The sequence below is a fragment of the Kosakonia sp. CFBP8986 genome, from assembly GCF_034044935.1.
GTDB lineage: Bacteria > Pseudomonadota > Gammaproteobacteria > Enterobacterales > Enterobacteriaceae > Kosakonia > Kosakonia cowanii.
This window is the reverse complement of sequence record NZ_JAXCXB010000005.1, coordinates 398,248-512,672: the sequence shown is the minus strand read 5'-3', so window position 1 is coordinate 512,672 and position 114,425 is coordinate 398,248. Positions and strand designations below refer to the sequence as shown.

Annotated in this window: 106 protein-coding genes, 2 tRNA genes, 1 other RNA gene, 1 pseudogene and 1 other annotated feature (2 of these 111 only partly in view); of the genes and pseudogenes, 61 read left to right on the top strand and 49 right to left on the bottom strand. The window is 56.3% G+C overall.

What is annotated here, in order from left to right; translation table 11 throughout:
• Both SOM48_RS14680 and SOM48_RS14675 read left to right on the top strand, forming a co-directional pair.
• Positions 1-111, top strand: partial view of an amino acid ABC transporter permease gene (locus tag SOM48_RS14680; protein ID WP_320512216.1) — the end only. Its footprint begins 648 nt before the window's first position; only the last 111 of its 759 coding nucleotides appear in the window; the start codon falls outside the window, past its left edge; the stop codon is at positions 109-111.
• Positions 101-793 carry an amino acid ABC transporter permease gene (locus tag SOM48_RS14675; protein ID WP_128483099.1) on the top strand — a complete coding sequence of 231 codons (693 nt, stop codon included), beginning with the start codon at positions 101-103 and terminating at the stop codon, positions 791-793. Before SOM48_RS14680 ends, SOM48_RS14675 begins: the two co-directional genes overlap by 11 nt.
• On the opposite strand, the gene SOM48_RS14670 is transcribed toward SOM48_RS14675, so the two are convergent.
• The 3 genes from SOM48_RS14670 to SOM48_RS14660 all read right to left on the bottom strand — a co-directional run bounded on the left by SOM48_RS14670 (position 776) and on the right by SOM48_RS14660 (position 2,539).
• A complete protein-coding gene (locus SOM48_RS14670; protein WP_054802901.1) occupies positions 776-1,222 on the bottom strand; it encodes a DUF441 domain-containing protein in 447 nt (148 codons plus the stop codon). The two genes, SOM48_RS14675 and SOM48_RS14670, sit on opposite strands and share 18 nt — an antisense overlap.
• 11 nt (positions 1,223-1,233) lie before the next feature.
• The gene (locus tag SOM48_RS14665; protein ID WP_054802900.1) at positions 1,234-1,740 is read right to left on the bottom strand and encodes a YbaK/prolyl-tRNA synthetase associated domain-containing protein; all 507 of its coding nucleotides are present in this window, start codon (positions 1,738-1,740) and stop codon (positions 1,234-1,236) included.
• A 124-nt stretch (positions 1,741-1,864) separates the two neighbouring features.
• Positions 1,865-2,539 carry a class I SAM-dependent methyltransferase gene (locus tag SOM48_RS14660; RefSeq protein ID WP_054802899.1) on the bottom strand — a complete coding sequence of 225 codons (675 nt, stop codon included), beginning with the start codon at positions 2,537-2,539 and terminating at the stop codon, positions 1,865-1,867.
• A gap of 227 nt (positions 2,540-2,766) precedes the next feature.
• Between SOM48_RS14660 and SOM48_RS14655 the strand changes: the two genes are divergently transcribed.
• Positions 2,767-3,093, top strand: coding sequence for a four-helix bundle copper-binding protein (locus tag SOM48_RS14655; RefSeq protein WP_320512215.1), 327 nt, complete (start codon positions 2,767-2,769; stop codon positions 3,091-3,093).
• A 53-nt stretch (positions 3,094-3,146) separates the two neighbouring features.
• Here SOM48_RS14655 and SOM48_RS14650 read toward each other — a convergent pair whose 3' ends face one another.
• The 5 genes from SOM48_RS14650 to yeaG all read right to left on the bottom strand — a co-directional run bounded on the left by SOM48_RS14650 (position 3,147) and on the right by yeaG (position 10,001).
• Positions 3,147-3,884: an ankyrin repeat domain-containing protein gene (locus tag SOM48_RS14650; RefSeq protein WP_313163806.1), complete on the bottom strand. Its 738-nt coding sequence runs from the start codon at positions 3,882-3,884 to the stop codon at positions 3,147-3,149.
• A 340-nt stretch (positions 3,885-4,224) separates the two neighbouring features.
• Positions 4,225-4,719 (bottom strand): MarR family winged helix-turn-helix transcriptional regulator, encoded by a 495-nt coding sequence (locus tag SOM48_RS14645; RefSeq protein ID WP_054802896.1) that lies wholly within the window; start codon positions 4,717-4,719, stop codon positions 4,225-4,227.
• A gap of 246 nt (positions 4,720-4,965) precedes the next feature.
• Positions 4,966-6,510, bottom strand: a complete 1,545-nt coding sequence (locus tag SOM48_RS14640; protein WP_320512214.1) for a methyl-accepting chemotaxis protein — start codon at positions 6,508-6,510, stop codon at positions 4,966-4,968.
• A gap of 210 nt (positions 6,511-6,720) precedes the next feature.
• Entirely contained in the window at positions 6,721-7,998 is a 1,278-nt protein-coding gene (locus SOM48_RS14635) for a YeaH/YhbH family protein (protein ID WP_320512213.1), read from the bottom strand.
• A gap of 68 nt (positions 7,999-8,066) precedes the next feature.
• Positions 8,067-10,001, bottom strand: coding sequence for a protein kinase YeaG (yeaG, locus tag SOM48_RS14630; protein ID WP_042714617.1), 1,935 nt, complete (start codon positions 9,999-10,001; stop codon positions 8,067-8,069).
• A gap of 434 nt (positions 10,002-10,435) precedes the next feature.
• On the opposite strand from yeaG, the gene SOM48_RS14625 reads away from it, so the two are divergent.
• On the top strand, positions 10,436-11,182 hold the full coding sequence (locus SOM48_RS14625) for a MipA/OmpV family protein (protein ID WP_023481831.1): 747 nt from the start codon (positions 10,436-10,438) through the stop codon (positions 11,180-11,182).
• Positions 11,183-11,273: 91 nt separating this feature from the next.
• Positions 11,274-12,128, top strand: a complete 855-nt coding sequence (locus SOM48_RS14620; protein ID WP_320512212.1) for an aldo/keto reductase — start codon at positions 11,274-11,276, stop codon at positions 12,126-12,128.
• Between the two features lie 44 nt (positions 12,129-12,172).
• Here the strand turns inward: SOM48_RS14620 and SOM48_RS14615 are convergent, their stop codons facing one another.
• Positions 12,173-13,057, bottom strand: a complete 885-nt coding sequence (locus SOM48_RS14615) for a D-hexose-6-phosphate mutarotase (RefSeq protein ID WP_054802895.1) — start codon at positions 13,055-13,057, stop codon at positions 12,173-12,175.
• Positions 13,058-13,131: 74 nt separating this feature from the next.
• Positions 13,132-14,127, bottom strand: coding sequence for a glyceraldehyde-3-phosphate dehydrogenase (gapA, locus tag SOM48_RS14610; protein WP_023481291.1), 996 nt, complete (start codon positions 14,125-14,127; stop codon positions 13,132-13,134).
• Between the two features lie 342 nt (positions 14,128-14,469).
• On the opposite strand from gapA, the gene msrB reads away from it, so the two are divergent.
• Positions 14,470-14,883, top strand: coding sequence for a peptide-methionine (R)-S-oxide reductase MsrB (gene msrB / locus SOM48_RS14605; RefSeq protein WP_054802950.1), 414 nt, complete (start codon positions 14,470-14,472; stop codon positions 14,881-14,883).
• 38 nt (positions 14,884-14,921) lie between these two features.
• Positions 14,922-15,197, top strand: coding sequence for a YeaC family protein (locus SOM48_RS14600; protein WP_023481791.1), 276 nt, complete (start codon positions 14,922-14,924; stop codon positions 15,195-15,197).
• Positions 15,198-15,625: 428 nt separating this feature from the next.
• Here SOM48_RS14600 and pncA read toward each other — a convergent pair whose 3' ends face one another.
• The 3 genes from pncA to sppA all read right to left on the bottom strand — a co-directional run bounded on the left by pncA (position 15,626) and on the right by sppA (position 19,211).
• Positions 15,626-16,267 carry a bifunctional nicotinamidase/pyrazinamidase gene (pncA, locus tag SOM48_RS14595; RefSeq protein WP_320512211.1) on the bottom strand — a complete coding sequence of 214 codons (642 nt, stop codon included), beginning with the start codon at positions 16,265-16,267 and terminating at the stop codon, positions 15,626-15,628.
• Positions 16,268-16,277: 10 nt separating this feature from the next.
• Positions 16,278-17,294: an asparaginase gene (gene ansA, locus SOM48_RS14590; RefSeq protein WP_023481446.1), complete on the bottom strand. Its 1,017-nt coding sequence runs from the start codon at positions 17,292-17,294 to the stop codon at positions 16,278-16,280.
• 63 nt (positions 17,295-17,357) lie between these two features.
• Positions 17,358-19,211, bottom strand: a complete 1,854-nt coding sequence (sppA, locus tag SOM48_RS14585; protein ID WP_139567286.1) for a signal peptide peptidase SppA — start codon at positions 19,209-19,211, stop codon at positions 17,358-17,360.
• 162 nt (positions 19,212-19,373) lie between these two features.
• Between sppA and SOM48_RS14580 the strand changes: the two genes are divergently transcribed.
• The gene (locus SOM48_RS14580; RefSeq protein WP_094420112.1) at positions 19,374-19,925 is read left to right on the top strand and encodes an NAD(P)H nitroreductase; all 552 of its coding nucleotides are present in this window, start codon (positions 19,374-19,376) and stop codon (positions 19,923-19,925) included.
• A gap of 98 nt (positions 19,926-20,023) precedes the next feature.
• Here SOM48_RS14580 and phoC read toward each other — a convergent pair whose 3' ends face one another.
• Positions 20,024-20,770: an acid phosphatase PhoC gene (gene phoC / locus SOM48_RS14575; RefSeq protein WP_139567284.1), complete on the bottom strand. Its 747-nt coding sequence runs from the start codon at positions 20,768-20,770 to the stop codon at positions 20,024-20,026.
• A gap of 263 nt (positions 20,771-21,033) precedes the next feature.
• On the opposite strand from phoC, the gene selD reads away from it, so the two are divergent.
• The gene (gene selD / locus SOM48_RS14570; protein WP_320512210.1) at positions 21,034-22,077 is read left to right on the top strand and encodes a selenide, water dikinase SelD; all 1,044 of its coding nucleotides are present in this window, start codon (positions 21,034-21,036) and stop codon (positions 22,075-22,077) included.
• Between the two features lie 4 nt (positions 22,078-22,081).
• Positions 22,082-24,019 carry a DNA topoisomerase III gene (locus SOM48_RS14565; protein ID WP_319551826.1) on the top strand — a complete coding sequence of 646 codons (1,938 nt, stop codon included), beginning with the start codon at positions 22,082-22,084 and terminating at the stop codon, positions 24,017-24,019.
• 278 nt (positions 24,020-24,297) lie between these two features.
• On the opposite strand, the gene gdhA is transcribed toward SOM48_RS14565, so the two are convergent.
• On the bottom strand, positions 24,298-25,641 hold the full coding sequence (gene gdhA, locus SOM48_RS14560) for an NADP-specific glutamate dehydrogenase (protein ID WP_320512209.1): 1,344 nt from the start codon (positions 25,639-25,641) through the stop codon (positions 24,298-24,300).
• Positions 25,642-25,877: 236 nt separating this feature from the next.
• Between gdhA and SOM48_RS14555 the strand changes: the two genes are divergently transcribed.
• Positions 25,878-26,165 (top strand): DUF1496 domain-containing protein, encoded by a 288-nt coding sequence (locus SOM48_RS14555; RefSeq protein ID WP_042713116.1) that lies wholly within the window; start codon positions 25,878-25,880, stop codon positions 26,163-26,165.
• Here SOM48_RS14555 and SOM48_RS14550 read toward each other — a convergent pair.
• Together SOM48_RS14550 and xthA are read right to left on the bottom strand one after the other, a co-directional pair.
• Positions 26,131-26,550, bottom strand: a complete 420-nt coding sequence (locus tag SOM48_RS14550) for a pyrimidine (deoxy)nucleoside triphosphate diphosphatase (protein WP_320512208.1) — start codon at positions 26,548-26,550, stop codon at positions 26,131-26,133. The genes SOM48_RS14555 and SOM48_RS14550 overlap by 35 nt on opposite strands.
• Positions 26,550-27,356: an exodeoxyribonuclease III gene (gene xthA, locus SOM48_RS14545; protein WP_320512207.1), complete on the bottom strand. Its 807-nt coding sequence runs from the start codon at positions 27,354-27,356 to the stop codon at positions 26,550-26,552. Before xthA ends, SOM48_RS14550 begins: the two co-directional genes overlap by 1 nt.
• A 433-nt stretch (positions 27,357-27,789) precedes the next feature.
• Here xthA and astC point away from each other — a divergent pair, with 433 nt between their 5' ends.
• The 7 genes from astC to ves all read left to right on the top strand — a co-directional run bounded on the left by astC (position 27,790) and on the right by ves (position 35,487).
• Entirely contained in the window at positions 27,790-29,010 is a 1,221-nt protein-coding gene (gene astC, locus SOM48_RS14540; protein ID WP_054802889.1) for a succinylornithine/acetylornithine transaminase, read from the top strand.
• Positions 29,007-30,056, top strand: a complete 1,050-nt coding sequence (astA, locus tag SOM48_RS14535) for an arginine N-succinyltransferase (protein ID WP_320512206.1) — start codon at positions 29,007-29,009, stop codon at positions 30,054-30,056. The genes astC and astA overlap by 4 nt, the downstream gene beginning before the upstream one ends.
• Entirely contained in the window at positions 30,053-31,531 is a 1,479-nt protein-coding gene (gene astD, locus SOM48_RS14530; protein ID WP_288881936.1) for a succinylglutamate-semialdehyde dehydrogenase, read from the top strand. The genes astA and astD overlap by 4 nt, the downstream gene beginning before the upstream one ends.
• Complete coding sequence (astB, locus tag SOM48_RS14525; protein ID WP_312477712.1) at positions 31,528-32,853, top strand: N-succinylarginine dihydrolase; 1,326 nt, start codon at positions 31,528-31,530, stop codon at positions 32,851-32,853. Before astD ends, astB begins: the two co-directional genes overlap by 4 nt.
• 11 nt (positions 32,854-32,864) lie before the next feature.
• Positions 32,865-33,830, top strand: a complete 966-nt coding sequence (gene astE / locus SOM48_RS14520) for a succinylglutamate desuccinylase (protein ID WP_128483083.1) — start codon at positions 32,865-32,867, stop codon at positions 33,828-33,830.
• A 311-nt stretch (positions 33,831-34,141) separates the two neighbouring features.
• Entirely contained in the window at positions 34,142-34,624 is a 483-nt protein-coding gene (gene spy / locus SOM48_RS14515) for an ATP-independent periplasmic protein-refolding chaperone Spy (RefSeq protein ID WP_094420101.1), read from the top strand.
• Positions 34,625-34,932: 308 nt separating this feature from the next.
• Positions 34,933-35,487 carry an environmental stress-induced protein Ves gene (ves, locus tag SOM48_RS14510; RefSeq protein WP_023481716.1) on the top strand — a complete coding sequence of 185 codons (555 nt, stop codon included), beginning with the start codon at positions 34,933-34,935 and terminating at the stop codon, positions 35,485-35,487.
• On the opposite strand, the gene cho is transcribed toward ves, so the two are convergent.
• On the bottom strand, positions 35,484-36,347 hold the full coding sequence (cho, locus tag SOM48_RS14505) for an excinuclease Cho (protein WP_076769745.1): 864 nt from the start codon (positions 36,345-36,347) through the stop codon (positions 35,484-35,486). The genes ves and cho overlap by 4 nt on opposite strands.
• 161 nt (positions 36,348-36,508) lie before the next feature.
• Positions 36,509-37,339: an ammonia-dependent NAD(+) synthetase gene (gene nadE, locus SOM48_RS14500; protein WP_023481665.1), complete on the bottom strand. Its 831-nt coding sequence runs from the start codon at positions 37,337-37,339 to the stop codon at positions 36,509-36,511.
• Positions 37,340-37,591: 252 nt separating this feature from the next.
• On the opposite strand from nadE, the gene osmE reads away from it, so the two are divergent.
• Positions 37,592-37,960 (top strand): osmotically-inducible lipoprotein OsmE, encoded by a 369-nt coding sequence (gene osmE, locus SOM48_RS14495; RefSeq protein WP_023481703.1) that lies wholly within the window; start codon positions 37,592-37,594, stop codon positions 37,958-37,960.
• A gap of 58 nt (positions 37,961-38,018) precedes the next feature.
• On the opposite strand, the gene katE is transcribed toward osmE, so the two are convergent.
• Positions 38,019-40,277 carry a catalase HPII gene (katE, locus tag SOM48_RS14490; RefSeq protein ID WP_076769746.1) on the bottom strand — a complete coding sequence of 753 codons (2,259 nt, stop codon included), beginning with the start codon at positions 40,275-40,277 and terminating at the stop codon, positions 38,019-38,021.
• Positions 40,278-40,471: 194 nt separating this feature from the next.
• Between katE and cedA the strand changes: the two genes are divergently transcribed.
• Positions 40,472-40,726: a cell division activator CedA gene (gene cedA / locus SOM48_RS14485; protein WP_258185103.1), complete on the top strand. Its 255-nt coding sequence runs from the start codon at positions 40,472-40,474 to the stop codon at positions 40,724-40,726.
• Between the two features lie 49 nt (positions 40,727-40,775).
• On the opposite strand, the gene SOM48_RS14480 is transcribed toward cedA, so the two are convergent.
• The 4 genes from SOM48_RS14480 to hxpB all read right to left on the bottom strand — a co-directional run bounded on the left by SOM48_RS14480 (position 40,776) and on the right by hxpB (position 44,560).
• Positions 40,776-42,167: an L-cystine transporter gene (locus SOM48_RS14480; protein WP_023481542.1), complete on the bottom strand. Its 1,392-nt coding sequence runs from the start codon at positions 42,165-42,167 to the stop codon at positions 40,776-40,778.
• A gap of 128 nt (positions 42,168-42,295) precedes the next feature.
• The gene (locus tag SOM48_RS14475; RefSeq protein ID WP_054802883.1) at positions 42,296-42,886 is read right to left on the bottom strand and encodes a metal-dependent hydrolase; all 591 of its coding nucleotides are present in this window, start codon (positions 42,884-42,886) and stop codon (positions 42,296-42,298) included.
• A 97-nt stretch (positions 42,887-42,983) separates the two neighbouring features.
• Positions 42,984-43,745, bottom strand: coding sequence for a 2-dehydro-3-deoxy-D-gluconate 5-dehydrogenase KduD (gene kduD, locus SOM48_RS14470; protein WP_320512205.1), 762 nt, complete (start codon positions 43,743-43,745; stop codon positions 42,984-42,986).
• Between the two features lie 146 nt (positions 43,746-43,891).
• Positions 43,892-44,560 carry a hexitol phosphatase HxpB gene (gene hxpB, locus SOM48_RS14465; protein WP_320512204.1) on the bottom strand — a complete coding sequence of 223 codons (669 nt, stop codon included), beginning with the start codon at positions 44,558-44,560 and terminating at the stop codon, positions 43,892-43,894.
• Between the two features lie 146 nt (positions 44,561-44,706).
• On the opposite strand from hxpB, the gene SOM48_RS14460 reads away from it, so the two are divergent.
• A complete protein-coding gene (locus SOM48_RS14460; RefSeq protein WP_320512203.1) occupies positions 44,707-45,243 on the top strand; it encodes a YniB family protein in 537 nt (178 codons plus the stop codon).
• Between the two features lie 50 nt (positions 45,244-45,293).
• Here SOM48_RS14460 and SOM48_RS14455 read toward each other — a convergent pair whose 3' ends face one another.
• The 3 genes from SOM48_RS14455 to pfkB form a co-directional block, all read right to left on the bottom strand.
• Positions 45,294-46,154, bottom strand: coding sequence for a fructosamine kinase family protein (locus tag SOM48_RS14455; protein WP_124968493.1), 861 nt, complete (start codon positions 46,152-46,154; stop codon positions 45,294-45,296).
• 105 nt (positions 46,155-46,259) lie between these two features.
• A complete protein-coding gene (gene ghoS, locus SOM48_RS14450) occupies positions 46,260-46,550 on the bottom strand; it encodes a type V toxin-antitoxin system endoribonuclease antitoxin GhoS (RefSeq protein WP_054802880.1) in 291 nt (96 codons plus the stop codon).
• A 92-nt stretch (positions 46,551-46,642) separates the two neighbouring features.
• The gene (gene pfkB, locus SOM48_RS14445; protein WP_128483078.1) at positions 46,643-47,575 is read right to left on the bottom strand and encodes a 6-phosphofructokinase II; all 933 of its coding nucleotides are present in this window, start codon (positions 47,573-47,575) and stop codon (positions 46,643-46,645) included.
• Between the two features lie 286 nt (positions 47,576-47,861).
• Here pfkB and SOM48_RS14440 point away from each other — a divergent pair, with 286 nt between their 5' ends.
• Entirely contained in the window at positions 47,862-48,617 is a 756-nt protein-coding gene (locus SOM48_RS14440) for a DUF481 domain-containing protein (protein ID WP_076769751.1), read from the top strand.
• A gap of 192 nt (positions 48,618-48,809) precedes the next feature.
• Positions 48,810-49,067 (top strand): hypothetical protein, encoded by a 258-nt coding sequence (locus tag SOM48_RS14435; protein WP_376748771.1) that lies wholly within the window; start codon positions 48,810-48,812, stop codon positions 49,065-49,067.
• A 163-nt stretch (positions 49,068-49,230) separates the two neighbouring features.
• Here SOM48_RS14435 and SOM48_RS14430 read toward each other — a convergent pair whose 3' ends face one another.
• A complete protein-coding gene (locus tag SOM48_RS14430) occupies positions 49,231-50,676 on the bottom strand; it encodes a flagellin N-terminal helical domain-containing protein (protein WP_289742680.1) in 1,446 nt (481 codons plus the stop codon).
• A 227-nt stretch (positions 50,677-50,903) separates the two neighbouring features.
• Between SOM48_RS14430 and fumD the strand changes: the two genes are divergently transcribed.
• The 16 genes from fumD to selO all read left to right on the top strand — a co-directional run bounded on the left by fumD (position 50,904) and on the right by selO (position 64,301).
• Positions 50,904-51,116 carry a fumarate hydratase FumD gene (fumD, locus tag SOM48_RS14425; protein WP_042715883.1) on the top strand — a complete coding sequence of 71 codons (213 nt, stop codon included), beginning with the start codon at positions 50,904-50,906 and terminating at the stop codon, positions 51,114-51,116.
• A gap of 552 nt (positions 51,117-51,668) precedes the next feature.
• Entirely contained in the window at positions 51,669-53,597 is a 1,929-nt protein-coding gene (thrS, locus tag SOM48_RS14420) for a threonine--tRNA ligase (protein ID WP_320512202.1), read from the top strand.
• Between the two features lie 3 nt (positions 53,598-53,600).
• Entirely contained in the window at positions 53,601-54,143 is a 543-nt protein-coding gene (gene infC, locus SOM48_RS14415; RefSeq protein WP_071789579.1) for a translation initiation factor IF-3, read from the top strand.
• 92 nt (positions 54,144-54,235) lie between these two features.
• Positions 54,236-54,433, top strand: coding sequence for a 50S ribosomal protein L35 (rpmI, locus tag SOM48_RS14410; RefSeq protein ID WP_001124225.1), 198 nt, complete (start codon positions 54,236-54,238; stop codon positions 54,431-54,433).
• A gap of 45 nt (positions 54,434-54,478) precedes the next feature.
• On the top strand, positions 54,479-54,835 hold the full coding sequence (gene rplT / locus SOM48_RS14405) for a 50S ribosomal protein L20 (RefSeq protein ID WP_007374646.1): 357 nt from the start codon (positions 54,479-54,481) through the stop codon (positions 54,833-54,835).
• 119 nt (positions 54,836-54,954) lie between these two features.
• Positions 54,955-55,079, top strand: a sequence feature (Phe leader region).
• The gene (gene pheM, locus SOM48_RS14400; protein ID WP_001386830.1) at positions 54,960-55,004 is read left to right on the top strand and encodes a pheST operon leader peptide PheM; all 45 of its coding nucleotides are present in this window, start codon (positions 54,960-54,962) and stop codon (positions 55,002-55,004) included. Its footprint overlaps the feature before it by 45 nt.
• 40 nt (positions 55,080-55,119) lie before the next feature.
• Positions 55,120-56,103 carry a phenylalanine--tRNA ligase subunit alpha gene (gene pheS / locus SOM48_RS14395; protein WP_023481633.1) on the top strand — a complete coding sequence of 328 codons (984 nt, stop codon included), beginning with the start codon at positions 55,120-55,122 and terminating at the stop codon, positions 56,101-56,103.
• Positions 56,104-56,117: 14 nt separating this feature from the next.
• Positions 56,118-58,505, top strand: coding sequence for a phenylalanine--tRNA ligase subunit beta (pheT, locus tag SOM48_RS14390; protein ID WP_320512201.1), 2,388 nt, complete (start codon positions 56,118-56,120; stop codon positions 58,503-58,505).
• Between the two features lie 4 nt (positions 58,506-58,509).
• Positions 58,510-58,809 carry an integration host factor subunit alpha gene (gene ihfA, locus SOM48_RS14385; protein WP_006820203.1) on the top strand — a complete coding sequence of 100 codons (300 nt, stop codon included), beginning with the start codon at positions 58,510-58,512 and terminating at the stop codon, positions 58,807-58,809.
• Between the two features lie 101 nt (positions 58,810-58,910).
• The gene (gene btuC, locus SOM48_RS14380; RefSeq protein WP_128484058.1) at positions 58,911-59,891 is read left to right on the top strand and encodes a vitamin B12 ABC transporter permease BtuC; all 981 of its coding nucleotides are present in this window, start codon (positions 58,911-58,913) and stop codon (positions 59,889-59,891) included.
• Positions 59,892-59,925: 34 nt separating this feature from the next.
• Positions 59,926-60,477, top strand: coding sequence for a glutathione peroxidase (locus tag SOM48_RS14375; RefSeq protein WP_320512200.1), 552 nt, complete (start codon positions 59,926-59,928; stop codon positions 60,475-60,477).
• Positions 60,477-61,226: a vitamin B12 ABC transporter ATP-binding protein BtuD gene (gene btuD / locus SOM48_RS14370; RefSeq protein WP_320512199.1), complete on the top strand. Its 750-nt coding sequence runs from the start codon at positions 60,477-60,479 to the stop codon at positions 61,224-61,226. Before SOM48_RS14375 ends, btuD begins: the two co-directional genes overlap by 1 nt.
• Positions 61,227-61,304: 78 nt before the next feature.
• Positions 61,305-61,769, top strand: coding sequence for a C40 family peptidase (locus SOM48_RS14365; protein ID WP_042715841.1), 465 nt, complete (start codon positions 61,305-61,307; stop codon positions 61,767-61,769).
• 163 nt (positions 61,770-61,932) lie between these two features.
• Entirely contained in the window at positions 61,933-62,067 is a 135-nt protein-coding gene (locus SOM48_RS14360) for a hypothetical protein (protein WP_258185104.1), read from the top strand.
• Positions 62,068-62,082: 15 nt separating this feature from the next.
• On the top strand, positions 62,083-62,796 hold the full coding sequence (locus tag SOM48_RS14355; RefSeq protein WP_054802875.1) for an EAL domain-containing protein: 714 nt from the start codon (positions 62,083-62,085) through the stop codon (positions 62,794-62,796).
• Positions 62,797-62,858: 62 nt separating this feature from the next.
• Positions 62,859-64,301 carry a protein adenylyltransferase SelO gene (gene selO / locus SOM48_RS14350; RefSeq protein WP_320512198.1) on the top strand — a complete coding sequence of 481 codons (1,443 nt, stop codon included), beginning with the start codon at positions 62,859-62,861 and terminating at the stop codon, positions 64,299-64,301.
• Between the two features lies 1 nt (position 64,302).
• On the opposite strand, the gene hemP is transcribed toward selO, so the two are convergent.
• From hemP to ppsR, 3 genes are all read right to left on the bottom strand, one after another.
• Positions 64,303-64,524, bottom strand: a complete 222-nt coding sequence (gene hemP, locus SOM48_RS14345) for a hemin uptake protein HemP (protein ID WP_054802874.1) — start codon at positions 64,522-64,524, stop codon at positions 64,303-64,305.
• 100 nt (positions 64,525-64,624) lie between these two features.
• Positions 64,625-65,671 carry a 3-deoxy-7-phosphoheptulonate synthase AroH gene (gene aroH / locus SOM48_RS14340; protein ID WP_076769756.1) on the bottom strand — a complete coding sequence of 349 codons (1,047 nt, stop codon included), beginning with the start codon at positions 65,669-65,671 and terminating at the stop codon, positions 64,625-64,627.
• Positions 65,672-65,822: 151 nt separating this feature from the next.
• Positions 65,823-66,656, bottom strand: a complete 834-nt coding sequence (ppsR, locus tag SOM48_RS14335) for a posphoenolpyruvate synthetase regulatory kinase/phosphorylase PpsR (RefSeq protein WP_042718155.1) — start codon at positions 66,654-66,656, stop codon at positions 65,823-65,825.
• A gap of 331 nt (positions 66,657-66,987) precedes the next feature.
• On the opposite strand from ppsR, the gene ppsA reads away from it, so the two are divergent.
• The 3 genes from ppsA to SOM48_RS14320 all read left to right on the top strand — a co-directional run bounded on the left by ppsA (position 66,988) and on the right by SOM48_RS14320 (position 73,361).
• Entirely contained in the window at positions 66,988-69,366 is a 2,379-nt protein-coding gene (gene ppsA, locus SOM48_RS14330) for a phosphoenolpyruvate synthase (RefSeq protein ID WP_315082315.1), read from the top strand.
• A gap of 216 nt (positions 69,367-69,582) precedes the next feature.
• Entirely contained in the window at positions 69,583-70,992 is a 1,410-nt protein-coding gene (locus SOM48_RS14325; protein ID WP_320512197.1) for an MFS transporter, read from the top strand.
• On the top strand, positions 70,989-73,361 hold the full coding sequence (locus SOM48_RS14320) for a glycoside hydrolase family 3 N-terminal domain-containing protein (RefSeq protein ID WP_320512196.1): 2,373 nt from the start codon (positions 70,989-70,991) through the stop codon (positions 73,359-73,361). The genes SOM48_RS14325 and SOM48_RS14320 overlap by 4 nt, the downstream gene beginning before the upstream one ends.
• A 64-nt stretch (positions 73,362-73,425) precedes the next feature.
• Here the strand turns inward: SOM48_RS14320 and rprA are convergent.
• Positions 73,426-73,533: antisense sRNA RprA (gene rprA, locus SOM48_RS14315), an RNA gene on the bottom strand.
• Positions 73,534-73,721: 188 nt separating this feature from the next.
• Positions 73,722-74,837: an AI-2E family transporter YdiK gene (gene ydiK, locus SOM48_RS14310; protein WP_042718165.1), complete on the bottom strand. Its 1,116-nt coding sequence runs from the start codon at positions 74,835-74,837 to the stop codon at positions 73,722-73,724.
• A 200-nt stretch (positions 74,838-75,037) separates the two neighbouring features.
• On the opposite strand from ydiK, the gene ydiJ reads away from it, so the two are divergent.
• The 4 genes from ydiJ (at position 75,038) to SOM48_RS14290 (ending at position 80,036) form a co-directional block, all read left to right on the top strand.
• Positions 75,038-78,091: a D-2-hydroxyglutarate dehydrogenase YdiJ gene (ydiJ, locus tag SOM48_RS14305; RefSeq protein ID WP_320512195.1), complete on the top strand. Its 3,054-nt coding sequence runs from the start codon at positions 75,038-75,040 to the stop codon at positions 78,089-78,091.
• Complete coding sequence (gene menI, locus SOM48_RS14300; protein WP_042715208.1) at positions 78,091-78,501, top strand: 1,4-dihydroxy-2-naphthoyl-CoA hydrolase; 411 nt, start codon at positions 78,091-78,093, stop codon at positions 78,499-78,501. Before ydiJ ends, menI begins: the two co-directional genes overlap by 1 nt.
• A gap of 207 nt (positions 78,502-78,708) precedes the next feature.
• A complete protein-coding gene (gene lpxP, locus SOM48_RS14295) occupies positions 78,709-79,623 on the top strand; it encodes a kdo(2)-lipid IV(A) palmitoleoyltransferase (RefSeq protein ID WP_076769760.1) in 915 nt (304 codons plus the stop codon).
• Between the two features lie 56 nt (positions 79,624-79,679).
• Positions 79,680-80,036, top strand: coding sequence for a hypothetical protein (locus SOM48_RS14290; protein ID WP_225975728.1), 357 nt, complete (start codon positions 79,680-79,682; stop codon positions 80,034-80,036).
• Between the two features lie 16 nt (positions 80,037-80,052).
• On the opposite strand, the gene SOM48_RS14285 is transcribed toward SOM48_RS14290, so the two are convergent.
• Positions 80,053-80,625, bottom strand: coding sequence for an EAL domain-containing protein (locus SOM48_RS14285; RefSeq protein WP_076769761.1), 573 nt, complete (start codon positions 80,623-80,625; stop codon positions 80,053-80,055).
• Positions 80,626-81,094: 469 nt separating this feature from the next.
• On the bottom strand, positions 81,095-81,886 hold the full coding sequence (locus tag SOM48_RS14280) for an alpha/beta fold hydrolase (protein ID WP_315083050.1): 792 nt from the start codon (positions 81,884-81,886) through the stop codon (positions 81,095-81,097).
• A 390-nt stretch (positions 81,887-82,276) separates the two neighbouring features.
• Between SOM48_RS14280 and sufA the strand changes: the two genes are divergently transcribed.
• The 7 genes from sufA (at position 82,277) to ldtE (ending at position 88,891) form a co-directional block, all read left to right on the top strand.
• Entirely contained in the window at positions 82,277-82,633 is a 357-nt protein-coding gene (gene sufA, locus SOM48_RS14275) for a Fe-S cluster assembly scaffold SufA (protein WP_054802867.1), read from the top strand.
• An 8-nt stretch (positions 82,634-82,641) separates the two neighbouring features.
• Positions 82,642-84,126, top strand: coding sequence for a Fe-S cluster assembly protein SufB (gene sufB, locus SOM48_RS14270; RefSeq protein WP_288877851.1), 1,485 nt, complete (start codon positions 82,642-82,644; stop codon positions 84,124-84,126).
• A 17-nt stretch (positions 84,127-84,143) separates the two neighbouring features.
• Positions 84,144-84,890 carry a Fe-S cluster assembly ATPase SufC gene (gene sufC / locus SOM48_RS14265; protein WP_054802865.1) on the top strand — a complete coding sequence of 249 codons (747 nt, stop codon included), beginning with the start codon at positions 84,144-84,146 and terminating at the stop codon, positions 84,888-84,890.
• Positions 84,865-86,136, top strand: a complete 1,272-nt coding sequence (gene sufD, locus SOM48_RS14260) for a Fe-S cluster assembly protein SufD (RefSeq protein WP_320512194.1) — start codon at positions 84,865-84,867, stop codon at positions 86,134-86,136. The genes sufC and sufD overlap by 26 nt, the downstream gene beginning before the upstream one ends.
• Positions 86,133-87,353, top strand: a complete 1,221-nt coding sequence (sufS, locus tag SOM48_RS14255) for a cysteine desulfurase SufS (protein WP_315082654.1) — start codon at positions 86,133-86,135, stop codon at positions 87,351-87,353. The genes sufD and sufS overlap by 4 nt, the downstream gene beginning before the upstream one ends.
• Positions 87,354-87,365: 12 nt before the next feature.
• A complete protein-coding gene (gene sufE / locus SOM48_RS14250; RefSeq protein WP_320512193.1) occupies positions 87,366-87,782 on the top strand; it encodes a cysteine desulfuration protein SufE in 417 nt (138 codons plus the stop codon).
• 98 nt (positions 87,783-87,880) lie between these two features.
• Positions 87,881-88,891 carry a L,D-transpeptidase LdtE gene (gene ldtE, locus SOM48_RS14245; RefSeq protein ID WP_312477656.1) on the top strand — a complete coding sequence of 337 codons (1,011 nt, stop codon included), beginning with the start codon at positions 87,881-87,883 and terminating at the stop codon, positions 88,889-88,891.
• Positions 88,892-88,958: 67 nt separating this feature from the next.
• On the opposite strand, the gene SOM48_RS14240 is transcribed toward ldtE, so the two are convergent.
• The 3 genes from SOM48_RS14240 to ynhH form a co-directional block, all read right to left on the bottom strand.
• Positions 88,959-89,195, bottom strand: a complete 237-nt coding sequence (locus SOM48_RS14240; RefSeq protein WP_006118977.1) for a major outer membrane lipoprotein — start codon at positions 89,193-89,195, stop codon at positions 88,959-88,961.
• 312 nt (positions 89,196-89,507) lie between these two features.
• On the bottom strand, positions 89,508-90,920 hold the full coding sequence (pykF, locus tag SOM48_RS14235) for a pyruvate kinase PykF (RefSeq protein ID WP_054802861.1): 1,413 nt from the start codon (positions 90,918-90,920) through the stop codon (positions 89,508-89,510).
• 15 nt (positions 90,921-90,935) lie between these two features.
• Positions 90,936-91,130 carry a protein YnhH gene (ynhH, locus tag SOM48_RS22765; RefSeq protein ID WP_419979104.1) on the bottom strand — a complete coding sequence of 65 codons (195 nt, stop codon included), beginning with the start codon at positions 91,128-91,130 and terminating at the stop codon, positions 90,936-90,938.
• An 802-nt stretch (positions 91,131-91,932) separates the two neighbouring features.
• Here ynhH and SOM48_RS14230 point away from each other — a divergent pair.
• Both SOM48_RS14230 and SOM48_RS14225 read left to right on the top strand, forming a co-directional pair.
• A complete protein-coding gene (locus SOM48_RS14230; protein WP_128483058.1) occupies positions 91,933-93,189 on the top strand; it encodes an autotransporter strand-loop-strand O-heptosyltransferase in 1,257 nt (418 codons plus the stop codon).
• Positions 93,190-93,220: 31 nt separating this feature from the next.
• Complete coding sequence (locus SOM48_RS14225) at positions 93,221-99,751, top strand: AIDA repeat-containing protein (protein ID WP_320512192.1); 6,531 nt, start codon at positions 93,221-93,223, stop codon at positions 99,749-99,751.
• Positions 99,752-99,914: 163 nt separating this feature from the next.
• Here the strand turns inward: SOM48_RS14225 and SOM48_RS14220 are convergent.
• The 3 genes from SOM48_RS14220 to mdtK form a co-directional block, all read right to left on the bottom strand.
• Positions 99,915-99,991: transfer RNA gene (locus SOM48_RS14220), tRNA-Val, on the bottom strand.
• 12 nt (positions 99,992-100,003) lie between these two features.
• Positions 100,004-100,080, bottom strand: a tRNA-Val gene (locus SOM48_RS14215).
• 150 nt (positions 100,081-100,230) lie between these two features.
• Positions 100,231-101,604: an MdtK family multidrug efflux MATE transporter gene (gene mdtK / locus SOM48_RS14210; RefSeq protein ID WP_023481339.1), complete on the bottom strand. Its 1,374-nt coding sequence runs from the start codon at positions 101,602-101,604 to the stop codon at positions 100,231-100,233.
• A gap of 268 nt (positions 101,605-101,872) precedes the next feature.
• On the opposite strand from mdtK, the gene SOM48_RS14205 reads away from it, so the two are divergent.
• Complete coding sequence (locus tag SOM48_RS14205) at positions 101,873-102,511, top strand: riboflavin synthase (RefSeq protein WP_023481404.1); 639 nt, start codon at positions 101,873-101,875, stop codon at positions 102,509-102,511.
• Positions 102,512-102,582: 71 nt separating this feature from the next.
• On the opposite strand, the gene cfa is transcribed toward SOM48_RS14205, so the two are convergent.
• Both cfa and punC read right to left on the bottom strand, forming a co-directional pair.
• The gene (gene cfa / locus SOM48_RS14200; RefSeq protein WP_320512191.1) at positions 102,583-103,731 is read right to left on the bottom strand and encodes a cyclopropane fatty acyl phospholipid synthase; all 1,149 of its coding nucleotides are present in this window, start codon (positions 103,729-103,731) and stop codon (positions 102,583-102,585) included.
• A gap of 297 nt (positions 103,732-104,028) precedes the next feature.
• On the bottom strand, positions 104,029-105,225 hold the full coding sequence (punC, locus tag SOM48_RS14195) for a purine nucleoside transporter PunC (RefSeq protein WP_313277693.1): 1,197 nt from the start codon (positions 105,223-105,225) through the stop codon (positions 104,029-104,031).
• Positions 105,226-105,337: 112 nt separating this feature from the next.
• Here punC and punR point away from each other — a divergent pair.
• Positions 105,338-106,271: pseudogene (gene punR / locus SOM48_RS14190) on the top strand (DNA-binding transcriptional activator PunR).
• On the opposite strand, the gene purR reads toward punR, so the two are convergent.
• On the bottom strand, positions 106,268-107,293 hold the full coding sequence (purR, locus tag SOM48_RS14185; RefSeq protein ID WP_023481848.1) for an HTH-type transcriptional repressor PurR: 1,026 nt from the start codon (positions 107,291-107,293) through the stop codon (positions 106,268-106,270). The pseudogene punR and the gene purR sit on opposite strands and share 4 nt — an antisense overlap.
• Before the next feature lie 297 nt (positions 107,294-107,590).
• Between purR and cydH the strand changes: the two genes are divergently transcribed.
• Together cydH and SOM48_RS14175 are read left to right on the top strand one after the other, a co-directional pair.
• Positions 107,591-107,680, top strand: coding sequence for a cytochrome bd-I oxidase subunit CydH (gene cydH / locus SOM48_RS14180; protein ID WP_094192965.1), 90 nt, complete (start codon positions 107,591-107,593; stop codon positions 107,678-107,680).
• 166 nt (positions 107,681-107,846) lie between these two features.
• Positions 107,847-109,016, top strand: coding sequence for an MFS transporter (locus tag SOM48_RS14175; RefSeq protein ID WP_312201710.1), 1,170 nt, complete (start codon positions 107,847-107,849; stop codon positions 109,014-109,016).
• Between the two features lie 42 nt (positions 109,017-109,058).
• On the opposite strand, the gene SOM48_RS14170 is transcribed toward SOM48_RS14175, so the two are convergent.
• Positions 109,059-109,904, bottom strand: coding sequence for a C40 family peptidase (locus SOM48_RS14170; protein WP_320512190.1), 846 nt, complete (start codon positions 109,902-109,904; stop codon positions 109,059-109,061).
• A 334-nt stretch (positions 109,905-110,238) separates the two neighbouring features.
• Here SOM48_RS14170 and SOM48_RS14165 point away from each other — a divergent pair, with 334 nt between their 5' ends.
• Both SOM48_RS14165 and SOM48_RS14160 read left to right on the top strand, forming a co-directional pair.
• Positions 110,239-110,583 (top strand): Grx4 family monothiol glutaredoxin, encoded by a 345-nt coding sequence (locus tag SOM48_RS14165; protein WP_023481856.1) that lies wholly within the window; start codon positions 110,239-110,241, stop codon positions 110,581-110,583.
• 228 nt (positions 110,584-110,811) lie between these two features.
• On the top strand, positions 110,812-111,747 hold the full coding sequence (locus SOM48_RS14160; protein ID WP_320512189.1) for an omptin family outer membrane protease: 936 nt from the start codon (positions 110,812-110,814) through the stop codon (positions 111,745-111,747).
• A gap of 30 nt (positions 111,748-111,777) precedes the next feature.
• Here SOM48_RS14160 and rnt read toward each other — a convergent pair whose 3' ends face one another.
• From rnt to SOM48_RS14140, 4 genes are all read right to left on the bottom strand, one after another.
• Positions 111,778-112,434, bottom strand: coding sequence for a ribonuclease T (gene rnt, locus SOM48_RS14155; RefSeq protein ID WP_054802857.1), 657 nt, complete (start codon positions 112,432-112,434; stop codon positions 111,778-111,780).
• Positions 112,435-112,525: 91 nt separating this feature from the next.
• Positions 112,526-112,933: a lactoylglutathione lyase gene (gloA, locus tag SOM48_RS14150; RefSeq protein ID WP_023481879.1), complete on the bottom strand. Its 408-nt coding sequence runs from the start codon at positions 112,931-112,933 to the stop codon at positions 112,526-112,528.
• 95 nt (positions 112,934-113,028) lie between these two features.
• The gene (gene nemA, locus SOM48_RS14145) at positions 113,029-114,123 is read right to left on the bottom strand and encodes an alkene reductase (RefSeq protein WP_023481761.1); all 1,095 of its coding nucleotides are present in this window, start codon (positions 114,121-114,123) and stop codon (positions 113,029-113,031) included.
• Positions 114,124-114,179: 56 nt separating this feature from the next.
• Positions 114,180-114,425: the 3' portion of a TetR/AcrR family transcriptional regulator gene (locus SOM48_RS14140; protein ID WP_320512188.1), read on the bottom strand. Its footprint extends 351 nt past the window's final position; only the last 246 of its 597 coding nucleotides appear in the window; its start codon lies beyond the right edge, outside the window; the stop codon is at positions 114,180-114,182.

Below are 114,425 nucleotides of genomic sequence, written 5' to 3'. Positions count from 1 at the left end.
GTGGGCAGCGCGCTCTATCTGCTGCTTGGTCTGCTGATGAGCGTGCTGTTTAACCTGCCGCGCCACTGGCGCTCACTGCGCCACGCCACGGAGGTGCCGCGTGATCGCTAATATCACCGTCATTACCGACAACCTCGACTATTTGCTGTGGGGCAGAGCCGCGCAGGGTGAGCCGGGCGGCGTGCTGCTGTCGCTGTTGATGACTATTGGCGCGGCGGCGCTGGCGTTTCCCGGCGGCATTCTGCTGGCGTGCTGCGCCTGGCGTTTTCGCGGCTGGCCGCGCAAGGTGCTGTTTCTGTGGGCGGAGCTGATTCGCGGTATCCCGCTAATCTTCGTAATCTTCTGGCTCTGGTTTTTACTGCCGTGGATAACCGGGGCGGATCTGCCGGGTGCGGTCACCGTTACGCTGGCACTGGCGTGGTTTACCTCGGCGTCGGTGATGTACTCGACGCTGGCAGCACTCGGCGCACTGCCGCGCGGGCAGTATGAAGCGGCGCTGAGCAGCGGTTTTTCCAGCGCTCAGATCCTGCACCGCGTGCTGCTGCCGCAGGCGTTACGCAACGCACTGCCGTCGTTTATCGGCTTGCTGATTGCGCTGCTGAAGGACACCTCGCTGGCCTTTATTGTTAACGTCCCGGAGCTGACCACCGTCGCCGGGCAGGTGAACAACCGGGTGCAGGTCTATCCGGCGGCACTGTTTATCTTCACCGGGCTGGTCTACTACCTGCTGTGCAGCGCGCTGGAGTATGGCGTGAAGCGCTGGCAGCGGCGGCTTTCACTGCCGGCCAATTAGCAGCGATACCAAGCCTGCGGCAATCAGTGGCCCGACCGGCACGCCCCGGAACAGGGCCACGCCTAACACCGTTCCCACCAGCAGCCCCGCGACCAGCGAGGGCTGCGAACTCATCAACGTAACCCCGCGCCCGCCCAGCCATGAAACAAACACCCCCACGGCAATCGCCACCAGCGATTTCCAGTTGGCAAAGGAGTGCAGCAGCGTCGAGGGCGGCAGCGATCCGCTGGCAATCGGTGCCATCACGCCAATTGTCAGAATGATAATGCCGACCGTCAGCCCCTGCTTTTCGATCCACGGAAAGAAGGTGTTGAGCGGCGTGACGCGCACAATGATCAGCACCAGAATCGAGACCGCAACGGTGGTGTTATGGCTGACAAAGCCGAGCGCGGCGAGGGCGAGCAGAATAAACAGCGTGGTATCAAACATGCAAAGCGTCCTTACTCTGCGCTTTCACGGCGAAAATCGACCAGCGCTGGCTGGGCAATGCGCAAATAGTCGTGCGTATTCATGATCACTGATTTTTCCAGCAGCCCGGCGTTAAAGGCGATCTCATCGAAGCGCTGAAACAGCACCGGGTCGGCAACCAGTTCAAGATCAGGGTGAAAAGAGAAGGGGGGAATGGCACCAAAAACGCAGGCGGTGAGGGCATCGACCTCGGCCGGGCTGGCCAGTGACGCTTTCAGGCCGCCAAAGTGTTGCGCTAAGCGGCTGAGATCGGCCTGCAGGTCGGCACCAAGGATCGCCAGCACATGTTTTTTCACGCCGTTGCCTTTAATTTTACACAGCAGCGCTTTAGCACCCTGGCCGAGGGCGGTACCGCGAATTTCACTTACCGCTTCACATTTGCCGACGGCATCATGCTCAACCACGCGAAAGCGTGCCTGTTGCTCAGTAAGAAGTTGGAGTAGATGCGCGTGGATATCGCGGCTGGCAATCTCAGACATGGTCGCTCCCGGAAAATGTAAAGAAGTTTACATTACCTCACATTGCGGGGGCTGAAAATAAAAATGCCGCCCCGGGGGGCGGCCAAGAAATACAAGCACTACAAACAATTCTTTGTGTGTACGGTTAATGCTTTTGCAAGAGATAGCTGTTTTCGAAACCCGGAACGCTGCCGATGACATCGTAGCCGCTAAAGAAACCACCCGCGCGCAGCAGGTCGACCGCCGGTCCTACCTCCGGTGAGTATTGATGATCGCGATAATCATCGAACACAATAAATCCACCGCTCACTACCGTCGGAGCATAAAGCAGGAAGTCAGCGAGAACGTGCTCTTTCAGGTGACCGCCGTCGATATGCAGCAAAATCGTTTTCGGCTCCAGCGCCAGTACCCGTTCGATGCTGCGCTCTGAATAGCCGCGTACCAGTGTGATTTCCGGGAAGATACGTTCATGGTAGAAGCCCAGCTCCAGATGCTGATTCTGCAACTCCATGGGATCGATGCTGATAATGCGGCGCTTACGCTCACACATCACATTCATAAACGCGCTGGATTTACCTTTCCAGACGCCAATCTCAATAATGTCACCCGCGGCATTAGCGTTATTCACCAGCCAGCAGAGATAGCCCAGCAGTTTTACGTGAGTATGAAAAGAGAGCTCGCGTCGCGGCATCGCTTTTTCTGGCGGAAGAATCGCCTGCGCCTGCACAAATTGCTCACCCAGATCGTCCCAAACCTTATCGATCTTCTTTGTCATTTCCGGATCTTGCAGAAACACTTTTAAGTCTTTGAGTTCGATCATGCACGTAGTCCTGCGCCATCTAACTGAGATGGCTGGCAAAATTTAATGAGGTTACTTTGCCATAAACTTCCAGTAGTTAGAGGCTAAATAACCATGGTTTTAGGCGCTAATTCTCGCTTTTACCGCCAATTCGCTCAGCTATTAGCACCACAATTCCCGACTAAATGGCGATCTCAGGTGGCTTAACTAGACTTAGAGATTCACTTGTCCACATCGGGAGTGTGACTATGGCTAATGAATATCAGTCATGCATTGATGCCTGCTATCAATGTGCCGAAGCCTGCGATTGCTGTGCGGTCTCCTGTCTACAGGAGCCGCATCTTGAGATGATGAGAGCGTGCATTAAAACGGATATGGAGTGTGCGGCGCTCTGCCGCGTTACTGCGCAGTTGTTGAGCCTTGAGAGCGAGCAAGCGAAGCAGGTGTGCCGCATTTGTGCGGATGCCTGCCGCGCCTGTGCCGAAGAGTGCTCGAAGCACCAGCACGATCACTGCCAGCAGTGCGCCGCAGAGTGTCGCCGCTGTGCCGAGGTCTGTATGCAGATGACCGCTTAAGATGCCTTGCAGGCAAATGGAACGGGAGGGTGGCGTCAGCAACGCGCCACGCCCTACGCCCCGTGGCTTTTAAGCCTCTCGTTCACCTTGAATAGATTGTGGTAGAACTCGCCCTCTTTTTTAATCTCCGCCAGACGTTCACTGACCATCTGCCTGAAAGAGTCCCCCAGGTGATTGCGCAGATCCGGGTTTGCCCCCTTATCCAGCAGAAGAGCGATCTTGTCGAACTCGGCACCAAAAAAGGCCTCGGCCAGCAGTGTGTTACCCAGCGAGTCACGGCTGTTTATATCCGCGCCGCGTGCGAGCAACAGCGCCAGCGTGGCGTTGTTTTTCGCCCTGATGGTCGAAAAGATAAGCGGCTCAGCGTAACGCTTATCCCGAGCGTTTGCATCGAGACCGCCGTCAAGCATCGCTTTCAGCCAGATATCCTTATCGCCCATCGCCACCATTTCGGCCGGGCTCCAGGATTTATCCGGCTGCGGCTGCAAAGGATCTGCCCCCAGGCGCACCAAATCCGTGACGATCTGTAATCGCTCAGGCGGGTTGCCATTATAAAAAGACTCATTAAGGGCAAAAAAGAGGATCGTCAGGTCTTCATTTCCCGGTGTGCTGAGGTCCGTCTTTTTTGCCAGACGCAGGATGGTGTAGCGATCGCCGGCCTGAATCGCCTTTGCCAGCACTAACTGAGCGCCCGAAAAGTGCTTTTCGGGTTCGATTTTTTTCAGGCTCTTACAGCCCGGCAGCAGCGTACACAGCAGAGTAAGCAGGAGCGTGGAGATAAACTTTTTCATGTCGTTTCCCTTTGCGAGCAGGGTTCAGGTCCTCTACGAGTGCTTTTTGGGCTGTAGCAGCGCGATGGCCTGTGCATAAACCGCCTTTGCGGCACCTACCGACTCCTGTTCACACTTAATAAGGTGCGCCATAAGATTCCCTCTGCACAGGGTGCGTCCCGCACTAAGCAAGGCTTGTGCGGCGTTGCCTATCGCGGCATGGACGGCGTCGTTGTCGTCTGAGTGGGAAAATGTCACGCTCTGTTCCTCAGGATGCTAATCCAGTTGGTGGCTGATCTGCGCGCCGGAGATCTTCTGGTGCGTAGCCACTGGTCGCCTCGCCTGAGGCACAAAAAATGTGTCAGGGCAGAGCTTTTAAAAGTTTTTCACGCAGCGCGCTAACACGTGTAGCAAGCTCAGATAACTCTGCAAACGGCGTATCCATTACCGAGATCATATCGGCGGGGACGCCGGCGGCGTCGATCTTTAACTGCTGCCCCTGTTCGGTCAGGGTGATCAGCACCCGCCGCTCGTCACCTTGCGTATCGCGGTTTCTGGCGACCAGACCGGAGGCCTCCAGCCTTTTCAGCAGCTGGCTCAGCGTGCCGGAGTCCAGCTGGACACGCGCGCCCACTTCCGACACCGTCACGTTATCTTTTTCCCACAGCGCCAGCAGCACCAGGTACTGCGGGTAGGTCAGCCCGAGCGGTTTCAGCCGTGACTGGTAAAGCCGGGTCATCGCCAGCGAGGCGGAGTAGAGCGCGAAGCAGAGAAACTGATCCACGGTCACTGGCGCATTGCCCGGAGCCGGCAGGTCATTATTCTCATCGCTGTCGTTATTTGCGTCGATACACATAAGCAATATGGGCCTGTTGGAAAGATGGAATTCTCTCTGAATAGCGGCAACCGATTCAGGGAGGCCGGCACGTTCACGTCGGATTAAAGAGGCGCAGGGGAAGAGGAAAAACGGCCTGCGCGTCGGTTGTCAGAGCGAAGTATTGAGTCTAATTATGTTGACGTCAACCTAATTAAGGCTGGTGTATGAATCACAGGCATAACCGCGCCGCCTTTACGCGCTTTTCAGGCGGCGCGCTATGACAGGTTACAGGCGGAAAGTGTCGACCATGCCGCGCAGGGCATGCGCCTGAGCAGAGAGCGACTGCGACGCGCTGGATGACTCCTCCACCAGCGCGGCGTTGTTCTGCGTCACGCCGTCCATCTGGCTGACCGCCAGGCTGACCTGGCTGATACCCTGCATCTGCTCCGAAGAGGAGAGGGAGATATCATCCATGGCATCCGCCAGATCGCCGACCATGCCGACTACCTTCAGGATGTTGTCACCGGTGTCCGCAGCTTCAGCGACGCCATCTTCCACCTGGGCCACCGCCTGTTCGATCAGCGTTTTGATATCCAGTGCCGCACTGGCACTGCGCTGCGCAAGGGTTCTCACTTCGCCTGCCACCACGGCAAACCCGCGTCCCTGGTCACCGGCGCGGGCCGCTTCGACCGCGGCGTTCAGTGCCAGAATGTTGGTCTGGAAGGCGATGCCTTCGATGACGCCAGTGATCTCGCGCACTTTTACCGCGCTCTGGGAGATGGCGTTCATAGTCTGCGACATGCGACCAAGATCTTCGCCGCCGGTGCGGGCAAGGGTGGCGGTAGTGCGGGCGGTATCAGCAGTCTGGCGCGCGCCGTCGGCATTGCTTTTTACCGTGGCGGTCAACTGCTCCATACTGGCAGCCGTCTCCTGTAGGGCCGCGGCCTGCTGCTCAGTCCGGGATGAGAGTTCAGTGTTGCCCTGCGAGATCTCATCGGCCGCCGAGGCCACCGAAACAGAAGCATCGCGGATATCAGAGACCAGACTGCGCAGATTGGACTGCATACCGGCAAGAGAAGCCAGCAGGCTGCTGCTATCGTTACGACGCAGTGCTACCGGCGAACTGAGATCGCCCCCGGCAATCGCCGCCGCAAGTGTCTGCGCCTGGACGGGTTCGCCGCCGAGCTGGCGCATCAGCACGCGCACCGTAATCATACAGGTTGCCACCGCCAGCAAGATCGACATCACTGCCAGCCCCATCAGGATCAGCGCCGTGCGGGAGATATTTTCACCGTTCTCAGCCAGCGTATCGCGGCTTAATTTCATCTGCACTTCAGTCAGTTCGTTAAGCGCGTCGAGCAGCGCTTTTTGCGCCGGGCGGGCGGTGTTCATCAGGTAGGTGGTGGTCTCCTCCTGACGATTTGACAGCCCCAGTTTTCCCGCCTCCATCAGCGTCGACAGGGCAGCAGGCTCTGCCGCAACAATTCGCTTGAGCGCCGCTTTACCCTCGTCGGAAACATTTGACGCCATGCTCTGCTCCAGCAGTTCACGGTTATGGATAAAGAGTTCGCGCTGATCGTTCAGTCGCTTCCACTCCGGCTGCATCTGAGCCGGGTCCGTTAGCAGGGCGAGGTTACGCACAGCGATAGCCATATCGCGCGCGCTGCCCCGCATATCCAGCACCAGGTCATAGCGCTTCATTTTGGAGTTAACGGTGTCGTTCATACTGTCGCGTGCTTGCCAAAGGCCCTGCAACGCGGTCGCTGCACAAATGATAAATAACAGAATAAGCAGGCCAAAACCCACGCTCAGACGGGTAGAAATTTTCATTGGTTTTCTCATCATATTTATGGTGTTGAGCACTATCGGCAAGGGGTGAGAAACCATTAGAGTGGAAATCAATCAAATTGTGTTCAATTGTGTCGTGCGTTAGTTAGTTGTGGGTTTTGTAGATATTGAGGTCGGTTAAGTAAGCTAAGTTACTGCGTAAGCAGGCAGGAAAGCAGCCAGTTATTTACATGTAACTGGCTGATTTAGAGGTTAATTTGAAGCGTTTTGCTTATGAAACAGCTCGCGGAATACCGGGTAGATATCATCCTGGTCGCGAATATGCTGGATAGCGAAGTTATCAAACATCGTTTGCAGATGTTCATACTCTCGCCACAGCGTCTGGTGCGCCCGACGGGTGATCTCGATATAGCTGTAGTAACGCACTACCGGCAGGATCTTCTTCGCCAGAATTTCGTGACACAGGGGTGAGTCATCCGCCCAGTTATCGCCATCGGAAGCCTGTGCGGCGTAGATATTCCACTGCCCAGGGTCGTAGCGCGCTTTTACCACCTCATCCATCAGTTTCAGGGCGCTGGAGACAATGGTGCCGCCCGTCTCCTGCGAGTAGAAGAACTCATGTTCATCCACCTCTTTCGCCTGCGTGTGATGGCGGATATAGACCACTTCAACGTTTTTATAGGTCCGGCTCAGGAAGAGATAGAGCAGGATATAGAAGCGTTTGGCCATATCTTTGGTGGCCTGATCCATTGAGCCTGAAACGTCCATCAGGCAGAACATCACCGCCTGGCTGGAGGGTTCCGGGCGTTTTTCGTAGTTCTTGTAGCGTAAGTCGAAGGTGTCGATAAAGGGCACGCGCTCGATTTTTGCCCGTAGCTCGGCAATCTCTTTGCGCAGACGCTCCTCCTCCAGCAATTGCGCCGGCTCGCTTTTGGCGACGATTTCGAGATTGCTCTCCAGCTCGCGCAATTCGCGACGCTTGCCGGCCGTCATCGCCGTGCGGCGGGCGAGGGAGTTCTGGAGCGATCGCACGACGCTGATATTTGCCGGTACACCGTTGGCGGTATACCCGGCGCGGTGCGTTTTGTACTCGTTCATCTGCCGCTGCTGGTTTTTTTGCAGGTTTGGCAGGGCGAGATCTTCAAACAGCAGATCGAGGTACTCATCTTTCGAGATCTGGAAAACAAACTCATCCTGGCCTTCACCATCCTGGCTGGCGTCGCCCTGGCCGCTGCCTCCTCCGCCACCGCCGCCCTGCGGACGTTCGATGCGATCGTTGGGCACAAAATGGTCGTTCCCCGGGTGAACGCGATGGCGTAAACCGCCGCGTCCCTGGTGGAACATCGGTTCGCTAATATCTTCCGTCGGGATTGAGACAGACTCGCCGCTCTCGACATCCGTGACCGATCGTTTATTGATCGCCCCGGAAATGGACTGCTTTATTTGCGCTTTGTAACGGCGCAAGAAGCGCTGGCGGTTCACCGCGCTCTTGTTTTTGCCGTTCAGACGCCGGTCAATGAACCAGGTCATAGTTCCCTCCCGCTGCGTATGCCAACTTTGCAACAGACCGCGCACGGGGCGCGGCCGGGGTGGTGCTGTTATGAGGATTTACGAACCCGCAGATACCATTCGCACAGCAGGCGTACCTGCTTGCGGGTATAGCCTTTCTCCATCATGCGGTCGACAAAGTCATCATGTTTTTTCTGCTCGTCGGTCGAGGTTTTGGCGTTAAAGGAGATGACCGGCAGCAACTCTTCGGTATTGGAGAACATTTTCTTCTCGATAACCGTGCGCAGTTTTTCGTAACTGGTCCAGTTCGGGTTACGACCGCTATTATTGGCGCGGGCGCGCAGCACGAAGTTGACGATCTCGTTACGGAAATCTTTCGGGTTGCTGATCCCGGCCGGTTTCTCAATCTTCTCCAGCTCTGCATTGAGAGACTCACGGTCAAACAGCTGTCCGGTATCGGGATCGCGGTACTCCTGATCCTGAATCCAGAAATCGGCGTAGGTGACATAACGGTCGAAAATGTTCTGCCCATACTCCGAGTAGGATTCGAGGTAGGCGGTCTGGATCTCTTTGCCGATAAACTCGGCATATTTCGGGATCAGGTAGCCTTTGAGGAACTCGAGATAGCGCTCGGCCTGCTCCTGCGGGAACTGCTCGCGCTCAATCTGCTGCTCCAGCACATAGAAGAGGTGTACCGGGTTGGCCGCCACTTCCACATGGTCGAAGTTAAATACTCGCGAGAGGATCTTAAAGGCGAAACGCGTTGAAAGGCCGTTCATCCCTTCGTCGACACCGGCGTAATCACGGTACTCCTGGTAGGATTTCGCTTTCGGGTCGGTATCTTTCAAACTCTCACCGTCGTAAACGCGCATTTTGGAGTAGATGCTGGAGTTTTCCGGCTCTTTAAGGCGCGACAGGATAGAGAAGCGCGCCAGCGTTTCCAGCGTCCCCGGCGCGCATGGCGCGTGAGAAAGCTCAGAGTGATTAAGCAGTTTTTCGTAAATCTTCATCTCTTCCGAGATGCGCAGGCAGTACGGCACCTTGACGATGTAAACACGGTCGAGGAACGCCTCGTTGTTTTTGTTGTTACGGAACTGCACCCATTCCGATTCGTTGGAGTGGGCAAGGATGATGCCGTTAAACGGCAGGGCGGAGATCCCCTCGGTGCCGTTGTAGTTCCCCTCTTGAGTGGCGGTCAGCAGCGGGTGCAGCACCTTGATCGGCGCTTTAAACATTTCGACGAACTCCATCACCCCCTGGTTGGCGCGGCAGAGCGCGCCGGAGTAACCGTAGGCGTCCGGATCGTTTTGCGCGTGGTTTTCCAGTTTGCGGATATCGACTTTACCCACCAGCGCGGAGATATCTTGGTTGTTCTCATCGCCCGGTTCGGTTTTGGCGATGGCGATCTGCTCCAGAATCGACGGCCATACTTTAACGACGCGGAATTTACTGATATCGCCGCCAAACTCATGCAGCCGTTTTGCCGCCCACGGCGACATAATGGTGCCGAGATAGCGGCGCGGCACGCTGTACTCTTTTTCGAGAATCTGGGCGTCTTCCTGCGGATTAAACAGGCAGAGCGGATGGTCGTTGACCGGGCTGCGCTCGCCGTTGGCGCTCAGCACGTAGATCGGCACGCGCTGCATTAAGGATTTCAGGCGTTCAGCAAGGGAAGATTTACCGCCGCCGACCGGGCCGAGCAGATAGAGGATCTGTTTCTTCTCTTCAAGCCCCTGCGCGGCGTGCTTGAGGTAAGAGACAATCTGCTCGATAGCTTCTTCCATACCATAGAACTCTTCAAACGCCGGGTAGCGTCCGATAACCCGGTTCGAAAAGAGACGGGAAAGCCGTGGCTCCTGAGCGGTGTCAACCATCACGGGCTCACCAATGGCCATCAATAGCCGTTCTGCCGCGTTAGCATAGGCACTGCGATCTTGCTTACAGATGGCAAGAAACTCCTGCAGTGTGAACTCTTCGTCCTTGGCAGCTTCATAGCGCTGGCGATAGTGATCGAATATATTCATGGCATGCCGTCCTTTCGTTTTTTAGCACAGGTTAAGAGCCGTTCGTATGAGTAATGGAGGCTCCCGGAAGCGTTAGCTGAACGACGCATTTAGTCACCGAGCAACCCTTGTGCCAGGTTGCATGCCAACAACTGAGCGCGGATCAGGTAAATCATCTTCTTAATTTAAGCGTAGAAGGCTTTGCAAATCTTGCATGCGCCCCAAAACCAATTTCAATGGCATATCAATAACTCATCCTAAAAATCCTGTTTTTGTCATAAGCCGCAGCCAGCGCTTTCATCGTTGTTTCATAACGCTGTAATGGGAGCGTCATAACCCGGCTTCAGAGTAGAAAGTTAATTTTTTGTAATCTTCAGACAAAAAGAGTTGGGCGGGGTGCGCGGGGCGACTACACTTCATCCGCCAATTATTTGACGAACAGGAAAGAAAGGACTGTGACCAAATTCAAACTCCTGGCACTGGGCGTAGTGACGGCGATCTCTGCCTGCGCGGCCAATGCAGAAAGCAATTTTTCTCTCGGCGCGGGTGTGGGCGTGATGGAGTCTCCTTATAAGGAGTACGACACGCGCGTCACGCCGCTGCCGGTTGTAACCTATGAGAGCGATGACTTCTGGTTCCGCGGCATCGGCGGCGGCTACTACTTATGGAATGACGAAGCCGACAAACTGTCGGTGATGGCCTTCTATTCACCCTGGCAGTTCAAGCCGAAAGATAGCGACAACATTCAGCTGCGCCAGCTGGATCGCCGCAAATCGACGGCAATGGCCGGTTTAAGCTATATCCATAACACGCAGTATGGTTTCCTGCGCACCACCCTTGCCGGTGACGTGCTGGATAACAGCAACGGCGTGGTGTGGGATCTGGCCTGGCTTTACAACTACACCAACGGCGGTCTGACCGTGACGCCAGGTATCGGCGTCGAGTGGAGCAGCGATAACCAGAACGAATACTACTACGGCGTATCGCGTTCAGAATCGCGCCGCAGCGGGCTGTCGAGCTACGACCCGGACAGCAGCTGGGATCCGTATCTTGAGCTGACCGTCAGCTACCGTTTCGCGGACAACTGGAGCGTTTACGGTACCGGCCGCTACTCGCACCTCTCTGATGAGATCAAAGACAGCCCGATGGTGGATAAATCCTGGTCTGGTCTGCTCTCAACGGGTGTGACCTACCGCTTCTGATTGTGCACGTCTACAGTGCATGTTGTGCATTCCAACAGGGCCTATGGCCCTGTTTTGTTTTATGGTGGTGCGTTCAACCCAGGAGGAGAAGATGGCAGAAAAAACGGTACGTCTCGGCGGCACGCTACTGCCCGCCATCGGGCAGGGCACGTGGTATATGGGTGAAAACGCCCGTTCCCGACAGCAGGAGGTTTCTGCACTACGCGCGGGCATCGATCTTGGCCTGACGCTTATCGACACCGCAGAGATGTATGCCGATGGCGCGGCAGAAGAGGTGGTCGGCGAGGCATTGCAGGGTGGCCTGCGCGACAAGGTGTTTCTGGTCTCCAAAGTCTACCCGTGGAACGCGGGCGGTGAGAAGGCGATTGCCGCCTGCGAAGCGAGCCTGCGACGGCTGAAAACCGACGCGCTCGATCTCTATCTGCTGCACTGGCGCGGGAACTATTCGCTGGCGGAAACGGTTGAGGTGATGGAGACGCTCATCCGGCAGGGGAAAATCCGCCGCTGGGGCGTCTCTAACCTGGATTACGGCGATATGCAGGAGCTGATGCAGGTGAGCGGCGGCAATGCCTGCGCCACCAACCAGGTGCTCTATCACCTGGCTTCGCGCGGTATTGAGTACGATCTGCTGCCGTGGTGCCAGCAGCAGGCGATACCGGTAATGGCCTACTGCCCGCTGGCCCAGGCCGGGCGGCTGCGCGACGGGCTGATGGAAAACAGCGTGGTGCAGCAGATTGCCGAAGCGCATCGCGCCAGCGCGGCGCAAATCTTACTGGCGTGGGTGATCCATCATCAGGGCGTGATGGCGATTCCGAAAGCATCGAGTATTAAGCATGTGGAAGAGAATGCCGCCGCGCTCGCGATCGTGCTCAGTGATGACGAAATGCGACAGCTTGACGCGGCGTTTCCGGCGCCGAAGGGGAAAACCCCGCTTGATGTAGTGTAAGGCAGGTAATTCCCTCTCCCGGTGGGAGAGGGGAGGCAGGGCGATCAGCGTTTAACGACGCGGATGGTCTGCGCGAGGCGGGAGGGTTTCTCTTCGCTCGCTTTCTGCGCCACGGTCGCATTGACCGACTCGACGCAGACGAAGGTTTTATAGCCATCATCCGGCATGTCGGCCATGCTGACGGAGAGCGCCGGGCCCGGGTTCCAGGCAACGACGTTAGCGTTGTGATGATGAGTCACTTCGATCGCGCGATTCAGCTTCGCGTCGTGGATAAGGCTGCAACCTTCGGCGTTGAGGTAGACGCGGTCGACGCGATCCGGGAAGGTCTGCACGCCGTCGGTCAGCACATCCTCTTTGGCGTCGTTCACTTTATCGATAAAGCGATCGCCGAGGCCGCTTACTTTGACATCTGCGATATCGCCAACGTTAAAGTAGGTGTGCAGCGCAGAGGTGGTTTCAAATTCACCATGCGCTTCCAGCTCCATTTCGCAGGTTGCTGCCAGCTTGAAGCGGGCGAAGAGGGTGAAGTCGTGCGGCCAGTGCTGGCGCGACGCGTCGCTGCTCTGCAGTTCGAAGGTCAGCACTACGCTGCTCTCATCTTCGTTATGCGCCTGCAGTGCCCACGGCAGGTTACGGGCAAAACCGTGCGCCGGCAGACCCTGCTCTTTCGCCGGGCCAAACCACGGCCAGCAGATCGGCACGCCGCCACGGATCGCCACACCCTCTTTAAATGGCGTATTGCCGCTCAGCCACAGTACCTCTTCTTCACCCTGCGGTTTCCAGCACAGCAGATGCGCGCCCTGGTAAGCAAACGCGGCTTTCACCTGCGGATGGTCGACAACCAGCAGGTCGAGGTCATCCAGCGTGCGGCGCGAGAGCGTCGGCGTGATTTGTTCGACTACCGGAAGTGCAAAAATTTTAGTAATCATTAACGCAATCCTCTGTCTTCAAAACAAAAAAAGAGCGACCGAAGTCGCCCTTTCAGAAAGCTTACCATCTCAACTTATTTGGAGATGTGAGCGATCAGATCCAGAACTTTGTTAGAGTAGCCGGTTTCGTTGTCGTACCAGGAGACCAGTTTCACGAAGTTGTCGTTCAGTGCGATACCAGCTTTAGCATCGAACACGGAAGTGCAAACTTCGCCGTTGAAATCGGTAGAAACAACGTCGTCTTCGGTGTAACCCAGAACGCCTTTCATTTCGCCTTCAGAAGCGGCTTTGATGGCTTTCTTGATCTCTTCGTAGGACGCTGCTTTTTCCAGACGAACGGTCAGGTCAACAACGGATACGTTCGGAGTCGGAACGCGGAACGCCATACCGGTCAGTTTGCCGTTCAGTTCCGGCAGAACTTTACCTACTGCTTTAGCAGCGCCGGTAGAGGACGGGATGATGTTCTGAGCTGCGCCGCGGCCGCCGCGCCAGTCTTTGTGAGACGGGCCATCAACGGTTTTCTGAGTTGCGGTGGTCGCGTGAACGGTTGTCATCAGACCTTCGATGATGCCGAAGTTGTCGTTGATAACTTTCGCCAGCGGAGCCAGGCAGTTAGTGGTGCAGGAAGCGTTGGAAACGATGTCCTGGCCTGCATATTTCTCGAAGTTAGCGCCACGCACGAACATCGGGGTGTTGTCTTTGGACGGACCGGTCAGAACAACTTTTTTCGCGCCGGCAGTGATGTGCTTACGAGCAGTTTCGTCGGTCAGGAAGATACCGGTAGCTTCAGCAACAACGTCAACGCCGATTTCGTTCCACTTCAGGTTAGCCGGGTCTTTCTCAGCAGTAACACGGATGGTTTTGCCGTTAACAACCAGGTGGCCGTCTTTCACTTCAACGGTGCCGTTGAAACGACCGTGAGTGGAGTCGTACTTCAGCATGTACGCCATGTAATCCGCATCTAACAGATCGTTGATACCAACGATTTCGATGTCAGAACGCTCTTGAGCAGCACGGAAAACAATGCGACCGATACGGCCAAAACCGTTGATACCTACTTTGATAGTCATATATTCCACCAGCTATTTGTTAGTGAATAAAAGGTTGGCTGTAAAATTACAAAAACCTTACGCAGCGTCAAGCGGAATCGTGTCAATCATTGCGACAAATCAATCATCCGCATGTCCGTGGTCAGACTGATTAATCTCACTTTCCCTTTGAGCATCTTCCCCATATGGGGTGCCGCCCAAGATTTTAAAGGTCACTAAAGATAAAAGTGTGAGACTCATCACAATTCCCTGGCTGCTTTATCGCAACTGCTAAGTTTAGAACAAAAGTCGAGCCCTGAGTGTTAATGTTTTGTTAGAATCAGGCTGATAAGTTGTCGAATCATGACCGCGAGATGTAAACAAATGGCGAACAATTCCTCCCAGGACGATCTGAAAAACGATCTGACCGAAATGCAGTTCTACGTAACGCAAAATCATGGCACCGAGCCGCCCTTTAGCGGACGCCTGCTGCACAACAAGCGCGATGGCGTCTACCACTGCCTGGTGTGCGATGCCGCGCTCTTCAGCGCCGAGACCAAGTATGATTCTGGCTGCGGCTGGCCGAGCTTCTACGAGCCGGTGAGCGAAGAGGCAATTCGTTATATCAATGATTACTCCCACGGCATGCAGCGCGTTGAAATCCGCTGCGGTAAGTGCGATGCACACCTGGGGCACGTTTTCCCGGACGGCCCGCAGCCGACAGGTGAGCGTTATTGCGTCAACTCCGCGTCGTTGAGCTTTACCGATGAAGAGAATGGCGACCAGACCCGCGGTTGAAAAATCGATTCAGCTATTATTCCAGAGAGCAGAGTAAGATGAATATTGATGAGATCGTGAGCAATATGACGCCGGAGATTTACCAGCGTCTGGCGACGGCAGTTGAGCTGGGAAAATGGCCCGACGGCGTGGCGCTGACGCCGGAGCAGAAAGAGAACAGTCTGCAACTGGTGATGTTGTGGCAGGCGCGCAATAACGTGCAGGCGCAGCATATGACCATCGATACCAACGGGCAGATGGTGATGAAGAGCAAACAGCAGCTGAAAGAGGAGTTTGGCATCACCCCCAAACCGATCGCCACCTTCAAATCCTGACGATCCGCCGGATGGCGGCATAAATGCCTTATCCGGCCTACGGGGTGTCATGCTTTTGTAGGCCTGATAAGCGCAGCGCCATCAGGCAGGTTTTCGGGCCCGGTGCGGATTGCCGGATGGCGGCGTAAACGCCTTATCCGGCCTACGGAGTGACACACTTTTGTAGGCCTGATAAGCGCAGCGCCATCAGGCAGGTTTTCGGACCCGAAGCGGATTGCCGGATGGCGGCATAAATGCCTTATCCGGCCTACGGAGTGGAACGCTTTTGTAGGCCTGATAAGGCGCAGCCGCCATCAGGCAGGTTTTCGGACCCGGTGCAGAGTGCCGGATGGCGGCGTAAATACCTTGTCTGGCCTACGGTGTGACATGATTTTGTAGGCCTGATAAGGCGCAGCTGCCATCAGGCAGTGCGCGGGAATCAGCAACGCTTACCCGTGCGTTTCCAGCCAGTCCGCCAGCGTATAGAGCGTTGCGCCGCCGCTTGCCATTGCCATAAACGCCTGCGTGCTGTCGTCGGCATGCAGGTTTACGCCACGACAACCGTCGGTAATCACACTTACTTCATACCCAAGCTGTAGCGCATCCTGCACCGTAAACTTCACGCAATAATCGGTGGCTAAGCCCATCACCACCAGCTCGCGAACGCCATGCGCCTGCAACCAGTCGTGAAGCGCCGTCTGCTGACGGTGGCCGTTATCGAAAAAGGCGCTGTAGCTGTCGATAAGCGGATTTTCCCCTTTGTGGAACACCGCATCGATGGCCTGTTGATCGAGCAGCGGATGCAGCGCCGCGCCCTCGCTCCCTTGCACACAGTGATCGGGCCAGAAAGTCTGCGCCAATCCTTCCAGCTCGCCAGTAACAAACGGCTCAACGCCGTGCTGACTGGCGAAACTGCCGTGCCTGGCCGGATGCCAGTCCATGCTGGTCAGCACCGGTTCGCCGCGGCTTTTAAACCACGGGATCAGCGTGTTTGCCACATCCACAGTGCTGTCGCCGCCCGCAACGGCCAGCGCGCCGCCGGCACAAAAATCGTTTTGCAGATCGACCAGCAGCAGAGCGCGTGCTTTCATCGTTAACTCCTTACTCGTCCGGCGTCAGTTCACCGCGCAGGTTTTGCGTCATCGCGGTGCGGATCGCATTCGCGTCCAGATCCTGACTTAACAGATAGTGCAGTTTAGTCAGCGTCGCCTCGACCGTCATGTCCGCGCCGCCAATCACGCCTGCATGGGCGAGGGCGTTACCGGTAGCGTAACCACCCATATTGACCTTGCCGGACATGCACTGGGTCAGGTTCACAACCACGATGCCGCGCTCGCTCGCTTCCTGCAGCGCCTTAAGGAACTCGCGGTTTTGCGGCGCATTGCCTACGCCGTATGAACGCAGAATCAGCGCTTTTACCGGCTGCAGCAGGAAGTTACGCACCACATCGGCAGAAATACCCGGGTAGATAGTCACCACGCCAATCGGTTGCGGAGTGATTGGATGAACGATCAGTTCGCCCACGGTGCTCGGCGCAGGCGGGGTGCCGAGACGGCGAATATGGATACCCGCTTCCAGCAGCGGCGAGAGGTTCGGCGAGGCAAAAGCGTCAAAACCGTCAGCGTGGGCTTTAGTGGTGCGGTTGCCACGATAGAGACGGTTGTTGAAAAAGAGGGTCACTTCGTTAATCGGGAAGTTCGCCGCCACATAGAGCGCGTTAAGCAGGTTGATCTGCCCGTCGGAGCGCAGTTCCGCCAGCGGGATTTGTGACCCTGTCACAATTACCGGCTTGCCGAGGTTTTCCAGCATAAACGACAGCGCGGACGCGGTGTAGGCCATAGTGTCGGTGCCGTGCAGGATCACGAAACCGTCATACTCGTCGTAGTGCGCTTTCACATCATCCGCAATATGCTGCCAGTCTTCCGGCGTCATATCGGAGGAGTCCATCAGCGGGGCATATTCATGGATGGTGAAGTCGGGCATCTCCGGGCGATGGAACTCTGGCATCAGCGCCAGCTGGCGCTGCAGATGACCGGAAACCGGCACATAGCCATGCTCTGAACGCTGCATGCCGATGGTGCCGCCCGTGTAGGCTACGTAAATGGATTTTTTTTGCATGGTAAGTAGGTTCTGACTGAATCAAAAAAATCCCCTCCGGCGGAGGGGATGCGTAAGGAAAAATTAGCGAACGGTGGCGCAGTTCAGGCACAGCGCATAACGGTTCTGCGGATCGTTAAATACCGCCAGTTTATCCGTTTCGGCTTTCACTTCCTGCGCTGCGCTTGCCAGCGGTGCCGGCAGGTAAGCCTGCAGCGCCTGCGGCAGCATTGCGCGCACCGAGCCGGTCATGCTGTCCACCACGCGGTCCAGTAAGCCTGGCTCCTCTTCGTAGTAATCAACATGCCACTGTTTCAGCTTCGCCAGCTCTGCGGCTTTAGCAATCGCGTCATCGAAGTCGCCCAGTGCATCGACCAGGCCGTTATTTTTCGCATCCTGACCGGTCCAGACGTGGCCCTGTGCGATTTTATCCACCTGCTCCGGCGTGCTGTTGCGCGACTTCGCCACCAGCGTGATAAAGCGCTTATAGCCATTCTCGATGCTCAACTGCATCATTTGCTGAACTTCATCAGGCAGCGCTTTGGTCATGCTCACATCCGCCAGCGGCGAAGTGGCAACGCCATCCGTATGCACACCGATGCTGTCGAGGCTGTTCTCCAGCGTATTGATGACGCCAAAGATGCCGATGGAGCCGGTCAGGGTGCTCGGGTTGGCAACAATGTAGTTGGCTGGTGTCGAGATCCAGTACCCACCGGAGGCTGCCATGCCGCCCATCGAAACGACAACCGGTTTGCCTGCCGCACGGGCAGCGGCCAGTTCAGCGCGGATCACCTCGGAGGCGCTGACGCTGCCGCCGGGGCTGTTGACACGCAGGACAATCGCTTTGACCTTGTCATCCAGACGCGCGTCGCGGATCTGCGCTGCGGTAGTATCACCGCCCACATTCCCCGGGGTCTCTTCGCCATCCATGATGGCGCCGTTAGCGAAGATCACCGCCACAGTGCCGCCTACATCGGCCGGCGTTTTGGTTTGATAGTCATAGAAGCTGATGGCGCGGAAGTTTTTATCTTCCTTGCTCCAGCCAAACTGTTTCACCATCGCTTTTTCTGCGTCAGCGGCAGAGCCCAGCTCATCAACCAGCTTGTTATCGAGCGCATATTTCGCCGTATCGCCGTCCACTTTACGCAGGCCGTCGAGCATTGCTTGCGCGCCAGGGAAGACCTGCTGGGCGGTGATCTGGCGGTTAGCCGCCACGGTGTTGAGGTAGTTCTGCCACAGCTCGCCGATCCAGCGGCTGTCCGCTTCGCGCGCGGCAGGGGACATATCGTCGCGAATAAACGGCTCAACGGCGGATTTGTAAGTGCCGACGCGGAAGACGTGGGTCGTCACTTTCAGTTTGTCGAGCAGCGCTTTGTAATAAAGGCCGTTGGTAGCGAAACCATGCAGATCGACCACGCCCTGCGGCGAGAGCCAGATCTTATTGGCAAAGCTTGCAAGGTAGTACTGACCCTGGCTGTAGTTATCGCCCACCGCATAGACCGGTTTCCCGCTGTCGCGGAATTCACGCAGCGCTTTACCGATGTACTGCATCGAGGGCTGATCGGCACCGGCGAAATTCTTCAGATCGAGCACAATGCCGGTAATGTTGCGATCCTGCTGTGCCTGACGGATAGTTTCGACGATATCGAAGAGTGAGTTCTCCTGCAGACGATCGGAGCTGGCACCGAACAGTTGGCGACCCAGTGCGCCGAGGCGACCGCTGGCGGAGGTTTTATCAACCACCACGCCGGAGATATCCAGCAGCAGCGCGCCGCGCCCGCTGCGTTCCGCTTTGCTATCGCTGACCTGCATCCATACGCCGACTGCCACTAATATCAACACGATGAAGATAACGTTCATCACCAGGTTGCGGGTAAAGTTCAGCAATCGCCAGCACCACTTAAAAAATCCGGCAATAATGCGCCAAAGGGTTTGCATGTATTCTCCCTGCGAGTTAACGGCCACCGCTGCCCGAGCGGCAAAGTGTGGTTATCCTAATTATCCCGCTGCCTCTTGTCAGCAGGAATCGCCTCCGGCGCTGTAACAATTTCTACGCCCATGTTAATTTTATGAACAAATTTCACAACAAGAGGTTAACTAATGGACGCACTTGAACTTCTCGTCAACCGACGCAGTGCTTCTCGCCTGGCAGAACCGGCTCCGGCAGGTGAACAGCTGGATAACATTCTGCGCGCTGGCATGCGAGCGCCAGACCACGGCACACTGCAACCGTGGCACTTCTTTGTGATTGAGGGGGAAGGGCGCGAGCGCTTCAGCCAGACGATGGAGCAGGCGGCGCGTGCCGCGGGCCAGGATGAAAAGGGCATTGAGAAAGCGCGCACCTCGCCGTTTCGTGCGCCGATGATTATCACCGTGGTGGCAAAGTGCCAGCAGCACCACAAAGTGCCGCAGTGGGAGCAACTGCTCTCCGCCGGGTGTGCGGTGATGGCGATGCAGATGGCGGCGCTGGCGCAGGGCTTTAATGGTATCTGGCGTACCGGCCCGCTGACCAACAGCCCCGAGGTTCGCCAGGCGTTTAACTGTGGTGAGCTGGATCAGATTGTCGGCTTCCTCTACCTCGGTACCCCGCAGTTGAAAGCCTCTACCACGGTGACCGTGCCGGATCATACGCCGTTCGTTACCCACTTCTGAGTGCCGCTTGCGCCGGATGGCGATAAACGCTAATCCGGCCTGGGCCACCACGCAGGTTTGCAGGCCGGATTAAACGCTGCCGTCATCCGGCAGCAGGGTTACTTATGACTCGCAGCAAACTCCTCTTTGGCTTTCTGCAACTGCTGCTGGAAAGCCGGATTGGTGTGCAGGGTGGCAACAACCGCCGAGCCGACCACGCGCGCGGCGTCAACGTCGCTCTGCCAGTGGTAACCACAAATCACCCGGCTTTGGCCGAGGTCGAAGCCGCGCTTGAGGATCTCATTCTGTCGCTGCGGGTTCACTTCCGCCAGCACCAGCGCTGTGGCCCAGCCAATTGCCGTATGGCCTGACGGGTAGGATCCATTCTTCGACAGCTCATCCTGATCTTTGGTATTGCAGGTTGGCACGTTGTAGAAGGCGAAAGGACGAATGCGCATGTACTTCTGTTTAGCGCCGCGCGTGGCCAGATCGCCCGCATCTTCAATCATATTGGTCAGCAGCTTGTGCAGCTGCGGCGCATCTTTTTCGGTGATCGGTGAACCGAACGCGCCGGAGAAGGCATTGGCCACGCCGCCGCTGCTCAGGTTGGCGTCTTCAGCGGCAAGCTTGCCGCGCTCGGTATTGCGCAGTAAGCGACCCTGCTCATACATCGCTTGATCGTTGAGAAAAGCGATGCTGCCCACTTCCGGCGGCGGCGGCAGCAGCGCCAGGCTATCAATCGCCTGGTCGTTTTTCAGGTAGTAGAGATCCGGTTTGGTGGTGGCATCATTTCCCGTTGGTACAAGAGCAAAGGCGTTGGCAGAAAGTAAACCCGCAAGGCAAAGGGTGATAAGGCTTTTTTTCATTAGAGATTCCTTAGATTTTTGACTGCAACAGCCATAGGTGGCTGTTGTCATATTTCTGTCATAATCTGCGCGAAATAACATTGCGGTGAATCGCAAAACCGCTCCTGCACCGTTTTGCTGCGGTGTGAATGCTTAAAAGATAACCAGCGATTATCACTCTTTCGCTCGCTTAATGAGCAACGGGGCGCGAAATCGGATTGTCACACTTACTACCTTACGGTTTGGGCGCTACCATAGCGCCATTGCAATGACAGGAGATGTCCATGAGCGAGCAAGCTATTCGTTTAACGCAATACAGCCACGGAGCCGGTTGCGGATGTAAAATTTCCCCCAAAGTGCTGGATACCATTCTGCACAGCGAGCAGGCGAAGTTCCTCGATCCCAAACTTCTGGTCGGCAACGAGACGCGTGACGACGCCGCGGTTTACGACCTTGGTAATGGCACCTGCGTTATCAGCACCACTGACTTTTTTATGCCGATTGTCGATAACCCCTTCGACTTTGGCCGCATCGCCGCAACAAACGCCATCAGCGACGTCTTCGCGATGGGCGGCAAACCGATCATGGCGATCGCTATCCTCGGCTGGCCGCTCGATAAGCTGCCCCCGGAGGTCGCCCGTGAAGTGATCGAAGGCGGGCGTTTTGCCTGTCAGCAGGCGGGCATTGCGCTGGCCGGTGGCCACTCAATTGATGCCCCGGAGCCTATTTTTGGCCTCGCCGTCACTGGCGTGGTGCCGACCGAGCGCGTGAAGAAGAACAGCACCGCGCAGGCGGGCTGCAAACTCTTCCTCACCAAACCGCTGGGTATTGGCGTGTTGACCACCGCGGAGAAGAAATCCCTGCTTAAGCCGGAGCATGTCGGGCTGGCGACGGAGGTGATGTGCCGGATGAACCTCGCCGGTGCGGCGTTTGCCGATATTGAGGGTGTGAAAGCGATGACTGACGTCACCGGCTTTGGTCTGCTGGGCCACCTGAGCGAGATGTGCCAGGGCGCGGGCGTGCAGGCGCAACTTACCTACGCCGACGTGCCGAAGCTGCCGGGCGTGGAGGAGTACATTGCCCAGGGTGCGGTGCCGGGCGGTACGCAGCGTAACTTTGCCAGCTACGGCCACCTGATGGGCGAGATGCCGGATGCCGTGCGCAATCTGTTGTGCGATCCGCAAACCTCCGGCGGTCTGCTGCTGGCGGTGACGCCAGATGCCGAAGCGCAGGTGAAAGCCACGGCGGCGGAGTATGGCATCGAACTGAGCGCCATTGGTGAACTGGTCACCGCCCGCGGCGGTCGCCCGATGATTGAGATCCGATAAGTCGATGCGGTTATTTATTGCCGAAAAGCCCAGTCTGGCGCGCGCCATTGCCGATGTGTTGCCGAAGCCGCATCGCAAAGGCGACGGCTACATTGAGTGCGGTAATGGCCAGGTGGTGACCTGGTGTATTGGTCACCTGCTGGAGCAGGCGCAGCCGGATGTCTATGACAGCCGCTATGCGCGCTGGAACCTGGCGGATTTGCCCATTGTGCCGGAGAAGTGGCAGCTGCAGCCGCGCCCCTCGGTGCTTAAGCAGATCAACGTTATTAAGCGTCTGCTTGCCGACGCCGACGAAGTGGTGCATGCCGGTGACCCGGATCGCGAAGGGCAACTGCTGGTGGATGAGGTGATTGACTACCTGCAACTGCCGGCGGAAAAGCGCCAGCATGTGCAGCGCTGCCTGATTAACGATCTCAACCCGCAGGCGGTGGAGAGAGCAATTGGGCGGCTGCGTGCCAACAGCGAGTTTATTCCGCTCTGCGTCTCGGCGCTGGCCCGCGCCCGCGCAGACTGGCTTTACGGCATTAATATGACCCGCGCCTATACGCTTTTAGGCCGCAATGCCGGCTATCAGGGGGTGCTCTCCGTTGGGCGCGTCCAGACCCCGGTGCTGGGGCTGGTGGTACGGCGCGATGAAGAGATTGAGAACTTCGTCTCGAAAGATTTTTTTGAAGTGAAAGCGCACATTGTGACGCCCGCGGGGGAGCGGTTTACCGCCCTCTGGCAGCCGAGCGATGCCTGTGAGCCTTACCAGGATGAAGAGGGGCGTCTGCTCCATCGCGCGCTGGCGGAGCACGTGGTTAACCGCATCAGCGGTCAACCGGCGATGGTCACTGCCTATAACGATAAACGGGAATCAGAATTGGCACCGCTGCCGTTCTCCCTCTCATCACTGCAGATTGAGGCGGCGAAGCGTTTTGGCCTGAGCGCGCAGAACGTGCTCGATATCTGCCAGAAGCTGTATGAAACTCACAAACTAATTACCTATCCGCGCTCCGACAGCCGCTATCTGCCGGAGGAGCACTTTGCCGGTCGCCATGCGGTGCTGAACGCGATTGGCGTGCATGCCGCCGATCTGCTGCCGCAGCCGGTGGTTAACCCCGATACGCGCAACCGCTGCTGGGATGACAAAAAGGTAGATGCTCACCACGCCATTATTCCGACCGCGCGCAGCTCGAAGGTGAGCCTCAGCGATAACGAGGCCAAAGTCTATAACCTGATCGCGCGGCAATATCTGATGCAGTTCTGTCCGGATGCGGTGTTCCGCAAGTGCCAGATCGATCTCGATATCGCCAACGGCAAGTTTATCGCCAAAGCGCGTTTCCTGGCGGAAGCGGGGTGGCGGACGCTGCTTGGCGCGAAAGAGCGCGATGAAGATGATGACGGCACGCCGCTGCCGGTGGTAGCAAAGGGCGATGAGCTGTTGTGTGAAAAGGGCGAAGTGGTGGCGCGCCAGACGCAGCCGCCGCGCCACTTCACCGATGCGACGCTGCTCTCTGCGATGACGGGTATTGCGCGCTTTGTGCAGGATAAGGATCTGAAAAAGATCCTGCGCGCCACCGATGGATTAGGAACGGAAGCGACGCGCGCGGGTATTATCGAACTGCTGTTTAAGCGCGGCTTTCTGGTGAAAAAAGGGCGTTATATTCACTCTTCCGACGCAGGAAGGGCATTGATCCACTCGCTGCCTGAGATGGCGGCGCGACCGGATATGACCGCGCACTGGGAGTCGGTGCTGACGCAGATCAGCGAAAAAGAGTGTCGCTACCAGGACTTTATGCAGCCGCTGGTCGGCACGCTGCATGAGCTGATCCACCAGGCGCGCAGCACCCCGGTACGGCAGTTCCGCGGCCTGGTGGCACCCGGCGGCGATAAGAAAAAATCCTTCGCCAAAGGACGCAGTAAGAAACGCCCCCCTGCGGCGGAAGCGCCTGCCTCGTAATCCCGTCAGCAATGCCCGATGGCGCTGCGCTTATCGGGCCTACAAAAGCATGCTAACCCGTACGCCGCGATCCGGCACTCCGCACCGGGTCTGCAAATTGCCCGATGGCGCTGCGCTTATCAGGCCTACAAAAGCATGCTAACCCGTACGCTGCCATCCGGCACTCTGCACCGGGTCTGCAAATTGCCCGATGGCGCTGCGCTTATCAGGCCTACAAAAGCATGCTAACCCGTAGGCCGGATAAGGCGTTTACGCCGCCATCCGGCAATGCGCTGCGGTTAAATCACGCCCTGGGCGATCATCGCGTCGGCGACTTTAACAAAGCCCGCGATATTCGCGCCGCGCACGTAATGCGTCTGCTTCTCTTCACCGCCGTACTCCACGCAGGCCTGGTGAATATCCAGCATGATGTGCTGCAAACGGGCATCCACCTCTTCGGCTTTCCAACTGATGCGGCCCGCATTCTGCGCCATCTCCAGACCGGAAGTTGCCACGCCGCCAGCATTCGCCGCTTTGCCTGGGGCAAACAGCACGCCTGCGTCGAGGAAAAGATCCGTCGCTTCGATGGTGGTCGGCATATTGGCTCCTTCGGCCACGGCTCTGACACCGTTGGCGATAAGCGTCTGCGCGGCTTCAACGTCCAGCTCATTCTGCGTGGCGCAGGGCAGCGCGATGTCGACCGGCACTGACCACGGCTGTTTCCCTTCCAGATAAGTCAGGCCAAACTCCCGCGCGTAATCGGCTACCCGGCCGTCGCGGCTCGCCTTGATCTCGCACAGGCGCGCCAGTTTTTCCGCCGTGAAGCCCGCTTCGTCAACCACCGTTCCCGCAGAGTCAGAGGCGGTAATCACGCGCGCGCCGAGCGACATCGCTTTCTCAATCGCATACTGGGCAACGTTACCGGAGCCGGAAACCGCCACGCGCATCCCTTCGAAGCCAAGGCCATGGCGCTCCAGCATCGCCTGGGTGAAATAGACCAGGCCGTAACCGGTCGCTTCCGGGCGGATCAGGCTGCCGCCAAACGAGAGGCCCTTTCCGGTAAAGACGCAGGCGGTGTTGTTGGAGAGCTTTTTCATCATCCCGGCCATAAAGCCCACTTCACGCCCGCCTACGCCGATATCACCGGCAGGCACATCGGTGTCTGCGCCAAGGTGGCGATACAGCTCGGTGATCAGCGCCTGGCAGAAGCGCATCACTTCGCCGTCACTTTTGCCTTTAGGATTGAAATCGCTGCCGCCTTTACCCCCGCCCATCGGGAGGGTGGTGAGGGCATTTTTGAAGGTCTGTTCGAAGCCGAGGAACTTGAGGATCGATAAGTTTACCGAGGGGTGAAAACGCATGCCGCCTTTATAGGGGCCGATAGCGGAGCTGAACTGCACGCGCCATGCGCGGTTAACCTGCACCTGATTGCGATCGTCTACCCAGGCGACGCGGAACTGAATCACGCGCTCCGGCTCAACCAGACGTTCAAGCAGCGAAAGCTGACGGTAGCGCGGGTTGGCTTCGAGAAAGGGCCAGAGGGTGCTCATCACTTCGCGAACGGCCTGGGAGAACTCCGGCTGGTGCGGATCGCGTTGATGAACAATGTCGAGGAATGTTGCAAGAGAGGGGGTCTGATCCATAGATATAAGCGTCTCTTATTATGTTGATGAGTGTTGTTGTGTTTGCAATGCGCAAAAAACGGGCGCTTTTCGACTATAACATCGGCGACAGGCCACGCCGCAAGGGAAAATCTCGCTCATCAGATAAATTAAGAACCTGTTTACGGTCATAATGAAAAACGATGAAGCGGGAAACTAAAGTCCCGGAAAATAGATCCGTTATAGTAATAAGTGCAGTCAATCAAAAAGGAGAGGCTATGAGCCGATTTACAGGCGTTGCCGCCGCGTTGTTGCTGATCGCATCGGGCAGCGCGCTGGCGGATCGCTACCCGTCGCCGGGTGTGGAAGTGAATGTGCCGGCTGAAGTATTCAGCAGCGGCGGGCAGACGCAAACGACACAGCCCTGCATGCAGTGCTGCGTCTACGGCAATCAAAATTACAGCGAAGGATCGGTGATCAAAATGGAAGGGGTGCTGCTGCAGTGCCAGCGCGATGAGCGCACGATTTCCACTAATCCGCTGGTGTGGCGTCGCGTAAAACCCTGAACGCCTCCAGTAGGGGGATATCCGCCGGAGCCAGCGCATAGGTGAGGGCGTCGGCGGGTGTCACCCACGCAAGCTCACTGTGATAATGGTGCGTTGGCTCGCCTGCAAAGGTGTGCACGTGCCAGGCGTGAAGCGTAATCAGCCGCCCGGAGACTTCGCGCTGGTGGCTGGCAACAAAGCGCGCCGGAACCGCCTCGATACCCAACTCTTCACGCAGCTCGCGCACCAGCGCCTGCGGCTGCGTTTCACCCGCTTCCACTTTGCCGCCTGCGAACTCCCATAAGCCGGGTTGATCCGCGTGCGGCGGGCGTTGCGCGAGCAGAATATGGCCGTCGCGCTCAATGATGGCGGCGACCACGTCGATGCTCTTTGGCGTCTGCGTCATCAGAGTTTGAACGTCGCCCAGACTGGTGCATGGTCAGAGGGTTTTTCCATGCCGCGGATATCGTAATCGATGCCGGTCTCAATGCAGCGCTCCGCCAGCGGCTGGCTCGCCATCAGCAGATCGATACGCAGCCCGCGGTTATCATCAAAGCCTCTTGAGCGGTAATCGAACCATGAGAAGCGATCCGTGGTGTCCGGGTTGGCTTCGCGGTAGGTATCCACCAGCCCCCAGTTTTTCAGGCGTTCCATCCACTCACGCTCTTCCGGCAGGAAGGAACATTTGCCGGCACGCAGCCAGCGTTTACGGCTCTCTTCCCCGATCCCAATATCAAGATCCGTCGGGCTGATATTCATATCGCCCATAATCAGCACCGGGTTCTCGCGCTTCAGTTCGGTATCGAGGAAGTGTTGCAGATCCCGGTAGAACTTCTCTTTTGCCGGGAACTTGGTCGGATGGTCGCGGCTTTCGCCCTGCGGGAAGTAGCCGTTAATTACTGTGATATTGCCAAGCGGGGAGGGGATCTCCGCCATGATAATGCGGCGCTGTGCCTCTTCGTCATCTTCCGGGAAGCCGCGACGCACCAGAACCGGCGTCTCTTTGGTCAGCAACGCCACGCCGTAGTGACCCTTCTGGCCGTGATAAAAGACGTTGTAACCGAGACGCGCCACCTCTTCGAGGGGGAACATATCGTCATGGACTTTCGTCTCCTGCAAACCGATCACATCGGGCTGGTGTTGTTCGACGAGTGCCTGAAGCTGGTGGGGTCTGGCGCGCAGGCCGTTGATATTGAACGAGACAAATTTCATAGTCGCAGCCACTTAATGGGGTGAAAGATGCAGGAATGTTATCAGAGTTTACTTTCAATCACTGCCACTTATTCCGAAGCTCATCGCGTCTGCGCAAAAATCAGGCCAGCTGCCTCTTTTCAGGGCGCGCTGCGCCAAAATGGGGCGTTCTGGCAGAATTGATTTCGAGGACAGTCACAGTTCCAGAATTAAATTTCATAAATGCATAAACTATCGCTAAATCCCGCCCTGCTTCGCCGCAATATCTAAAATTATTCACTTTTTATGCATGATAAGTGAATAGCGGTCGGTTGTAAGTTATTGAAATAACGTTCTTGTACACCGTTTATGCATTTTTCCCTCTGGCTGGCACGAAGCGTGCAATCTACATTAAGGGCGAAAACGTCATTTTTATTAACATTTATTCAACTATTTATTTACCGGTGAGGTCGCTATGTCTCTGTCTGTTACGCGTGAAAATTTCGATCAATGGATGCTGCCGGTCTATGCGCCTGCGCCGTTTATCCCGGTTCGCGGCGAGGGCTCACGTCTGTGGGATCAGCAGGGCACGGAGTATATTGACTTCGCTGGCGGCATTGCGGTTAACGCGCTGGGCCATGCTAACCCGGTGCTGTGCAAAGCATTAAGCGAGCAGGCAGCGAAGTTCTGGCATACCGGCAATGGATACACCAACGAGCCGGCGCTGCGGCTGGCAAAACGGCTGATTGATGCCACCTTCGCCGACCGCATCTTCTTTTGTAACTCCGGGGCGGAAGCCAACGAAGCGGCGCTGAAACTGGCGCGTAAATATGCCCACGACACCTTTGGCGCGCAGAAGAGCGGCATTGTCGCCTTCAAAAATGCCTTCCACGGGCGCACGCTCTTTACCGTCAGCGCCGGTGGTCAGCCCGCCTATTCGCAGGATTTCGCGCCGCTGCCGCCGCAGATCCAGCATGCCACCTTTAACGATCTCGCCTCTGCCAGCGCCCTGATTAACGACGACACCTGCGCGGTGATTGTTGAGCCGATGCAGGGTGAGGGCGGCGTAGTGCCTGCCGATCCAGCCTTTTTACAGGGGCTGCGCGAGATCTGCTCCCGCCACAATGCACTGCTGATTTTTGATGAAGTGCAGACCGGCGTCGGCCGCACCGGCGAACTCTATGCCTATATGCACTATGGGGTGACGCCGGATGTGTTAACCACCGCAAAAGCGCTCGGCGGCGGCTTCCCGATTGGCGCGATGCTCACTACCGAAACCTTCGGCAAGGTGATGAATGTCGGCACCCACGGCACCACCTATGGCGGTAACCCGCTGGCGGGCGCGGTGGCAGGCGCGCTGCTTGATACCGTCAACACCCCACAAATGCTCAACGGCGTGAAACAGCGCCACGAGTGGTTCACCGAACAGCTTAACGCCATCAACGCCCGCCACCTGCTTTTCAGCGATATTCGCGGCCTTGGGCTGTTAATCGGCTGCCAGCTGGTGCCCGCCTTCAGCGGTAAAGCGAAGCAGATCTCCCAGCTGGCGGCAGCGGAAGGGGTAATGGTGCTGATTGCCGGTGGCAACGTGCTGCGTTTCGCCCCGGCGCTGAACATCAGCGAAGAGGAGGTGCGCATCGGCCTTGAGCGCTTTGCCCGCGCCTGTGAAAAATTCCTCTCGGAGAGCACAACATGATGGTGATTCGTCCGGTCGCAGCAAGCGATCTCTCAGCCCTGATGAAACTCGCTGGCAAAACCGGCGGCGGTTTAACGTCCCTGCCCGCCGATGAGGCAACCCTGGCGGCGCGTATTGAGCGCGCCCGCCAGACCTGGCAAGGCACGCTGCCGAAGGGCGAGCAGGGCTATGTCTTTGTGCTGGAAGATACCCAGAGCGGCGAAGTGGGCGGCATCTGCGCCATTGAGGTCGCCGTCGGGCTTAACGACCCGTGGTACAACTACCGCGTCGGCACTCAGGTGCACGCCTCGAAAGAGCTGAATGTCTACAACGCGCTGCCGACGCTGTTTCTCAGTAACGATCACACCGGCAGCAGCGAGCTTTGCACCCTGTTTCTCGACCCAGCCTGGCGCAAAGCGGGCAACGGCTACCTGTTGTCGAAATCGCGCTTTATGTTTATGGCGGCGTTTCGCGATCGCTTCAATGAGAAAGTGGTTGCCGAAATGCGCGGGGTGATTGATGAGCACGGCTACTCCCCCTTCTGGGAGAGCGTTGGTAAGCGCTTCTTCTCGATGGAGTTCAGCCGCGCGGATTATCTCTGCGGCACCGGGCAGAAAGCCTTTATCGCCGAGCTAATGCCGAAACACCCGATCTATACCCACTTCCTCACGGAAGAGGCGCAGTCGGTGATTGGTCACGTCCATCCGCAGACCGCGCCTGCGCGCGCGGTGCTGGAGAAAGAGGGGTTCCGCTACCGCAACTATGTCGACATCTTTGATGGCGGGCCGACGCTGGAGTGCGATATCGACCGCGTGCGGGCGATCCGCAAAAGCCGGCTGGTGGCGGTTGGTGAAGGGCAACGCGCACCGGGCGAGTGGCCGGCCTGCATGGTGTCGAATGAGCGCTATGACGATTTTCGCGCCATGCTGATCAATGTTGACCCGCAAACTGAACGGTTGCTGCTGTCGGCGGGCGAGCTGGATGCGCTGAAGTGTCAGCCCGGCGATAGCGTCCGGTTGGTGCGCCTGTGTGCGGAAGATAAGAGTGGTGAGGAGAGAGCGCAATGAGCTTATGGATCAACGGTGAGTGGATTAAGGGCCAGGGTGCACGGCGGGAGAAAAGTAACCCGGTGAACCACGACGTGCTGTGGCAGGGCTTTGATGCGGACAGCGCCCAGGTCGAGTCGGCTTACCAGGCCGCGCGCGCCGCTTTCCCCGCCTGGGCGCGCCAGCCCTTTAGCGCCCGCCAGGCGATCGTGGAGAAATTTGCCGCGCTGCTGGAGAGTAATAAAGAAGAGCTGACAACGATCATCGCCCGCGAAACGGGTAAACCGCGCTGGGAAGCCGCCACCGAAATCACTGCGATGATTAACAAAGCGGCCATCTCGGTGAAGGCGTATCACGCGCGCACCGGCGAACAGCAGACGGAGATGGCAGACGGCGCGGCAACCCTGCGTCATCGCCCGCACGGCGTGCTGGCGGTGTTTGGCCCCTATAACTTCCCCGGCCACCTGCCGAACGGGCATATTATCCCGGCACTGCTGGCGGGCAATACGCTGCTGTTTAAACCGAGCGAGCTGACGCCGTGGATTGGCGAAGCGGTGGTGAAACTGTGGCAGCAGGCGGGCTTACCGGCTGGTGTGCTTAACTTATTGCAGGGCGGGCGGGAAACTGGCCAGGCGCTGAGCGCGCTGCCTGGGCTGGACGGGCTGCTGTTTACCGGCAGTGCCAATACTGGCTATCAGCTGCATCGCCAGCTGGCGGGTCAGCCAGAGAAGATCCTCGCGCTGGAGATGGGCGGCAATAACCCGCTGATTGTTGAAGATCCTGATGATATTGATGCCGCGGTGCACCTGGCGATCCAGTCCGCCTTTGTTACCGCCGGCCAGCGCTGCACCTGCGCGCGGCGGCTGCTGGTGAAGCGCTCAGCGGCGGGCGACGCCTTCCTGAAGCGGTTGGTGGAGGTCGCCAGCAAGCTGATACCGGCTGCCTGGGACGCCGAGCCGCAGCCCTTTTTCGGCGGGCTGATCTCACCCCAGGCGGCGGAGCAGGTCTATCACGCCTGGCAGGAGCATGAAGCGCGCGGCGGCAAAACCTTACTGGCTCCGCGTCTGCTGGCGGCGGGCACCTCTCTGCTGACGCCGGGCATTATTGAGATGACCGCGGTGGGCAACGTGCCTGATGAAGAGGTGTTTGGCCCGCTGCTCTGCGTCTGGCGCTATGACGACTTTGATGATGCGATTACGCTTGCGAACAACACGCGTTATGGCCTCGCCTGCGGCCTGATTTCGCCGCAGCGGGAGAAGTTTGATCGCCTGCTGTTGGAGGCGCGCGCCGGGATCGTTAACTGGAACAAGCCGTTAACCGGTGCGGCGAGCACTGCGCCGTTTGGCGGCGTTGGTGCGTCCGGCAACCATCGCGCCAGCGCCTGGTATGCGGCGGATTACTGCGCCTGGCCGATGGCGAGCCTTGAGACGGCAGATCTGACTCTGCCGCAAAGCCTCAGCCCGGGGCTGGGTCATTTGCGTGAGGAGCAGCCATGAGCGCGCGTGAAGTAAACTTTGATGGCCTGGTCGGGCTGACGCACCACTACGCGGGCCTATCCTTTGGTAATGAAGCCTCGACCAAACACCGTTTTCAGCGCTCCAACCCGAAGCTCGCGGCGAAGCAGGGGCTTTTGAAGATGAAAGCGCTGGCGGATGCCGGCTTTCCGCAGGCGGTTATTCCGCCTCACGAGCGCCCGAACATTGCTGCGTTACGCCAGTTAGGTTTTTGCGGCAGCGATGAGCAGGTCGTTGAAAAAGCGGCAACCCAGGCCCCGGAGCTGCTCTCCGCTGCCAGCTCTGCCTCGGCGATGTGGGTGGCGAATGCCGCCACCGTCTGCCCGTCGGCAGATGCCGAGGATGGCAAAGTCCACCTGACGGTGGCGAACCTGAACAATAAGTTCCACCGCTCAATCGAAGCGCCGACCACCGAAGCGCTGCTGCGGGCGATTTTCCGCGATCCCCACACCTTCAGCGTACACGGCGCGCTGCCGCAAGTGGCGCGTTTTGGTGACGAGGGGGCCGCTAACCATAACCGCTTCGGCGGCGAGTATGGCGATGCGGGGGTGCAGCTCTTTGTGTATGGCCGCGAAGAGGGCAACGAACTGGCTCCCGGGCGTTATCCGGCGCGCCAGACGCTGGAGGCAAGCCAGGCGGTGGCCCGCCTCAACCAGGTGCGTGCGCATCAGGTGGTCTATGCTCAGCAAAACCCGGAAGTTATCGATCTGGGCGTATTCCATAATGATGTGATTGCGGTCTCCAACCGCCAGTTGCTTTTCTGCCACGAGCAGGCGTTTGCCGGGCAGCCTCAACTGCTGGCAGAGCTTGCGGCAAAAGTGCCGGGCTTTATGGCGATCGAAGTGCCGCAACAGGCGGTATCGGTCACAGACGCAGTGGCAACTTACCTGTTTAATAGTCAATTATTGAGCCATGATGATGGGCGCATGACGCTGGTGTTGCCGCAGGAGTCGCAGGAGCATGCGGGCGTCTGGCGTTACCTCAACGACCTGCTGGCGCAGGATAACCCGATTAGCGCCCTTAAGGTCTTCGATCTGCGCGAAAGTATGGCGAACGGCGGCGGGCCAGCCTGCCTGCGTTTGCGGGTGGTGTTGAGCGAGGTGGAACAGCGGGCGGTCAACCCGGCGGTGATGATGAACGATACGTTGTTTACCGCGCTTAATGCGTGGGTAGACAAATACTATCGCGACCGTCTCACGCAGGCCGATTTAGCCGATCCGCAGCTGTTGCGCGAAGGGCGAGAAGCGCTGGATCGCCTCACTCAACTGTTGGATCTCGGGTCGGTTTATCCTTTTCAGCGTTAAGCGGAGGCGGTATGGAGAACTTTCTGGCAGCAACCATTGCGGGCGATATTCCACGCAAGATGTCCGGTGAAGCGGGCGGAATTCACTGGTTGTGGCATGAGCAGGGGATCCTCGAGCTGGTGCCGCCGCAGCCGGTAGGGCGTTCGCTGGTGATCTCCTGCGCCATTCACGGCAATGAGACGGCGCCGGTGGAGCTTATCGATCAGCTCCTGCACAACCTCTTTTCCGGTGAGCAGCCGCTGACCTGGCGACTGCTGATTATTCTTGGCAATCCGCAGGCGCTGGCGCAGGGTAAGCGCTATATCAAAAGCGATCTCAACCGCATGTTTGGCGGGCGCTGGCAGCAGCTTCCGCCCAGTGATGAAACCATCCGCGCGGCGCAGCTTGAGCGGGCGGTGACGCACTTTTTCTCTGAAGGGGACGAGACGCGCTGGCATCTTGATCTGCATACCGCCATTCGCGGCTCGCACCATGTGCGTTTTGGTGTCCTGCCGCAGCGCGCCACGCCGTGGGATGAAGCTTTCCTGACGTGGCTCGGCGCGGCCGGGCTTGAAGCGCTGGTGTTCCATCAGGCACCTGGCGGAACTTTTACCCACTTCAGCTGTGAATCCTTCGACGCGCTTTCCTGCACGCTGGAGCTGGGCAAAGCGCTGCCGTTTGGTGCCAACGATCTGAGCCAGTTTCAGCGCACCGCCTGGGCTTTGGCGGCGCTGCTTGCCGGCGAGCCCGCGCCTGATACCGAGCATCCTCCGCTGCGTTACCGGGTGGTGCAGCAACTCACCCGGCGCAGCGAGGCGTTTACCCTCTATATGGACAATGAGACGCTGAACTTTACCCCGTTCAGCGAGGGGACGCTGCTGGCAGAGGATCGCGGCGAGCGCTATGTGGTGACGCACCCGCAGGAGTATGTGCTGTTTCCCAACCCCAATGTCGAGGTTGGATTACGCGCCGGATTAATGCTGGAAAAAATAGCGTAGCGTTAAGCCCTGCCACCGCAGGGCTTATTTTTGAACTCTCAATCTATTACGGAATTATCTTGTTGAGTGCTGAAAAAAATAGCATACTCAGGTTTTGCTTATCTCCATAAAAAACTTATATTTCAGTCGCTTGTTTATTTTTATTTCCACTCTTCACCGTTTATCCTTATTTCCTTCATATTTGATTAAAATCTCACTTTTACACTTTCACTGTTTTACCATCGCTCTGATTAATTGACGCTTGAAGCGCTAAAGTGATTAACGTCAACACGGCAACCGCCGTATATAAAACTGAAGTAAGGAAGAATATTATGCGTAAATTGACTGCCCTGTTTGTTGCCTCTACCCTGGCGTTTGGTGCTGCAAGCCTTGCGCACGCTGATGATGCTCCGGCTGCCCCGGCCGATGCCAAACCGATGATGCATCATCACAAAGGAAAAGGGCCGCACGAGATGATGTTCCAGGGCCTGAACCTGACCGATGCGCAGAAAACGCAAATCCGCGACATTATGAAGAGCCAGCGTGAAGAGATGAAACGTCCGCCAGTAGAAGAACTGCGCGCGATGCACGAGATTGTTGCCAGCGACAGCTTCGATAAAGCTAAAGCTGAAGCGCAAATCAATAAGATGGATGAGCAGCGCAAAGCCGACATGCTCAAACATATGGAAACGCAGAACAAGATTTACAACATTCTGACGCCGGATCAGAAAAAACAGTTCAATGCCAATTTTGAGAAGCGTCTGACAGAACGTCCTGCCGCAGGCGATAAAATGCCTCCTGCACCGGCTGAATAATTTAGTCGACCCCTCTTAAGACCGCCGGTTTTGCCCATCGCCAGTAGCACATGATGGGCAGAACCGGCGGTTTTTTCTCGCCTGCCTCTTGCCAGCCGCTACCGGCGCGGTATCCTCGTTGTTCCTGTGTGCCCGAAGTTGCTACTTATCTGAAGTTTATACTTTTTTACATCTCTGGTTACGTCGTAGCCTAAGGCATCGCTGCCTGGCTGCCGATAACCTGTTTATAGCAATGTGAACAAGAACAAGAATGCACGCTGTTTCAGAAGCAGCGGCGCAGCGTATCGCTGTGCTATTCAGGAGTGATGATGGAATTCTTTGATATTCGCAAAATGCCGGTCAATCTCTGGCGAAATGGCGCAGGCGAAACGCGCGAGATTTGCTGCTTTCCGCCTGCTACCCGCGAATTTAACTGGCGCGCCAGCATTGCCTCGCTGGCCGGAAACGGCGAGTTTACGCCGTTTCCCGGCGTCGATCGCGTGATCACCCTGATTGAGGGTGGAGAAGTGACGCTTAACGGCGGCAGCGTGCGCCATACGTTGAAACGCCACCAGCCCTTCACCTTCGCCGGGGATCAGCCGGTCAAAGCCGAGCTTTGCGAAGGCCGCATGTCGATGGATTTTAATATTATGACCCGCCGCGATCGCTGCCAGGCGAACGTGCGCATCGCCGATCGCACCTTTACCACCTTCGGCTCACGCGGCGGGGTGGTGTTTGTGCTGAGCGGCGCATGGCAGCTGGGCGATAAACTGCTCACCGCCGATCAGGGCGCCTGCTGGCAGGAGGGGAGGCAGACCCTGCGGCTGCTACGCGCCGAAGGGCAGTTACTCTTTAGCGAAATCACGTGGCTGGCCGGGCACTAAGCCAGCTCGACGATCTCGTGTTCACCCGACAGCAGCGGTTTACACAGAATTTTATAGCCATCGTGATCGAAGCCGGCGGGCGTGCGCAGCAAGGCTGCCGCTTCGCCTGGCGTATTGACCGAACCCAGCCAGAGCCAGTTATGGATGATGTGATACTGCGTCATCTCGCCAAAGCTCTCTTTTAATCCGATCGGGCCCTGCCACGGCCAGCACACCAGCTGCATGCGCGCCATCGCGGCGAGAAAACGGCTGTTATGCTCTTCAACGCTCTCTTTTCCGCAGCAGGCACCGGCGCAGCGCTTTAACGCCGAGCGAAAACAGGGGCGGCCACGGCTGAGCGGTTCAAGACCGAGCAGGCCGTAACAGAGCTTCTCTTCATCAGCAATGGATTGTAGCGCCTGCAGCGCCGTGCGCCGGTTAGCAAACAGACCAAAAAGATGAGGGGAAGAGGAGAAATCCACTTCGCGGGCGTAAACCACCTGCGGTTTACCTTCCTCCACGCGCAGCGAACAGAGCTGGCGATTACGGCGCAGGCGTTTATTAAACAGCGGCTGCTGCTCTTTAATAAGCCTGGCTTCCAGCAGCAGCGCGCCAATCTCACCGGCGGTGCAGATCCAGCTAACGCGACGAGACTGGCGCAGCATGGAGGCTTCATCCGGGGTGCGAAAATGGGACATCACGCGGCTGCGAATATTGACGCTTTTGCCGATATAGAGCGGCATTGCCTCGCTGTCACCGTGAAAAATATAGACGCCAGGGTGCTTAGGCATCGCCTCAAGCCACTGACGCAGATGTTCGGGGTATTCATAGATTGCCGCCGCCTCAAATGAAAGACGCGGGGCCGATTGACGCCTTGCCACACGGAACTCCTGATACTGGTTACTTGTACAGTGTAGCAGGGTGGTTCAGGTTAAAAAAGAAACATTTGGAAAGATCAGGTAGTGCGGGTGGGAGAGTGAAGCGTTGCCGCTTCGCTTAGCAGGCCTACAGCAGATCTGTAGGCCTGAGCGGGCGTCACGGTTTACTGTTTTTTCCAGAAATCGTCAAAAATGGTGATTGGTGGACGGCGTTTATGCTCGGTCTTCACATACCAGCCCTCAATAATGCGGGCGGTTGCTTCATCCAGCGTTTTGCCTTCCAGATAATCGTCAATGTTCTCGTAGGTGACGCCGAGTGCAGCTTCATCCGGCAGAGAAGGGCGGTCATCTTCCAGATCGGCAGTCGGTGCTTTTTTATAGAGATGCTCCGGGCAGCCAAGGTGCGCCAGCAGCTGCTTGCCCTGACGCTTATTGAGGCGGAACAGCGGGTTAATATCGGTACCGCCATCGCCATACTTGGTATAGAAGCCGGTGACCGCTTCGGCGGCGTGGTCAGTTCCGACAACAATCCCTTTGCACATCCCGGCGATGCTGTACTGCGCTTTCATGCGCTCGCGCGCTTTCTCATTCCCGCGCACAAAGTCGCTCAGCTCAATACCGGTATCGCGCAGCGCCTGTTCGCTTGCCAGCACCGACGCTTTGATATTGACGGTCAGGACGCGGTCAGGTTTGATAAACGCAATCGCGTCCTGGCAATCCTGCTCGTCAGCCTGCGCGCCGTAGGGCAGACGCACGGCGATAAACTGTAACTCGCTGTCGCCGCTCTCTTCACGCAGTTCCGAGATGGCTAACTGGGAGATTTTCCCCGCCAGCGTCGAGTCCTGGCCACCGCTGATGCCAAGCACCAATGATTTAATAAAGGGATAGGTTTTCAGATACGTTTTCAGAAAATCCACGCTGCGGCGAACTTCTTCTTCGGCATTGATGGTTGGCTTGACGCCCAGTGCCTGAATAATCTCTTGTTGCAGAGCCATTAACCCCTCCGTTGTTGAATCCTGCTGTGCAGGTTGCAAATTGTTATTCATTAAACCTAACCCCTTCGTGGGAAAACGACAAGGTTCACAGTTTTGCGTGCCGTAATTTGCGCCGTTTCAGGCCGGTTACGCACTTTTATTAGATTTTTCCGAAAGATATATCATTTTCTGTCTCAAGTTGAAAAAAGCAATATTATATTCCAGGCTTAGTTAACACGCTGATACAGAAGCGGATACTAAAGAGGATGGAATATGAATAAGAATATCGCAGGAATTCTGGGCGCCGCAGCAGTACTGACTATGCTGGCAGGTTGTACCGCTTACGATCGCGCGAAAGATCAGGTTAGTCAGCCGGTCGTTAAAGATGTGAAAAAAGGGATGAGCCGCCAGCAGGTAATGCAGATTGCAGGCCGTCCGTCATCAGAAGTGAGCATGGTTCACGCTCGTGGTACCTGCCAGACCTATATCCTGGGTCAGCGTAACGGCAAAACTGAAACCTACTTCGTTGCACTGGACGAAACCGGTCACGTGCTGAACTCGGGTTATCAGACCTGTTCCGAATACGACACCGACCCGCAGGCGCCGCAGCAGCAGTCTCAGCAGAAAAAACCTCTGCAGTAATTTTTTGAATTTGCCTGAGCACACAAAAAACCGGCCATATGGCCGGTTTTTTTATGCCTTATGCCGGCACGTTATCGATCTTACTGATACGTGACCAGACGCGGTGCGCGGAAAGCTGCTCGATAAAATCTTCCACCAGCGCGGTTGAGGCAATATCGCCTTCGATGATGCCCTCTTCGCCCTGCGGGTTGACGTGGATCACCCCTTTAAACTGGCGGGCGTCACCGGCAAGACCGATAGTCTTGAGGTGCTTATAGGCTTCCAGCAGGTAGTATTTGGCATCGCCATTTTGCAGCAGCGTGCTGACATCACCGCCGGGCACAAAGACGCCATCCACCGTTAGCGAAGGTGAACCGGCAAAAGTTGCCGCCACCGGCAGGCGGGAGCCATCATCAGCCACCACTTCACCCATGCGCGAGTAGAGCAGTTTGGCGTGCACGCCTTTGTTCTTCAGCCCCTGCAACAGAGTAAGCACATCCTGCGCACGCACATTGTCATGCAGCAGCACCGCGACCACACGGCCCTTCACATCGCCATCCGGAATGGCATACAGGCTGAGGGAGGGATCTTTCTCCACGCCATTTACCGCAGGTGGCGGCGTAATATTGCACTGCTCTTCCGTCAGGGTAATACCCAGGTTCTCCGCGACGGACTGCGCCAGGTTGACATCAATATGCGCCAGCAGGTCGACCACGCGCTCACGAATGTACGGACGCGCCACTTTGCTTAACTCAAAGCTGAAGGCATCAACGATGTGGCGTTGTTCAAACGGCGTCTGGCTTAGCCAGAAGAGGCGCGGATGGGCGTAGTACTCGCCAAATGAGGGGCTGCGCTCGCGCACTTTATGCCCTTCAACACGCTCCTGATAGCTCTCAAACCCGCCGCGTTTCGGCCCCGGCGGCGTTTCGCGCGGCCAGTTATCGTTGATAGAGTTCGGCTCATAGTTGGCCGGATTGGTGTCGATATCCATCCGGTGCATGCCGTCACGCTGGAAGTTGTGGTACGGGCAGGTCGGGCGGTTAATCGGAATTTCGTGGAAATTCGGCCCGCCGAGACGGCTGATCTGCGTATCGGTATAGGAGAAGAGGCGCCCCTGCAACAGCGGATCGTTGGTGAAATCCAGCCCAGGCACAATATGGCCCGGATGGAAGGCCACCTGTTCGTTTTCGGCAAAGAAGTTATCCGGGTTGCGATTGAGCACCATTTTGCCGACCCGCTGCACCGGCACCAGCGCTTCCGGGATCAGTTTGGTCGGGTCGAGCAGGTCGAAATCGAACTTGAACTCATCCTCTTCCGGGATCAGCTGTAGCCCCAGTTCATATTCCGGGTAGTCGCCCGCTTCAATCGCTTCCCACAGTTCACGACGGTGGAAGTCCGGATCGCGCCCGGTCAGCTTCTGCGACTCATCCCACACCAGCGACGCCTTACCCGCCAGCGGTTTCCAGTGGAAGCGTACAAAGGTCGCTTTCCCTTCGGCGTTAATCAAACGGAAGGTGTGGATACCAAACCCTTCCATGGTGCGATAGCTGCGCGGAATGCCGCGATCCGACATCGCCCACATCACGTTATGCAGGGTTTCTGGTTGCAGAGAGACGTAATCCCAGAAGGTGTCGTGCGCGCTCTGGCCCTGCGGAATAGCCCAGTGTGGCTCCGGTTTCACCGCATGGACAAAGTCGGGGAATTTGTGCGCATCCTGCAAGAAGAAGATCGGCGTGTTGTTACCGACCAGATCGAAGATACCCTCTTCGGTGTAGAACTTGGTGGCGAAACCACGAATATCACGCACGGTATCCGCTGAACCGGCACCGCCCTGTACGGTCGAGAAGCGCACAAATACAGGGGTGATCTTTTCCGGGTCGGAGAGGAAATCGGCCTTGGTGACATCTTGCAGGCTGCGGTAGGGCTGGAAGTAACCGTGCGCCGCCGAGCCGCGCGCATGCACGATACGTTCAGGGATGCGCTCATGGTCAAAATGGGTGATCTTCTCGCGCAGGATAAAATCTTCCAGCAGCGTCGGGCCGCGCGAGCCTGCGCGCAACGAGTTTTGATCGTCGCTGATGCGCACGCCCTGGTTAGTGGTCAGCGCGGCATTCTCGCCGCCCTTGCGGAACGGCTCCAGCGCATTCAATTTCTCATTGGCGGTATCGGGTGATTTCAGGCTGCCTGGTGCGGTGGGCTCTTCACCGGGTGCGGTCGGTTTTGGTGAAGGGCGGTGGGAATTATCGGATGGTGCGAGGGAATCCAGTCCCGGGCGGGCTTCGTTTTCATCATCAACCGGGGCGCGGGAAGGTTGCGTCTCTTTCTCATGCTGCGACATTGAACTCGTCTCCTGTTTTCCATGACTAAAAAGGCAGGTTATTGCCATTAACCCTTCTAACTATAGAACAATGTCCCGGTCGCGCCCGTTTACCGGCCCGGCCTTGAAAACAGGCAGAGAAGCTCACGCCAGGCGCGACGCGCGGGGTCACAATCGGCTATCATTGGCTTTCGTGTGTGTGAAATTTGTCTTTAGTGAATGCATCGCTTATGAAAACGCTTCGTCAACAGAATCGAGTCATTATCAGCTATGTCCCGCGCGTCGAACCGGCGCCCCCCGACCATGCGTCAAAGGTCGAAGGTTATCGTGATGTCTGGAGGCTGCGCGCTAAATATGTCGCGTTTGTGTTGATGGGCGAGAATTTTCGCCGCTCGCCGACCTTCACTACGCCGGATGCGGCACAGCGCTGGGCGACGCAGATGCGTCAGGAAGGCGAGATAGAGGAATAAAAAAAACGCCTGCAGTGTGCAGGCGTTTTTATTTTTTTACACGTGAAGCTTAGCGATGCGCCAGTTCGGCGTGCTCTTCGCTGTCCAGAATGGTTTTATCTGTCTGCTTCAGCCACTGGCTGGTCAAAGTCCCGGCGGTCATGGAGCCGCTCACGTTCAGCGCGGTACGGCCCATATCGATCAGCGGTTCGACGGAGATCAGCAGCGCAACCAGCGTAACCGGCAGGCCAAGCGCCGGCAGCACAATCAGCGCGGCGAAGGTAGCGCCGCCGCCCACGCCCGCCACACCGGCAGAACTGATGGTGACAATACCGACCAGCGTGGCGATCCACATCGGATCCAGCGGGTTGATGCCGACCGTTGGTGCAACCATCACCGCCAGCATTGCCGGGTAGAGACCCGCACAGCCATTCTGGCCGATGGTCGCGCCAAAGGAGGCTGAGAAGCTGGCAATCGACTCCGGTACGCCAAGGCGACGGGTCTGCGCTTCTACATTCAGCGGAATAGAGGCGGCGCTGGAGCGGCTGGTAAAGGCGAAGGTCAGCACCGGCCACACTTTACGGAAGAACTTCAGCGGGCTGACGCCATTCACGCCCAGCAGCACGCCATGTACCACGAACATAATGCCGAGGCCGAGGTAAGAGGCGATAACAAAGCTGCCCAGCTTGATGATGTCGTGGATGTTGGAGCCAGCAACCACTTTGGTCATCAGCGCCAGCACGCCGTACGGCGTCAGCTGCATCACCAGACGCACCAGCTTCATCACCCAGCTCTGCAGCGTGTCGATGGCGGTCAGCACGCGCTGGCCCTTCGGCGCATCATCTTTCAGCAGCTTCAGCGCGGCAACGCCGAGGAAAGCGGCAAAGATAACGATGCTGATGATTGAGGTCGGGCTTGCGCCAGTCAGATCGGCAAACGGGTTTTTCGGCACAAACGACAGCAGCAGCTGCGGCACGGTCAGATCGGCCAGTTTGCCCACGTAGTTGCTCTGGATGGCATTCAGACGCGCGGTTTCTGCGCTGCCCTGCACCAGCCCTTCAGCGGTAAGACCAAACAGATTGGTCACCAGCACACCGACCAGCGCGGCGATAAGCGTGGTAAACAGCAGCGTGCCGATGGTGAGGAAACTAATTTTGCCCAATTGCGAGGCGTTGTGCAGACGTGCAACGGCGCTGAGGATCGAGGCGAAAACCAGCGGCATTACAATCATTTGCAGCAGTTGTACATAGCCGTTACCGACCACGTTAAACCACTGAATAGACTCTTTCAGCACCGGATTATCGGCACCGTAAATGGCCTGCAGCGCGAGGCCGAATGCCACGCCAAGCCCGAGACCAACCAGTACTTTCTTTGCCAGGCTCCACTGTTTGTGGCGCGCCTGCGCCAGCAAAAGCAGCAGTGCAGCGAACACGACAACGTTCGCGATTAATGGAAAATTCATCCCCGTTCTCCTGATTTCATTATATTGATGACATCAAGGTCATCCTGTGGCGCAAGGTTAGCAGAAGTGCCCGGGGCGGCTTATATCCAAATGGAATGCTTTATAGCGAAGTGTTCGAAATCGACTATTTATCGTGCAGACTGGCGATCAATAAAGCGATTGAACTCATTTTGCAGGATATTTATCGCTTCGGATGACCAGCGGATTGCACCATTTTCGGGCAGGGTTTGCGGCATCCACACGGCATAAGTGAGCAGGGCCATGCAGAGCACACGCTCCATCTGGTTACCTTTTTGTGACGCGAGAATCGGTAGTCGAAAGCGCCAGCGGCAGGGCCACAGCAGCGGCACACCGGCGGGCGTGAGCATATCTGCAACGATATGGCTAAGATAGCCGACAACCATACCCTGCAGCGCGTCCGTCGGCAGGATCCAGCTGTCAGGCACTTTTAAGGCAAAGAGGGTAAGCGCAAGAAAAACCGCCAGCAGGCTATGGGTAAACCCGCGGTGACCAAAGGCGCGCGCAACGGGTTTTGAGATCCACTTTAGCCGCTGGCCGAGGAAGGATTTCGGGTGATCGATGTCCGGCAGCAGGCAGGTGAGAATGGCTGAAGGCACAATATGCCACCAGTCGCCCTGTGCAAGTACGGGCGTCAATTCGGCATTCTTGGTAAACACCGCGCAGGCTATGGAGAAAAGCAGGTGTCCTTCCGCCGTCATGATCAAACTCGCTAAACTGTCGATGCATACAGTATAGGATGTTTGTACAGTAGGCGGAAGAGGTGACGGTGTAACTCTTTGTCACAATCCTGCTAATTTAGCGCGCCAGCCAGCCGCCATCGACCGCCAGCGTGTAACCATTTATGTAGTCAGCCGCCGAAGAGGCAAGAAAAACCGCCGCGCCCTGTAAATCCTCCGGCGTGCCCCAGCGAGCAGCGGGAATACGATCGAGGATCTCCTGATTACGTTCAGCATCTTCGCGCAACTGCTGGGTATTGTTGGTCGCCATATAGCCGGGCGCAATCGCGTTAACGTTGATATTGTGCTTCGCCCACTCATTCGCCAGCAGGCGGGTGAGGCCCATCACGCCGCTTTTTGAGGCGGTGTAAGAGGGAACGCGAATGCCGCCCTGGTAAGAGAGCATCGAGGCAATATTGATAATTTTGCCGCCGCTGCCCTGGGCGATAAATTGCCGGGCGACAGCCTGGGAGAGGAAGAAGAGCGATTTCAGGTTGAGATCCATCACCTCATCCCAATCCTTTTCGCTGAAATCGATGGCGTCACAGCGGCGGATCGTTCCGGCGTTATTGATGAGAATATCAAGGTGTCCCATCTTATTCACCGCTTCATCGACAATCGAGGCCAACTGCTGCTGGTCGCGCAGGTCGGCCTGAATCGCGTGAAATCGGCGGCCGAGCACCTCGACGCGTTTTGCCGTTTCATGAGGGATTTTCCGGTTAACACCGACAATATCGCAGCCTGCTTCCGCCAGCCCTATTGCCATTCCCTGGCCCAGACCGGTATCGCATCCGGTTACAAGAGCCACTTTATCCGTTAGCTTAAAAGCATCCAGTATCATATCTACTCCGGCGTGATGTCATGTCGTGACGGGCGTCAATGCCTGCGGATCAGAATAGAAGGCGGAAGCGTAAAATACAAACAAATGAAATCACGTTTCAATATTTTTGTGATGCAGGAGCAGCTTTGCGTTGCTCCTGCACATTGTTAACCGAGCAGATGCGCGGCGGTGAGCTGTTGCAAGCTGTCGAGTTTGACATTCGCCAGCACATAGCGCGGATCGGCACGATGCTCCTCATCGGGCACCACAATCGAACGCATGCGCGCCGCCTTGCTGGCAATCATCCCATTCACGGAGTCCTCCAGCGCCACGCAGGCTAAAGGATCGACACCGAGCTTCGCCGCACAATCGAGATAAACCTGCGGGTGCGGCTTGCTGTAAGGCAGGCTCTCGGCAGAGGCCAGCGCATCGAAGCTGTCACGCAGGTCGAACATCGCCAGCACTTTTTCGAGCATATGCAGCGGCGATGCGGAAGCCAGCCCGACACGCAGTCCGTTCGCTTTGCATAGTGCCAGCGCTTCACGCACGCCCGGCAGCAGCGGGCGCTCGGCTTCTACCAGCTCGATTGCGCGCTCAATGATTCGTGCGGTCACTTGCTGGCGGGATGGGCCGCTCCACGGCTGTTGCGCATACCACAAATCAACCACCATATCGATGCGCAGGCCCAGCGTATCAGGCAGCTCGCCGCGGCGCGTGATGTCGACGCCGAGGCTTGAGATCACCTCAAGTTCAGCGCGATCCCACAGCGGTTCCGAGTCAATTAATAAACCATCCATATCAAAAATTGCTGCAACTGTTTGGCGCGGGGCAGACATAACACCTCTCCGGTTAGCGAAATTAAACAGGGTGAAGGTAGTGAGTATGGCAATGCGTTCACCCTGGCGTCTTTAAAAATCAGGCGAAAATAGTTATCAGCAGGTAGACTAAGGCACAAACAGTGCGTCAACAACAAGGGGAATCCATGACGTATCAACAAGCTGGACGCATCGCCGTACTGAAACGCGTTCTGGGTTGGGTGATTTTTATTCCGGCCGTTATTTCGACCGTTATTTCGATCGTGAAGTTTATGTATGAGCATAGCGATAAACAGCCCGGTATTAACGCCGTGATGCTTGATTTCGCCCACGTGATGATTGAGATGATGCGGTTCAATACGCCATTCCTCAATCTCTTCTGGTACAACTCGCCGACGCCCCATTTTCAGCAGGGAATGAACGTTCTCTTCTGGATTATCTTCGCGCTGATCTTTATTGGCCTGGCTTTACAGGCTTCCGGTGCGCGCATGAGCCGCCAGGCACGCTTTGTGCGTGAAGGGGTGGAAAACCAGCTGATCCTCGAAAAAGCCAAAGGCGACGAGGGGCTGACCCGCGAGCAGATCGAAGCGCGCATTAACGTGCCAAACCACACCATTTTCCTGCAGATTTTCCCGCTCTACGTACTGCCGGCCATTATCATTGTGGCGGGGTACTTCTTCTTTAAGCTGCTCGGCTTTCTGTAAAGTTACAGCGCCCGATAGCATTCGCGATCGGGCTTCTTAGCCTTTCACTTTTACGCGGCCAATACCCGATCCAGCGCCTTCTGTGCATTCATCAAATGTTCACCGCCGAAGAGAATGGCGCGGTTGAAGAGGGTATAAAGCTGGTAAATCGGTTGGCGGTCGAGAAAGTCGGGCGGGAGCGGGGAGATAGACTGGTAACCGTCGTAGATCTGCGGTGGCTGATCCGGATGGAGCGGCAGCATCGCCAGATCGCACTCCCTGTCGCCCCAGTAGCAGGCGGGATCGTAAATATAGGGGCCATCCGGGCCAAGAGCGCAGTTGGCGGACCAGAGATCGCCATGCAGTAAAGAGGCCTGCGGCTGGTGGCCAGCTAACCGCTGCTGAACATGTTCAACAATTGCATCGATATTGCCGAACTGCAGCCCTTTCTCTGCCGCCAGCTCAAGCTGCCAGCCGATACGCTGCTCGGCGAAAAAGGTCGACCAGCGGCGCTGCCAGGCGTTCGGCTGCGGCGTCGTGGAGAGATCGTTATCGAAGTCGAGGCCAAACTGCGGCTGATCGCTCCACTGATGGAGCCGGGCAAGCTGCTGCCCCAGCAAAAATGCGCTATGCACATCCAGCGGGCGGGCGTGGAGATACTCCATCACCAGGAAACTGTAGTCGCGATCGCTGCCGACCGCCCACACCTCAGGAACCCGTACCGTATTGCTGCGCGCCAGCAGCGCCAGCTGATCGGCTTCGGCAGTGAAGATGGGAAGCAGGGCGCGTTCATCACATTTAACAAAACAGTCGCGTCCTGCGTAACGTATGCGCCATGCAGCGTGAATTTCGCCGCCCGGTAGCTCATCACGTTGTTCAATTTCGCCTTCACCCAGTTGCTCGCTTAACAGACCACTTATCGCTTGCCACATGATATTTCTCCCATGTAATCAGCCAGATCATTAGGTTAGCGCACTAAAGCTGTGAAAAAATTCGACTTAACGCACACCAGGCGCACGCACGGCGCAGGATGGCACTTATTGCTCTTGTTGCCGCCACGTTTCCCAGGTGGAAACTGTGACATCGGATTTTCGCCCGACGGCGCTTTCCGCCAGGCCGCTGGCGAGATCATGAACCTCTTGCTCGTTTAAGGCGCTAATCAGGCCGAAGGTGTTGGTGCCCAGATCGTGCACCTTGCCATCGTCGTCCGCCATGGTGATAAGAAAGCCCGCAAGTGTAAAGTGGTTATTCAGCTCATTAATATCCGTTAGCGTCTCATCGTGAAATTTCACCGTGACGACGTAGCGGGTGATGCCATCGCTACTCATATTTCACCTCATTGTTAATGCAAATTTTTTTAGCATAGTCGGCGACGACTATTTGTCGACCATAGCCAGCGACTCTCGCTGCGTTAACGCGCTTAAGCACCGCGTAAGTAGTCGTAGATCTTTTGCGTATCTTCACTGGCACACAGGCGCGTACCCTGATTGATGGTTGCCGCACTGCCGGCTGCGACGCCAAAGCGCACCATATCGTCGAGCGGGGCATCTTCAGCAAGCTTAAGGGTCATGGCACCGACCATGCTGTCACCCGCACCAACGGTGCTCTGGCTTTTCATCGGCGGCGGCACAACCTGTACATGGCCCTGCTGATCCACCCCCAGTGCCCCTTGCGGCCCAAGCGAAACCACTACGCGGCGCGCTTTGCCGCTGTTAATGATCTCCTGTGCGGCACGCAACACGTCATGGGGCTGGTTAAGCGGTCGGCCAACCAGCGCGCTAAGCTCTTTCTGGTTGGGTTTGACCAGTTCGATATTGCCAATCTCCAGCGCAGCGGCCAATGCGTCGCCTGAGCTATCAATAATGCAGCGGATCCCCTGTTTTTGCGCAACGGTAATCAACTGCGTCAGCTTTTCAAGCTGTACGCCAGGCGGAAGACTACCGCTGATGACCAGAATTGCGCCGCTCTCTATCGTCAGCACTTTCTCTTCTATCTGGCGGAACTCATCTTCGCTGAGGGCGGCGCCGGGCATCACAAAGCGATACTGCTCGCCGCTCGCCTCAACGTGCACATGCAGGTTCTGTCGCGTCCAGTCGGCGGTCTGCACGCTGAGGGTCGGGACATGCTCATCGGCGAGCAGGGCAGTCAGGTGTTCACCGGTTGCGCCGCCCGCCGGGAAAATCGCGGTGGCTTTGCCGCCGAGGTGGGCGATGGCGCGGGCAACATTAATGCCGCCGCCACCCGGTTCAAAAACCGGCGAGGTGCAACGGAGTTTTCCTTCCGGATAAATTTGCGGCGTTATTGTCGCGCTATCGAGGGATGGCGCGAGCGTCAGCGTATAAATCGATACCATATTGACCTCCTGTTACGTAGGGTGCAGTAAGCCTGGCACCATTTACAGCGAAGGGAAAGTAAATAACAGTATGATTTTAAATACGATATTATTTTTACGGTGATATTTCGGAATCTATAACAATTATTCTGAGATCTCTCTTATTCAAAAAATCAAATAAGATTTCATTGATATGTTTAAGCGGTCTTTTTATAATTTGTTACCTTTCTGCGGACCGTTGGTCATTGATCCATAAGAAAGTTTCCGGGACCGTGTTGGTCTCATTTACTGTACGGATTTAAAAAAAATGAAGCTTTTTAAGACAGTACCCGCGCTGGTTATGGCTGCGGGCGTGCTTGCGTCGATGAATGCTGTCGCAGATGATACCGTTTTTACTGTCATGGATGACCCCGCCTCCGCGAAAAAACCGTTTGAAGGTAATGTTAACGGTGGCTATCTCGGTCAGTCAGGCAACACAAAGAGTTCCTCTTTGACGGCTGACTCTACCCTGACATGGTATGGCGATTCTACGGCCTGGTCCCTGTGGGGTAACGCCAGTAATACCTCGTCTAACGACGAACGTTCTTCCGAGAAGTATGCTGTTGGTGGTCGTAGCCGTTATAACATGACTGACTACGACTACCTGTTCGGCCAGGCGAGCTGGTTGACCGATCGCTACAACGGCTACCACGCCCGTGACATCGCTACCGCCGGTTATGGTCGTCAGTTCCTGAATGGCCCGGTTCACAGCTTCCGTCTCGAATTCGGTCCGGGTGTACGTTATGACAAGTACACTAACGGCGATACCAAAACGACGGCGCTGGGCTATGCGTCTGGCACGTACGCGTGGCAGTTCTCTGACAATGCGAAATTTACCCAGGGCGTTTCGGTGTTTGGTGCGGACGATACCACCGTCAACTCCGAAACCGCGCTGAATGTGGCGATTAACTCCCACTTCGCGTTGAAAGTTGCCTATAACGTGACCTGGAACTCCGAGCCGCCATCATCGGCTCCGGATCATACCGATCGCAGAACGTCGATTACCTTAGGGTATTCAATTTAACTGGACGGGCCGGATTACCCGGCCCGTTTTTATTTACACTCAGTGCGCAATTCGCCGGTTAATTTTTATATAAGTTCGCTCCTGCACTTTCTCTCCACATTTCCTCTTTGAGAAACATATTCAGTTTATTTGACACGAACGGCTAAATAAATTGACTGGGAAAAAGTGTGATCCAGATCTACAATTCTTGCTGTGGGCACGCTGCTGCCCGGCCAGTTAAATCTATTTCAGCAAGAGAATTTAATCATGAAAACAATCACAACAACCGCCGCCGCGCTGGTTATTTCTGCGCTCTCTTTCAGCGCATTCGCGGCACAGCCTGCACAATCTACTAATCACATCACCAGCATCGAAGCGGGTTCAAACATGATCCCCGGCACGCATGCAGTAAAAGGTACTAATGACGCTGCTTTTAATGCGCATACGCTGGTAGCCGGTGGATGGGAATAAAGATTATTCTTAGCCGTTTCATCTGCTTAATTTAAAAACCGGATTATGCGGTACCGGTTTTTAAATTTGGCAAGACAGACTTAATAATGAGTTGATTCTGAAAAGTTATTTGCAAAAAGTGCGCTAATAACGCTTATCTCTGGTTGCGTTAAATCTCAGAGTATTAGCTACGCAGGAGAGAGAGAATATTCTCCGCCGCCTGGTTCGCCACTTTTAGCACGGCGTCCTGACCCTGCTGTAACAGCTGCGCTTTAGCCATCTTGCTCGCTTCCAGCGCGTAATCTGCATCTTCTATCCGGCTCTTTGCCGCTTGCGTGGCGACACTCTGCTGCGCCAGCACCGATTTGTTTGATTCAAAACGATTAATAAAAGCGCCATATTGCGCGCGGTAACCGCTCACTTTTTCCAGCGCCTGGTCGAGTTTGCCCATCGCCTTACCTGCGGTGGTTTCTGACAGCAGATCCGTGCCGGTTAAGCCGAGGGATTTAACATCCGCGGGCGTGGTCGGAATGGTCGTTGATTTGATCTCATCCCCGACAGTGGCACTGGTCACCACTTCCCACGGCCTGCTCTGCTTAGGCGGCACTTCCGGCGTAATCGTTGGTTTTGGCAGATCGCCCCAGGTCAGGTTACTGGTGAAAGAACCGCTACCCACAATCATCACCACCAGATCTTCGGTGACATTATCTATTTTTAACCGCTCAAGGCGGTTCGAACCATTGCTGCCGTCATTGTAGGCCGCAGCGGACTCGTAACGATCGCCATCGCCGCTGTATTTGATGGTCATGCCGTGATAGGCGAGCGTCTCGCTGCCATTTAATGCCCAGGACGTACCCCCTTCAATCAGCAGCGAGTCATCATAGGTGGCGCCACTCTTGAAACCGTTCGCTGCAGTCAATACGCGGCTGGTCGCCTTCGCAGAATCCGTGATACCGCGGCTTTTCCAGGTGTAATCCGGATCGCTGCCGTTGATTGGCGTGCCTGCCAGATGTTTACCGTCACGCGTAAAGAGCTGGATATCGTCATCTAACCCCAGCGAGTCGATGGTCAACGTAATATTTTCCGCCCCCGCCGGGATATAGGCCAGCGAGACGATCCCAGAACTGAAGGAGTAGTCCGTCCCGCTCACCGGAAATTTCGTACTCAGCGGCGGCACATCGCCGATAAGCTGCGGCGGTAGCTCTGGCGAGTCCGTTGCCAGCGGGTAGCTGCCGAAAATCTCCGTACCCTCGGAAATCGACTGAATGGTATCCAGAATACTTTTATATTCATTCTGAATGCTCTGTCTGTCGCCTTCGGAAAGCGTGCTGTTGCCGGCCTGGATAGCCAGGCTTTTAGCGCGAATCAGCCGTTCGCTAATGGTACTCAGGCCACCATCGGCGGTCTGTGCCATGCTGATGGCGTCATCCAGCCCGCGGGAAACCACAGTGTCTGCGTTGCTGTTTGAACGCATACGGTTGGCGATGGCCTGGCCTGCCGCATCGTCTTTTGCGCCATTGATTCGTAAACCTGACGACAAGCGCTCAATTGACTCCTGAAGAGTCGATGAGGTTGTTTTTCGAACCGTCAGGTTCAATCCCGTCATCTCGTTGTAATTGATCGCTTGCATTACCGTCGCTATATCATTCAAACCACGAATGCTCTATTTATCGGCAACAGTAGTGAGTTTCTTTAAGGTAAATCGATAAGGAAATTTAACTTTGCGCAACTGTATAAAAAACAAGTCCTTTTACATTTCCGCTATAGATTTGCTGTGTTGTGGCACACTTACAGGCAACGGGTGTAAGGATAGATTGCGTTTTACTCAAGGCTTTCTAATGAAAAAAGTGGGGCGATATGGGCAAGTTGAATGATGCGGCGTTATACGATGAGATGTGCCGGGTGGTGGGCAAGGTGGTGCTTGAGATGCGTGACCTGGGACAGGAGCCTAAGCATATTGTTATTGCGGGTGTGGTAAGAACCATGCTGGCTAATCAGAGAATCAAACGTACCGAACTGACAGAGGCGGCGATGGAAGAGGTGATTCGCGCTCTGGGTTTCGATGCCTGAGGCGGGTTCCAACAGGGCACGCATTGCTGCGTGCCCGGGAGAAGCGAAAGCCCTAGCGTCGTTTTCTCGGTGAAACCGGAAGGGTTTGTGAATATTTCACTTTACTGTGTTTGTAGAAGGCAAAAATAACAATAGCAATCAGCAGGATGATGGCTAAGATATAAACTATTACCATGATTTATCAGTGGGTTAGGGGGTTAATGGGAAGCCAAATAGACTGCTTCTACCCCGGTTGTGTCAAGATGTAAACGAAAAATCAGATAATACCTTCTTTGCGCCAGCGTCGTTGAATGGCGACCCACTCCCAAATAGAGCCGGAAAAGGGCGCAAAAACGATCCGCGTCACACTAGCCCTTTCAACACAGAGTGCAAATGTGTACTATTGTCGGGTACTTAACAGCAGCGGGTAAGGGTAAAGTGCGGTCATCACCGTTCGATACATATTCCGCAGAGTGAAGCGAGAAAACTTATCTAAGCGGCTGTTATATCTTTGAAATCTCATTTTGCATGTGCTCTTTCGTGTGGCGCACCACTGCAAATTAAGGAAATGAAATGCCTGTAATTACGCTTCCTGATGGCAGTCAACGCCATTATGACCACGCCGTAAGTCCCCTGGATGTCGCGCTTGATATTGGCCCTGGCCTGGCGAAAGCCTGCATTGCCGGACGCGTCAACGGTGAACTGGTCGATGCTTCAGATATCATCGACAGTGATGCAAACCTTTCTATTATCACCGCAAAAGATGAGGAAGGACTGGAGATTATCCGTCACTCCTGTGCGCATCTGTTGGGCCATGCGATTAAGCAGCTGTGGCCGCACACCAAAATGGCGATTGGTCCGGTTATCGACAACGGCTTCTATTATGACGTTGATCTCGACCACACCCTGACTCAGGAAGATATCGACGCGCTCGAAAAACGTATGCACGAGCTCGCCGAATCCAACTATGACGTTATCAAGAAGAAAGTGAGCTGGCAGGAAGCGCGTGAAACGTTTGTCGCACGCGGTGAAAACTACAAAGTCTCCATTCTTGATGAAAATATTGCCCATGATGATAAGCCTGGCTTGTATCATCATGAAGAATACGTCGATATGTGCCGTGGTCCGCACGTACCGAATATGCGTTTCTGCCACCATTTCAAACTGATGAAAACGGCGGGCGCTTACTGGCGCGGCGACAGCAGCAACAAGATGCTGCAGCGCATTTACGGCACCGCATGGGCAGATAAAAAAGCGCTTAACGCCTATCTGCTGCGTCTGGAAGAAGCCGCAAAACGCGACCACCGTAAAATCGGCAAGCAGCTTGACCTGTACCATATGCAGGAAGAAGCGCCGGGTATGGTATTCTGGCACAACGATGGCTGGACCATTTTCCGTGAACTGGAAACGTTTGTACGCTCTAAGCTCAAAGCGTATCAGTACCAGGAAGTGAAAGGCCCGTTTATGATGGACCGTGTGCTGTGGGAAAAAACCGGCCACTGGGACAACTACAAAGATGCTATGTTTACGACCTCTTCGGAGAATCGTGAGTACTGCATCAAACCGATGAACTGCCCGGGACATGTGCAGATTTTCAACCAGGGGTTGAAATCCTACCGCGACCTGCCGCTGCGTATGGCGGAGTTCGGTAGCTGCCATCGTAATGAACCATCGGGTGCGTTGCACGGTCTGATGCGTGTGCGCGGCTTTACGCAAGATGATGCGCACATCTTCTGTACGGAAGAGCAGGTTCGCGATGAAGTGAACGCCTGCATCCGTATGGTCTACGATATGTACAGCACGTTTGGCTTCGAAAAGATCGTTGTCAAACTCTCCACCCGTCCCGAGAAACGTATCGGTAGTGACGAGATGTGGGATCGTGCTGAGGCGGATCTGGCAGTTGCGCTGGAAGAGAATAATATCCCATTTGAATATCAGCTGGGTGAAGGCGCATTCTACGGTCCGAAAATTGAATTTACCCTTTATGACTGCCTCGATCGTGCATGGCAGTGCGGAACGGTACAGCTGGACTTCTCCCTGCCGGCTCGTCTGAACGCCTCTTATGTGGGCGAAAGCAACGAGCGTCAGGTTCCAGTTATGATTCACCGCGCAATTCTTGGGTCACTGGAGCGCTTTATCGGCATCCTGACTGAAGAGTTCGCAGGCTTCTTCCCAACCTGGCTTGCGCCGGTACAGTTAGTGGTCATGAACATCACTGATTCACAGTCTGAATACGTCAACGAATTGACAGAGAAACTGCAAAATGCAGGCATTCGTGTAAAAGCAGACTTGAGAAACGAGAAGATAGGCTTTAAAATCCGCGAGCACACTTTACGTCGTGTCCCTTATATGCTTGTTTGTGGTGACAAAGAGGTTGAAGCCGGCAAAGTTGCTGTGCGTACCCGTCGCGGTAAAGACCTGGGTAGCCTTGACGTAAATGAAGTTATCGAGAAGCTGCAACAAGAGATTCGCAGCCGCAGTCTTAAACAACTGGAGGAATAAGGTATTAAAGGCGGAAAACGAGTTCAAACGGCGCGTCCCAATCGTATTAATGGCGAGATCCGCGCCCTGGAAGTTCGCTTAACTGGTCTGGAAGGCGAGCAGCTTGGTATTGTGAGTCTGCGAGAAGCTCTGGAAAAAGCTGAAGAAGCCGGGGTTGATTTAGTTGAAATTAGCCCTAACGCCGAGCCGCCCGTTTGCCGTATAATGGACTACGGCAAGTTCCTCTATGAAAAGAGCAAATCTTCTAAGGAACAGAAGAAGAAGCAAAAAGTTATTCAGGTCAAGGAAATCAAATTCCGACCTGGTACAGATGAAGGCGACTATCAGGTAAAACTCCGCAGCCTGATTCGCTTTCTTGAAGAGGGCGATAAGGCCAAGATCACACTGCGTTTCCGCGGTCGTGAGATGGCCCACCAACAGATCGGTATGGAAGTGCTTAACCGCGTGAAAGAAGATCTGGTCGAACTGGCAGTTGTCGAATCCTTCCCTACGAAGATCGAAGGCCGCCAGATGATTATGGTGCTTGCTCCTAAGAAGAAACAGTAAGGCCATCAAGTAATTAAACCTGTGGGCCTCGTGCTCGCGGGTTTAGTTCGCCTTTGTTTCGTTTATTAACAATGCGAAGTGGAAATTGAAAAATGCCAAAGATCAAAACCGTACGCGGTGCTGCTAAGCGCTTCAAAAAAACCGGTAAAGGTGGTTTTAAGCACAAGCATGCTAACCTGCGTCATATTCTGACCAAAAAAGCTACCAAGCGTAAACGTCACCTGCGTCCGAAAGCCATGGTTTCTAAAGGCGATCTGGGCCTGGTCATCGCGTGCCTGCCGTACGCATAAGTCGTTAACCTTTTAACTTTTTAATTAGAATATACAGGAGAGCATATGGCTCGCGTAAAACGTGGTGTGATTGCACGTGCACGTCATAAGAAAATTTTGAAACAAGCTAAAGGCTACTACGGCGCGCGTTCACGCGTTTACCGTGTTGCCTTCCAGGCTGTTATCAAAGCTGGTCAGTACGCTTATCGTGACCGTCGTCAGAAAAAGCGTCAGTTCCGTCAGCTGTGGATTGCACGTATCAACGCAGCAGCACGTCAGAACGGTATTTCTTACAGCAAATTCATCAACGGCCTGAAAAAAGCCTCTGTTGAAATTGACCGTAAGATCCTGGCTGACATCGCCGTATTCGACAAAGTGGCATTCTCTGCCCTGGTTGAAAAAGCGAAAGCAGCTCTGGCGTAAGCCAGTTTAAGAGAGGGAGCCTGGCTCCCTCTTTTGCTTTAACAGTATCAATACATTGACTTTTTGCCGTGATGCGTTTTCAATAGCCCATCGTCGCCACGTAGCCGATTAAGGTAATGCAAGCATGAATGCTGCTATTTTCCGCTTCTTTTTTTACTTTAGCACCTGAATCCAGGGGGCTTGCGCGTGAAAGAAGAAACGGAAAACAGCGCCAGAAAGCCTCCCTTGTGGAGGCTTTTTTTGTATCTGCCGCGTGTAAATATCGTCATATAACGAGGAAAACCATGTCACATCTCGCAGAGCTGGTTGCCAGTGCGAAGGCAGCCATTAACGATGCCTCAGATGTCGCCGCGCTGGACAACGTACGCGTCGAATATTTGGGTAAGAAAGGGCATCTGACCCTTCAGATGACCACCCTGCGTGAGCTGCCGCCAGAAGAGCGCCCGGCCGCCGGAGCGGTAATCAACGAAGCCAAAGAGCAGGTTCAGCAAGCGCTGAACGCGCGCAAAAACGATCTCGAAAGCGCTGCGCTGAATGCCCGCCTCGCCGCAGAGACCATCGATGTCTCCCTGCCGGGCCGTCGTATTGAAAATGGCGGTCTGCACCCGGTAACGCGTACCATCGATCGCATCGAGAGCTTCTTTGGCGAGCTGGGCTTTACCGTCGCTACCGGGCCGGAGATCGAAGACGATTACCACAACTTTGACGCGCTGAACATTCCGGGTCACCATCCGGCGCGTGCCGATCACGACACCTTCTGGTTCGACGCCACGCGTCTGCTGCGTACGCAGACCTCAGGCGTGCAGATCCGCACCATGGAACACCAGCAGCCACCGATCCGCATTATTGCCCCGGGCCGCGTCTACCGTAACGACTACGATCAGACCCATACCCCGATGTTCCACCAGATGGAAGGGCTGATCGTTGATAAAAACATCAGCTTTACCAACCTGAAAGGGACGCTGCACGACTTCCTGCGTAACTTCTTTGAAGAGGATCTGCAAATCCGCTTCCGTCCCTCATACTTCCCGTTCACCGAACCTTCCGCCGAAGTGGATGTGATGGGCAAAAACGGTAAATGGCTGGAAGTGCTGGGTTGCGGCATGGTTCACCCGAATGTGCTGCGTAACGTTGGCATCGACCCGGAAATCTACTCCGGCTTCGCGTTTGGCATGGGGATGGAGCGTCTCACCATGCTGCGCTACGGTGTGACAGATCTGCGCGCATTCTTCGAAAACGATTTGCGTTTCCTCAAACAGTTTAAATAAGGGCAGGCGAAACAATGAAATTCAGTGAACTGTGGTTACGCGAATGGGTGAACCCAGCGGTTGATAGCGAAGCGCTCTCCGGGCAGATCACCATGGCCGGTCTGGAAGTGGACGGCGTTGAACCAGTCGCCGGCGCGTTTCATGGCGTGGTGGTTGGCGAAGTGATGGAGTGCGCTCAGCACCCGAACGCTGACAAACTGCGCGTAACAAAAGTGAATGTGGGCGGCGATCGCCTGCTGGATATCGTCTGCGGCGCGCCGAACTGCCGTCTCGGGCTCAAAGTGGCCGTAGCGACAGTCGGCGCGGTACTGCCAGGCGATTTCAAAATCAAAGCGGCGAAACTGCGCGGTGAACCCTCTGAAGGGATGCTCTGCTCCTTCTCCGAACTCGGTATTTCCGACGATCACAACGGCATTATTGAACTGCCGGCAGATGCGCCGATCGGCACCGATATTCGTGAATACCTGAAGCTTGACGACAACACCATCGAAATCAGCGTTACGCCAAACCGTGCCGATTGCCTGGGCATTATCGGCGTGGCTCGCGACGTTGCGGTGCTGAATAAATCCCCGCTGAACGAGCCAGAAATCGCGCCGGTTGCTGCAACCATTAACGATACGCTGCCGATCGTTGTGGAAGCGAAAGAGGCCTGTCCGCGCTACCTGGGCCGCCTGGTCAAAGGTATCAACGTCAGCGCGCCGACGCCGCTATGGATGAAAGAGAAGCTGCGCCGCTGCGGCATTCGTTCAATCGATGCGGTAGTCGATGTCACTAACTACGTTCTGCTTGAGCTCGGCCAGCCGATGCACGCCTTCGACAGCGATCGCCTTGAAGGCGGCATCGTGGTACGTATGGCGAAAGAGGGCGAAACGCTGGTGCTGCTTGATGGCAACGAAGCGAAACTGAGTGCCGACACGCTGGTGATTGCAGACCAGAACAACGCGCTGGCGATGGGCGGTATCTTCGGCGGTGAACACTCCGGTGTGAACAGCGAAACGCAAAACGTCCTGCTGGAGTGCGCCTTCTTCAACCCGCTCTTCATTACCGGTCGCGCACGTCGTCACGGTCTGCACACCGATGCTTCTCACCGCTACGAGCGCGGCGTCGATCCGCAGCTGCAATACAAAGCGATGGAGCGTGCTACGCGCCTGCTGCTGGATATTTGCGGCGGTGAAGCGGGCCCGGTTATTGACGTTACTGATGAAGCGTCACTGCCGAAACGCGCCATCATCCGTCTGCGTCGCAGCAAGCTGGATCGTCTGATTGGTCATCACATTGCCGATGAGCAGGTGAGCGATATTCTGACCCGTCTTGGCTGCGAAGTGACCGCAGGCCAGGATGAGTGGCTGGCGGTTGCGCCGAGCTGGCGTTTCGATATGGAGATCGAAGAGGACCTGGTGGAAGAGGTTGCCCGTGTTTACGGTTACAACAATATTCCTGACGAGCCGGTGCAGGCCGGGCTGGTGATGGGCGAACATCGCGAAGCCAACTTGTCCCTTAAGCGAGTGAAAACTATGCTTAACGACAAAGGCTACCAGGAAGTGATCACCTACAGCTTCGTTGATCCGAAACTGCAGCAGTTGCTCCACCCGGGCGAAGAAGCGCTGGTGCTGCCAAGCCCAATCTCCAGCGAAATGTCGGTGATGCGTCTCTCACTGTGGACCGGTCTGTTAGGCACGATTGTCTACAACCAGAACCGTCAGCAGAGCCGTGTGCGCATTTTCGAAACCGGTCTGCGTTTCGTGCCGGATACCCAGGCGAACCTCGGCATCCGTCAGGACGTGATGCTGGCGGGCGCTATCTGCGGAAACCGTTATGAAGAGCACTGGGACCTGGCGAAAAACAGCGTTGACTTCTTCGACCTGAAAGGCGATCTGGAGTCTGTGCTCGAGCTGACCGGCAAATTAGGCGCTATCGAATTCCGCGCAGAGACCAATCCGGCGCTGCATCCGGGTCAATCTGCCGCGATTTATCTGAAAGATAAACGCATTGGCTTTATCGGCGTGGTGCATCCGGAGCTGGAGCGTAAGCTTGATCTGAACGGCCGTACGCTGGTGTTTGAACTGGAGTGGAATGCTCTCGCAGACCGCGCCGTGCCTCAGGCTCAGGAGATTTCTCGCTTCCCGGCGAACCGCCGCGACATCGCTGTTGTGGTCAATGAAAATGTACCCGCAGCAGATGTTTTGGCTGAATGTAAGAAAGTTGGCGCAAATCAGGTAGTTGGCGTAAACTTGTTTGACGTGTACCGCGGTAAGGGCGTCGTGGAAGGGTCGAAAAGCCTTGCCATCAGTCTGATCCTTCAGGATACCGGCCGTACACTCGAAGAAGAGGAGATTGCCGCTACCGTTGCCAGATGTGTAGAGGCATTAAAAGAGCGATTCCAGGCATCATTGAGGGATTGAACCTATGGCGCTTACAAAAGCTGAAATGTCAGAATATCTGTTTGATAAGCTTGGGCTTAGCAAACGGGATGCAAAAGAGCTGGTAGAGCTGTTTTTCGAAGAGATCCGTCGTGCTCTGGAAAATGGTGAGCAGGTCAAACTCTCCGGCTTCGGCAACTTTGATTTGCGTGACAAGAATCAACGTCCGGGTCGTAATCCAAAAACCGGCGAAGATATTCCCATTACAGCACGGCGCGTGGTGACCTTCAGACCCGGCCAGAAGTTAAAGAGCCGCGTCGAAAACGCTTCGCCCAAAGCTGAATGATTTTGCATTAACCAAAAAGGCCGCCTCGCGGCCTTTTTTCTTTTCAGCATCCGCTATCCCTCTTAGAATCAGTCACCTGGCTGATGAGTAAACGTGAAACCATGCTGGCATACGCCCATCTTCAACAGCAACGCAACCGCCGCTGGCTCGGCGCGCTGGCGCTGCTTTTACTGCTTGCGCTCACCATAAGTCTTTGCGCAGGCGAGCAGTGGATAGCCCCCAATCGCTGGTTCACCCCTGAGGGCGAACTTTTTGTCTGGCAGATACGCTTACCGCGTACCCTCGCCGTGTTGCTGGTGGGTGCCGCGCTGGCGCTGTGTGGTGCCACCATGCAGGCGCTGTTTGAAAACCCTTTGGCAGAGCCTGGGCTGCTTGGCGTGTCAAGCGGCGCGGGGGTCGGCCTGGTTGCGGCAGTGTTTCTCGGTGGCGGGATGTTGCCCGACTGGGCACTAGGTCTCTGTGCCATTGCAGGCGCATTGATGGTTACGCTTATCCTGCTGCGCTTTGCGCGCCGCCATCTTTCCACCAGCCGCTTACTGCTGGCCGGTGTTGCGCTCGGCATTATCTGCACCGCCTTAATGACCTGGGCGGTCTACTTCTCCACCTCGCTCGATTTACGTCAGTTGATGTACTGGATGATGGGCGGCTTCAGCGGCGTCGACTGGCAGCAGGGCTGGCTGATGGCTGCACTTCTGCCGGTGATGGTGTGGATCTGCCTGCAATCCACGGCACTGAACGTGTTAGCGTTGGGTGAAATCTCTGCCCGACAGCTCGGGTTGCCGCTCTGGTTATGGCGTAATCTGCTGGTGGCGGCTACCGGCTGGATGGTTGGGGTCAGCGTGGCGATTGCCGGGGCTATCGGCTTTATCGGGCTCGTGATCCCGCATATTTTGCGCTTATGTGGCTTAAGCGATCACCGCGTTCTGCTTCCGGGTTGCGCGCTGGCGGGCGCGGTTGCGTTGCTATTTGCCGATATTGTCTCGCGCCTCGCGCTCAGCGCCGCAGAGCTGCCGATAGGTGTTGTTACATCGACACTAGGTGCGCCGGTGTTTATCTGGCTATTATTGAGGGTCGGGCGCTAAGCCCGGCAACCATCACATTCATTAAGGGGATGTTATGCAACAGAATATTCTGGATACCAAAGTCACCACCATTGATGGCGAAAAGCGCTCGCTCAGCGCCTGGCGCGGCAAGGTGCTTTTAGTGGTTAACGTCGCGTCAAAATGTGGCCTGACGCCGCAGTACGAGCAGCTGGAAAACCTGCAGAAAGCGTGGGAAGAGGAAGGTTTTAGCGTGCTGGGCTTCCCGTGCAACCAGTTCCTCGGGCAGGAGCCGGGCTCGGAAGAGGAGATCAAAACCTTCTGTAGCACCACCTATGGCGTCACCTTTCCGCTGTTCAGCAAGATCGACGTCAATGGCGACGCGCGCCATCCTCTCTATGAAAAACTGATCGCTGCCGCACCAACGGCGCTCGCACCGGCAGACAGCGAATTTTATGAGCGCATGGTCAGCAAAGGCCGTGCACCGCAGGCACCGGGCGATATCTTATGGAACTTCGAAAAGTTCCTGATTGGCCGCGACGGCCAGGTGATTCAGCGCTTTTCACCCGATATGACGCCGGACGATCCGCTGCTGGTCAACGCCATTAAGCAGGCCGTCTCGAAGTAATGCCGATGCTGATGCAGCTGCAGGAGGTTGCTGAGCCGGGCAGGCTGTCGCCGGTGAGCGTGTCGCTGCCTCCCGGGCAGATCGTGCATCTTGTCGGGCCGAATGGGGCAGGGAAGAGCACATTGCTCGCACGTATCGCCGGGCTTTCCGACGGGCCGGGTAAAATCACCTTTGGCGGCCAACCGCTTGAGCAGTGGTCGGCGACGACGCTGGCCCGGCATCGCGCCTATCTTGCCCAACAGCAGAGTGCGCCGTTTGCCATGCCCGTGTGGCACTATCTGTCGCTGCATCAGCCTGATAAAAGCCAGCACGCCCTGCTGACCCACATTGCCGGTCAGCTTGGCCTGCAGGATAAGCTGGCGCGGGCAACCAACCAGCTCTCCGGCGGCGAGTGGCAGCGGGTGCGGCTGGCGGCGGTGATTTTGCAGATCCACCCGCAGGGCAACGATCGCGGGCAGCTGTTGCTGCTGGATGAGCCGATGAACAGCCTTGATGTGGCGCAACAGGCGGCGCTGGATGGCGTGATTGGCGAGCTGGTCAGCGCTGGTATTACGGTGGTAATGAGCAGCCACGATCTGAATCATACGCTGCGCCAGGCCCACCAGGTCTGGCTATTGCGTGAGGGAGAGTTGCTGGTGAGCGGCGCCAAAGCGGAGGTGATGACACCTGCGCATCTGGCTGACGCCTACGGCATGGCTTTCCAGCAGGTTGAGGTGGAAGGCCACCGAATGCTGATCCCGACCGTGTGACGCAATGGTGACTTGCCACAACTCGCGCTCCCACTGTAGATTAATCCGATAAAAAGAGATAACGAGGCGTATTGCAGAATGCGTATCTGGTTTTTACTGGCGGCAGCGCTTTTCCTTGCAGGATGTAGTTCTCATCGCGCCCCCCCGCCGAACCCACGGCTGTCGGACTCGATTACGGTGATCGCCAATCTGAACGATCAACTGAGCGAATGGCGCGGCACGCCCTATCGCTATGGCGGCATGGCGCGTTCAGGCGTTGATTGCTCGGGCTTTGTGATGATGACGTTCCGCGACAAATTCGCGCTGCAGTTGCCGCGTGAAACGCGCCAACAGGCGAAGCTCGGTACCGAGATCGACAAAGAGGATCTGCTGCCAGGCGATCTGGTGTTTTTCAAAACCGGCTCTGGCGAGAGCGGGCTGCATGTCGGCATCTACGACACTGATAACGCCTTTATTCACGCTTCAACCAGCCGGGGCGTGATGCGCTCTTCGCTGGATAATGTCTACTGGCGCAAAAATTTTTGGCAGGCGCGGCGTATCTGACGTGACATCGACAACGGTGCAAAAAAAGGGAGCGCGCGTAATGCAGGCCTCCCTTTTTTGTTTGTGGCGGCTGAACATTTTCATATAAACCAGGACGTTTCCACTAATTCGTTTTTTTTAAATTAATTATGATTGTTCGCGACTCACCGCCAGGGGCAGGAGAATGCGTGAGCAAACGAATAACAACGGAGGGGAGGGTAAAAAAATAGAACGGGAAAAAAATGAAGCCAATCTCATTAAAATCAGTAAATATGGAATATCGTCAGACAGGTTTGTTAACGCCGGATTTAACCCATAATGCGGGGCTGGCAAAATGATAGTTTCTCTCGATTACAGCTATCGCTCTGAGCTTTTATTACTGCCAGCAAGAGACGGTAACGGAGTGCTTCAGGGTGTCGAAATTATCGTTAACTTTGTTGGAAAGGACAGCACCGTCCGCGCCCCGACAGAGCTGGTCTTGCCACGCCTGACGACCGCTGAAAAAGTGACGCTGTTTACTGAGCAACTTGATCTCATTGAAGCCTGCCAGCTTTTTTTAATTCAGCATCACCTTACCGCCTGGATTAATATTTCGCCGGAAATAAGTGAGCTATTACTGACTGATGACACGCTGGCGGCACAGGTGAGAAAATTCCCGTGCCTCGAATTGGCTATCAATGAGAATTATCCAGATCTTAATAGCGGAAAAGAGAACAAAATTCTGTCTCTACTGGCGAAACAATATCCGCTGGTGCTGTGGAATTTCGGCGTGGGTACTGCGTCGACCAAAGCGGTATTTGATGGGCTGTTTAAACGGGTCATGCTGGATAAAAACTTTATTCACCAACGTTTATCTACGCTTGCCTTCGAACCCTTTATGCGCGCCATCATTTCGCAGGTTGAACCCTATTGCGATGCGGTGATGATTGCCGGCATTGATGATGAGCCATCGTATAAGCGCGCAAGGGCGTTTCAGTTCAGCGCCATGCAAGGCGCACTCTGGCCTGCGGTTAGCCCTGCGCAGCTGACGTCACTGGTCCATCCATAGCCCTTGTGTTGCCCGGTGTTTAAACACCGCATTAGGCACTACACTAAAAGGCTGGAGGATCTATGACCCTGACTTTTACCACTCGCTGGCGTGATGAACTGCCAGATTACTACACTGCGTTAACACCCACTCCGCTAAGCAATGCGCGCCTTATCTGGCGCAACGCCCCGCTGGCAGAAACCCTCGGCGTGCCCGAGGCGCTTTTTCACCCCCAATCCGGCGCTGGCGTTTGGGGCGGCGAAACGTTGCTGCCCGGCATGTCGCCGCTGGCGCAGGTCTATAGCGGGCATCAGTTCGGTGTCTGGGCCGGGCAACTGGGCGACGGGCGCGGCATTCTGCTCGGTGAACAGCAACTGGCAGATGGTTCCACCCGCGACTGGCACCTGAAAGGGGCCGGGCTTACACCTTACTCGCGCATGGGCGATGGTCGCGCGGTGCTGCGTTCTACCATTCGCGAAAGCCTTGCCTCAGAAGCGATGCACTATCTCGGCATTCCCACCACCCGTGCGTTAAGCATTGTCACCAGCGACACACCGGTGATGCGCGAGACCCGCGAGCAGGGTGCGATGCTGATGCGTATCGCGGAAAGCCATGTCCGTTTCGGCCATTTCGAACACTTCTACTATCGTCGTCAGCCTGAAAAAGTGCGCGAGCTGGCCGATTTTGTCATTCGTCATCACTGGCCGCACCTGCAGGAGGAGCCTGATCGCTACGTCGCCTGGTTCCGCGATGTGGTACGGCGTACCGCCGTGATGATTGCCCGCTGGCAGGCGGTCGGTTTTGCCCACGGCGTGATGAACACTGACAATATGTCGATCCTCGGTTTGACGATGGACTACGGTCCTTATGGTTTTCTTGACGACTACAACCCGGCCTTTATCTGTAACCACTCTGACTACCAGGGGCGCTACAGTTTTGAAAATCAGCCGGTGGTGGCGCAGTGGAATCTGCAACGCCTGGCACAGACCCTGTCGCCGTTTATTGCTGTCGATGCCCTGAATGGGGCGCTGGATGAGTATCAGACAGAGCTGCTGACCGAGTATGGCAGCCTGATGCGCAGCAAGCTCGGCCTGTTTGTGCCGCAAGAGGGGGATAATGAGATCCTCAACGCGCTGTTTGCGCTGATGGCGCGGGAAGGAAGCGACTATACGCGCACCTTCCGCATGCTAAGCCACACTGAGCAGCAGAGTGCGGACTCGCCGCTGCGCGATGAGTTTATCGATCGCGGCGCGTTTGATAACTGGTTCGCCACCTATCGCCAGCGTCTGCAGCAGGAAGGGATTGACGATGCGCAACGGCAGCAGCAGATGCAGAGCGTTAACCCGGCGGTGGTGTTGCGCAACTGGCTGGCGCAGCGCGCCATCGATGCGGCGGAGCAGGGCGATATGGCAGAGCTGGAAAGGCTGCATGAGATCCTGCGCCAGCCCTTTAGCGATCGCAGCGATGATTATGCCCGCCGTCCGCCGGACTGGGGCAAACGGCTGGAAGTAAGCTGCTCGAGCTAGTTTATTTGGTGAGGATCAGCTTGCCGGCATGGGTTTCGCGCAGCAAATAGCGCTGCCCGTTATGCTCAATCACAATACGGCGCTGTTCACCGAGCAGCGCCTGGCTGGTGATATGCCGATCGTCGGCATGAATCTGATCCGGTTTTTCGTGCGGGCTGGTGGGCGTGGCGGAGCTATCCATAGACAAAGTCGCGCTTAACGGTAAATCAACAATGAGAATCATTATCGATAAACCGCGCAATGAGGCAAGTGTGTTTCAGGGAGATCGCGCCGATCCCCCTAAAATCTGTAGGTAACATCTGCCAGCATCGCAGAGTCGCGGGTTAGCCGCGCGTGGCGACGGCCGCGGCCAGTTTCTCCAGCAGCAGCACGCTGTCATCCCAGCCAAGGCACGGGTCGGTGATCGACTGACCATAGATGAGCGGCTGCCCGGCAACAATTTTTTGCGTTCCCTCTTTGAGGAAACTTTCTGCCATCACACCGGCAATGGCCGTTGAACCATTGCGAATTTGTGCACAGATCTCATCACACACCTCAAGCTGGCGGCGATGCTGTTTCTGACAGTTGCCGTGGCTGAAATCGACCACCAGTTGCTCCGGCAGATCAAACTCGCGCAGCGTGTCGCAGGCGTTGGCGATATCCTGCGGATAAAAGTTTGGCTGCTTGCCGCCGCGCATAATGATATGGCCCCATGGGTTCCCGCTGGTCTGGTAAACGGTCATCTGACCATCTTTGTCCGGTGACAGGAACATATGGCTGGCGCGGGAGGCGCGGATTGCATCCACGGCGATGCGGGTATTGCCATCGGTGCCGTTTTTAAAGCCCACCGGGCAGGAGAGCGCTGAGGCCATCTCTCGGTGGATCTGGCTTTCGGTGGTGCGCGCGCCGATGGCGCCCCAGCTAATCAGATCGGCGATAAACTGGCCGGTAACCATATCAAGGAACTCGGTGGCGGTCGGCACACCCAGTTCGTTGACCTGCAACAGCAGCCTGCGCGCCAGTTCGATACCGTGATTCACGCGATAGCTGCCGTTCAAATCGGGATCGGAGATCAACCCCTTCCAGCCGACCACCGTGCGCGGTTTTTCAAAATAGGTGCGCATCACAATCTCTAACTGCGCCTCGTGCTGCGTGCGCAGAGCTTGCAGGCGGCGGGCATACTCCATCGCCGCATCCAGATCGTGAATAGAGCAGGGGCCGATAACCACCAGCAGGCGGCGATCTTCACCATTAAGGATTTTTTCGATACGCCGCCGCGAGGCCGTCACATGGGCGGCGACCTCCGGGCTGACAGGGTAGCGCTGTGCCAGCGCCGCAGGCGTCACCAGGCTATCAATACGCGCGGTGCGAAGTTCATCTGTTTTGTTCATTAACGATCTCGAAATTAGGGGCTTCAGCGGCAAAAGTGCCGGAAGTGATGCGCTCACCATAAACCAATCGCGGCTGAAAACAAGCCTGCTACGGGGCGCAACACATCAGTGGCAAGCATGATAGCGCAGAATGCATTCATGTACTAGCTTATTAGTACATGCGACGGCTTAATCCCATCATATCGAGCATCTTGGTGGCGATCTCCTCAACGGAGTAGTTGGTGCTGTTAAGGCAGGGGATTTGATGGCGGCGGTAAAGCGCTTCCACTTCGGCCACCTCCATACGGCACTGGCGTAACGACGCGTAGCGGCTGTTTTCGCGGCGCTCCTCGCGGATGGCTGCAAGGCGCTCAGGATTAATGGTCAGACCAAAAAGTTTATGCTGTAACGGCTTGAGCGCGGCAGGCAGGCCGAGGTTATCCATATCATCCGCAATAAAGGGGTAGTTCGCGGCGCGAATACCAAACTGCATCGCCAGATAGAGGCTGGTGGGTGTTTTACCGCAGCGGGAGACGCCGAGCAAAATCACCTGCGCCTGGTCGAGGTTGCGCAACGAAATACCATCATCGTGCGCCAGCGTGTAATCAATGGCGGCGATACGCGCGTCATACTTGGTCAAATTTCCCGGCGTCAGGCCATGGGTACGATGGGCAATCGGCGTCGGATCAAGTTTTAATTCCTGCTGCAGCGGCGCCACCAGCGCCTGCACGATATCCTGACAGAACCCTTCGCATTGCAAAATAATGGCGCGGATTTCCGGCAACACAATCGAGTAGAAGACCAACGGGCGATTGCCGGTCTGCTGATAGAGCGCATCTATCTGCTCCTTGACCGCACGGGCGCGGCTCTCGGTTTCTACGAAGGGCAGGGTGATGCTGCTGACGGCAACCGGAAATTGCGACATCACCGCATGGCCTAATACTTCAGCGGTGATAGCGGTTCCATCGGAAATATAAAACACGTGACGATCGACTGCGTTGTCCATTAATCCCATCCTGAGTGTGATGCGCAATTATCTGAAAGCTTAAATTAAAAAGCCTGCCACTGCGTATAACCTTTATCTCATTTTAAAATGAAATGGCGTTTTTATTTTTGATGAACTCCAGCGATCATTTTTTAGCACTGTGGAATGCCGCAAACCCTTGGGTATTGAGAATTAACCTGGTCACCATTTATTGATGGGTATCTGTCCGAAAAACCGCTAAGGCTAATTGCTTACACGATTCACCGTTTTTTCAACTCAATTTATTATGCCAGGATAAAAAACGCTGTAAGACGTTATGTACCCCTTCATATATCACAAAAGGATTGTCTCGATGTCCAACAATGGCTCGTCACCGCTGGTGCTTTGGTATGACCAACTCGGCATGAATGATGTAGACAGAGTTGGAGGCAAAAATGCCTCCCTGGGTGAAATGATTACTAATCTTTCCGGTATGGGCGTCTCCGTACCGAATGGATTTGCGACCACCGCCGACGCGTTTAATCAGTTCCTCGAACAGAGCGGTTTAAATCAGCGTATTTATGAACTGCTTGATAAAACCGACATCGACGACGTCTCCGAACTGGCGAAAGCCGGAACGCAGATCCGCCAGTGGATTGTGGATACCCCGTTCCCGCCCGCGCTGGAACAGGCGGTACATGAAGCGTACGCCCAACTTTCCGCAGATGATGCAGAGGCCTCATTTGCCGTGCGCTCCTCCGCCACCGCAGAAGATATGCCGGACGCCTCCTTTGCCGGTCAGCAAGAAACCTTCCTTAATGTGCAGGGCTACGACGCCGTGCTGGTGGCGATTAAGCATGTCTTCGCTTCCCTCTTTAACGATCGCGCCATCTCCTATCGCGTGCATCAGGGTTACGACCACCGTGGCGTGGCGCTCTCGGCTGGCGTGCAGCGCATGGTGCGCTCCGATCTCGCCTCCTCGGGCGTGATGTTCTCCATTGATACCGAATCCGGTTTCGACCAGGTGGTGTTTATTACCTCTGCGTTTGGGCTGGGTGAAATGGTGGTGCAGGGCGCGGTCAATCCGGATGAGTTCTACGTGCATAAGCCGACGCTCGCCAACGATCGCCCGGCGATTGTGCGCCGCACCATGGGCTCGAAAAAAATCCGCATGGTCTACGCGCCGAATCAGGAGCATGGCAAGCAGGTGCAGATTGAAGATGTGCCGCAGGTCGAGCGCGATCGCTTCTCCCTGACCGATGAGGAAGTGCAGGCGCTGGCGAAACAGGCGGTGCAGATTGAAAAACATTATGGCCGGCCGATGGATATCGAGTGGGCGAAAGATGGCCACACCGGCAAGCTCTTTATCGTGCAGGCGCGTCCGGAAACCGTGCGCTCGCGCGGCCAGGTGATGGAGCGCTACACCCTGCATGCGCAGGGCAAGATCATCGCCGAGGGGCGCGCCATCGGCCACCGCATAGGCGCGGGCACGGTGAAAGTGATCCACGATATCAGCGAGATGAACCTGATTGAGCCTGGCGACGTGCTGGTCACCGACATGACCGACCCGGACTGGGAGCCGATCATGAAAAAGGCAGCGGCGATTGTCACCAACCGCGGCGGGCGCACCTGCCATGCGGCGATTATTGCCCGTGAGCTGGGTATTCCGGCGGTGGTCGGCTGCGGCGATGCCACCGATCGCATCAAAACCGGCGAAAAAGTGACGGTCTCCTGTGCCGAAGGCGACACCGGCTATGTTTATGCCGAACTGCTCGATTTCAGCGTGAAAAGCTCAAGCGTTGACACCATGCCGGATCTGCCGCTGAAGATCATGATGAATGTCGGCAACCCGGATCGCGCCTTTGACTTCGCCTGTCTGCCAAACGAAGGCGTCGGGCTGGCGCGTCTCGAGTTTATTATCAACCGTATGATCGGCGTGCACCCGCGCGCGCTGCTGGAGTTTGACGACCAGGAGCCGAAGCTGCAAAACGAAATCCGCGAAATGATGAAGGGTTTCGATTCGCCGGTTGAGTTCTATATCGGTCGCCTGACGGAAGGGATCGCGACGCTCGGCGCAGCCTTCTGGCCGAAGCGCGTTATTGTGCGCCTCTCTGATTTCAAATCTAACGAATACGCTAACCTGGTGGGCGGCGAGCGCTACGAGCCGGAAGAGGAGAACCCGATGCTCGGCTTCCGTGGCGCGGGCCGTTATGTGGCAGATAGCTTCCGCGACTGCTTTGCGCTGGAGTGTGAAGCGGTAAAACGCGTGCGCAACGAGATGGGGCTGACCAACGTTGAGATTATGATCCCGTTTGTGCGTACCGTTGACCAGGCGAAAGCGGTGGTGGACGAGCTGGCACGCCAGGGGCTGAAACGCGGAGAGAACGGGCTGAAGATCATTATGATGTGCGAAATTCCGTCGAACGCGCTGCTGGCGGAGCAGTTCCTCGAGCACTTTGACGGCTTCTCCATCGGCTCAAACGACATGACCCAGTTGGCACTCGGCCTCGATCGCGACTCCGGCGTAGTGTCGGAGCTGTTCGACGAGCGTAACGATGCAGTGAAAGCGCTGCTGTCGATGGCCATCCGCGCAGCGAAAAAGCAGGGCAAATATGTCGGCATCTGCGGCCAGGGGCCGTCCGACCATGAGGATTTTGCCGCGTGGTTAATGGATGAGGGCATCGACAGTTTGTCGCTCAATCCGGATACGGTGGTGCAAACCTGGCTTAGTCTCGCCGAACTGAATAAATAACGGCGAAAACAAAATCCCCGGCACAATGTCGGGGATTTTTTTATTTCAGCCGCGAATATGTGGCCGATCACAATAACTAAAAAACGTAAAAAGCCTGGCAATTATTGCAATTGTTCCGATGCTGCCTTCTTCTAATACTTGAGCCTGTAGTGAGCGGTGCGATAAGAAATAACGCACCAGGATGAAATAATTTTTCACCTCACAAGGCTAATAACAATGACAATTTCCTCTGTCCTGCGTACGAAAGACAAAATAGGCTATGGCCTCGGCGATATGGCAAGCGCCCTGGTGTGGCAAACGGCAACGCTATTTCTCGCCTATTTTTATACCGATGTTTTTGGTTTACCCGCCGCCATTATGGGCACTATGTTTTTAGTCGTTCGCGTTATTGATGCGTTTGTCGATCCCTGTATCGGCGCGCTGGTGGATGGCACGCAAACCCGCCATGGCCGTTTTCGCCCGTGGCTGCTCTGGTTTGCCATTCCCTTCGGTGTCAGCTGCGTCATCACCTTTTATGTACCCGAGGCGGGCGCCACGGCGAAAATTATTTACGCCTGCGTCACTTACGCCATTCTCAGCTTTATCTACTCCGCGATTAACGTGCCTTACTGCGCCATGCCCGGCGCGCTGACCATGGATCCGCACGAGCGCCACTCGCTGCAATCCTGGCGCTTTGGCCTGTCGTTTATCGGCGGTCTGATTGTCACCGTTATTGCCCTGCCGCTGGTGGCGCACCTCGGCGATGGTAACGTGCAGAAGGGCTACTTCTACGCCATGAGCATGATGGGCGTATTGGGGATTGTGCTCTTCTTTAGCTGTTTCTTTATGACCCGCGAGCGCTTTACGCCGCGTAATGACACCTCCGGCTCGATGATAGGCGATCTCAAACTGCTGGCGGCAAATAGCCAGTGGCGCATTGTTTTCCTGTTTAATATTTTGCTGTTGACCGCCGTCGTGACCCGCGGTTCAGCCACCATGTATTACGTCAAATATGTGTTACTGCGCCCGGAAATGGTCTTCACCTTTATTGTCTCCGGCATGCTCGCTTCACTCACTGGCGCACTATTATCGGCGCGTCTACTCGGTAAATTCGATCGCGTGCGCGCTTACCAGTGGACGATTATTACTTTCGTTATCTTTGCCGCGCTGATCTTTATCATTCCGCCATCGCAGGTGTGGCTTATTTTCACCCTCAATATTGTCTTCAGCTTTATTCAGAACCTGACCACCCCGCTGCAATGGACGATGTTCTCCGAGGTGGTGGATTATGAAGAGCACCGCAGCGGACGCCGCCTCGACGGGCTGGTCTTCTCCACCGCGCTCTTCGCCATTAAGTTTGGTCTGGCCCTCGGTGGCGCCGTGGTGGGCTGGGTGCTCGGTGCGGTTGACTATATTCCGAACCAGGCCCAGCAGAGTGCGACCGTGCTCACCACCATCAATGCGCTGTTTACCCTGATTCCCTGCCTGTTATTTATCTGCATGGTACTGCTGCTGACCCGTTACAAACTCAACAGCAGCGTCGCCGACAGCATCGCACAAGAACTTCTGCGCAAGCGCGGTGGCAGTAATGAAGCCGCCGACGCGCAAACCACCCCGGATCTCAGCAACACAGGAGTGACCCGATGACCGCAATTTACAAAGACGCAAACCGCCCCGTCGCCGAGCGCGTGGCCGACCTTCTTGCCCGCATGACGCCAGAGGAGAAGTTTGCCCAGATGCATGGGCTGTGGCTGGTGCTCTCAGAACAGGGCGACCACCGCGAGCGGACTGATTTAAGCGATGAGTTTGCCGGTGTAAGCGCGCAGGACGCGCTGGCGGAGCGGCTGAAACTCGGCGTCGGGCAAATCACCCGCCCGCTGGGTACCCATATTGTCGAGGCGAAACAGGGTGTACGCGCCGCCAACCGGCTGCAAAAAACGCTGATGGAGGAGACGCGCCTTGGCATCCCGGCGCTGTTCCATGAAGAGTGCCTGGTGGGGCTGCTGTGTAAAGACGCCACGCTGTTTCCCTCCTCCCTCAACTACGGCTCGACGTGGGATCCGGCGCTGATTAAACGCGCCGCGCAGCACATTGGCGATGAAGCGCGCTCGACCGGCTGTAAACAAGGGCTGGCGCCGGTGCTGGATGTCTCGCGCGATGTACGCTGGGGGCGTACGGAGGAGACCTTTGGCGAAGATCCATGGCTGGTCGGTGTGATGGCCTGCGCCTACGTCGAAGGGTTGCAGGGCGAGCAGGGCGATATGCTGGCGACGCTCAAGCACTATGTCGGCCACTCCTTCAGTGAAGGGGCGCGCAACCACGCGCCGGTGCATCTCGGTTTTTGCGAGCTTAACGACACCTTCCTGCTGCCCTTTGAGATGGCGGTGAAGTGCGCCAATGCCGGATCGGTGATGCCCGCTTATCACGATATCGATAACCAGCCGGGCCACAGCGATCATTTCCTGCTCACCACCGTGCTGCGCGAACAGTGGGGCTTTGAGGGGATTATTGTTGCCGATTATGGCGGCGTCAGCCTGCTGCACCAGCATCACGGCGTCACCCACGATGCCGCCGAATCGGCGGCGCTGGCCTTTAACGCCGGGCTTGATGTCGAGTTGCCAAAAGATGACTGCGCGCGCCATCTGGCGCAGGCGGTGGAACGCGGTCTGATCACTATGGAGAAAGTGGATGAGATCGTCGCGCGGCTGCTGGCGGTGAAGTTCCGCCTCGGCCTGTTTGAGCACCCCTACAGCGACGAACAGAAGATTGTTCTGCAAGCGGAGGAGACGCGGCAGGTGGCGCGCGAGGTGGCGACCCGCTCGTTGACGCTGCTGGAAAATAACGGTGTGCTTCCGCTGAACGGCGCGCCGAAGGTAGCGGTTATCGGCCCGACCGCCGACGATCCGCTGGCTTTGTTGAGCGGTTATAGCTTCCCGGTGCATCTGATTATCAGCGATATGCTGGAGGAGACGTCGCAGGTCACCACACCGCTTGCCGCCCTGCGCCAGACTCTTGGCGAGGCGCAGGTTCGTTACGCCAAAGGTTGTCATATCATTGAAAAACGGATGGCGGGCGCGCCGGTCTTTCCAGGCGATGCCTCAGGAAAACCGATGCAGACGTCGCCGGTATCAAAGGATATAAGCCTGATCCCTGACGCGGTGCGCGCAGCGCAAGAGAGTGAGGTGGTGATTGCCTGCGTGGGCGATCTCGCTGGCCTGTTTCAGAGTGGCACGGTCGGTGAGGGCTCTGACACCGACAGCCTGACGCTGCCCGGCGTCCAGCAGCAGTTGCTGGAGGCGCTGGTAGAAACCGGCAAGCCGATGGTGGTGGTGATGACCGGCGGGCGACCGTACAACCTGCAGGGGCTGGAAACGCGTGTCGCTGCTCTGCTGATGGCATGGGCACCGGGGCAGGAGGGTGGATGGGCGATTGCTGATGTGCTCACCGGGCGTGCGGAGCCGCAGGGCAGGCTGGTGGTGAGCGTGCCGAAAAGCGCGGGCGCCATGCCCTATTACTACAACCATAAACTGAAGAGCGGCGGGACGCCTTTCGCCTTCCACTTTGGCTCTCGCTACCCCTTCGGCTATGGCCAGAGCTGGACGCAGTTTGCCTACGCCGAGCCTGAGCTGGCGACCAGTCAGGTCGATATTGACGGCGAGATCACGCTGCGCGTGAAGATAACAAATGTCGGCGAACGCAGCGGCAGCGACGTGGTGCAGCTCTATGTGCGCGATAAAGTTGCCTCGATGGTGCGGCCGGTGCAGGAGTTAAAAGCGTTTCAGCGCGTGGCATTACGCCCCGGTGAGACGGCGACGCTCACCTTCACGTTACCGGTCGATATGCTCAACTTCACCCGCCGGGACGGAAAGCGCATTGTCGAGCCTGGCGAGTTTGAGTTGCAGATAGGCGCCTCATCGGCGGACATTCGTGGGCGCGCAACCGTAACGGTAACCGGGCAGACAAAAGTGTTGCCGCAGCGATGGCGAATGATGAGTAATTGTGAAGTAAGTCGCTAATTTCAGACGAAACCCGCTATGCAAAGCGGGTTTCTTTTTTATCAGCGGTATCAATAAAAAAAGGATAAAAAAAAGCCCATCGTGGGAGATGGGCAAAGACTACACACAGCAATTCGTTGTTTCACTCAGGGGATTTCCATGCTTATAAATCAAGGTGTTGATTTATAACCGTGCTCTTATAGTAGGCATGCGGAATTTTTGCGTCGATCAGATTCGTCTCATTAGTTAAACGCAGGTAAAGAATATATGCTGCAAAAGAGGCGATATACCGGAGATTATACAGAGTGAGTGCTACAGCAGTGTTAAAATGATAAGCAATGCTTAATGATTATTAAGGCGGGCTACCCCGCCTTAATGGGATCAGGCAGGCTTGTCTAAATCGTCGACTTGCGCCAGCGCGTCGTCTGAGGGCGTCTTCGGTGCCGGGACTTCATTAACCCAGGCGGAGAAGAGACGCCAGGAGACCGCCAGCAGCACCGGGCCGATAAACAGGCCGATCATGCCAAAGGCTACCAGGCCGCCGATAACGCCGGAGAGGATCAGGATCAGCGGAAGATCGGCCCCAAGGCGAATCAGCACCGGCCGGATAAAGTTATCAAGCGTAGCTACCACCGCACTCCACACCAGCAGTACTGTTCCCCACGTCGAATCACCGCTCCAGTAGAGCCAGATAATCGCCGGCACCAGCACCAGCAGCGGACCAATCTGAATCAGGCAGGTCATCAACATCAGCACGGTAAAGAGGGTGGCGTAAGGCACGCCGGAGACAGCCAGCCCGATACCGCCCAGCACCGCCTGCACCAGCGCCGTTACCACCACGCCGAGCGCGACGGCACGGATCGCCTGGCCTGCCAGCAGCACCGCAGCATCACCGCGCTCGGCCGCCAGCCTGAAAGCGAAGTGGCGAATACCCTCTGCCACCTGCTCACCGCGCCAGTAAAGCAGGGCGCTGAATAACAGCATCAGGCCGCAGTGCAGCATCAGGCGACCAATATGCGCGGCCTGGCCGACAAACCATGTTGTTGTGGTCCCGACGTAGGGACGCAGCTTCGCCATAATTGCGCTGCCGCCCATATCGAGCAGGCTGTGCCAGGCGGCGTAGAGCTTGCTGCCCACCAGCGGAATGCTGTTAAGCCATGCCAGATCCGGCGGTGAGGAGACGCCGCTGGTCACGGCGTGGATCACCGTGCCGCTGGAGTCGACAAGACTATTGACCAGCAGGGCGACCGGGATAATAAACAGCAGGATCAGCAGCAGCATCATCGCCAGCACCGCCAGCGAGCGGCGACCGAAGAGTAATCGCTGCAGGCGCAGCAGCAAAGGCCAGGTGGCGATCACCACGGTTCCCGCCCAGGCGAAGCCGAGCACAAACGGCTGCACCACCCACAGGCAGGCAATGATCATCAGGGCTAAAAACAGTACCGACAGCATTAATTGCGGCACATCCCTGGAGTGACGACTATCAACTTTATCCATTATTCACCTTTCCAGTACTGAAGGGGCGGTGCGGCAGGCAAGCACCCATTATTATGCGAAGCGATATGCGCTGGTTTGCACCGCCTGATTCTGCCTGCAATTCTGCTGAGCACCTAAGAAAAAAATGTGATACAACGATGAGGGCTTAAAGCAAACGATTAACTTTTAACAACATTAACTGTCAGGCAGGGTCAAGCATAATGATCCCACAGATTTCCCAGGCACCAGGCGTCGTTCAACTGGTGCTCAATTTTTTGCAAGCACTGGAGCAGCAAGGTTTTACAGGTGATACCGCCACCAGTTATGCCGACCGGCTAACGATGGCGACAGACAACAGTATTTACCAGCTACTTCCCGACGCCGTTCTCTTCCCCCGTTCAACGTCAGACGTTGCCCTGATCACACGCCTCGCCGCCGAAGCGCGTTTTAAGGCGCTGGTCTTTACCCCGCGCGGCGGCGGTACCGGCACCAACGGCCAGGCGCTGAACCAGGGCATCATTGTTGATATGTCCCGCTATATGAACCGCATTATTGAGATTAACCCTGAAGAGGGGTGGGTGCGTGTTGAAGCGGGCGTCATCAAAGATCAGCTTAACCAGTTTCTTAAACCGTACGGATTCTTCTTCGCGCCGGAGCTCTCTACCAGCAACCGCGCGACCCTTGGCGGCATGATCAATACTGATGCCTCCGGCCAGGGTTCACTGGTCTACGGTAAAACCTCCGATCACGTACTCGGGCTGCGCGCGGTGCTGCTGGGCGGCGATATCCTTGATACTCAGGCGATGCCGGTTGCGCTGGCCGAAACCCTCGGCAAGGCCAGCACCGCTATCGGGCGCATCTATAAAACCGTGCTCGAGCGCTGTCGCGATAACCGCCAGCTGATTATCGATAATTTTCCGAAACTCAACCGCTTTCTCACCGGGTACGACTTGCGACACGTCTTTAATGACGAGATGACCGAGTTTGACCTGACGCGCGTGCTGACCGGCTCGGAAGGCACGCTGGCCTTTATTACCGAAGCGCGGCTTGATATTACCCGCCTGCCGAAAGTGCGCCGGCTGGTGAACATCAAATATGACTCCTTCGATTCCGCGCTGCGTAACGCCCCCTTTATGGTCGAGGCGCGCGCCCTGTCAGTGGAGACCGTTGACTCGAAAGTACTCAACCTGGCGCGGGAAGATATCGTCTGGCATTCGGTTAAAGAGCTGATTACCGATGTGCCGGACAAAACCCTGCTCGGCCTCAATATCGTCGAGTTTGCCGGGGATGAGGAAGCGTTGATCGATGCGCAGGTGGCCTCGCTCTGTCAGCGCCTGGATGAGCTGATGGCGAGCGGCGAAGGCGGCGTGATTGGCTGGCAGCGCTGCGATGAGCTGGCGGCGATTGAACGTATCTATGCGATGCGCAAAAAGGCGGTCGGCCTGCTGGGCAATGCCAAAGGGGCGGCCAAGCCAATTCCATTTGCGGAAGATACCTGTGTGCCGCCGGAGCACCTGGCCGATTATATCGTTGAGTTTCGCGCGCTGCTCGACGGGCACGGGCTGAGTTACGGCATGTTTGGTCATGTCGATGCCGGTGTGCTGCACGTGCGCCCGGCGCTGGATATGTGCGATCCGCAGCAGGAAGTGCTGATGAAAACTATCTCTGATGAGGTAGTTGCACTGACGGCGAAATATGGCGGCTTGCTGTGGGGCGAGCACGGTAAAGGTTTCCGCGCCGAGTACAGCCCGGCCTTCTTCGGCGAGGCGCTGTATGGTGAGCTCAGGAAAATCAAAGCGGCGTTTGATCCTGAGAACCGCCTGAATCCGGGGAAAATCTGCCCGCCGGAGGGGCTTGATGCGCCGATGAAGCAGGTCGATGCGGTTAAGCGCGGGACGTTTGATCGGCAGATCCCGACCACCTCGCGCACGGCCTGGCGTGGGGCGATGGAGTGTAACGGTAACGGGCTGTGCTTTAACTTTGATGTCAAAAGCCCGATGTGCCCGTCAATGAAGATCACCGGCAACCGCATTCACTCACCGAAAGGGCGCGCCACGCTGGTGCGAGAATGGCTGCGCCTGCTGGCCGACCGCGGTATCGATCCGCTGAATCTTGAGAGAGAGCTGCCGGAAAAACGCGCCTCGCTGCGCACCCTGATTGAGCGCACCCGCAACAGCTGGCATGCGCGCCGCGGCGAGTATGACTTCTCTCACGAGGTGAAAGAGGCGATGTCCGGCTGCCTGGCCTGCAAAGCTTGTTCGACCCAGTGCCCAATTAAGATTGATGTTCCGGAGTTCCGCTCCCGTTTTCTGCAAATCTATCACGGTCGCTATCTGCGCCCGCTGCGCGATCATCTGGTGGCGACGGTGGAAAACTATGCGCCGCTGATGGCGCGTGCGCCAAAGACCTTTAACTTCTTTATGAGCCAGCCGTGGGTGCGGGATCTTTCGGCGAAGCATATTGGCATGGTCGATTTACCGCTGCTCTCTGTGCCGTCGTTGCAGCGACAGATGGTCGGCCATCACTCTGCCAATATGACGCTGGAGCAGCTCGAAGCGCTGAGCGAAGAGCTGCGCGCGAAAACGGTGCTGGTGGTGCAGGATCCCTTTACCAGCTACTACGATGCGCAGGTGGTGGCGGATTTTGTCCGTCTGGTCGAGCGCTTAGGTTACCGCCCGGTAGTGCTGCCATTTTCACCAAACGGTAAAGCGCAGCACATCAAGGGCTTCCTTACCCGCTTTGCGAAAACGGCGCAGAAGACCGCTGATTTCCTCAACCGCGTTGCGGAGCTGGGGATGCCGATGGTTGGCGTCGATCCGGCGCTGGTGCTCTGTTATCGCGATGAGTACAAGCTGGCGCTGGCGGATAAACGCGGCGATTTCCATGTGCAACTGGTGCATGAGTGGTTGCCCGCTGTGCTGGAAAAGGTTGAGCCACGCGCCGTGAGCGGCGAGCCCTGGTATCTTTTCGGCCACTGTACCGAAGTGACCGCCTTGCCCGGCGCGCCTGCGCAGTGGGCGGCTATCTTCGCACGTTTCGGCGCGCAGCTGGAAAATGTCAGCGTCGGCTGCTGCGGGATGGCCGGCACCTATGGTCATGAAGTGAAGAACCACGCCAATTCACTCGGTATTTATGAGTTGTCGTGGCATCAGGCGATGCAGCGACTTCCGCGCAACCGCTGTCTGGCGACGGGCTATTCGTGCCGCAGCCAGGTGAAGCGCATCGAAGGAAACGGTGTGCGCCATCCGTTACAGGCCCTGCTGGAGATGGTGTGATGATCTGGAAACGCGCGGTTACGCTGGAAGCGCTCAACGCCATGGGCGACGGCAATATGGTCGGCCTGCTGGATATTCATTTTGAGCGCATCAGCGACGATACGCTGGAAGCGTCGATGCCTGTCGATGCGCGCACGCATCAGCCCTTTGGCCTGCTGCACGGCGGCGCCTCGGTGGTGCTGGCTGAAACCCTCGGCTCGGTGGCGGGTTATCTCTGCACGGAAGGGGAGCAAAAGGTGGTCGGTGTGGAGGTCAATGCCAACCACCTGCGCCCGGTGCGCAGCGGTCGGGTGCGCGGCGTCTGTAGCGCCCTGCACACCGGCAGCCGCCATCAGGTGTGGCAGATCGATATCTTCGATGAGCAGGCACGCCTCTGCTGCTCTTCGCGGCTGACCACCGCCGTAGTATGAGTAATTTCGGCGGGTTACCGCCGAAAATCTTCACGATTTATTCACTATTCTTAAGATAATCAGTTAGCACTCCGTGCTATATTACGCGCTACGGGATGTAACGCTTGCGCTCTGATGCAAGCGATTGGGCTGTAACGCGTAATGACTTGATGAAGTTCTTCATTGTCTCTTTAAGCGCTACTGGATACAGGCTTGAAGGATTGATGAATGACAGCATTTAAATTGGCTTTTCTCCACCCGCGTTACTGGCTCACCTGGGCTGGTCTGGGTTTTCTCTGGTTGCTGGTGCAACTCCCTTATCCTTTTCTTTCGCGTCTTGGCGCCGGTCTGGGGCGACAATCACGCCGCTTCCTCAAACGCCGCGAGAAGATCGCAAAACGTAATCTCGAACTCTGTTTTCCTGATATGAGCGACGAGATACGCGAAACGCTTATCGCCAAAAACTTTGTCTCGCTGGGCATGGGCCTGATTGAAACCGGCATGGCCTGGTTCTGGTCCGATAAACGCGTGCGCCGCTGGTTTGACGTTGACGGTTATCAGCACCTGCAGGCCGCGCAGGCAAGCCGCCAGGGGGTTATGGTGGTGGGCGTGCACTTTATGTCGCTGGAGCTTGGTGGCCGCGTGATGGGGCTCTGCCAGCCGATGATGGCGACCTATCGCCCGCATAACAGCCCGGTGATGGAGTGGGTGCAGACCCGTGGACGCATGCGTTCTAATAAATCGATGATCGATCGCCGCAACCTGAAAGGGCTGGTACAGGCGCTGAAGCAGGGCGAAGCCGTCTGGTTTGCACCGGATCAGGATTATGGCCGTAAGGGCAGTAGCTTCGCGCCATTCTTCTCGGTCAAAGATGCGGCGACCACCAACGGTACGTTCGTGCTTTCCCGCCTCTCCGGCGCGAAGATGTTGACCGTAACAATGGTGCGTAAAGAGGACAGCTCTGGCTACTCGCTGCACATCGGACAGGCGCTGGATGATTATCCGGCCCATAACGAATTTGCCGCAGCCAGCTATATGAACCGGGTGATTGAGCGTGAAATCCTGCGCGCGCCGGAACAGTATTTATGGATCCATCGGCGTTTCAAAACGCGCCCGATCGGCGAACCTTCGCTCTACATCTAATCTTTCTTAACGCCCCGTTTCAGGGGCGTTTTGCCGTTTAATTAAAGGGAGTGGTTATGGTCAGGATTATTGCCGCGGGCTGCTTTGCCCTTTTCTCTGCCTGCTCATGGTCAGCCGGCATCACGCTGCTCTGCGATGAGTACAGCGTTGAGGTGGAGCCCAACGGGCTGACGGTAAACGGGCGGCACTTCAGCGATCCGCAAGAGAAGCCGTATGAGATTGGCGATCAGTACACCGGGCGTTCGCTCTTTTACAGTGATAAAGAGGATCAGAACGCAGAAACAAACTGGGTTGCGATCCATATCATTACGCAGCTGGGAAGCGGTAAAAAAGCCTTTTTCTATTCAGATAAAAACCACACCGATGACAAAGCGATCCTCTGTAGCCAGGGGAAGGAAACGCCGTCACCGTAAAGGCGAGCGCAGGGCGTTAACTGCTAAGATTTTCCCATAACTGCAGCTGTGAAAGGGTGAGGGCGTGGGGTAACGCATAGCCTTTAACGGCAGGAAAGAGGCTTTGCCACTCGCTGTCGCGACTCTGCAGAAGGTGCTCTGCGCGATTGTGCAGCCCCAGCATAAAACCGTACGCTTTAATCTCGCGCAAAAAGGGCAGGCTCTCTTGCAGCTCTGCGTGCGCGATGCGCTTATCAAGAACAATCTCGATACGCTCCGCTGCAACATCATGGCTGGTGCAGAGATGATGAAGCGTGGCGAGATAATCGCTATCGTTCAGCCGCTGCGGCGGTAACGTAAAGGAGAAACAGAGCGTCTCTTTCTTTTTCGCCAGCTGGCACAGCGTTGTAAAAATAAATTCGGCCACGCTCGGCGGCTGCCCGCATGTTATCTCTACCGGACGGGGGAGTGCAGGGCGATCGCTGTATTCAAAAAAACGCGCGCTCGTCTGGTAACAAAGAATATTTTTCCCCGACAGATCGGTCACCGGCAGAAATTCTGCCGTCACGAGAAGTTTCTTATCAGCAATATCGACTATTATTGATTTCATTTCCCTGATTAAGCTCCCTACTCAAAAGAACAGGACTTTTCCAATATACAAGAGTGCAATTTTACCTACGCAATCATCACATTTGAAAATTGTTTTAAGTGATCGATCTGTTGCTGTTTGATAGTCTCTATCTATTGCTATTACAAAACCGATCGCTTAAATCTATATAATTGGTTAGCGTTATCGGCGTAATATTTGTATTAACGGCATATTATTATCTGTTGGTTTGTTTTGGGTTTTTGTTATCTTCTTGTTATCGCTGATAAAACATCAAAAATTTATTTCTATACTGTCTGAGAAAACCGCCGCGAAATGGGTCTGCGATCCCTTGGTTTTGTTTTTTATGCCGTAATAAAAGCATTAATTGTTTAAACACCAACTCAGCGCTGCCAATAAACCATCGGTCATGATGAAAATAGCGCGGGCGCGCCGGAAGAAAAAAGACGCACCCGGAAGATAACAACGCCAATTAAGCGTAACGGGTGAGGAAATCAATAATCAGCCGGGTAACAAATTCAGGGTTTTCTCTGTTACTAATATGGGCAGCATTGGGGATGAGGCTAAATTCACAGCCCACTTTTTCCGCCATCAATTGACCCTCCAGCGGCGGGCGCGGTAAATCCAGCTCTCCGGTGGCGATCTGCACCGGGCAGCTGATTTTCTCCAGCATCGCCATACGATCGGGCCGCCCGAAAATGAGTTTGCCAAGCGGAACAATGCTCTCGCGCAGCTGCTCTGCGCTGAGTGCGCCAAGCCGGGCCTTGAGCGCCTGCACATCAGACGGATCGGCATTGTGCGAGTAGAACTGCGAAACAACATACTCCAGCAGCGGCGGGGGAAGAGTGCCTGCAGCGTCAATGGCGTTGAGCATCGCGAAATACTTTTCACGCGCCTCATCCGTTTCACTGCCAACAAAGGTGTCGATCAGCATCAGTGCTTTAACCCGCTCCGGAGCCATTGCGGCGAGTTCAGCGCCCCACATTCCCCCTACCGACAGCCCAACGATCGCAAACTCCTCAATGCCAAGGGCGTCCATAATTTGCAGATGATCGGCGGCGAGATCGGCCATGGTGCTTTTCCCTGCGGGCAGCGCGGGGGATTCACCATGTCCCCACAGGTCAGGCACGATGACGCGAAACTGCTTCGCGAGCGCAGTCATCTGCGGTGACCACATGGTTTTATCAAACAGGTAGCTGTGACCAAGCAGGACGGGTAAACCGCTGCCGCTATCGATATATGACAGGGTAGATGGTGTCTGCATCACTCTTTTCCTTATAGGGGCGCTCGTTGGCGTGAGCGGGGTAAACGTGCGCTCATCATATAAAAGATCGATCGCCTCGGGAGCCTGCAAATTCCTATTCTTCAGCGGGCGGTCATCTTTAAGCCCTTCCTATAATAAAAATAGGCATTTCCTATACATTTTTTGCGCTTTTACCGATTTAACGCGTTACGCTTGCTAAAGCCATTATTTATCAATTTATTAATCATTTTTTTAACGTGCTCTATACCCTTTCAACAGGGTCTATGCTTAACAGATACGCTGTAAAAAGGGCCCGTGGGGGAATAACCCTGCGGTAAGAAGGTTGAAGTGAGAATTATTATCACTAACATAGCGTTATGCCCTTCAGCTCAGATGAAGTGAGGTAACACGATGGAATCATTTAACCCCGAAGATTTTGCATGGCGCGGGCTCACCCTGACGCCGGCTGCCGCGGAGCATATCCGTGCACTAACCGAAAAACAGTCCGGCCTTCTTGGCGTGCGGCTTGGCATTAAACAGACCGGCTGCGCAGGCTTCGGTTATGTGCTCGACACCGTAAGCGAGCCGAACGACGACGACCTGCTGTACGAATCTGATGGCGCTCGCCTCTATGTCCCTTTACAGGCCATGCCGTTTATCGATGGCACCGAAGTGGACTACGTGCGCGAAGGCTTGAACCAGATCTTCAAATTCAATAACCCGAAAGCGCAGCACGAGTGTGGTTGCGGCGAAAGCTTTGGGGTATAGGCGGTACTATGTCTCGTAATACTGAAGCAACTGACGATGTCAAAACCTGGACCGGCAATATCAATTATAAAGAGGGCTTTTTCACCCGGCTGAATACGGATGAGCTGGCGAAAGGCATCAACGAAGAGGTCGTGCGCGCCATTTCGGCTAAACGTAATGAGCCCGAGTGGATGCTGGAGTTTCGCCTGAACGCTTTTCACGCCTGGCTGGAGATGGAAGAGCCGCACTGGTTAAAAGCCCATTACGATAAGCTTAACTACCAGGATTACAGCTACTACTCCGCGCCCTCCTGCGGCAACTGCGACGACGCCTGCGCCTCGCAGCCCGGCGCGGTGCAGCAAACCAACGCCAATACCTGGCTGACAGAAGAGGTCGAAGAGGCCTTTAACCAGCTCGGCGTGCCGGTGCGTGAAGGCAAAGAGGTGGCGGTTGACGCCATTTTTGACTCGGTGTCGGTTGCCACCACCTATCGTGAAAAGCTCTCCGAACAGGGGATTATCTTCTGCTCCTTTGGCGAGGCGATCCACGATCACCCTGAGCTGGTGCAGAAGTACCTCGGCACCGTGGTGCCTTCAAACGATAACTTCTTCGCCGCGCTGAATGCGGCCGTCGCGTCTGATGGCACCTTTATCTACATCCCGAAAGGGGTGCGCTGCCCGATGGAGCTGTCGACCTATTTCCGCATCAACGCGGAGAAGACCGGCCAGTTCGAGCGCACCATTCTGGTGGCGGATGAAGGGAGCTACGTCAGCTATATCGAAGGTTGCTCTGCACCGGTGCGCGACAGCTACCAGCTGCATGCGGCGGTGGTGGAAGTGATCATCCATAAAGATGCGGAAGTGAAATACTCCACGGTGCAAAACTGGTTCCCGGGCGATAACAACACCGGCGGCATCCTCAACTTCGTCACCAAGCGTGCGCTGTGCGAAGGGGAGAACAGCAAAATGTCGTGGACCCAGTCAGAAACCGGATCTGCGATCACCTGGAAGTACCCGAGCTGTATCCTGCGCGGCGACAACTCGATTGGCGAATTCTTCTCAGTGGCGCTCACCAGCGGGCATCAGCAGGCGGATACCGGCACCAAGATGATCCACATCGGTAAGAACACCAAATCGACGATTATTTCGAAAGGGATCTCGGCCGGAAAGAGCCAGAACAGCTACCGCGGGCTGGTGAAAATCATGCCAACGGCAACTAACGCGCGAAACTTCACCCAGTGTGACTCAATGCTGATTGGCCCTGATTGTGGCGCGCACACTTTCCCCTATGTCGAGTGCCGCAACAACAGCGCGCAGCTGGAGCATGAAGCGACCACCTCGCGCATTGGTGAAGATCAGCTCTTTTACTGTCTGCAGCGCGGCATCAGCGAAGATGACGCCATCTCTATGATTGTTAACGGCTTCTGTAAAGATGTCTTCTCCGAGCTGCCGCTGGAATTTGCCGTCGAAGCGCAAAAACTGCTGGCTATCAGCCTTGAACACAGCGTCGGTTAAGAATTAAAGGATAATAAATGTTAAGTATCAAAGATTTGCAGGTTGGTGTTGAAGATAAGTCGATTCTGCGCGGCCTGAACCTTGAGGTGCGTCCGGGCGAAGTGCACGCCATTATGGGCCCGAACGGCTCCGGGAAAAGTACGCTCTCCGCGACCCTTGCCGGACGTGAAGATTATGAAGTAACCGGCGGCAGCGTGCAGTTTAAAGGCAAAGATCTGCTGGAGCTGTCACCGGAAGATCGTGCGGGCGAAGGCGTCTTTATGGCCTTCCAGTATCCGGTGGAGATCCCGGGCGTCAGCAACCAGTTTTTCCTGCAAACGGCGCTCAACGCGGTGCGTAAGTATCGCGGCGAAGAGGCGCTGGATCGCTTCGATTTTCAGGATTTGATGGAAGAGAAGATCAAGCTGCTGAAGATGCCGGAAGATCTGCTGACCCGCTCGGTTAACGTCGGCTTTTCCGGCGGCGAGAAGAAGCGTAACGACATCCTGCAGATGGCAGTGCTGGAGCCGGAGCTGTGCATCCTTGATGAGACCGACTCGGGGCTCGATATCGATGCCCTGAAGATTGTTGCCGAAGGGGTTAACGCGCTGCGTGATGAGAAGCGCGCCTTTATTATCGTTACCCACTATCAGCGCATTCTCGACTATATCAAACCGGACTTTGTGCATGTGCTGTATCAGGGGCGCATCGTGAAATCAGGCGATTTCACGCTGGTTAAGCAACTGGAGGAGCAGGGCTATGGCTGGCTTACCGAACAGCAGTAACGCGCTGCAACAGTGGCACCATCTGTTTGAAACAAAGAGAGGTGCGCACTCCGCAACGGCTGAGCAGCACCTGCAGCAGATGCTGCGTCTCGGCCTGCCGACGCGTAAGCATGAGAACTGGAAATATACGCCGCTTGATGGTCTGTTAAACAGCCAGTTTGTTGCCAGCAACGCCACCCTCGACGCCGCGCAGCGTGATGCGCTGGCGCTGCCGGTTGATGCCCTGCGTCTGGTGTTTGTCGACGGCTTGTTTAGCGCTGAATTAAGCGACGACATCACCGGCTCCGGGTTTGCGGTAACGGTAAGCGAAGCCGCCGAAAACGTGCCTGCGCCGGTGCAGCCAGAGGTCTTTTTACACCTCACCGAAAGCCTTGCGCAGAGCGTCACCCGCATTGACGTCGCGCGCAATCAGCGCCCTGAAAAGCCGCTGCTGCTGATGCACGTTACCCAGGGGCTGGCCGGGGAGGAGATGAACACGGCGCACTATCGCCACCATATCGAACTGGCGCAGGGTGCGGAAGCGACGATCTACGAACACTATGTCAGCCTGAATGGCGCACGCCATTTTACCGGCTCGCGCTTCACCATGCAGGTTGGCGCGAATGCGCGGCTGCATCACGTCAAGCTGGCTTTCGAGAACCCGCTCAGCTACCACTTTGCCCATAACGATATTGTGCTCGACGACGATGGTGCAGCCGACAGCCACAGCTTCCTGCTTGGCGGCACGGTGCTGCGACATAACACCAGTACTCAGCTGAATGGCGAAAACACGCAGCTCAATATCAACAGCCTGGCGATGCCGGTGAAGAGCGAAGTGTGCGACACCCGCACCTGGCTTGAACACAATAAGGGCTACTGCAACAGCCGCCAGCTGCATAAAACCATTGTCAGCGACAAGGGGCGGGCGGTGTTCAACGGTTTGATAAAAGTGGCGCAGCACGCCATTAAGACCGACGGACAGATGACCAACAACAACCTGCTGCTTGGTCGTCTTTCGGAAGTGGATACCAAACCGCAGCTGGAAATTTATGCCGATGACGTGAAATGTAGCCACGGGGCGACCATTGGACGCATCGACGATGAGCAGATGTTTTACCTGCGCTCGCGCGGTATTGATGAGAACGCAGCGCAGCAGATGATCATCCATGCCTTTGCCGCTGAGTTGACCGAAGCCATCAGCGACGAGGCGCTAAAACAGCAGATTCTGGCGCGTATCAGCCAGCGTCTTGCAGGGGGCAAAGCATGAGTTTTCCCGTGAACGAGGTACGTGCCGATTTTCCGGTACTGCAACGTGAAGTAAACGGACTCCCGCTGGCGTATCTCGACAGCGCCGCCAGCGCGCAAAAACCAAATGCGGTTATCGAAGCCGAAGCGGAGTTCTTCCGCCACGGTTATGCCGCGGTGCATCGCGGCATCCATACGCTCAGCGCGGAAGCGACGCAGAAAATGGAAAATGTGCGCGTACAAGCGGCATCCTTCCTCAACGCGCGCTTGCCTGAAGAGATCGTATTCGTACGCGGTACCACTGAGGGGATCAACCTCGTCGCCAATAGCTGGGGCAACAGCCAGGTAAACGCGGGCGATAACATCATCATCAGCGCCATGGAGCACCATGCCAACATCGTGCCGTGGCAGATGCTCTGTGAACGGGTGGGCGCCGAACTGCGCGTCATTCCGCTGAATCAGGATGGCACCCTGCAACTTGAGGCGTTACCCGGCCTGCTGGATGCGCGGACCAAACTGCTGGCGATTACCCATATCTCTAACGTACTCGGCACCGAAAACCCGGTTGCTGAGATCATTGCGCTGGCGCATCAGCACGGCGCGAAGGTGCTGGTGGATGGCGCACAGGCGGTAATGCACCACGCCATTGATGTGCAGGCGCTCGATTGCGACTTCTATGTCTTCTCCGCTCATAAGCTCTACGGGCCGACCGGCATTGGCGTGCTCTACGCCAAAGAGGATATTTTGCAGGCGATGCCGCCGTGGGAAGGGGGCGGGGCGATGATCGCTACCGTCAGCCTCACCGAAGGCACGACCTATGCGAAAGCGCCGTGGCGCTTCGAAGCGGGCACGCCGAATACCGGTAGCATTATGGGCTTTGGCGCGGCGATGGAGTATGTCACGCGCCTCGGTCTGGAAGCGATTGGTGAATATGAGCAGACGCTGATGCGCTACGCCCTCGATGCGCTGCGCGAGGTGCCGGATCTGACGCTCTACGGCCCGGCCGACAGAAAAGGGGTGATTGCCTTTAATCTCGGCAAACATCACGCCTATGACGTGGGCAGCTTCCTGGATAATTACGGTATTGCGGTGCGTACTGGTCACCACTGTGCGATGCCACTGATGGCCTTCTATAATGTCCCGGCAATGTGTCGTGCGTCGTTTGCGATGTACAACACGCATGAAGAGGTGGATCGTCTGGTTACCGGCCTGAAACGTATTCATCAGTTACTGGGCTAACAGGGAGCACACATGGCCGCACTACCCGATAAAGAGAAGCTGGTGCGCAACTTTAACCGTTGCGCCAACTGGGAAGAGAAGTACCTCTACATTATTGAACTGGGCCAGCGCTTACCGGCGCTGAGTGCTGAAGCGCATAACGCAGACAATCTTATCCAGGGCTGTCAGAGCCAGGTGTGGATTGTGATGCAGCGCAATGATGGGGGCGTGATTGAACTGACCGGCGACAGCGATGCCGCCATCGTCAAAGGGCTTATCGCCATTGTCTTCGCCCTCTATCAGCAGATGACCCCGCAGGACATCGTCGCATTCGATGTACGCCCGTGGTTTGAAAAACTCGCCCTGACGCAGCACTTAACCCCCTCCCGCTCGCAGGGGCTGGAAGCAATGATCCGCGCCATCCGTACCAAAGCTGCCAATCTTAGCTAAACTCAAAAGACCCTTCTATCCTGTTTACGCGGGGCGTTTGCCGCCTCGCTGATTCTTCAGCTTTCTGACAGCCTGTCAGTGATTACAGGAAACACAGCATGAAACGCGCGTCTTTACTTTTTCTTTCTCTTTTTGGTGCATTAAGCACACTTCACCTGGCCCATGCGGCGGAATACAGCCTGCCTGCGAATGGCGGTCGCCTGATTGGCCAGAACCAGACCTACACCGTACAAGCCAGCGATAAAAACCTGCAGGCCATCGCCCGCCATTTTGATACGGCGGCAATGCTGATCCTTGAGGCGAATAACACTATCGCGCCGGTGCCTGCGCCGGGTACGACGGTGACGATCCCAACGCAGATGCTGTTGCCGGATACGCCGCGAGAGGGGATTGTCGTCAACCTCGCGGAGCTGCGGCTCTACTTCTACCCGCCGGGTAAAAACAGCGTGCAGGTCTACCCGATTGGCATTGGCCAGCAGGGGCTGGAGACGCCGGTATCGGTAACCCGCATCAGTCAGAAGATCCCTAACCCGACCTGGACGCCGACCGCGGGCATCCGTGCGCGCTCGCTGGAGCGTGGCGTGGAGCTACCGAAAGTGGTGCCCGCCGGGCCAAATAACCCGCTGGGACGCTTTGCCATGCGTCTGGGGATTGGTAATGGCGAATACCTGATTCACGGCACCAATGCACAGGACAGCGTCGGCTTACGCGTTAGCTCCGGCTGTATCCGCATGAACGCGCCCGATATTGAAGCGCTGTTTGCGCAGGTCGCTGCGGGTACGCGGGTAGCCATCATCAATGAACCGGTGAAGTATGCCGTCGAGCCTGATGGTAAGCACTACATTGAAGTGCATCGCCCACTGGCGCAGACCGTTGAACAGGACACGCAGACGCAGCCTATCGTCTTCTCACCGGCGCTTGGCGCGTTGATTGAGCAGTCTGGCGGTGACCATTCGATGATTGAGAAAGCGCTCTCGCGCCGTGCCGGTTACCCGGTGGTGATTGCGGGCGGGAAAGCCGCCTCTGCGCCAACCGCGGTATTGTCGGTAAAGAACAGCATTAAGCCGACAGCCAGCGTTGAAGGGCAGAGCGAAGTGGTGATGCAGTAGGTTAGAGGGATAGAAGGAAGGCAAAAAAAATGGCGCACAATGTGCGCCATTTTCATTACAGGTACTCTTACTTACGGTAAGAGTGAGCCTGGTTGTCCAGACGCTGGTTAGCGCGAGCTGCGTCGTCTTTAGCAGCCTGAACGTCAGAACGCACTGCGTTCACGTCGTTGCTCAGCTGGTCAACTTTAGCGTTCAGAGTCTGAACGTCAGAAGACAGCTGATCGATTTTAGCGTTGCTGGAGCAACCAGCCAGCAGAGTAGAACCCAGGATTACCGCGCCCAGTACCAGTTTAGTACGATTCATTATTAATACCCTCTAGATTGAGTTAATCTCCATGTAGCGTTACAAGTATTACACAAAGTTTTTTATGTTGAGAATATTTTTTTGATGAGAATGCACTTAAATTTGATCGTTCGCTCAAAGAAGCACCGACTTTGATTTAACTTGCTAAAAACGCCTATTAAAACAGCGGATTCTCATCGGATTCATCTTAGATAAAGGGCGATTTAAATAGCAAAATCCGATTGAAACTTTTAATTCCATCCGCAAGCAAAAATATTTAAAAAAAAGCGCCGCAAGGGCGCTTTTTTAATCTGCAAAAAAGTCCGGTAATTATTACAGTACGTGGACAGACGCAGTGTTGGTGGTGCCGCTCGGAACCAGCGCGCCGGAGACCATCACTACCACGTCGCCTTTGCTTGCCAGACCGCTTTCCAGCGCCACTTCTTTACCCAGACGGTAGAAATCATCCGTAGAGGAGATCTCTTTCACCAGTTGGGCAACAACGCCTTTGCTCAGCACCAGCTGACGCGCAGTCACTTCATTGGTGGTCAGCGCCAGGATAGTCGCATCCGGGAAGTATTTACGCACGGCGCGCGCAGATTTACCGCCCTGAGTTGCCACGACGATCAGCGGTGCTTCCAGCTTCTCAGCGGTTTCCACTGCGCCACGGCAGACAGCTTCGGTGATACGCAGTTTGCGGCTGTCGTTGTTGTAGTCCAGACGGCTGGTCATCACGCGGTCAGTACGCTCGCAGATGGTCGCCATGATAGAGACGGACTCCAGCGGGTATTTCCCTTTTGCGGATTCGCCAGAGAGCATTACGGCATCGGTGCCGTCGAGGATGGCGTTCGCCACGTCGCCAGCTTCAGCGCGGGTCGGACGCGGGTTTTTGATCATGGAGTCGAGCATCTGGGTAGCGGTGATCACCACTTTACGTGCGCGAATACATTTTTCGATCATCATCTTCTGCGCGAAGATCACCTCTTCAACCGGGATCTCAACGCCCAGGTCGCCACGGGCAACCATGATGCCGTCCGACGCTTCCAGGATCTCGTCAAAGTTGTTCAGGCCTTCCTGGTTTTCAATTTTGGAGATGATCTGGATGTTTTCGCCGCCGTGCGCTTTCAGGTGCTCACGGATTTCAACCACGTCAGAACGCTTACGGATAAAGGAAGCAGCAACGAAATCGACGCCTTGCTCGCAGCCGAAGATCAGATCCTGCTTATCTTTTTCCGCCAGCGCCGGCAGGGCGATGGAGACGCCCGGCAGGTTGACGCCTTTGTTTTCGCCGAGATCGCCGTTGTTCAGCACTTTACAAACAACTTTATTCCCTTCGATGGCGGTCACTTCCATACCGATCAGACCATCGTCGACCAGCACGGTATCGCCGACGCTCAGGTCGTTGGTGAAGCCTTCATAGGTCACGGCAACGGTGTCGCTATTGCCGACAACGGATTTGTCGGTGGTGAAGGTGAAAGTCTGACCCGCTTTCAGCGAAACGTCGTTACCGCCTTCCAGTTTGATGGTGCGGATTTCCGGACCTTTGGTGTCCAGCAGGATGGCCGCTTTCTTACCGGTTTTGCTCATCACGTTGCGCAGGTTCTGGATGCGCTGGCCGTGCTCAGCATAGTCACCGTGAGAGAAGTTCAGACGCATGACGTTCATGCCCGCGTCCAGCATTTTGGTCAACATCTCTTCGGATTCGGTTTTCGGCCCGATGGTGCATACAATTTTGGTCTTTTTCATGACAGTTTCTGGTCTTTAAGTTTGGGTTGAGAAGGAATGGGAATTCACGCTCCGGTATGCGCACGGCGCCGGAGTCAAACCTGTGTTGCGAAAAGAGCGATGCCACTGACTAAGGATAGGTGACATCAAAAAAGCGTGCAGAGGAATGTGTGCCTGAGGTTCAGCCAGTCTGGGAAAACATTGATGTGAGTTATCTGCTTTACAGTTCAATCAGCTGAATCCATTCAAATTAGGATTGCGGCATTATAGCGTCCACAGTGACAGAAAGGAATTAAAAACGCTGTTTCAAAATGCGAATTGATGACCAGCATCGTTTCGTTATGCAACCGTTATCACATAATTGCGCAACCGTTGCACCACCGTGTGCACTTCTTCTGCTGTACAACCCGACGCCACCAGTTGCATCAGAATGACCGCATCTTGCGGCAACATTATTGTACAGCTGCGCAAGTGCTTATTTTTCGAACCACTCTTTTGCTTAAAAAAATTAGCAATAAGAAAGTTCCATATATCTCAATTGACTCACGTCTGAGCACAGGGGAATAAATAAATGCAAAGCAAACTGCTTGCACTCTAATTAATTACCAGGATAGCTAATTTTTTAATCGCATCGACCATTAAGCGAGGCGGATATATCGTTCACTTCGTCAGCATAATTGCAGAAATATATTTTATATTTCCGAATCACTATCACGTTTTTGCACCAAATTTAGATTAAGGAAAATCCTAAAACGCTTGCATTTAAGCGTGGCTAACTTTTTGTTTTAGTTACTTTCTTCTAACGCAGCGCGAAAGTGCCAAAAATCTAAGTTGTTGATATATATGAATCTTAACTTTTTGAGATAATTTGCAATAAAGCACGGCGTAACTACTCTTAAGCGACTCTTAATGAGAGGCAAAAATTTATAAAAAATTTTGTTCCGGAGAATTACACCTGGAGGTCGGCTGGTGCCTGCTAATTATTTTACCGCCAGCCCTATTTAATGCGTTGACTCTTGATGAAGGTTAGGCGATGACGACTTCCACAGTTGTTGGTCATGGATATGCTTTTATTTCACCGCCGGAAATTCCGACCCAACAGGGGCCGATGGGTATCCTGTATGATTTTAATGACGGCGCCCGTTTATTGTTGCCAGCCGGCAACTGGCGGGTAGAAATAAGCGATGACGAAACGGGAAATATCCTCTTTGCTGACGATGTCGGGCAGGGGTGGGTCATCAGCACCAAAAAATATTATGTGCCGTTTCGTCTGCGGGTCTGGGACGGGGTGCAGTCGGAGCCCGTGCTGGATCATGCGCTGGATATGCGTGGCAAAAGGGTGCTGATCTCTTTTCCCAGCGGCACGCTCGGCGACCTGGTCGGCTGGGTGCCGTACGCCGAACGCTTTCGGCAAACCTACCAGTGCCACGTTGACTGCACGCTGGCGCAGCCGATTGTCGATCTCTTCTCGCCGGTCTATCCGCAGCTCAATTTTTTCACCCCGGAAAGCTGGCAGGCCGGGCCTGGCGTGAGCGCGCCGCCCTATGCCAGCTGGCGCGTCGGGCTCTTTTTTAATGGCGATCTCGACAAGCAACCCTTTGATTTTCGCTCTGTCGGCCTGCACCGCACCGCCGGGCATATTCTCGGCGTCGACCCGAGCGAAATTATCCCGGATCTGCGCCAGCACACCCCGCGCCGCATCGCCGAACCCTATGTTTGCATTGCCACCCAGTCCACCAGCCAGGCCAAATTCTGGAACAACGGCACCGGCTGGCATGAGGTCATCGACTATCTACAAGCGCAGGGCTACCGCGTACTTTGCATCGACAAAGAGCGTGTGGTCGGCCGCGGTTATGTCTGGAACAAAATCCCCCACGGCGCGGAAGACTTCACTGGCAATCTGCCGCTGGCTGAACGCGTGGCGCTGCTGGAGCACGCCGACTTTTTTATCGGCCTCGGCAGCGGCCTCTCCTGGCTTGCCTGGGGCTGCCATATCCCGGTGGTGCTGATCAGCGGTTTCAGCCTGCCAAACAGCGAGTTTTATACCCCCTGGCGCGTCATCAACACCCATGTCTGCAACGGCTGCTGGGATGACGTGCGGCTCAATTTTGATCATCAGGACTATTTCTGGTGTCCGCGCCACAAAGGCACGGACAGGCAGTACGAATGCACACGATTTATCACTGGCAAGCAGGTCATCGGCCATTTACGCCGGCTGATTGCCCTGCGAAGCAATCCCTTTGGCATCAAAACAACAGCATTGGCAGACCCCGATCAACACGCCGCATAGCGGATGAGAGACGGGTTTCGAGGACATTGAAATGAAGAAAAGTCTTAACTGCAGTTACCGGCTGGTGTGGAATGACGTTCAGCGGGCGTTCGTGGTGGTTTCAGAACTGACACGGGCAAAAGGCAAGCGCGCAGGCGGCGCGGTATTAATCTCAGCGGCGGTGGGCGGTCTGTTCGCCAGCAGCGGGGCAATGGCATTCACCCCGGATGTCACCGATTCGGTGCGGGATGAGGTGGTGCAGGAGGGCGTGCAGAATGTGCGCTCCGGTGGGTTAACCACTAACCATACTATCGGCAGTCGCGGTACCCAGATCGTGGCGGGCGGTCAGACCGTTGATACCCGCGTTCAGGATGGCGGCTCGCAGATTGTGCGCCAGAATGGCCAGACCAGCGGTACCGTGGTCACTAACGGCGTACAGATTGTTGAAGTGGACGGCACGGCAACGGGCTCGCAGCTTAACAGCGGCGGCACGCAGGCGGTCTCCGGTAAGGCGAGCGGTACCGTGGTCGGCGCAGGCGGCGTGCAAACCGTGCTGCAAAGCGGTCTGGCAAGCCAGACGGTAATTAACAACGGCGGCGTACAGGCCGTCAGCGGCAAATCAGTCGAAGGTGTGGTTAACGCGGGCGGCACGCAGCTTATCAACAACGGCGGTTTCTCCCAGGATGCGACGGTCAACAGCGGCGGTATCCAGCATGTTAACGTCGGGGGTTCCGCCGCCGATACCGCTATCTTTGGCGGCGGCAATCAAATTGTTGCCGGTACGGTATCCGGCGCCCACCTCAACGACGGCGGCGCGCAGCTGGTTCAGCAAACCGGTAAAGCCATCGGCACCATCGTCAATAATCGTGGTACTCAGACCGTCGACGGCACCGCGATCTCTGCGGTGGTTAACGGCGGCGGTACCCAACTGGTGCATAGCGGCGGGCTGGCGGCGGGCACCACCGTCAACAGCGGCGGCATCCAGCATATCAAACAGGGTGGCGCAGCCTCCGACGGCGTCGTGTTTGGCGGCGGCACCCAGGTTCTCTCGGGAACCGCATCCGGCACCAGCGTCAGCGACGGCGGTGCGCAGTTAGTCCAGGCAACCGGTAAATCTACCGGGACCATCATCAACAATCGCGGCACGCAGACCGTTGACGGCCAGGCGATCGACTCCGTGGTCAATGCGGGCGGTACGCAGCTGGTTAACCGCGGCGGTCTGGCGACCGGCGGCGTGGTGAACACCGGCGGTCTGCAGCATGTCAGCGTAGGCGGTGCGGCATCCGACGCCACGCTGCTCGGCGGTACCCAGCTGGTGGAGGGTATGACCTCCGGCACCGTCATCAATAACCGCGGTTTGCAGCAGATCCACGCAAGCGGCATGAGCAAAGACGCAGTGGTTAACGCGGGCGGTGAACAGGATGTCGACGGCGTTTCGCTCTCTGCAGAGGTGAACGACGGCGGTCTGCAGAAAGTGCGCAGCGGCGGTAACGCGACCAGCGCGGTGATCAACGCCGGTGGGATCCAGAGCGTGCTCACGGGCGGTTCAACCACCGCTACCACGCTGTTGGGTGGTATTCAGCAGTTAGCAGGCGTAGCGGCAGACACCATTATCGGTGCGGGGGGCGTACAACACGTGCAGGTGGGCGGCAGCGCGACGGGATCGCTTATCAATGAAGGCGGCCTGCAACGCGTGGACGGCACTGCTACCTCATCGGTGATCTATGACGGCGGCACCCAGCTGGTCAATAACGGTGGTCTGGCGAAGAGCGCAACCGTTAACAGCGGCGGTCTGCAGCATATTAATGAAGGCGGAGCGGCGTCCGACACCACGGTGTTTGGCGGCGGTAAGCAGGTTGTTGCCGGCACGGCGTCCGGTACCAGCATCAACAACGGCGGTCATCAGCTGGTGCAGGCCACCGGTAAAGCTACCGATACCATTATCAACAGCGGCGGCACCCAGGCGGTAGACGGTGCGGCGATTGCTGCCGTGGTCAACGACGGCGGGGTACAGCTGATCCACTCCGGTGCGCTGGCCAGCGGATCGCAGGTGAATGCTGGCGGTCTGCAACATATCAATGAAGGCGGTGCCGCGTCGGATGCGCTGCTGTTTGGCGGTACCCAGGTTGTTGAAGGTACGGCATCCAATACCCGCGTGGACGCAGGCGGTGTGCAGCAGGTTCACGCTACCGGCAAAACCACCGACAGCAAAATCTATGACGGCGGTTTCCAGGATGTTGACGGCACGGCAAACGGCACCACCGTCTACAGCGGCGGTAAACAGCTGATCCGCAGCGGCGGTCACGCGAACGATACCCGCGTTGATAAAGATGGCGTGCAGATTGTGCGTGCCAACGGTGCGGCTTCAAAAACCACCCTGCTGGGCGGAACGCAGCAAGTTGCCGGGCTGGCCGGTGATACGGTTATCGGCGACGGCGGCATTCAGCACGTGCAGGTGGGCGGCATCGCAACGGGATCGCTTATCAATAGTGGCGGTTTGCAGCGCGTTGACGGTTCGGCGACCTCAGCCGTGGTCAATAACGGCGGCGTGCAGCTGGTTAACAGCGGCGGGCTTGCCGCAGGCTCCATCGTTAACAGCGGTGGCCTGCAACACATTAATGTCGGCGGCGCGGCCTCTGACGGCACGATCTTCGGCGGCGGCAAACAGCTGGTGGCGGGTACGGCTTCCGGCACCAGCGTCAGCGATGGCGGCCAGCAGATCGTGCAGGCGAGCGGTAAAACCACCAATACCCAAATCAACACCGGCGGCGTGCAGAGCGTCGACGGCAATGCCACCTCATCAGTCGTGCGCAACGGCGGTACGCAGCTGGTGAACCGGGGCGGCCTGGCGGCAGGCACTACGGTGCACAGCGGCGGCCTGCAGCACATCAATGTTGGTGGCGCGGCCTCCGACGGCACGGTATTTGGCGGCGGCAAGCAGGTAGTTGCGGGCACGGCGTCCGGCACCAGCCTGAGTGATGGCGGTCAGCAGATCGTGCAGGCGAGCGGTAAAACCACCGATACTCATATCAACAGCGGCGGCGTGCAGAGCGTAGATGGCACCGCTATCTCCTCGGTCGTTAACGACGGCGGTCAGCAGCTTGTCAACAACGGCGGCCTTGCTGCCGGTTCAATCGTGAAAAATGGCGGGGTCCAGCATGTCTCAGCCGGTGGCGCAGCCTCCGATGGCACAGTGTTTGGCGGCGGTACGCAGCTGGTTCAGGGTACGGCTTCCGGCACCAGCATCAGCGACGGCGGCGTACAGCTGATTACGAAAGGCGGCCAGGCACGCGGCACGCTGGTGAACAGCGGTGGCGTCCAGCGCGTAGACGGTCAGTCGTTCGAGGCGGTGATCAATAACGGCGGCCAGCAGATCGTTGACCCCTACGGCTGGTCGCGCCAGAGCGTGATTAACGCGGGCGGCAAGCAGATCCTCAGCAATGCGGCGGTGGCGATCTCCACCGTACTCAACGGCGGTGAGCAGCACGTTAATAACGGCGCGAAATCCTTCGCCGCGCGCGTGCTGGGCGGAACGCAGAATATCGGTAGCGGCGGCCAGGCCTTCGAAGCGCGTATCGAGAAGGGCGGCGTGCAGAACGTTAACGATGGCGGTTATACCTACGGCGGTACTATCTCTGAGGGTGGCAGACAAAACGTTGCCGCTGGCGGCGTTACCGACTTCACCTTTGTTGATGGCGGCCTGCAGGTCGTTGACGGCACGTCGATTGTCAGCATTGTGAAAAACGGCGGGCGTCAGGTGGTCAACAAACATGCCAACGCCGAAGTCTCTATCGTCACTGATGGCGGTATCCAGGAGGTGTTCGGCACCACCACCGGTTCGGAAATCACCCGTGCAGAACAGCGTATCTACAGCGGCGGCTCAGCTATCTCTACCGTGCTGAACGACAATGCAGTACAGGGGATTTACGACGGCGCAGTGGTCACAGATACCCGCAACCGTCACGGCATCCAGAATATTTACAACGGTGGCCGTGCGGAAAACAACCTGATGGATAACTTTGCGGTGCAGAATATCGCCGCCGGGGGCACGGCGGTCAACACCTCGTTGGGCAACGACAGCCAGCAGAACGTGCGCGGGAGCGCGGTGGATACCGATCTCTCCTCGAACAGCGTGCAGAACGTCTATCGCGGCGGTACGGCAACACGCACCACGCTCTACGAGCGCGGCACGCAGAATATCTACAGCGGTGGTTCATCCGATTTTGCTGTTATCAACGTCGGCGGGATCCAGAACGTGCTGACCGGCGGCACCGCCAGCAACACCACCATCAACGGTGGCGGTACGCAGAACGTCAATAGCGGCGGGACGGTGATCTCCACCATCATCCGCGAGGGCGGGATCCAGAACGTTAATGACGGCGCAATCGTCATCGACAACAAGGTAGTTGGCGATCAGGTGGTTAACCAGGGCGGCACCGTTGCCTCCTCTACCGTCAGCGAAAACGGCGCCCAGAGCGTCACCTTTGGCGGCAAGGCTATCGCCACCACCGTCAGCAAAGGCGGTGCCCAGTTCGTTCGTGCCGGGGGCGTGGCGGATCTGACAGCGATTGAGCGTGGCGGCATGCTGGCGCTGGAAGATGGCGCAACGGTCACCAATATCAATCTCAACAGCGGCGCAGCGCTGATGGCGGGCACCGACACCACGCTTAACGGCACTAACGCCAACGGCAGCTTCTCCATTGCCAATAAGATCGCCGATAGCCTGCTGCTGGAAAGCGGCGGTCTGCTGGCGGTTGCCGCAGACGGCAGCGCCAACAACACCGTTGTTGGCGAGAACGGTACACTGAACGTTGCCGAGGGTGGCATGCTGACCGGGGTCACCAAAATCAATGATGGTGGTACGCTGGCCGGTAATGTGAACAACGACGGCGAACTGCGCATCACCACTGAGGACAGCGCCAGCACCGTTAACGCGGCGATCAACGGCAACGGTACGCTCTATAAAGAGGGTAACAACACCCTGACCCTGAGTGGTGCGCTTAACCAGGCGGGCGGCACCTACCTGCAGAGCGGTACCCTCGTGTTCAGCGGGCTGGATGCGGTGACCGACATCATCGCCCAGGCCGGGACCTCTTTGCAGTTGAGCAACGGCTCCACGCTGACCGGGATGATTGACCCGACCGACCTGACCGTCGATGCGGGTTCAAACTGGCTGATGACCGACAGCTCCCTGCTCGACAACCTGACGCTGGGCGGCACCATTGATTACCAGGCACCGACCGGGGCGTTTGTACCGAAAACCCTGACCGTCACTAACCTGGCGGGCAATGGCGGCACCATCACCCTTAACACCCTGTTTGATGGTAATACCGCAGTGAGTGACAGCCTGGTACTGGATGGCGGTACTGCCACCGGTAACACCAATATCGCCATTCGCAGCCAGGGCGGCCTCGGGGCACGTACCAGCGGTAACGGCATTCAGGTGGTGAACGCCATTAACGGCGCGACCACCACCGATGATGCTTTCCGTCTTGACGGCAGCCTGCAGGCGGGTGCGTATAACTACACCCTGCAACAGGGCAGCGCCGACGAGAGCTGGTATCTGACCACCGCTGAGGCAGGCGGTAACGCAGACGGCCCGCAGAACTACCGTTCAGCGATGTACCTCTACAGCTCCGTCTACGCCCAGGCGATGGACTATGACAGTGCGCTGCTCGGCTCGCTGGATGCCCGTCGCTATGCGGCGCGTACCCCGACCGAAGGCGGCAGCAATATGTGGGCCCGTTTCCAGGCCGGTCAGCTGAGCCACGATCACGGCGGCAGTGACCTGAGCAATGGCAACACGCCGGAAAGCAAAGGCGGCTACACCTTCCTGCAGATCGGTAGTGATTTGTGGCAGGGTTCCGGCTCTGGCATGGAGTGGACCGCGGGGATCTACGGTGCGGCAGGTCTCTCCGCTATCGACGTGCAGCGTAACAACAAGTCGAAAGCCGGTACGGTTCGCGATGATGCTTACAGCGGCGGTCTCTATCTTAATGGCGTGCATGAGAGCGGCTGGTGGATGGACGTAGTGGCACAGGGTACTCGCCACAACTTCGACACTAATCCGCGCGACGGCGACGGCCTGAAAACCCACGGCTGGGGCTACGTTGGCTCCTTCGAAACCGGTCTGCCGTTTGAGATTGGCAGCGGCCTGGTGCTGGAACCGCAGGTGCAGTACCAGTATCGCGGCGTGAACCTGAAAGATGGCAGTGATGATGTGGCTGACGTCCAGTTCGGTGATGGTCACAGCCAGCAGGTGCGTGCCGGTCTGCGTCTGGGCAACAACGCGACGCTGAAAGAGAGCGGTAAACCTGTACCGGTAAGCTGGTTTATCCGTCCGTCCTTTATCCAGACCTTCGACTCGAAGGGCACGCTGAATGTTAGCGCGCCGGGTGTGGCAGGCAGCGAAACGTCGTTCAATCCGGATCAGGATGGCACCGCAGCAGCGCTGGATGTCGGCATTGACGGCCAGATCCGCGACAACGTGACCCTCGGGGTGCGCGCGGGCTACACCCGCAGCATCGATGACGCGGGTACCGGCGGCTACGGCGGTCAAATCACGCTGAAAGTCGGCTTCTGATAAGCCTTGCAGTAATATGAAAAGCCGCGCCGCAAGGTGCGGTTTTTTTTATCTCTTATTTCTGTAGGGGAGGTTTTATCACGACCGGTAACGCGCAGAAGGCGTATGGATGATGCTGAAGCTGAGATGAAATAAAGGGGATAAAACAGAGAGTAACAACGAATGGTGCGTCCGAGTGGACTCGAACCACCGACCCCCACCATGTCAAGGTGGTGCTCTAACCAACTGAGCTACGGACGCACTGAAGAAGGATGGTGCGTTCAATTGGACTCGAACCAACGACCCCCACCATGTCAAGGTGGTGCTCTAACCAACTGAGCTATGAACGCAATGTTGTGGTTGACAACGGGGACGAATATTAGCGGCAGCCCGCAGATGTGGCAAGCGGAAAATGGCAGATTTCTTACTGAATTCACTCGATTGCGGAACAACTGAGCAAAACGCGCTGAAAGTAGCCGCCCGCAGGCGGCTACAGCGGTTTAGCGTGCCGCGCGCTGCAAAATACGGCTCGAAGGTTGACGCTGCAAATGGCGCATGCGCAGCATCATCATCACCGCCGCCGAGGTCAGCCCAATAATAAAGCCCATCCAGAAGCCTGCCGGCCCCATCGGGGCAACCACCAGATCCGTCAGCGCCAGAATGTAGCCGGTCGGCAGCCCCAGCACCCAGTAGGCGATAAAGGTAATAAAGAAGATTGAACGCGTATCTTTATACCCACGCAAGATGCCGCTACCGATTACCTGGATCGAATCAGAGATCTGATAGATAGCCGCCAGCATCATCAGATGCGACGCCAGCGCCACCACTTCCGGGTTGTCGTTATAGAGCAGGGCGATCTGCTCGCGCATCAGCACCGTAAACACCGCCGTAATGGCCGCCATACAGACACCGACCATCAACCCGGTGCGCGCCGAGGTTTTGGCATCAATCGTCGAGCCCTGACCGAGGCGGAAGCCAACGCGAATAGTGACCGCCGCTGCCAGCGACATCGGCAACACGAACATCAGCGAGCTGAAGTTAAGCGCAATCTGGTGCCCGGCAACATCGACAATGCCGAGAGGCGAGACCAGCAGCGCGACGACGGCAAACAGGGTCACTTCGAAAAAGAGTGCCAGAGCAATCGGTAAGCCGAGCTGGGTCAGCCGTTTCAGCACTGCCATATCGGGACGTGCGAAGCGGGCCTCGTGTTTGATGTCGCGCATGGCACCGGCGTGTTTCACGTAGAGGCGCATAAAGATGAACATCACCCAGTAGACCGACGCGGTCGCCACGCCGCAGCCGACGCCGCCCAGCTCCGGCATACCGAAACGGCCATAGATAAAGGCGTAGTTAACCGGAATATTGACCAGCAGGCCGATAAAGCCCATCACCATGCCGGGTTTGGTTCGCGCCAGCCCTTCGCACTGGTTGCGCAACACCTGGAAGAAGAGGTAACCCGGTGCGCCCCACATCAGCGCGCGTAAAAAGTGGACCGCTTTATCGGCCATCAGCGGGTCGATGTTATGCATGGCGCGAATAATATGACCGGCGTTCCACAGCACAATCATAATCAGCACCGATACGGCACCCGCCAGCCAGAACCCCTGGCTCACCTGATGCGCGATGCGATCGCGACGCCCGGAACCATTCAGTTGCGCAATCACCGGCGTCATTGCCAGCAGCAGGCCGTGACCAAATAGAATAGCGGGAAACCAGATAGAGGTACCGATAGCGACCGCAGCCATATCCGTGGCGCTATAGCCCCCGGCCATCACGGTATCGACGAAGCCCATCGCCGTCTGGGCAACCTGCGCAAAAATCACCGGCAGGGCAAGTGCCAGTAATTGACGCGCCTCTGTTACATACTTCTGCACGCGAACACCTATATATTGTTGTTATAAGAGAGAATGGAAATACTTAAGAGAAAGGAGTTATATCCTTGTGCGACAAAAAATGCCGCACTGCGATAGGTGCGACATCTGCTCAAATAGTACCTGTTAACGCCTCTTTTTGCCACGTTATCCATAAATCAAAATTATCTTTCGCCGCAAAGCGGGCTTCAGGCTGGCAAGGGAATTTTTCACCTGTTATTGTGCGTGAAGCACACGGTAATGCCGTAAGAATGAAACAGGAGTGATGATTATGTTTACGGGTATTGTACAGGGCACGGCAAAAGTGGTGTCGATTGACGAAAAACCGAATTTTCGCACCCACGTTGTTGAGCTGCCTGAAACGATGCTGGACGGAATTGAAACCGGGGCGTCCATTGCGCATAACGGCTGCTGTCTGACCGTCACCGAGATTAACGGTAGCCATATCAGCTTCGATTTAATGAAAGAGACGCTGCGTATTACCAACCTTGGCGAACTCGAAGTCGGGGATATCGTTAACGTTGAGCGCGCGGCGAAATTCAGCGATGAGATTGGCGGGCATTTAATGTCGGGCCATATTATGTCGACCGCTGAAATCGTCAAAATCCTCGCCTCGGAAAATAACCGCCAGATCTGGTTTAAAGTGCAGGATCCGACGCTGATGAAATACATCCTTTATAAAGGATTTATCGGCATTGACGGTATCAGCCTGACGGTCGGCGAAGTCACCGCCACGCGTTTTTGCGTGCACCTGATCCCGGAAACGCTGCAGCGCACCACGCTGAGTGCCAAAAAGCTGGGCCAGCGCGTCAATATTGAGATCGATCCGCAAACCCAGGCCGTTGTCGACACCGTCGAGCGCGTACTGGCGGCAAAAGAGGCCGCTGTTGTGGTGAATGTCGTCGAGTAACCAGGCGCCACAAACAGCAAAAAGCCGCAGCGTAAACGTTGCGGCTTTTTTGTTGGTTAAACGCAGCAGCGCTAACGCGCGACGCGCAGACCTTTCTCTACGCCGCGGCTAAACACCACCTGCCAGAGCTGAATATCGCGGGCGCGAAAGGCCCCGGCGCAGGCGTTCAGATAGTAACTGAACATGCGTTTAAAGCGCTCGGAGTAGTTGTCGGCGATCTCCGGCCACGCGGCGAGAAAGCGCCCATACCAGGCCATTAGCGTGCGGTCATAATCGGCGCCGAAGTTGTGCCAGTCCTCCATCACAAAGTGCGGCTCACTGGCGGTAGCGATGTGGCGCACCGAGGGCAGGCAGCCGTTCGGGAAGATATAGCGGTTAATCCACGGATCAACATTGTTATCGGTCTGTCTGGAGCCGATGGTGTGGAGTAAAAAGAGGCCGTCCGGCTTCAGGTTTTTGTCGACCACATCAAAGTAGGTGGCGTAGTTTTTCGGCCCGACGTGTTCAAACATGCCGACGGAGACGATGCGGTCAAACTGATCGCGCAGATCGCGATAATCCTGCAACAGAATCTCCACATCCAGCCCGGCGCAGCGCTGTTGCGCCATCTTCTGCTGCTCTGCGGAGATGGTGACGCCGACCACGCGAACGCCATAGTGCTGTGCCATAAACTGCGCCAGCCCGCCCCAGCCGCAGCCGATATCCAGCACGCGCATGCCGGGGGTTAACTGCAGTTTTTCGCAGATAAGCCTCAATTTTGCCTGCTGCGCCTCGGCAAGGGTGGTCGCGTCTTTCCAGTAGCCACAGGAGTACTGCATCGCGGGGTCGAGCATGCGGGTAAAGAGATCGTTGCCGAGATCGTAGTGCTCTTTGCCGACAATCCATGCCCGCTTTTTGCTTTGCAGGTTGAAGAGCCGGGCCGCGGCAATGCGCAGGGTATCTTTGAGATGGTGCGGAAGCTGTTTTTCGAGGCCCGCGCGCAGTACCTGGGTGAAGAATATGTCGAGCCGCTCGCACTCCCACCAGCCGTCCATATAACTTTCGCCGAGTCCGAGCGATCCGTCCTGTAAAACGCGTTTGAAAAAATCAGGATTTTTCACCTGAATATCTGCGGGTGCGGGACCGTTGATACGAATACCTGCGCGACCCAGCAGTTCGTTTGCTATGCGGAACCAGTTGTCATCCCGCACGCTCACTTCTTCTATACACGATGAACTCATACCTTCTCCATCACGAATAGTGATCAGAACTCTACAAGCGTAGACGCTGGCAGAATTTGTGAGAAATCTCACGGTTTGCACCGTAAGGCTGATATCAGACGTAGAACAGAGGAAGGGAGAGACCCTTGCCAGAAAAGGCCCTCCTTGGGGAAACGAGTACGCTCCGGTGCCCGTTACTGCATAATATTTATCGTATTTATGAGATAGCCGAGAATCAGTATAGGCCTCAATATCAGGTGATTCAACTTGTCGCTAATAGCATGCTAATTACGCCATCAGCGACAGTCCCGTCAGCAACTACCCGCGCGCGGAGGAGGGCGCACGCACCTCATCCTGCTCTTCGTCTGCGCGATGCTGAATGCCATAACCGAGTGCCGCGAGCAGCACCATGGCAAGCATCACGCTGGTGGTGGTCAGCAGCGGGGTAATGATCAGCCACGAAACAACGAGGCTTGCGAAGAAGCAGAGCCCCAGTTGCAGGGTATTCTGCAACGCCGCCGCGCGGCCCGTCGCCTGCGGGAAGGGACGCAGCGCCCGCGCCACCACGATAGGGTAGATCGCGCCATTTGCCATCGCCATCAGGCAGAAGGGGATCAGCAGCGCAGTCAGCGAGACGCCGGGAATAAAGCCAACTGCCCAGGTCGCCAGCACGCTCAGAGCAAAGCCGCTCAGTAACCACGGCAACATGCGCGACCCCTGCCATTTCTGCAGCGCTGCGCGGCAGCCGTAACCACCAATCAGGAAAGCGAAGGTCTGTGGCACATAGCTCAGGCCAATTACCGACGGGCCATAGCCCATCTCATGCAGGATAAACGGCGAGCCGGTAAGCCAGGCAAAGAAGCTGGCGGAGCAGGCGGCGTAGATCATCACATTGCCGCGATAATCGCGGGCGCGCAGCAGATCGAGAAAGGTGAGTGCCTGCTGGTCATGCGCCACCTCTTTTACCGGCGATTTGAGGCGGAAAACCGGGATCATCAACACCACGGTGATGGCCAGCAGGGTGGCGAAAATCGCCTGCCATTCAATATGGGCCAGCAGCCAGGCGCCGAGCAGCGGGGCCAGCGCCGGAGTTAAGCCGACCAGCGGCATAATGGTGGCGAAAATACGGTTAACGCGGTGCGCCGGGTAGTGATCTGTCACCAGCGCCTGCCAGCTAACGGTGGCGGCACAGACGCCGACGGCCTGCACAAAACGCAGCACCAGCAGCCAGGTGGCATCGCGCACCCAGAGGGTGCCAAGGCAGCCCAGGGCGAAAATAGAGAGACCAATCAGCAGAATCGGTTTGCGACCATAACGATCCGACAGCGGTCCCCACAGCAGCTGCGCCACCGCGAACCCGGCCAGGAAAAGGCTCAGCGAGGCGCTGATCACGGCGGGAGAGGTGTTTAAATCTTGCTGAATCGCGCTGAAAGCGGGCAGGTACATGTCGGTGGCTAAAAAGCCCAGCACGCTTAAGCCCGCGAGCCAGACTAAAAATCCTTTGCCAGGTTGCATTCTCATTTCTCTTTAATTGCAGGTAATCAGGGTGGGGAAGTGTAAGGAGTGCTTTCCTGGTTGTGAAACGCTAATATTTGCACATTGGTTTCAAAAATTTTGCAGGCAGAATATGTGGTCAGAATACTCCCTTGAAGTGGTGGATGCCGTAGCGCGGAATGGCAGCTTTAGCGGTGCGGCGCAGGAGTTGCACCGCGTGCCTTCTGCGGTGAGCTACACCGTACGTCAGCTGGAGGAGTGGCTGGCGGTGCCGCTGTTCGTGCGCCGCCATCGCGATGTGGAATTAACCCCCGCCGGCGTCTGGTTTTTAAAAGAGGGGCGGTCTGTTATCAAAAAAATGCTGATCACCCGCCAGCAGTGTCAGCAGATCGCCAACGGCTGGCGCGGCCAGTTGCCGATTGCCGTCGATAACATTGTAAAACCCGCCCGCACGCGGCAGATGATTGTCGATTTCTACCGTCACTTCAGCGATGTCGAACTGGTGGTCTACCAGGAGGTGTTCAACGGCGTCTGGGATGCGCTCGCCGATGGCCGTGTTGAACTGGCGATCGGTGCCACGCAGGCCATTCCCGTCGGGGGGCGCTATGCCTTTCGCGATATGGGCACTTTAAGCTGGAAGTGTGTCGTCTCACGTCAACATCCGCTGGCACAGCTCAACGGTCCGTTAAGCGATGAGACGTTGCGCAACTGGCCATCGTTGATTCAGGAGGATACCTCCCGCTCGTTGCCGAAGCGCATTACCTGGCTGCTGGATAACCAGAAACGGGTGATGGTGCCTGACTGGGCCTCGTCGGAAGCGTGCCTGTCGGCGGGGCTCTGTGTGGGGATGGTGCCAGCCCATTTTGCCCGACCGTGGCTGGATAGCGGTGACTGGGTGGCGCTTGAACTGGAAAACCCGTTCCCGGATGCCGCCTGCTGCCTGACATGGCAACAAAACGAGGCGTCGCCTGCGCTGAACTGGCTGCTCGATTATCTGGGCGACAGTGAAACGTTGAATAAGGAGTGGCTGCGGGAGCCGGAGTAAGGCTCCCGCGGGAGGGGATTAACGGCGGTAATCGCGGAAGGGGCCATCGGCCACCGAGCGGCGCTCAACCAGGCGCGGATGCACTTCAATCGACTGCGACTGTTCACGCTTATTCACAATGCGATCGAGCAGCATGGTGAATGCCGTTTCGCCCAGCGAGTCCTTCGGCTGATGGATCGTCGTCAACGCCGGGGTAAAGAAGCGCGAGTTGCGCACGTTGTCATAGCCGATAACGGAGATATCCTGCGGCACGCGCAGACCCATCTCATCGGCAGCGCAGAGGGCGCCCATCGCCATAATGTCGCCGCCGCAGAAGACTGCGGTGGGGCGCGAGGACTGGCCGAGGATCTGCTGCATGGCGCGGTAGCCGGACTCCGGCTCAAAGTCGCCCTGCACAATCCAGTTTTCCGGCACGTTGATCATCGCTTCATTCATCGCCTTCATAAAGCCAGCCAGACGGCCTGCGCCGGTGTTGCGCTCCAGCGGACCCGGGATCACGCCGATGTCGCGATGGCCGCGCTCGATCAGGTAACGACCAGCCATATAGCCGCCCTGGAAGGCATTATCGATCACCGAATCGGTGAAGTCCGCCTTCGATTCGCCCCAGTCCATCACCACCATCGGAATATGGCGATACTCTTCTAGCATGGTGAGCACGGTTTCCGGGTACTCAGAGCACATCACCAGCAGGCCATCGACACGCTTTTGCGCCATCATCGACAGATAGGCGCGCTGCTTCTCCTGGCTGTTCCAGGCGTTGCCGAGGATCAGGGTGTAACCCTTCTGGAAACACTTCTTCTCAACCGCTTCGATGATCTCGGCGAAGTAGGCCGCTTCACTGCTGGTCGCCAGCAGACCAATCGATTTGGTGTGATTCACTTTCAGGCTGCGCGCAACGGCGCTTGGCGAATAGTGCAGCTCTTTGATCGCCGCCCAGACAGCGTTGCGCGTCTCTTCGGCGACGAAACGGGTTTTGTTAATTACATGTGATACGGTTGTAGTGGAAACGTTTGCTCGTTTCGCGACATCTTTAATCGTTGCCATCAGATATTACTCCAGACCATATCGTAAGCTCCTGATAATTCGGTAGGTAAACGTTTGCCTTTAAACACCCTGAACTCATCAAAGTGAGTGCGGTACGCCGGGAAAACGACACTGGACGTCAGGAGGGGAGTCAATGGCCGGTACGCTAATAAATTTAGCGTCGAATTTTGTCTGATCTTGAGCAAAAGGGGAAGTATTAAAACCGTTCTGCTGGCAAATCACGCAAGATTTTTCCCATATTTTGTGCAAAAATGCGCAGGCTCACTTTTTGTGGGGAAATTAAATGGAGAAAAATTGATGAGCACCGATCTTAAGTATTCACTCTTCACTACCGTCATCGTTCTGAGCCTGATCGTTTTCGGCGCGCTGACCGCTGCACTGCATTGATCTGATGCGAGGGAGAGCCCTCTCCCTCGGTTCTTGCGTCCCCATTGTTACCCGTTGCGCAATAAACTTTTCTCCGTACGCTCACTTCTGTTTTTTGTGACACCTGTCATACTTTTGCCTTTCGCGACCCGGTAGAGGGTCGGCATGTCCATTTCGGAGTCAAAAGATGAAAATAAATTTCCCCCTGCTTGCCCTGGCGATAGGCGCCTTTGGGATTGGTACTACCGAGTTCTCCCCGATGGGTTTACTGCCGGTGATTGCGCAGGGTGTTGGGGTCTCGATTCCGGCGGCGGGGATGCTGATCAGCGCCTATGCCATCGGCGTGATGGTGGGCGCGCCGCTGATGACGCTGCTGCTTTCCCATCGCGGCCGTCGTAACGCGCTGATTTTCTTAATGGCGATCTTCACCGTCGGCAATGTGCTCTCTGCTATTGCGCCGGATTACGCTACCCTGATGATCGCCCGTATCATCACCAGCCTTAACCACGGCGCCTTCTTCGGCCTTGGCTCAGTAGTCGCGGCAAGCGTTGTTGCGAAAGAGAAGCAGGCCAGCGCGGTGGCGACGATGTTTATGGGGCTGACTATCGCCAATATCGGCGGTGTGCCTGCCGCCACCTGGCTTGGGGAGACGATCGGCTGGCGCATGTCGTTTATGGCAACCGCCGGGCTTGGGGTGGTCTCCATGGTCTCGCTCTTCTTCTCATTACCGAAAGGCGGCGCGGGCGCGCGACCCAACGTGCGCAACGAGCTCGCGGTACTGATGCGCCCGCAGGTGCTGACGGCGCTGCTGACTACCGTGCTCGGTGCCGGCGCAATGTTTACCCTCTATACCTACATCTCGCCGGTGTTGCGCACACTGACTGACGCCACGCCGGTGTTTGTCACCGCCATGCTGGTGCTGATTGGCGTGGGTTTCTCGATTGGCAATTATCTGGGTGGGAAACTGGCGGACCGCTCGGTGACCGGCACCCTGAAAGGCTTTTTACTGCTGCTGATTGTTATCATGCTGGCGATCCCGCTGCTGGCGCGCAGTGAGATCGGTGCGGCGATCGCGATGGTGGTGTGGGGCGCGGCAACCTTCGCGGTTGTGCCGCCGTTGCAGATGCGCGTGATGCGTGTTGCCCATGAAGCACCAGGGCTGTCGTCATCGGTCAATATTGGCGCATTCAACCTGGGTAATGCCCTTGGCGCGGCGGCAGGTGGTGCGGTGATCTCCGGCGGTCTCGGCTACAGTTTTGTTCCGGTGATGGGGGCGATTATTGCCGGGCTGGGGCTGCTGCTGGTGCTCTTCTCCGGGCGTAATTCAGCGTCGCGCGTCTGTGCGGCGGCGGAGTAAGGCGAAGTAACACCTGCCGCGCGAGCGGCAGGTGGGAGGGGGTTAGCGAATGGTTTTCGGTGTTACTACGCGGCGTGCACCAACATAGTGGCGCTGCCAGTAATCTTCGCTTAATGAAGTGACCTGAATATCCTGGCCGCTGCGCGGTGACTGGATAAATTTGCCGTTGCCGACATAGACGCCAACGTGATCCGCTGTGCCGCGACCCTGGGTGCGGAAGAAGACCAGATCGCCGCTCTCCAGTTCGCGCAGGTTAACCGGCGAGGCATCACGCAGGTGATACATCTCATTGGCGGTACGCGGAATACGGAATTTCACCAGATCTTTATAGGCGTAATAGACCAGCCCGCTGCAATCAAAACCGGTTTTCGGCGAGGTACCGCCCCAGTGGTAAGGTTTGCCGAGCTGGTTCATCAGCTTCGACATCGCGGTTTTTTGCACTTTTTGCACGCGCAGTTTATGCACGTCAGCCAGCGTGCCGGCCTGGCTGCTTTTCACTTTAATACAGTGCGGCTTGTGGCCTTTGCGCGGCGTACACTTCTCAGTCCAGCTAACGGTTGTAGTTTTTAGTGAGCTGGTTGCTTTACGACGCGAGGGAGTTTTAGCGGTTTTCTGCGGGGTAGCGCTGTTTTTCTTTTTTATCGTTTTGGTCGATGTTTTGTTTTTTGCGGTTTTTTTACTGCTGACTTTTTCTGCTGGAGTGCCACTGCTTTTCTTTGCTGTTTTTGTAGAACTGTTTTTTTTCTTACGTTCGGATGCTTTCGCCAGATGTGTTTTTTGCACGGCCGAGGCTGGCGCTTGTTCAGAAGCGCTCGCTAATGGCGTGAAAGACAATGTGGTGAACAACAAAGCACAGAGCGTGATTGAAGCTTTTGGTATCCGCGCCACTGAGCATTCCCCTGTTAGGGCAGGCATCTTATTATGCTTGCGTATGATTTAAAAAACTCGTCGATTCTAATCTATAAAAAGCCCAAACGTTAATACTGTTTTTGCATCTATAACGTCGTTTCGTTAACAAGCGCGCAAAAACGAGCAAAACGTTTCGCTAAAAGCGGTTTTTCCACCGCCTGAGCCGCGCCGGGTTGGCTTAAGTCACGCTTACCTTATCGTGCCTGTAACAGCGTAAATTCGCGCGGTGAATAAAATGTTATTTTCCGAAGCAAGCCTGACCCGCTACAATGTTCGATCTCTGCCGTAGAAGAAGTTGAAGGAAGCAAAGACAATGAGTGAGACTCTTGAGAAAATTCAGCGCCAGATCGCTGAGAACCCGATTCTGCTGTACATGAAAGGCTCGCCGAAACTGCCAAGCTGCGGTTTCTCCGCCCAGGCCGTTCAGGCGCTCTCTGCATGCGGCGAGCGTTTTGCCTATGTGGATATCCTGCAAAACCCGGATATCCGTGCCGAACTGCCAAAATATGCAAACTGGCCAACCTTCCCGCAGCTGTGGGTTGAGGGTGAGCTGGTTGGCGGCTGCGATATCATTATCGAGATGTATCAGCGCGGTGAATTGCAGCCGCTGATCAAAGAGGCCGCAGCGAAATATAAAGGCGTACCGGACGCCGAATAACCCGGCGTTATCGGCTCTGCCTTGAAAGGGCTCATGTTTCGACATGAGCCCTTTTTTATTGCCTGTCACCTGCTCACAGCACGTTGACTTAACCTAAATTATTGGTTATTACTGTGCAAATTTTATTCTTAACTCTTTGTTAATTATCCTATTTTAAGAATTTTGATAAACCCAGGCATGCTTTTTCTGATGACCAGCTGTGAACAGGATTGCCTTAATTCAGGATGAATGATGAAAACAATAGACAAGATGATTGCGTTGATGACGCTTCTCTTTGCTTTTTCAGCCACGGCGCAACAGCCGCTGGCAAGCAAGGAGGATGTGATGACCCGTATCTCACTGGGCACCCTAAGCGGAACGGCGAAGGAGCGGGTCTACGATACCGATGAGGGTGGACGCAAACTCAGCGAGCTTGACTGGCGCTATCGTCACGCTGTTGTGGTGCAGGGCTCTATCGAGTGGCCGGTGCGGTCCTGGCTCACTTTCGGTGCGTCCGGCTGGACAACTGTCGCGCACAGTGGCAGCAAGATGGATGATTACGACTGGCAGCAGGCATCGCAATCCCGATGGACCGACCACAGCTCTCACCCTAATACGTGGCTCAATTTCGCTAACCAGTGGGATCTCCATCTGACCGGCTGGTTCGTCCACCAGCCTGACTGGCGGCTTGGCGTGATGGGCGGCTATAGGCAAAGCCGTACCAGCTTCTCTGCGCACGGCGGCACCTTCAGCCGTGATAATGGCGCAAAGGTTGGCCGTTTCGATGATGTGAAAGTTCTCGGATATTCACAGCGCTTCAACATGCCCTATGTTGGCCTTACCGGTCGTTATCGCTATGGCAATGTTGAAGCTGGAACCAGCCTGAAATATAGCCGCTGGATAAGTGCGCAGGCGACAGACCAGCACTACTTACGCAGCATCACTTTCAGCGATACTACCCGGCACCAGCGGAGCTTTTCCCTTTCGGCTAACGTCGGCTATTACGTCACGCAGCAGGTAAAGCTCTATCTGGAAAGCACCTGGGACCGCACGTTAAATAAAAAAGGGACCAATACCGCCACTTTCTCCAGAGAGGGGACCTATGCGCGTGCCTCTTTCAAGGATAGCGCCGGGATAGAACACTCCTCGCTGCTCACCACCGCCGGGCTGGTCTACCACTTTTAATAAAAAACCGGTCTGTTGACCGGTTTTTTTTCAGGCTTCTGAATCGACTTCTGGCGTCGGCAACGGCCAGCCGCCAAGGCGCTTCCAGCGGTTAACGATTTCACAAAACAGCTGTGCGGTCTGCTCCGTGTCATACAACGCCGAGTGTGCCTGGGTGGCGTCAAAAGCGATGCCAGCGGCCGCACAGGCTTTAGAGAGCACGGTTTGACCCAGCGCCAGCCCGCTCAATGAGGCGGTATCAAAGGTCACGAAGGGGTGAAACGGATTGCGTTTCATCGCCGAACGCTCGGCGGCAGCCATCATAAAGCTGTGATCGAAGGTCGCGTTATGCGCCACCATGATCGCCCGGTTGCAGTTCTGCTCTTTCATCCCTTTGCGCACCAGTTTGAAAATGGCATGCAGGGCGTCATATTCGCTTACCGCGCCGCGCAGCGGGTTGGTCGGGTCGATCCCATTAAACGCCAGCGCTTCCGGCTGCAGATTAGCTCCTTCGAATGGCTCAACGTGAAAGTGCAGGGTGCTGTCAGGCATCAGCCAGCCTTGCTCATCCATTTTTAACGTAACGGCGGCGACCTCCAGCAGGGCGTCGGTTTTGGCGTTAAACCCGGCGGTTTCAACATCGATTACCACAGGGTAAAAACCGCGAAAACGGTCGCACAGAGCAGTCAGTTGAGCATTATCGGACATCAGGATCTCTTGATAGGAAAAAAGGGCAGCGCATTATGGCAAATTTTACGGAAAGATGTAAAACAGCGGGCGCATTGCGCGCCCGGGGGGATCAGTGACCCAGACCGCGTCCGGCGTCTTTCTCTTCAATCAGTTCGATTTTGTAACCGTCCGGATCTTCAACGAAGGCGATAACCGTGGTGCCGCCTTTAACCGGGCCAGCTTCACGGGTGACGTTGCCGCCATTTTTGCGAATCGCTTCGCAGGACTCCGCCGCGTTTTCTACGCTCAGCGCGATGTGACCATACGCCGTGCCCAGCTCATAGCTGTCGACACCCCAGTTGTAGGTCAGCTCAATCACCGCTTCTTCGCTCTCATCACCGTAACCGACAAAAGCCAGCGAATATTTGTACTCCGGGTTTTCGCTGGTGCGCAGCAGTTTCATGCCCAGCACGTTGGTGTAGAAATTGATTGAGCGTTGCAGGTCGCCGACGCGCAGCATGGTGTGAAGTAAGCGCATAATATCCTCTTTTATGAATGCGTTAACGTTCCGGTTCGAAACACGGTTTTAGTATAGCGGCCGATCCGGGCCGCTATCAAATCTCAATCCGCTTCTCAGAGAGAAGGGTAGTCGGTGTAACCTTCCGCGCCGCCGCCATAGAAGCTTTCCGGGCGCTGCGGGTTGAGTTCCGCTTTCAGCTGCAGGCGTTTTACCAGATCCGGGTTGGCGATATAGGCGCGGCCAAACGCCACGGCATCGATCAGCCCCTTGTTGATCAAGTCTTCGGCTTTCTCAACGCTGTATGCACCAGCGCCGATAATCGGGCCGTGGAAGCGCGCACGCACTTTTTCGCGGAACGTTTCGCTGTAGGGCTCACCGCCCGCCCAGTCCGGTTCGGACATGTGCAGGTACGCGATACCGCGTTTACCCAGCTCTTCAATCAGATAGAGCGCGTCAGCTTCTTCGTTCGGGCCATTGTCGGTGTTCTGGAAAGAGCCGATTGGCGAAACGCGAATACCGATGCGATCGGCGCTCCACTCTTCACACACGGCGTCGATCACTTCCAGCACCAGGCGCGCGCGGTTTTCAACGCTGCCGCCATACTGGTCGGTACGCTGGTTTGCAGAAGGTGAGAGGAACTGGTGCAGCAGGTAGCCGTGGGCAGAGTGCAGCTCAACCAGATCGAAACCGGCTTCGCGTGCGTTGGCAACGGCCTGACGGAAATCATTAACGATGCCCGGGATCTCATCGGTCTCCAGCGCGCGCGGCATCGAAGTATCTTCACGGGTGGCGTTGCCGTTTTCATCACGCAGCGAGGTACGGGTACCCGCGCTGATGGCTGACGGCGCAACCGGTGCGGCACCGCCCGGCTGTAAGCTGCTGTGAGAGATACGGCCGGTGTGCCACAGCTGAACCGCAATACGGCCATCATCGGCATGCACGGCGTCTGTGATCTTCTTCCAGGCGGCGATCTGCTCGTCGCTGTGCAGACCCGGTGCGCCCGCATAGCCTTTGGCCTGGGCGGAGATTTGCGTCGCTTCACTGATGATAAGCCCGGCGCTGGCGCGTTGACGGTAATACTCCGCCATCAGCGGCGTCGGTACATCGCCCGGTTCAATGCTGCGCAGGCGCGTCAGGGGCGCCATCAACACGCGGTTCGGTACGGTAATGGCACCGACTTTCAACGGCGTAAATAATTTACTGGACATAAACAACTCCTGAATAGACCGGTCGACTAGTAAAAGGTGAAATAAAAAGCCTGATGTTATTCAGGCCGGGTAATGATCTGCTGCGCATGCGCCAGCGCGCTTTCCAGCGGCACGGCACTGCGCGAAATTTTTGCCTGCAGGTTAGCGCCGAGCCACAGGGCATATAACACCTGCGCCTGGGTGTGGGCTTCACCGGCAAAGGCGAGGCTCTTATCCTCGCGTCCCTGTTCCAGCGCTTTAGCTAGCAGGGCGATAATTCCCCGTGCGCCGCTGTCCATCGCCGTGCGCATATCTTCCGAGAG

Coding starts and splice junctions, on each gene's coding strand:
- sufB (WP_288877851.1), top strand. CDS start 82,642: ATGTCTCGTAATACTGAAGCAACTGACGATGTCAAAACCTGGACCGGC.
- katE (WP_076769746.1), bottom strand. CDS start 40,277: ATGTCGCAGCATGAGAAAGAGACGCAACCTTCCCGCGCCCCGGTTGAT.
- fumD (WP_042715883.1), top strand. CDS start 50,904: ATGGGCAAGTTGAATGATGCGGCGTTATACGATGAGATGTGCCGGGTG.
- xthA (WP_320512207.1), bottom strand. CDS start 27,356: ATGAAATTTGTCTCGTTCAATATCAACGGCCTGCGCGCCAGACCCCAC.
- gapA (WP_023481291.1), bottom strand. CDS start 14,127: ATGACTATCAAAGTAGGTATCAACGGTTTTGGCCGTATCGGTCGCATT.
- SOM48_RS14650 (WP_313163806.1), bottom strand. CDS start 3,884: ATGAAAAAGTTTATCTCCACGCTCCTGCTTACTCTGCTGTGTACGCTG.
- SOM48_RS14655 (WP_320512215.1), top strand. CDS start 2,767: ATGGCTAATGAATATCAGTCATGCATTGATGCCTGCTATCAATGTGCC.
- astD (WP_288881936.1), top strand. CDS start 30,053: ATGAGCTTATGGATCAACGGTGAGTGGATTAAGGGCCAGGGTGCACGG.
- SOM48_RS14375 (WP_320512200.1), top strand. CDS start 59,926: ATGCAACAGAATATTCTGGATACCAAAGTCACCACCATTGATGGCGAA.
- SOM48_RS14550 (WP_320512208.1), bottom strand. CDS start 26,550: ATGACGCAGACGCCAAAGAGCATCGACGTGGTCGCCGCCATCATTGAG.
- ldtE (WP_312477656.1), top strand. CDS start 87,881: ATGAAACGCGCGTCTTTACTTTTTCTTTCTCTTTTTGGTGCATTAAGC.
- SOM48_RS14360 (WP_258185104.1), top strand. CDS start 61,933: ATGCGTGAGCAAACGAATAACAACGGAGGGGAGGGTAAAAAAATAGAA.
- ydiK (WP_042718165.1), bottom strand. CDS start 74,837: ATGGATAAAGTTGATAGTCGTCACTCCAGGGATGTGCCGCAATTAATG.
- pfkB (WP_128483078.1), bottom strand. CDS start 47,575: ATGGTATCGATTTATACGCTGACGCTCGCGCCATCCCTCGATAGCGCG.
- hemP (WP_054802874.1), bottom strand. CDS start 64,524: ATGATTCTCATTGTTGATTTACCGTTAAGCGCGACTTTGTCTATGGAT.
- ghoS (WP_054802880.1), bottom strand. CDS start 46,550: ATGAGTAGCGATGGCATCACCCGCTACGTCGTCACGGTGAAATTTCAC.
- SOM48_RS14660 (WP_054802899.1), bottom strand. CDS start 2,539: ATGATCGAACTCAAAGACTTAAAAGTGTTTCTGCAAGATCCGGAAATG.
- astA (WP_320512206.1), top strand. CDS start 29,007: ATGATGGTGATTCGTCCGGTCGCAGCAAGCGATCTCTCAGCCCTGATG.
- SOM48_RS14580 (WP_094420112.1), top strand. CDS start 19,374: ATGGACGCACTTGAACTTCTCGTCAACCGACGCAGTGCTTCTCGCCTG.
- menI (WP_042715208.1), top strand. CDS start 78,091: ATGATCTGGAAACGCGCGGTTACGCTGGAAGCGCTCAACGCCATGGGC.
- rnt (WP_054802857.1), bottom strand. CDS start 112,434: ATGTCCGATAATGCTCAACTGACTGCTCTGTGCGACCGTTTTCGCGGT.
- rplT (WP_007374646.1), top strand. CDS start 54,479: ATGGCTCGCGTAAAACGTGGTGTGATTGCACGTGCACGTCATAAGAAA.
- aroH (WP_076769756.1), bottom strand. CDS start 65,671: ATGAACAAAACAGATGAACTTCGCACCGCGCGTATTGATAGCCTGGTG.
- selO (WP_320512198.1), top strand. CDS start 62,859: ATGACCCTGACTTTTACCACTCGCTGGCGTGATGAACTGCCAGATTAC.
- SOM48_RS14365 (WP_042715841.1), top strand. CDS start 61,305: ATGCGTATCTGGTTTTTACTGGCGGCAGCGCTTTTCCTTGCAGGATGT.
- yeaG (WP_042714617.1), bottom strand. CDS start 10,001: ATGAATATATTCGATCACTATCGCCAGCGCTATGAAGCTGCCAAGGAC.
- SOM48_RS14620 (WP_320512212.1), top strand. CDS start 11,274: ATGGCAGAAAAAACGGTACGTCTCGGCGGCACGCTACTGCCCGCCATC.
- SOM48_RS14205 (WP_023481404.1), top strand. CDS start 101,873: ATGTTTACGGGTATTGTACAGGGCACGGCAAAAGTGGTGTCGATTGAC.
- sufA (WP_054802867.1), top strand. CDS start 82,277: ATGGAATCATTTAACCCCGAAGATTTTGCATGGCGCGGGCTCACCCTG.
- SOM48_RS14225 (WP_320512192.1), top strand. CDS start 93,221: ATGAAGAAAAGTCTTAACTGCAGTTACCGGCTGGTGTGGAATGACGTT.
- astC (WP_054802889.1), top strand. CDS start 27,790: ATGTCTCTGTCTGTTACGCGTGAAAATTTCGATCAATGGATGCTGCCG.
- nemA (WP_023481761.1), bottom strand. CDS start 114,123: ATGTCCAGTAAATTATTTACGCCGTTGAAAGTCGGTGCCATTACCGTA.
- ansA (WP_023481446.1), bottom strand. CDS start 17,294: ATGCAAAAAAAATCCATTTACGTAGCCTACACGGGCGGCACCATCGGC.
- SOM48_RS14165 (WP_023481856.1), top strand. CDS start 110,239: ATGAGTGAGACTCTTGAGAAAATTCAGCGCCAGATCGCTGAGAACCCG.
- sufS (WP_315082654.1), top strand. CDS start 86,133: ATGAGTTTTCCCGTGAACGAGGTACGTGCCGATTTTCCGGTACTGCAA.
- SOM48_RS14355 (WP_054802875.1), top strand. CDS start 62,083: ATGATAGTTTCTCTCGATTACAGCTATCGCTCTGAGCTTTTATTACTG.
- sppA (WP_139567286.1), bottom strand. CDS start 19,211: ATGCAAACCCTTTGGCGCATTATTGCCGGATTTTTTAAGTGGTGCTGG.
- selD (WP_320512210.1), top strand. CDS start 21,034: ATGAGCGAGCAAGCTATTCGTTTAACGCAATACAGCCACGGAGCCGGT.
- SOM48_RS14635 (WP_320512213.1), bottom strand. CDS start 7,998: ATGACCTGGTTCATTGACCGGCGTCTGAACGGCAAAAACAAGAGCGCG.
- sufD (WP_320512194.1), top strand. CDS start 84,865: ATGGCTGGCTTACCGAACAGCAGTAACGCGCTGCAACAGTGGCACCAT.
- ves (WP_023481716.1), top strand. CDS start 34,933: ATGGAATTCTTTGATATTCGCAAAATGCCGGTCAATCTCTGGCGAAAT.
- astB (WP_312477712.1), top strand. CDS start 31,528: ATGAGCGCGCGTGAAGTAAACTTTGATGGCCTGGTCGGGCTGACGCAC.
- btuD (WP_320512199.1), top strand. CDS start 60,477: ATGCCGATGCTGATGCAGCTGCAGGAGGTTGCTGAGCCGGGCAGGCTG.
- pheS (WP_023481633.1), top strand. CDS start 55,120: ATGTCACATCTCGCAGAGCTGGTTGCCAGTGCGAAGGCAGCCATTAAC.
- SOM48_RS14320 (WP_320512196.1), top strand. CDS start 70,989: ATGACCGCAATTTACAAAGACGCAAACCGCCCCGTCGCCGAGCGCGTG.
- SOM48_RS14640 (WP_320512214.1), bottom strand. CDS start 6,510: ATGAAAATTTCTACCCGTCTGAGCGTGGGTTTTGGCCTGCTTATTCTG.
- SOM48_RS14565 (WP_319551826.1), top strand. CDS start 22,082: ATGCGGTTATTTATTGCCGAAAAGCCCAGTCTGGCGCGCGCCATTGCC.
- astE (WP_128483083.1), top strand. CDS start 32,865: ATGGAGAACTTTCTGGCAGCAACCATTGCGGGCGATATTCCACGCAAG.
- SOM48_RS14175 (WP_312201710.1), top strand. CDS start 107,847: ATGAAAATAAATTTCCCCCTGCTTGCCCTGGCGATAGGCGCCTTTGGG.
- gdhA (WP_320512209.1), bottom strand. CDS start 25,641: ATGGATCAGACCCCCTCTCTTGCAACATTCCTCGACATTGTTCATCAA.
- SOM48_RS14240 (WP_006118977.1), bottom strand. CDS start 89,195: ATGAATCGTACTAAACTGGTACTGGGCGCGGTAATCCTGGGTTCTACT.
- SOM48_RS14600 (WP_023481791.1), top strand. CDS start 14,922: ATGAATATTGATGAGATCGTGAGCAATATGACGCCGGAGATTTACCAG.
- SOM48_RS14430 (WP_289742680.1), bottom strand. CDS start 50,676: ATGCAAGCGATCAATTACAACGAGATGACGGGATTGAACCTGACGGTT.
- nadE (WP_023481665.1), bottom strand. CDS start 37,339: ATGGCTCTGCAACAAGAGATTATTCAGGCACTGGGCGTCAAGCCAACC.
- ydiJ (WP_320512195.1), top strand. CDS start 75,038: ATGATCCCACAGATTTCCCAGGCACCAGGCGTCGTTCAACTGGTGCTC.
- cfa (WP_320512191.1), bottom strand. CDS start 103,731: ATGAGTTCATCGTGTATAGAAGAAGTGAGCGTGCGGGATGACAACTGG.
- ihfA (WP_006820203.1), top strand. CDS start 58,510: ATGGCGCTTACAAAAGCTGAAATGTCAGAATATCTGTTTGATAAGCTT.
- btuC (WP_128484058.1), top strand. CDS start 58,911: ATGCTGGCATACGCCCATCTTCAACAGCAACGCAACCGCCGCTGGCTC.
- hxpB (WP_320512204.1), bottom strand. CDS start 44,560: ATGTCTGCCCCGCGCCAAACAGTTGCAGCAATTTTTGATATGGATGGT.
- SOM48_RS14325 (WP_320512197.1), top strand. CDS start 69,583: ATGACAATTTCCTCTGTCCTGCGTACGAAAGACAAAATAGGCTATGGC.
- SOM48_RS14230 (WP_128483058.1), top strand. CDS start 91,933: ATGACGACTTCCACAGTTGTTGGTCATGGATATGCTTTTATTTCACCG.
- SOM48_RS14440 (WP_076769751.1), top strand. CDS start 47,862: ATGAAGCTTTTTAAGACAGTACCCGCGCTGGTTATGGCTGCGGGCGTG.
- purR (WP_023481848.1), bottom strand. CDS start 107,293: ATGGCAACGATTAAAGATGTCGCGAAACGAGCAAACGTTTCCACTACA.
- ppsR (WP_042718155.1), bottom strand. CDS start 66,656: ATGGACAACGCAGTCGATCGTCACGTGTTTTATATTTCCGATGGAACC.
- SOM48_RS14615 (WP_054802895.1), bottom strand. CDS start 13,057: ATGATTACTAAAATTTTTGCACTTCCGGTAGTCGAACAAATCACGCCG.
- punC (WP_313277693.1), bottom strand. CDS start 105,225: ATGCAACCTGGCAAAGGATTTTTAGTCTGGCTCGCGGGCTTAAGCGTG.
- SOM48_RS14280 (WP_315083050.1), bottom strand. CDS start 81,886: ATGCAGACACCATCTACCCTGTCATATATCGATAGCGGCAGCGGTTTA.
- SOM48_RS14555 (WP_042713116.1), top strand. CDS start 25,878: ATGAGCCGATTTACAGGCGTTGCCGCCGCGTTGTTGCTGATCGCATCG.
- ppsA (WP_315082315.1), top strand. CDS start 66,988: ATGTCCAACAATGGCTCGTCACCGCTGGTGCTTTGGTATGACCAACTC.
- SOM48_RS14665 (WP_054802900.1), bottom strand. CDS start 1,740: ATGTCTGAGATTGCCAGCCGCGATATCCACGCGCATCTACTCCAACTT.
- msrB (WP_054802950.1), top strand. CDS start 14,470: ATGGCGAACAATTCCTCCCAGGACGATCTGAAAAACGATCTGACCGAA.
- lpxP (WP_076769760.1), top strand. CDS start 78,709: ATGACAGCATTTAAATTGGCTTTTCTCCACCCGCGTTACTGGCTCACC.
- pncA (WP_320512211.1), bottom strand. CDS start 16,267: ATGAAAGCACGCGCTCTGCTGCTGGTCGATCTGCAAAACGATTTTTGT.
- sufE (WP_320512193.1), top strand. CDS start 87,366: ATGGCCGCACTACCCGATAAAGAGAAGCTGGTGCGCAACTTTAACCGT.
- rpmI (WP_001124225.1), top strand. CDS start 54,236: ATGCCAAAGATCAAAACCGTACGCGGTGCTGCTAAGCGCTTCAAAAAA.
- thrS (WP_320512202.1), top strand. CDS start 51,669: ATGCCTGTAATTACGCTTCCTGATGGCAGTCAACGCCATTATGACCAC.
- SOM48_RS14645 (WP_054802896.1), bottom strand. CDS start 4,719: ATGTGTATCGACGCAAATAACGACAGCGATGAGAATAATGACCTGCCG.
- SOM48_RS14460 (WP_320512203.1), top strand. CDS start 44,707: ATGACGTATCAACAAGCTGGACGCATCGCCGTACTGAAACGCGTTCTG.
- SOM48_RS14455 (WP_124968493.1), bottom strand. CDS start 46,154: ATGTGGCAAGCGATAAGTGGTCTGTTAAGCGAGCAACTGGGTGAAGGC.
- sufC (WP_054802865.1), top strand. CDS start 84,144: ATGTTAAGTATCAAAGATTTGCAGGTTGGTGTTGAAGATAAGTCGATT.
- SOM48_RS14480 (WP_023481542.1), bottom strand. CDS start 42,167: ATGAATTTTCCATTAATCGCGAACGTTGTCGTGTTCGCTGCACTGCTG.
- kduD (WP_320512205.1), bottom strand. CDS start 43,745: ATGATACTGGATGCTTTTAAGCTAACGGATAAAGTGGCTCTTGTAACC.
- SOM48_RS14285 (WP_076769761.1), bottom strand. CDS start 80,625: ATGAAATCAATAATAGTCGATATTGCTGATAAGAAACTTCTCGTGACG.
- spy (WP_094420101.1), top strand. CDS start 34,142: ATGCGTAAATTGACTGCCCTGTTTGTTGCCTCTACCCTGGCGTTTGGT.
- SOM48_RS14290 (WP_225975728.1), top strand. CDS start 79,680: ATGGTCAGGATTATTGCCGCGGGCTGCTTTGCCCTTTTCTCTGCCTGC.
- SOM48_RS14670 (WP_054802901.1), bottom strand. CDS start 1,222: ATGTTTGATACCACGCTGTTTATTCTGCTCGCCCTCGCCGCGCTCGGC.
- phoC (WP_139567284.1), bottom strand. CDS start 20,770: ATGAAAAAAAGCCTTATCACCCTTTGCCTTGCGGGTTTACTTTCTGCC.
- SOM48_RS14475 (WP_054802883.1), bottom strand. CDS start 42,886: ATGACGGCGGAAGGACACCTGCTTTTCTCCATAGCCTGCGCGGTGTTT.
- SOM48_RS14160 (WP_320512189.1), top strand. CDS start 110,812: ATGATGAAAACAATAGACAAGATGATTGCGTTGATGACGCTTCTCTTT.
- pykF (WP_054802861.1), bottom strand. CDS start 90,920: ATGAAAAAGACCAAAATTGTATGCACCATCGGGCCGAAAACCGAATCC.
- cydH (WP_094192965.1), top strand. CDS start 107,591: ATGAGCACCGATCTTAAGTATTCACTCTTCACTACCGTCATCGTTCTG.
- osmE (WP_023481703.1), top strand. CDS start 37,592: ATGAATAAGAATATCGCAGGAATTCTGGGCGCCGCAGCAGTACTGACT.
- pheT (WP_320512201.1), top strand. CDS start 56,118: ATGAAATTCAGTGAACTGTGGTTACGCGAATGGGTGAACCCAGCGGTT.
- gloA (WP_023481879.1), bottom strand. CDS start 112,933: ATGCGCTTACTTCACACCATGCTGCGCGTCGGCGACCTGCAACGCTCA.